This is a genomic window from Pseudomonas sp. S3_A03 (genome assembly GCF_054668275.1).
The window spans coordinates 5,793,199-5,906,625 of the sequence record NZ_CP162753.1 but is presented as its reverse complement, the minus strand read 5'-3'; the positions used below and the strand labels follow the sequence as shown (position 1 = coordinate 5,906,625).

The 113,427-nt window shown below is 60.3% G+C and carries 100 protein-coding genes and 15 pseudogenes (1 of these 115 only partly in view); 52 read left to right on the top strand and 63 right to left on the bottom strand.

Annotated elements, in window-relative coordinates; genetic code table 11:
• Positions 1 to 18 precede the first annotated feature (18 nt).
• Positions 19 to 885: a pirin family protein gene (locus AB4O25_RS27275; RefSeq protein WP_135196748.1), complete on the top strand. Its 867-nt coding sequence runs from the start codon at positions 19 to 21 to the stop codon at positions 883 to 885.
• 97 nt (positions 886 to 982) lie between these two features.
• On the opposite strand, the gene AB4O25_RS27270 is transcribed toward AB4O25_RS27275, so the two are convergent.
• The 4 genes from AB4O25_RS27270 to AB4O25_RS27255 form a co-directional block, all read right to left on the bottom strand.
• On the bottom strand, positions 983 to 1,711 hold the full coding sequence (locus tag AB4O25_RS27270; RefSeq protein WP_065877992.1) for a dienelactone hydrolase family protein: 729 nt from the start codon (positions 1,709 to 1,711) through the stop codon (positions 983 to 985).
• A 66-nt stretch (positions 1,712 to 1,777) separates the two neighbouring features.
• Positions 1,778 to 3,682: a molecular chaperone HtpG gene (htpG, locus tag AB4O25_RS27265; protein ID WP_026067377.1), complete on the bottom strand. Its 1,905-nt coding sequence runs from the start codon at positions 3,680 to 3,682 to the stop codon at positions 1,778 to 1,780.
• Positions 3,683 to 3,771: 89 nt separating this feature from the next.
• A complete protein-coding gene (locus tag AB4O25_RS27260) occupies positions 3,772 to 4,224 on the bottom strand; it encodes a PaaI family thioesterase (protein WP_017529306.1) in 453 nt (150 codons plus the stop codon).
• On the bottom strand, positions 4,221 to 4,697 hold the full coding sequence (locus AB4O25_RS27255) for a PaaI family thioesterase (protein WP_065877990.1): 477 nt from the start codon (positions 4,695 to 4,697) through the stop codon (positions 4,221 to 4,223). The genes AB4O25_RS27260 and AB4O25_RS27255 overlap by 4 nt, the downstream gene beginning before the upstream one ends.
• Before the next feature lie 158 nt (positions 4,698 to 4,855).
• Here AB4O25_RS27255 and AB4O25_RS27250 point away from each other — a divergent pair, with 158 nt between their 5' ends.
• Complete coding sequence (locus AB4O25_RS27250) at positions 4,856 to 5,107, top strand: hypothetical protein (RefSeq protein WP_010211724.1); 252 nt, start codon at positions 4,856 to 4,858, stop codon at positions 5,105 to 5,107.
• Positions 5,108 to 5,148: 41 nt separating this feature from the next.
• On the opposite strand, the gene AB4O25_RS27245 is transcribed toward AB4O25_RS27250, so the two are convergent.
• From AB4O25_RS27245 to sdhC, 11 genes and pseudogenes are all read right to left on the bottom strand, one after another.
• A complete protein-coding gene (locus AB4O25_RS27245) occupies positions 5,149 to 5,949 on the bottom strand; it encodes a DUF599 domain-containing protein (RefSeq protein ID WP_460150204.1) in 801 nt (266 codons plus the stop codon).
• A gap of 231 nt (positions 5,950 to 6,180) precedes the next feature.
• Complete coding sequence (gene brnQ, locus AB4O25_RS27240; RefSeq protein ID WP_017529309.1) at positions 6,181 to 7,494, bottom strand: branched-chain amino acid transport system II carrier protein; 1,314 nt, start codon at positions 7,492 to 7,494, stop codon at positions 6,181 to 6,183.
• A gap of 361 nt (positions 7,495 to 7,855) precedes the next feature.
• Positions 7,856 to 8,740 (bottom strand): annotated as a pseudogene (sucD, locus tag AB4O25_RS27235) (succinate--CoA ligase subunit alpha); the annotation flags it as partial.
• Entirely contained in the window at positions 8,740 to 9,906 is a 1,167-nt protein-coding gene (gene sucC / locus AB4O25_RS27230) for an ADP-forming succinate--CoA ligase subunit beta (protein WP_003233235.1), read from the bottom strand. The gene sucC and the pseudogene sucD, both read right to left, overlap by 1 nt.
• A 204-nt stretch (positions 9,907 to 10,110) precedes the next feature.
• A complete protein-coding gene (gene lpdA, locus AB4O25_RS27225; protein WP_017529310.1) occupies positions 10,111 to 11,547 on the bottom strand; it encodes a dihydrolipoyl dehydrogenase in 1,437 nt (478 codons plus the stop codon).
• Positions 11,548 to 11,646: 99 nt separating this feature from the next.
• Positions 11,647 to 12,868 (bottom strand): annotated as a pseudogene (gene odhB / locus AB4O25_RS27220) (2-oxoglutarate dehydrogenase complex dihydrolipoyllysine-residue succinyltransferase).
• Between the two features lie 44 nt (positions 12,869 to 12,912).
• Positions 12,913 to 15,744, bottom strand: coding sequence for a 2-oxoglutarate dehydrogenase E1 component (locus AB4O25_RS27215; protein WP_460150202.1), 2,832 nt, complete (start codon positions 15,742 to 15,744; stop codon positions 12,913 to 12,915).
• 261 nt (positions 15,745 to 16,005) lie between these two features.
• Positions 16,006 to 16,710 carry a succinate dehydrogenase iron-sulfur subunit gene (locus AB4O25_RS27210; RefSeq protein WP_003172807.1) on the bottom strand — a complete coding sequence of 235 codons (705 nt, stop codon included), beginning with the start codon at positions 16,708 to 16,710 and terminating at the stop codon, positions 16,006 to 16,008.
• A gap of 11 nt (positions 16,711 to 16,721) precedes the next feature.
• The gene (gene sdhA, locus AB4O25_RS27205) at positions 16,722 to 18,494 is read right to left on the bottom strand and encodes a succinate dehydrogenase flavoprotein subunit (protein WP_017529313.1); all 1,773 of its coding nucleotides are present in this window, start codon (positions 18,492 to 18,494) and stop codon (positions 16,722 to 16,724) included.
• A gap of 3 nt (positions 18,495 to 18,497) precedes the next feature.
• On the bottom strand, positions 18,498 to 18,866 hold the full coding sequence (gene sdhD, locus AB4O25_RS27200; RefSeq protein ID WP_003172805.1) for a succinate dehydrogenase, hydrophobic membrane anchor protein: 369 nt from the start codon (positions 18,864 to 18,866) through the stop codon (positions 18,498 to 18,500).
• On the bottom strand, positions 18,860 to 19,234 hold the full coding sequence (sdhC, locus tag AB4O25_RS27195) for a succinate dehydrogenase, cytochrome b556 subunit (protein WP_003172804.1): 375 nt from the start codon (positions 19,232 to 19,234) through the stop codon (positions 18,860 to 18,862). Before sdhC ends, sdhD begins: the two co-directional genes overlap by 7 nt.
• Before the next feature lie 364 nt (positions 19,235 to 19,598).
• On the opposite strand from sdhC, the gene gltA reads away from it, so the two are divergent.
• Entirely contained in the window at positions 19,599 to 20,888 is a 1,290-nt protein-coding gene (gene gltA, locus AB4O25_RS27190; protein WP_014717728.1) for a citrate synthase, read from the top strand.
• 171 nt (positions 20,889 to 21,059) lie between these two features.
• Here the strand turns inward: gltA and AB4O25_RS27185 are convergent, their stop codons facing one another.
• From AB4O25_RS27185 to AB4O25_RS27175, 3 genes are all read right to left on the bottom strand, one after another.
• Entirely contained in the window at positions 21,060 to 22,718 is a 1,659-nt protein-coding gene (locus tag AB4O25_RS27185) for a cation acetate symporter (RefSeq protein WP_460150200.1), read from the bottom strand.
• Complete coding sequence (locus AB4O25_RS27180) at positions 22,715 to 23,026, bottom strand: DUF485 domain-containing protein (protein WP_016972153.1); 312 nt, start codon at positions 23,024 to 23,026, stop codon at positions 22,715 to 22,717. Before AB4O25_RS27180 ends, AB4O25_RS27185 begins: the two co-directional genes overlap by 4 nt.
• 260 nt (positions 23,027 to 23,286) lie before the next feature.
• The gene (locus AB4O25_RS27175) at positions 23,287 to 24,138 is read right to left on the bottom strand and encodes a glycine betaine ABC transporter substrate-binding protein (protein WP_017529315.1); all 852 of its coding nucleotides are present in this window, start codon (positions 24,136 to 24,138) and stop codon (positions 23,287 to 23,289) included.
• A 333-nt stretch (positions 24,139 to 24,471) separates the two neighbouring features.
• Here AB4O25_RS27175 and AB4O25_RS27170 point away from each other — a divergent pair, with 333 nt between their 5' ends.
• Positions 24,472 to 26,025: a glycoside hydrolase family 17 protein gene (locus tag AB4O25_RS27170; protein ID WP_032883495.1), complete on the top strand. Its 1,554-nt coding sequence runs from the start codon at positions 24,472 to 24,474 to the stop codon at positions 26,023 to 26,025.
• A gap of 93 nt (positions 26,026 to 26,118) precedes the next feature.
• Here AB4O25_RS27170 and AB4O25_RS27165 read toward each other — a convergent pair whose 3' ends face one another.
• On the bottom strand, positions 26,119 to 26,487 hold the full coding sequence (locus AB4O25_RS27165; RefSeq protein WP_460150198.1) for a hypothetical protein: 369 nt from the start codon (positions 26,485 to 26,487) through the stop codon (positions 26,119 to 26,121).
• A gap of 236 nt (positions 26,488 to 26,723) precedes the next feature.
• Here AB4O25_RS27165 and AB4O25_RS27160 point away from each other — a divergent pair.
• The 4 genes and pseudogenes from AB4O25_RS27160 to AB4O25_RS27145 all read left to right on the top strand — a co-directional run bounded on the left by AB4O25_RS27160 (position 26,724) and on the right by AB4O25_RS27145 (position 30,742).
• Positions 26,724 to 28,021: pseudogene (locus tag AB4O25_RS27160) on the top strand (serine/threonine protein kinase).
• Positions 28,014 to 28,803, top strand: a pseudogene (locus AB4O25_RS27155) (MlaA family lipoprotein). Before AB4O25_RS27160 ends, AB4O25_RS27155 begins: the two co-directional pseudogenes overlap by 8 nt.
• A gap of 170 nt (positions 28,804 to 28,973) precedes the next feature.
• Entirely contained in the window at positions 28,974 to 30,290 is a 1,317-nt protein-coding gene (locus AB4O25_RS27150) for an AAA family ATPase (protein ID WP_460150196.1), read from the top strand.
• Positions 30,287 to 30,742 carry a hypothetical protein gene (locus AB4O25_RS27145; RefSeq protein WP_460150194.1) on the top strand — a complete coding sequence of 152 codons (456 nt, stop codon included), beginning with the start codon at positions 30,287 to 30,289 and terminating at the stop codon, positions 30,740 to 30,742. Before AB4O25_RS27150 ends, AB4O25_RS27145 begins: the two co-directional genes overlap by 4 nt.
• A gap of 43 nt (positions 30,743 to 30,785) precedes the next feature.
• On the opposite strand, the gene AB4O25_RS27140 is transcribed toward AB4O25_RS27145, so the two are convergent.
• On the bottom strand, positions 30,786 to 31,700 hold the full coding sequence (locus AB4O25_RS27140; RefSeq protein ID WP_460150193.1) for a DUF808 domain-containing protein: 915 nt from the start codon (positions 31,698 to 31,700) through the stop codon (positions 30,786 to 30,788).
• A 135-nt stretch (positions 31,701 to 31,835) separates the two neighbouring features.
• Between AB4O25_RS27140 and AB4O25_RS27135 the strand changes: the two are divergent.
• A pseudogene (locus AB4O25_RS27135) lies at positions 31,836 to 32,440 on the top strand (TetR/AcrR family transcriptional regulator).
• A gap of 117 nt (positions 32,441 to 32,557) precedes the next feature.
• Here the strand turns inward: AB4O25_RS27135 and AB4O25_RS27130 are convergent.
• Positions 32,558 to 32,998, bottom strand: a complete 441-nt coding sequence (locus AB4O25_RS27130; RefSeq protein WP_065877977.1) for a GlcG/HbpS family heme-binding protein — start codon at positions 32,996 to 32,998, stop codon at positions 32,558 to 32,560.
• A 256-nt stretch (positions 32,999 to 33,254) separates the two neighbouring features.
• On the opposite strand from AB4O25_RS27130, the gene gcl reads away from it, so the two are divergent.
• The 9 genes from gcl to AB4O25_RS27085 all read left to right on the top strand — a co-directional run bounded on the left by gcl (position 33,255) and on the right by AB4O25_RS27085 (position 44,068).
• A complete protein-coding gene (gene gcl, locus AB4O25_RS27125) occupies positions 33,255 to 35,030 on the top strand; it encodes a glyoxylate carboligase (RefSeq protein ID WP_017529323.1) in 1,776 nt (591 codons plus the stop codon).
• A gap of 10 nt (positions 35,031 to 35,040) precedes the next feature.
• Positions 35,041 to 35,823: a hydroxypyruvate isomerase gene (gene hyi / locus AB4O25_RS27120; RefSeq protein WP_068935758.1), complete on the top strand. Its 783-nt coding sequence runs from the start codon at positions 35,041 to 35,043 to the stop codon at positions 35,821 to 35,823.
• 63 nt (positions 35,824 to 35,886) lie between these two features.
• Positions 35,887 to 36,858: a 2-hydroxy-3-oxopropionate reductase gene (locus AB4O25_RS27115; protein WP_324256280.1), complete on the top strand. Its 972-nt coding sequence runs from the start codon at positions 35,887 to 35,889 to the stop codon at positions 36,856 to 36,858.
• Between the two features lie 120 nt (positions 36,859 to 36,978).
• A complete protein-coding gene (locus tag AB4O25_RS27110) occupies positions 36,979 to 38,259 on the top strand; it encodes a glycerate kinase type-2 family protein (RefSeq protein ID WP_017529326.1) in 1,281 nt (426 codons plus the stop codon).
• Positions 38,249 to 39,664: a pyruvate kinase gene (pyk, locus tag AB4O25_RS27105; RefSeq protein ID WP_017529327.1), complete on the top strand. Its 1,416-nt coding sequence runs from the start codon at positions 38,249 to 38,251 to the stop codon at positions 39,662 to 39,664. The genes AB4O25_RS27110 and pyk overlap by 11 nt, the downstream gene beginning before the upstream one ends.
• Before the next feature lie 136 nt (positions 39,665 to 39,800).
• Positions 39,801 to 40,676, top strand: a complete 876-nt coding sequence (locus AB4O25_RS27100) for an urea transporter (RefSeq protein WP_065877973.1) — start codon at positions 39,801 to 39,803, stop codon at positions 40,674 to 40,676.
• A 31-nt stretch (positions 40,677 to 40,707) separates the two neighbouring features.
• Entirely contained in the window at positions 40,708 to 41,532 is an 825-nt protein-coding gene (locus AB4O25_RS27095; RefSeq protein ID WP_017529329.1) for an ion transporter, read from the top strand.
• 95 nt (positions 41,533 to 41,627) lie between these two features.
• The gene (locus tag AB4O25_RS27090; RefSeq protein WP_017529330.1) at positions 41,628 to 42,629 is read left to right on the top strand and encodes a sulfate ABC transporter substrate-binding protein; all 1,002 of its coding nucleotides are present in this window, start codon (positions 41,628 to 41,630) and stop codon (positions 42,627 to 42,629) included.
• A gap of 242 nt (positions 42,630 to 42,871) precedes the next feature.
• Entirely contained in the window at positions 42,872 to 44,068 is a 1,197-nt protein-coding gene (locus AB4O25_RS27085) for an MFS transporter (protein ID WP_017529331.1), read from the top strand.
• Between the two features lie 97 nt (positions 44,069 to 44,165).
• On the opposite strand, the gene phnN is transcribed toward AB4O25_RS27085, so the two are convergent.
• The 11 genes from phnN to ccmA all read right to left on the bottom strand — a co-directional run bounded on the left by phnN (position 44,166) and on the right by ccmA (position 52,505).
• Positions 44,166 to 44,717 (bottom strand): phosphonate metabolism protein/1,5-bisphosphokinase (PRPP-forming) PhnN, encoded by a 552-nt coding sequence (gene phnN / locus AB4O25_RS27080; protein WP_017529332.1) that lies wholly within the window; start codon positions 44,715 to 44,717, stop codon positions 44,166 to 44,168.
• A gap of 443 nt (positions 44,718 to 45,160) precedes the next feature.
• The gene (locus AB4O25_RS27075; RefSeq protein WP_460150190.1) at positions 45,161 to 45,556 is read right to left on the bottom strand and encodes a hypothetical protein; all 396 of its coding nucleotides are present in this window, start codon (positions 45,554 to 45,556) and stop codon (positions 45,161 to 45,163) included.
• A gap of 14 nt (positions 45,557 to 45,570) precedes the next feature.
• Entirely contained in the window at positions 45,571 to 46,755 is a 1,185-nt protein-coding gene (gene ccmI / locus AB4O25_RS27070; RefSeq protein ID WP_460150189.1) for a c-type cytochrome biogenesis protein CcmI, read from the bottom strand.
• Positions 46,748 to 47,221: a cytochrome c-type biogenesis protein gene (locus AB4O25_RS27065; RefSeq protein WP_017529335.1), complete on the bottom strand. Its 474-nt coding sequence runs from the start codon at positions 47,219 to 47,221 to the stop codon at positions 46,748 to 46,750. The genes ccmI and AB4O25_RS27065 overlap by 8 nt, the downstream gene beginning before the upstream one ends.
• Positions 47,218 to 47,754 (bottom strand): DsbE family thiol:disulfide interchange protein, encoded by a 537-nt coding sequence (locus AB4O25_RS27060; RefSeq protein WP_017529336.1) that lies wholly within the window; start codon positions 47,752 to 47,754, stop codon positions 47,218 to 47,220. Before AB4O25_RS27060 ends, AB4O25_RS27065 begins: the two co-directional genes overlap by 4 nt.
• Complete coding sequence (locus tag AB4O25_RS27055; RefSeq protein ID WP_460150187.1) at positions 47,751 to 49,736, bottom strand: heme lyase CcmF/NrfE family subunit; 1,986 nt, start codon at positions 49,734 to 49,736, stop codon at positions 47,751 to 47,753. Before AB4O25_RS27055 ends, AB4O25_RS27060 begins: the two co-directional genes overlap by 4 nt.
• A gap of 3 nt (positions 49,737 to 49,739) precedes the next feature.
• Complete coding sequence (gene ccmE / locus AB4O25_RS27050) at positions 49,740 to 50,195, bottom strand: cytochrome c maturation protein CcmE (protein WP_017529338.1); 456 nt, start codon at positions 50,193 to 50,195, stop codon at positions 49,740 to 49,742.
• Complete coding sequence (gene ccmD, locus AB4O25_RS27045; RefSeq protein WP_003172771.1) at positions 50,192 to 50,368, bottom strand: heme exporter protein CcmD; 177 nt, start codon at positions 50,366 to 50,368, stop codon at positions 50,192 to 50,194. The genes ccmE and ccmD overlap by 4 nt, the downstream gene beginning before the upstream one ends.
• The gene (locus AB4O25_RS27040; protein WP_065877960.1) at positions 50,365 to 51,120 is read right to left on the bottom strand and encodes a heme ABC transporter permease; all 756 of its coding nucleotides are present in this window, start codon (positions 51,118 to 51,120) and stop codon (positions 50,365 to 50,367) included. The genes ccmD and AB4O25_RS27040 overlap by 4 nt, the downstream gene beginning before the upstream one ends.
• Positions 51,121 to 51,204: 84 nt before the next feature.
• Positions 51,205 to 51,873 carry a heme exporter protein CcmB gene (gene ccmB / locus AB4O25_RS27035; RefSeq protein ID WP_003189951.1) on the bottom strand — a complete coding sequence of 223 codons (669 nt, stop codon included), beginning with the start codon at positions 51,871 to 51,873 and terminating at the stop codon, positions 51,205 to 51,207.
• Positions 51,870 to 52,505: a cytochrome c biogenesis heme-transporting ATPase CcmA gene (gene ccmA, locus AB4O25_RS27030; protein WP_017529341.1), complete on the bottom strand. Its 636-nt coding sequence runs from the start codon at positions 52,503 to 52,505 to the stop codon at positions 51,870 to 51,872. The genes ccmB and ccmA overlap by 4 nt, the downstream gene beginning before the upstream one ends.
• A gap of 199 nt (positions 52,506 to 52,704) precedes the next feature.
• On the opposite strand from ccmA, the gene fliK reads away from it, so the two are divergent.
• Positions 52,705 to 54,282: a flagellar hook-length control protein FliK gene (gene fliK / locus AB4O25_RS27025; RefSeq protein WP_460150186.1), complete on the top strand. Its 1,578-nt coding sequence runs from the start codon at positions 52,705 to 52,707 to the stop codon at positions 54,280 to 54,282.
• Positions 54,279 to 54,608, top strand: a complete 330-nt coding sequence (locus AB4O25_RS27020) for an EscU/YscU/HrcU family type III secretion system export apparatus switch protein (RefSeq protein WP_017529343.1) — start codon at positions 54,279 to 54,281, stop codon at positions 54,606 to 54,608. Before fliK ends, AB4O25_RS27020 begins: the two co-directional genes overlap by 4 nt.
• Positions 54,609 to 54,736: 128 nt before the next feature.
• Here AB4O25_RS27020 and AB4O25_RS27015 read toward each other — a convergent pair whose 3' ends face one another.
• Entirely contained in the window at positions 54,737 to 55,963 is a 1,227-nt protein-coding gene (locus AB4O25_RS27015; RefSeq protein ID WP_460150184.1) for a molybdopterin molybdotransferase MoeA, read from the bottom strand.
• The gene (moaB, locus tag AB4O25_RS27010; protein WP_017529345.1) at positions 55,947 to 56,486 is read right to left on the bottom strand and encodes a molybdenum cofactor biosynthesis protein B; all 540 of its coding nucleotides are present in this window, start codon (positions 56,484 to 56,486) and stop codon (positions 55,947 to 55,949) included. The genes AB4O25_RS27015 and moaB overlap by 17 nt, the downstream gene beginning before the upstream one ends.
• Before the next feature lie 76 nt (positions 56,487 to 56,562).
• Between moaB and mobA the strand changes: the two genes are divergently transcribed.
• Complete coding sequence (gene mobA / locus AB4O25_RS27005; protein ID WP_017529346.1) at positions 56,563 to 57,165, top strand: molybdenum cofactor guanylyltransferase MobA; 603 nt, start codon at positions 56,563 to 56,565, stop codon at positions 57,163 to 57,165.
• A gap of 80 nt (positions 57,166 to 57,245) precedes the next feature.
• Complete coding sequence (locus tag AB4O25_RS27000; RefSeq protein WP_065877956.1) at positions 57,246 to 57,467, top strand: YgdI/YgdR family lipoprotein; 222 nt, start codon at positions 57,246 to 57,248, stop codon at positions 57,465 to 57,467.
• A gap of 55 nt (positions 57,468 to 57,522) precedes the next feature.
• Here AB4O25_RS27000 and AB4O25_RS26995 read toward each other — a convergent pair whose 3' ends face one another.
• From AB4O25_RS26995 to AB4O25_RS26985, 3 genes are all read right to left on the bottom strand, one after another.
• On the bottom strand, positions 57,523 to 58,413 hold the full coding sequence (locus AB4O25_RS26995; RefSeq protein ID WP_065878058.1) for a pseudouridine synthase: 891 nt from the start codon (positions 58,411 to 58,413) through the stop codon (positions 57,523 to 57,525).
• Positions 58,414 to 58,486: 73 nt separating this feature from the next.
• Positions 58,487 to 58,822 carry a hypothetical protein gene (locus AB4O25_RS26990; RefSeq protein WP_017529348.1) on the bottom strand — a complete coding sequence of 112 codons (336 nt, stop codon included), beginning with the start codon at positions 58,820 to 58,822 and terminating at the stop codon, positions 58,487 to 58,489.
• Positions 58,823 to 58,896: 74 nt separating this feature from the next.
• Positions 58,897 to 59,133 (bottom strand): glutaredoxin family protein, encoded by a 237-nt coding sequence (locus tag AB4O25_RS26985; RefSeq protein WP_065877953.1) that lies wholly within the window; start codon positions 59,131 to 59,133, stop codon positions 58,897 to 58,899.
• A gap of 145 nt (positions 59,134 to 59,278) precedes the next feature.
• Here AB4O25_RS26985 and AB4O25_RS26980 point away from each other — a divergent pair, with 145 nt between their 5' ends.
• The gene (locus AB4O25_RS26980; protein WP_065877951.1) at positions 59,279 to 61,015 is read left to right on the top strand and encodes a cation:proton antiporter; all 1,737 of its coding nucleotides are present in this window, start codon (positions 59,279 to 59,281) and stop codon (positions 61,013 to 61,015) included.
• On the opposite strand, the gene AB4O25_RS26975 is transcribed toward AB4O25_RS26980, so the two are convergent.
• Complete coding sequence (locus tag AB4O25_RS26975; protein ID WP_017529351.1) at positions 61,002 to 62,210, bottom strand: ammonium transporter; 1,209 nt, start codon at positions 62,208 to 62,210, stop codon at positions 61,002 to 61,004. The two genes, AB4O25_RS26980 and AB4O25_RS26975, sit on opposite strands and share 14 nt — an antisense overlap.
• Positions 62,211 to 62,555: 345 nt before the next feature.
• Between AB4O25_RS26975 and AB4O25_RS26970 the strand changes: the two genes are divergently transcribed.
• The 8 genes from AB4O25_RS26970 to AB4O25_RS26935 all read left to right on the top strand — a co-directional run bounded on the left by AB4O25_RS26970 (position 62,556) and on the right by AB4O25_RS26935 (position 71,341).
• The gene (locus tag AB4O25_RS26970; RefSeq protein ID WP_017529352.1) at positions 62,556 to 62,870 is read left to right on the top strand and encodes an ElaB/YgaM/YqjD family protein; all 315 of its coding nucleotides are present in this window, start codon (positions 62,556 to 62,558) and stop codon (positions 62,868 to 62,870) included.
• Positions 62,871 to 62,874: 4 nt separating this feature from the next.
• Entirely contained in the window at positions 62,875 to 63,264 is a 390-nt protein-coding gene (locus AB4O25_RS26965) for a phage holin family protein (protein ID WP_017529353.1), read from the top strand.
• Complete coding sequence (locus tag AB4O25_RS26960) at positions 63,261 to 63,602, top strand: hypothetical protein (protein WP_017529354.1); 342 nt, start codon at positions 63,261 to 63,263, stop codon at positions 63,600 to 63,602. The genes AB4O25_RS26965 and AB4O25_RS26960 overlap by 4 nt, the downstream gene beginning before the upstream one ends.
• A 93-nt stretch (positions 63,603 to 63,695) precedes the next feature.
• Complete coding sequence (locus AB4O25_RS26955; protein ID WP_065877948.1) at positions 63,696 to 64,859, top strand: EAL domain-containing protein; 1,164 nt, start codon at positions 63,696 to 63,698, stop codon at positions 64,857 to 64,859.
• A gap of 71 nt (positions 64,860 to 64,930) precedes the next feature.
• Positions 64,931 to 66,262, top strand: a complete 1,332-nt coding sequence (locus tag AB4O25_RS26950) for a deoxyguanosinetriphosphate triphosphohydrolase (RefSeq protein ID WP_017529356.1) — start codon at positions 64,931 to 64,933, stop codon at positions 66,260 to 66,262.
• A 167-nt stretch (positions 66,263 to 66,429) separates the two neighbouring features.
• A complete protein-coding gene (locus AB4O25_RS26945) occupies positions 66,430 to 66,825 on the top strand; it encodes a response regulator (RefSeq protein WP_065877946.1) in 396 nt (131 codons plus the stop codon).
• Positions 66,826 to 67,079: 254 nt separating this feature from the next.
• Positions 67,080 to 67,697: a response regulator transcription factor gene (locus AB4O25_RS26940; protein ID WP_017529358.1), complete on the top strand. Its 618-nt coding sequence runs from the start codon at positions 67,080 to 67,082 to the stop codon at positions 67,695 to 67,697.
• 8 nt (positions 67,698 to 67,705) lie between these two features.
• Positions 67,706 to 71,341, top strand: coding sequence for a transporter substrate-binding domain-containing protein (locus AB4O25_RS26935; protein WP_460150182.1), 3,636 nt, complete (start codon positions 67,706 to 67,708; stop codon positions 71,339 to 71,341).
• Positions 71,342 to 71,373: 32 nt separating this feature from the next.
• On the opposite strand, the pseudogene AB4O25_RS26930 reads toward AB4O25_RS26935, so the two are convergent.
• Both AB4O25_RS26930 and AB4O25_RS26925 read right to left on the bottom strand, forming a co-directional pair.
• A pseudogene (locus AB4O25_RS26930) lies at positions 71,374 to 71,854 on the bottom strand (GAF domain-containing protein).
• Positions 71,851 to 72,741, bottom strand: coding sequence for an ATP-binding protein (locus AB4O25_RS26925; protein ID WP_065876587.1), 891 nt, complete (start codon positions 72,739 to 72,741; stop codon positions 71,851 to 71,853). Before AB4O25_RS26925 ends, AB4O25_RS26930 begins: the two are co-directional and overlap by 4 nt.
• 162 nt (positions 72,742 to 72,903) lie before the next feature.
• On the opposite strand from AB4O25_RS26925, the gene AB4O25_RS26920 reads away from it, so the two are divergent.
• Complete coding sequence (locus tag AB4O25_RS26920) at positions 72,904 to 75,213, top strand: hybrid sensor histidine kinase/response regulator (RefSeq protein WP_026067383.1); 2,310 nt, start codon at positions 72,904 to 72,906, stop codon at positions 75,211 to 75,213.
• Here the strand turns inward: AB4O25_RS26920 and AB4O25_RS26915 are convergent.
• From AB4O25_RS26915 to msrB, 3 genes are all read right to left on the bottom strand, one after another.
• A complete protein-coding gene (locus tag AB4O25_RS26915) occupies positions 75,167 to 75,658 on the bottom strand; it encodes a MarR family winged helix-turn-helix transcriptional regulator (RefSeq protein ID WP_460150181.1) in 492 nt (163 codons plus the stop codon). The two genes, AB4O25_RS26920 and AB4O25_RS26915, sit on opposite strands and share 47 nt — an antisense overlap.
• The gene (locus tag AB4O25_RS26910) at positions 75,655 to 76,140 is read right to left on the bottom strand and encodes a glutathione peroxidase (protein ID WP_017529364.1); all 486 of its coding nucleotides are present in this window, start codon (positions 76,138 to 76,140) and stop codon (positions 75,655 to 75,657) included. The genes AB4O25_RS26915 and AB4O25_RS26910 overlap by 4 nt, the downstream gene beginning before the upstream one ends.
• A gap of 134 nt (positions 76,141 to 76,274) precedes the next feature.
• Entirely contained in the window at positions 76,275 to 76,667 is a 393-nt protein-coding gene (gene msrB, locus AB4O25_RS26905) for a peptide-methionine (R)-S-oxide reductase MsrB (RefSeq protein ID WP_017529365.1), read from the bottom strand.
• Positions 76,668 to 76,870: 203 nt separating this feature from the next.
• Here msrB and AB4O25_RS26900 point away from each other — a divergent pair, with 203 nt between their 5' ends.
• Together AB4O25_RS26900 and htpX are read left to right on the top strand one after the other, a co-directional pair.
• Positions 76,871 to 78,082, top strand: coding sequence for a pyridoxal phosphate-dependent aminotransferase (locus tag AB4O25_RS26900; RefSeq protein ID WP_017529366.1), 1,212 nt, complete (start codon positions 76,871 to 76,873; stop codon positions 78,080 to 78,082).
• Between the two features lie 304 nt (positions 78,083 to 78,386).
• Positions 78,387 to 79,274, top strand: coding sequence for a protease HtpX (gene htpX / locus AB4O25_RS26895; RefSeq protein WP_017529367.1), 888 nt, complete (start codon positions 78,387 to 78,389; stop codon positions 79,272 to 79,274).
• A 57-nt stretch (positions 79,275 to 79,331) separates the two neighbouring features.
• On the opposite strand, the pseudogene AB4O25_RS26890 reads toward htpX, so the two are convergent.
• Positions 79,332 to 79,989 (bottom strand): annotated as a pseudogene (locus AB4O25_RS26890) (thiopurine S-methyltransferase).
• 105 nt (positions 79,990 to 80,094) lie between these two features.
• Between AB4O25_RS26890 and AB4O25_RS26885 the strand changes: the two are divergent.
• Positions 80,095 to 80,863, top strand: a pseudogene (locus AB4O25_RS26885) (DODA-type extradiol aromatic ring-opening family dioxygenase).
• Positions 80,864 to 80,945: 82 nt separating this feature from the next.
• Here the strand turns inward: AB4O25_RS26885 and AB4O25_RS26880 are convergent.
• A pseudogene (locus AB4O25_RS26880) lies at positions 80,946 to 82,652 on the bottom strand (DEAD/DEAH box helicase).
• A gap of 388 nt (positions 82,653 to 83,040) precedes the next feature.
• Between AB4O25_RS26880 and AB4O25_RS26875 the strand changes: the two are divergent.
• A pseudogene (locus tag AB4O25_RS26875) lies at positions 83,041 to 83,826 on the top strand (crotonase/enoyl-CoA hydratase family protein); the annotation flags it as partial.
• 61 nt (positions 83,827 to 83,887) lie between these two features.
• Here the strand turns inward: AB4O25_RS26875 and AB4O25_RS26870 are convergent.
• A pseudogene (locus AB4O25_RS26870) lies at positions 83,888 to 84,642 on the bottom strand (spermidine synthase).
• 124 nt (positions 84,643 to 84,766) lie between these two features.
• On the opposite strand from AB4O25_RS26870, the gene AB4O25_RS26865 reads away from it, so the two are divergent.
• Positions 84,767 to 86,113: a class II 3-deoxy-7-phosphoheptulonate synthase gene (locus AB4O25_RS26865; RefSeq protein ID WP_460150179.1), complete on the top strand. Its 1,347-nt coding sequence runs from the start codon at positions 84,767 to 84,769 to the stop codon at positions 86,111 to 86,113.
• A 51-nt stretch (positions 86,114 to 86,164) separates the two neighbouring features.
• Here AB4O25_RS26865 and AB4O25_RS26860 read toward each other — a convergent pair whose 3' ends face one another.
• The gene (locus tag AB4O25_RS26860) at positions 86,165 to 87,397 is read right to left on the bottom strand and encodes a winged helix-turn-helix domain-containing protein (protein WP_135196761.1); all 1,233 of its coding nucleotides are present in this window, start codon (positions 87,395 to 87,397) and stop codon (positions 86,165 to 86,167) included.
• A gap of 45 nt (positions 87,398 to 87,442) precedes the next feature.
• Positions 87,443 to 87,649: a DUF1127 domain-containing protein gene (locus AB4O25_RS26855; protein ID WP_026067384.1), complete on the bottom strand. Its 207-nt coding sequence runs from the start codon at positions 87,647 to 87,649 to the stop codon at positions 87,443 to 87,445.
• A gap of 70 nt (positions 87,650 to 87,719) precedes the next feature.
• On the opposite strand from AB4O25_RS26855, the gene AB4O25_RS26850 reads away from it, so the two are divergent.
• Positions 87,720 to 88,601 (top strand): LysR family transcriptional regulator, encoded by an 882-nt coding sequence (locus AB4O25_RS26850; RefSeq protein ID WP_460150177.1) that lies wholly within the window; start codon positions 87,720 to 87,722, stop codon positions 88,599 to 88,601.
• Here AB4O25_RS26850 and AB4O25_RS26845 read toward each other — a convergent pair.
• Positions 88,591 to 89,340 (bottom strand): sulfite exporter TauE/SafE family protein, encoded by a 750-nt coding sequence (locus AB4O25_RS26845; RefSeq protein WP_026067386.1) that lies wholly within the window; start codon positions 89,338 to 89,340, stop codon positions 88,591 to 88,593. The genes AB4O25_RS26850 and AB4O25_RS26845 overlap by 11 nt on opposite strands.
• A 108-nt stretch (positions 89,341 to 89,448) precedes the next feature.
• Between AB4O25_RS26845 and AB4O25_RS26840 the strand changes: the two genes are divergently transcribed.
• Positions 89,449 to 90,399, top strand: coding sequence for a LysR family transcriptional regulator (locus tag AB4O25_RS26840; protein WP_026067387.1), 951 nt, complete (start codon positions 89,449 to 89,451; stop codon positions 90,397 to 90,399).
• Between the two features lie 80 nt (positions 90,400 to 90,479).
• On the top strand, positions 90,480 to 90,932 hold the full coding sequence (locus AB4O25_RS26835; RefSeq protein ID WP_017529378.1) for a MarR family winged helix-turn-helix transcriptional regulator: 453 nt from the start codon (positions 90,480 to 90,482) through the stop codon (positions 90,930 to 90,932).
• A 131-nt stretch (positions 90,933 to 91,063) separates the two neighbouring features.
• Here the strand turns inward: AB4O25_RS26835 and AB4O25_RS26830 are convergent, their stop codons facing one another.
• Positions 91,064 to 91,996 (bottom strand): IS110 family transposase, encoded by a 933-nt coding sequence (locus tag AB4O25_RS26830; RefSeq protein ID WP_068931592.1) that lies wholly within the window; start codon positions 91,994 to 91,996, stop codon positions 91,064 to 91,066.
• 420 nt (positions 91,997 to 92,416) lie between these two features.
• Between AB4O25_RS26830 and AB4O25_RS26825 the strand changes: the two are divergent.
• Positions 92,417 to 92,837, top strand: a pseudogene (locus tag AB4O25_RS26825) (organic hydroperoxide resistance protein).
• 28 nt (positions 92,838 to 92,865) lie between these two features.
• On the top strand, positions 92,866 to 93,882 hold the full coding sequence (locus AB4O25_RS26820; RefSeq protein ID WP_460150176.1) for an alpha/beta hydrolase: 1,017 nt from the start codon (positions 92,866 to 92,868) through the stop codon (positions 93,880 to 93,882).
• Positions 93,883 to 93,946: 64 nt separating this feature from the next.
• On the opposite strand, the gene AB4O25_RS26815 is transcribed toward AB4O25_RS26820, so the two are convergent.
• Positions 93,947 to 94,519 carry an elongation factor P gene (locus AB4O25_RS26815; RefSeq protein WP_065876590.1) on the bottom strand — a complete coding sequence of 191 codons (573 nt, stop codon included), beginning with the start codon at positions 94,517 to 94,519 and terminating at the stop codon, positions 93,947 to 93,949.
• A gap of 49 nt (positions 94,520 to 94,568) precedes the next feature.
• Positions 94,569 to 95,701 (bottom strand): annotated as a pseudogene (gene earP / locus AB4O25_RS26810) (elongation factor P maturation arginine rhamnosyltransferase EarP).
• A gap of 132 nt (positions 95,702 to 95,833) precedes the next feature.
• Here earP and AB4O25_RS26805 point away from each other — a divergent pair.
• Together AB4O25_RS26805 and AB4O25_RS26800 are read left to right on the top strand one after the other, a co-directional pair.
• Complete coding sequence (locus AB4O25_RS26805; protein WP_017529382.1) at positions 95,834 to 96,202, top strand: hypothetical protein; 369 nt, start codon at positions 95,834 to 95,836, stop codon at positions 96,200 to 96,202.
• A gap of 14 nt (positions 96,203 to 96,216) precedes the next feature.
• On the top strand, positions 96,217 to 96,699 hold the full coding sequence (locus AB4O25_RS26800; protein WP_065876592.1) for a GreA/GreB family elongation factor: 483 nt from the start codon (positions 96,217 to 96,219) through the stop codon (positions 96,697 to 96,699).
• Between the two features lie 5 nt (positions 96,700 to 96,704).
• On the opposite strand, the gene cysB is transcribed toward AB4O25_RS26800, so the two are convergent.
• From cysB to AB4O25_RS26775, 5 genes are all read right to left on the bottom strand, one after another.
• Positions 96,705 to 97,679, bottom strand: coding sequence for an HTH-type transcriptional regulator CysB (cysB, locus tag AB4O25_RS26795; RefSeq protein ID WP_003189876.1), 975 nt, complete (start codon positions 97,677 to 97,679; stop codon positions 96,705 to 96,707).
• A gap of 104 nt (positions 97,680 to 97,783) precedes the next feature.
• Complete coding sequence (locus tag AB4O25_RS26790; RefSeq protein ID WP_017529384.1) at positions 97,784 to 98,284, bottom strand: universal stress protein; 501 nt, start codon at positions 98,282 to 98,284, stop codon at positions 97,784 to 97,786.
• 53 nt (positions 98,285 to 98,337) lie between these two features.
• The gene (locus AB4O25_RS26785) at positions 98,338 to 99,255 is read right to left on the bottom strand and encodes a 5'-nucleotidase (RefSeq protein ID WP_065876594.1); all 918 of its coding nucleotides are present in this window, start codon (positions 99,253 to 99,255) and stop codon (positions 98,338 to 98,340) included.
• A 16-nt stretch (positions 99,256 to 99,271) separates the two neighbouring features.
• Positions 99,272 to 100,225 (bottom strand): putative 2-dehydropantoate 2-reductase, encoded by a 954-nt coding sequence (locus AB4O25_RS26780; RefSeq protein ID WP_460150174.1) that lies wholly within the window; start codon positions 100,223 to 100,225, stop codon positions 99,272 to 99,274.
• Positions 100,222 to 100,608, bottom strand: a complete 387-nt coding sequence (locus AB4O25_RS26775; protein WP_017529387.1) for a YbbN family protein — start codon at positions 100,606 to 100,608, stop codon at positions 100,222 to 100,224. Before AB4O25_RS26775 ends, AB4O25_RS26780 begins: the two co-directional genes overlap by 4 nt.
• Between AB4O25_RS26775 and AB4O25_RS26770 the strand changes: the two genes are divergently transcribed.
• Positions 100,607 to 101,041: a PilZ domain-containing protein gene (locus tag AB4O25_RS26770; RefSeq protein ID WP_065876596.1), complete on the top strand. Its 435-nt coding sequence runs from the start codon at positions 100,607 to 100,609 to the stop codon at positions 101,039 to 101,041. The genes AB4O25_RS26775 and AB4O25_RS26770 overlap by 2 nt on opposite strands.
• Before the next feature lie 130 nt (positions 101,042 to 101,171).
• Positions 101,172 to 102,248 carry a 3-deoxy-7-phosphoheptulonate synthase gene (locus AB4O25_RS26765; protein WP_065876597.1) on the top strand — a complete coding sequence of 359 codons (1,077 nt, stop codon included), beginning with the start codon at positions 101,172 to 101,174 and terminating at the stop codon, positions 102,246 to 102,248.
• A gap of 57 nt (positions 102,249 to 102,305) precedes the next feature.
• On the opposite strand, the gene AB4O25_RS26760 is transcribed toward AB4O25_RS26765, so the two are convergent.
• A complete protein-coding gene (locus tag AB4O25_RS26760; protein ID WP_003189869.1) occupies positions 102,306 to 102,587 on the bottom strand; it encodes a GNAT family N-acetyltransferase in 282 nt (93 codons plus the stop codon).
• 612 nt (positions 102,588 to 103,199) lie between these two features.
• Here AB4O25_RS26760 and oprI point away from each other — a divergent pair.
• Positions 103,200 to 103,451: an outer membrane lipoprotei OprI gene (oprI, locus tag AB4O25_RS26755; RefSeq protein ID WP_003172710.1), complete on the top strand. Its 252-nt coding sequence runs from the start codon at positions 103,200 to 103,202 to the stop codon at positions 103,449 to 103,451.
• A gap of 166 nt (positions 103,452 to 103,617) precedes the next feature.
• Here oprI and AB4O25_RS26750 read toward each other — a convergent pair whose 3' ends face one another.
• From AB4O25_RS26750 to AB4O25_RS26740, 3 genes are all read right to left on the bottom strand, one after another.
• Positions 103,618 to 104,586, bottom strand: coding sequence for a L,D-transpeptidase family protein (locus AB4O25_RS26750; protein WP_017529390.1), 969 nt, complete (start codon positions 104,584 to 104,586; stop codon positions 103,618 to 103,620).
• A gap of 86 nt (positions 104,587 to 104,672) precedes the next feature.
• Positions 104,673 to 104,966 (bottom strand): hypothetical protein, encoded by a 294-nt coding sequence (locus AB4O25_RS26745; protein WP_460150173.1) that lies wholly within the window; start codon positions 104,964 to 104,966, stop codon positions 104,673 to 104,675.
• Between the two features lie 57 nt (positions 104,967 to 105,023).
• A complete protein-coding gene (locus tag AB4O25_RS26740; RefSeq protein WP_017529392.1) occupies positions 105,024 to 105,629 on the bottom strand; it encodes an arylesterase in 606 nt (201 codons plus the stop codon).
• Between the two features lie 10 nt (positions 105,630 to 105,639).
• On the opposite strand from AB4O25_RS26740, the gene AB4O25_RS26735 reads away from it, so the two are divergent.
• Together AB4O25_RS26735 and AB4O25_RS26730 are read left to right on the top strand one after the other, a co-directional pair.
• Positions 105,640 to 106,323: an ABC transporter ATP-binding protein gene (locus AB4O25_RS26735; RefSeq protein ID WP_017529393.1), complete on the top strand. Its 684-nt coding sequence runs from the start codon at positions 105,640 to 105,642 to the stop codon at positions 106,321 to 106,323.
• Positions 106,323 to 108,831: pseudogene (locus AB4O25_RS26730) on the top strand (ABC transporter permease). Before AB4O25_RS26735 ends, AB4O25_RS26730 begins: the two are co-directional and overlap by 1 nt.
• Before the next feature lie 45 nt (positions 108,832 to 108,876).
• Here the strand turns inward: AB4O25_RS26730 and greB are convergent.
• A complete protein-coding gene (gene greB / locus AB4O25_RS26725; RefSeq protein WP_026067388.1) occupies positions 108,877 to 109,350 on the bottom strand; it encodes a transcription elongation factor GreB in 474 nt (157 codons plus the stop codon).
• 113 nt (positions 109,351 to 109,463) lie between these two features.
• Positions 109,464 to 110,456, bottom strand: a complete 993-nt coding sequence (locus AB4O25_RS26720; RefSeq protein ID WP_460150172.1) for a hypothetical protein — start codon at positions 110,454 to 110,456, stop codon at positions 109,464 to 109,466.
• A 177-nt stretch (positions 110,457 to 110,633) separates the two neighbouring features.
• Here AB4O25_RS26720 and AB4O25_RS26715 point away from each other — a divergent pair, with 177 nt between their 5' ends.
• The 3 genes and pseudogenes from AB4O25_RS26715 to AB4O25_RS26705 all read left to right on the top strand — a co-directional run.
• Positions 110,634 to 111,560, top strand: a complete 927-nt coding sequence (locus tag AB4O25_RS26715; protein WP_460150171.1) for an ATP-binding cassette domain-containing protein — start codon at positions 110,634 to 110,636, stop codon at positions 111,558 to 111,560.
• Positions 111,557 to 112,282 carry an ABC transporter permease gene (locus AB4O25_RS26710; RefSeq protein WP_460150170.1) on the top strand — a complete coding sequence of 242 codons (726 nt, stop codon included), beginning with the start codon at positions 111,557 to 111,559 and terminating at the stop codon, positions 112,280 to 112,282. Before AB4O25_RS26715 ends, AB4O25_RS26710 begins: the two co-directional genes overlap by 4 nt.
• Before the next feature lie 15 nt (positions 112,283 to 112,297).
• Positions 112,298 to 113,427: pseudogene (locus AB4O25_RS26705) on the top strand (Gldg family protein); it runs 612 nt beyond the window's last position.

Below are 113,427 nucleotides of genomic sequence, written 5' to 3'. Positions count from 1 at the left end.
CTCAGATTGGGACGCACCATGACCCTCCTCACCGTGATCCGCCCTCGCCAGGAAGAGGTTGAAGGCCAGCCGATCCTGCGCCCGCTGCCCTCGCGCGAATGCCGTAGCGTCGGACCTTTTGTATTTTTCGACCATATGCTGTCCACCCGCTACGCACCGGGCAGCGGCATGAATATCCGCCAGCACCCGCATATCGGCCTGTCCACCCTCACCTACCTGTTTGAAGGCGCGTTGCAGCACAAGGATAGCCTGGGCTCCGACCAAGTGGTGCAGGCCGGCGATGTGAGCTGGATGACTGCCGGCAGCGCAATTGCCCACGTCGAGCGCACACCAGAAGCCCTCAAGGCCAGTGGTTTCAGCCTGCATGGGTTGCAAGTATGGCTGGCCTCGCCCAGGGACCACGAAACCGGACCAGGCCATTACAGCCATCACCCCGCCAACAGCCTGCCGGTGAGCGACAACCTGGGCGTGTGGACTCGCATGATCGCGGGCAACGGGTTCTGCCTCGAATCACCGGTGCCGGTGCTGTCGCCCACGCTGTATGCCGAGGTGCGCATGCAGACGGCCACCACCCTGCCGATCCCGGACGAGCATCAGGAACGCGCGGTGTATGTGCTGGAGGGAGAAGCGCAGCTCGACGGCGAACTGTTGCAGGCACATAGCCTGGTGATATTGCCGAGCGGCCAGGCGATGACGTTGTTTGCCGAGTCCGATTGCCACCTGGTGGTGTTTGGCGGCGCGCCATTGGATGGACCGAGGCGGATCAACTGGAATTTTGTCGCGAGTGATCCCGCAGTGATCGAGCAAGCCAGGCAGCGTTGGGCGGCTGGGGATTGGCCGACGGTGCCGGGGGAATCCGAAAGAATTGAGTTGCCTGCGAGATAGCCATCGGAAGCAAGCCCCCTTCCACATTTGAAGGTGTATACCAATCAAGTGTGGGAGGGGGCTTGCTCCCGATGGGGTCGGAACAGGCGCTAGAGAATCAACCCTTGAACACTTCATCCAACAAGTTATGCATCGAGCGGAACGCCCGTGCAGCAGTCTTCGCGTCGTACATCATCTTGCCCGGCACATTGGCGTGCGGGTCGGTGAAGGAATGCACCGCGCCACCGTAGCTCAGCAGTTGCCAATCCACACCGGCGGCGTTCATTTCGTCTTCAAAGGCCGGCAGTTGCTCTTTGGGCACCAACGGGTCGGAGGCGCCATGCAGCACCAGCACCGAACCCTTGATGTTATTGGCATCTGCCGGGTTTGGCGTGTCGAGGGTGCCGTGGAACGATACCGCTGCCTTCAATGGCGCGCCCGTGCGGGCCAGCTCCAAGGAGCAGCAACCGCCAAAGCAGAAGCCGAAGGTCGCCAGCCTGGACGTATCAACAGCCGCTTCAGTCTGGCTTTGCAGTTGCTCAAGGGCCGCCTGCATGCGCTTGTTCAACAATGGGCGGTCATTTTTCAACGGCATCATCGCCGCACCGGCCTCATCGCCATTCGATGGACGCACGGTTTGCCCGTACAGATCGGCAATCAGCACCACGTAGCCCTTGCTCGCGACGGTCTTGGCGATTTCTTCCGCGCCGGCACTCACGCCCATCCAGTTCGGGGCCATCAGCAAGCCCGGCAACGGCCCTTTTTGGCTCGCATCGAACGCCAGGCGGCTCTCATAAGACTGGCCATCAATCTGATAGACCACGGAACGCACAGTGACTTGGCTCATCATTCTCTCCAGTTGAGGTGCACTAGAACGAAAAAACCCGCCGAAGCGGGTTTTTCTACAACGGTGTTAAACCGACAGTTCAACCAACAGCTTGTTCAGTCGGCGCACATAAGCGGCCGGGTCTTTGAGGCTGTCGCCAGCGGCCAGGGCCGCCTGGTCGAAGAGGATGTGCGACAGGTCGCCAAACCGCTCTTCGCTCTGCTCGCCGTCGAGTTTCTCGATCAGCGGGTGAGCCGGGTTGAACTCGAAGATCGGCTTGGAATCCGGAACCTTCTGCCCGCTGGCTTCGAGGATCTGACGCATCTGCATGCCCAGGTCCTGCTCGCCGATGGCCAGGATCGCCGGGGAATCGGTCAGACGGTGGGAAACCCGCACTTCGCTGACGGCATCGCCCAGGGCAGTCTTGATCCGCTCAACCAGGCCTTCTTTGGCCTTGGCGACTTCTTCGGCTTCTTTCTTCTCTTCTTCGGAGTCCAGGTTACCCAGGTCCAGGTCACCACGGGCCACGTCGACGAAGGTTTTACCGTCGAACTCGCTGAGATAGCTCATCAGCCACTCATCGATACGGTCGGTCAGCAGCAACACTTCAATGCCTTTTTTGCGGAAGACTTCAAGGTGCGGGCTGTTCTTGACCTGGGCGTAGGTTTCGCCGGTCAGGTAGTAGATCTTGTCCTGACCTTCCTTGGCGCGCGCCAGGTACTCGGCCAGCGACACAATCTGCTCGCCCTCTTCGCCCTGAGTGGAGGCAAAACGCAGCAGGCCGGCGATTTTCTCTTTGTTGGCGAAATCTTCCGCCGGGCCTTCTTTCATGACCTGGCCGAAGTTTTTCCAGAAGCCTTTGTATTGCTCAGGCTCGTTCTTCGCCAGTTTTTCCAGCATGTCGAGGACGCGCTTGGTCAACGCCGACTTCATGGAGTCGATGATCGGGTCTTTCTGCAGGATTTCCCGCGACACGTTCAGCGACAGGTCATTGGAGTCGACCACGCCTTTGATAAAGCGCAGGTACAGCGGCAGGAACGATTCCGCCTGATCCATCACGAACACGCGCTGGACATAGAGCTTGAGGCCTTTGGGCGCTTCACGCTGGTACAGGTCGAACGGCGCACGAGCCGGCACGTACAGCAGCGAGCTGTACTCGAGCTTGCCTTCGACCTTGTTATGGCTCCAGCTCAGCGGGTTCTCGTAATCGTGGGCGATGTGCTTGTAGAACTCCTGGTATTCCTCATCCTTCACTTCAGTGCGAGGACGGGTCCACAGGGCGCTGGCGCGGTTGACCACTTCCCATTCCTGGGCAGGGGCCTCTTCGCCTTCGGCGGCCGCTTGTTCTTTGGGCAGTTCAATCGGCAGCGCGATGTGGTCGGAGTACTTTTTGATGATGTTGCGCAGGCGCCAGCCGTCGGCGAATTCGTCTTCACCGTCTTTGAGGTGCAACACGATACGCGTACCGCGGTCGGCCTTATCGATGGTGGCGATTTCAAACTCGCCCTCGCCCTTAGAGGCCCAATGCACACCTTCGCTGGCATCAAGGCCGGCACGACGGCTGAATACTTCAACCTTGTCGGCCACGATGAAGGCCGAGTAGAAGCCCACGCCGAACTGGCCGATCAGGTGCGAGTCTTTCTTCTGGTCGCCCGACAGGTTTTTCATGAAATCGGCGGTGCCGGATTTAGCGATGGTGCCCAGGTGGGTAATCGCATCGTCACGGCTCATGCCGATACCGTTGTCTTCGAGCGTGACGGTCTTGGCGTCTTTGTCGAAGCTCACACGGATTTTCAGTTCGGCGCCACCTTCCAGCCACTCGGGCTTGGACAGGGCTTCGAAACGTAATTTGTCGACAGCGTCAGAAGCGTTCGAGATCAATTCGCGAAGGAAGATTTCCTTGTTGGAATACAGCGAATGGATCATGAGGTGCAGCAGTTGCTTCACCTCGGTCTGGAAGCCCAGGGTTTCCTTTTGAGTTTCCACACTCATGGTCATCAAACTCCAATTGGATGGCAGTGGCCGCCCCCGAAAGGGTTAGCGGCGGGTTGTCATCAGAGTTGGGGCCTAAGACCAGGATTTCAAGGGCGGCTCGTTTCCTCAATCTTGAAATGCGCACGGGCGGTGGCAATGGGTTCCGCCGGCGTGCTTTGCCAGGCGGTGATCGCCACATTCGCCACCCGGCGGCCTTGGCGCCAAACCTGGCACTTGGCGTAGGTGTCGCGGAACTGGCCCGCACGCAGGTAATCCAGGGAGAAATCGATGATCTTCGGCAGGCCGGGGGCGCCGGTAAACACCAGCAGGTGCAGCGCGGCCGACAGCTCCATGAAGCCTGCAATCACGCCACCGTGCAGCGCCGGCAATATGGGGTTACCGATGTTGTCCTTGTTGGCGGGCAGACGAAACAGCAATTCGTCGCCCAGGCGCGTGCATTCGATGCCGATCAGCTTGGCATAGGGGATCAGGTTGAGCAGCGCCTCATAATCTGCGCGTTCATGGGCTTGTTCGAGGCGGGTCTTGAATCGGTGCGTCATGCCTGCTCTCCCTTGATCGTGCTGCGAAAGCCTTGGGTGCCGCTGAGACGCTTACCCATGCGTATGAACGTGCCGACCACATGGGCGATGGGTTGCTGCGGGTCGTCCTGGTAGGCGACACCACGAGTGAAGATCACGTCGGTGGTCACCCGGTAGCACTGAGCGAAACCGTAGACCGGTTTGTGCGGTTCAGCGGGATGCATGTAGTCGATGCGCAGGTCGAGGGTCGGGCACACCTCGAATTCCGGCAGCACGCACAAGGTGGCCATGCCGCAGGCGGTATCCATCAACGAGGTCAGGGCGCCGCCGTGGATGACGCCGGTGGTGGGGTCACCCACGATCGCCGGGGTGTAAGGCAACACCAGCGTCATGCCCTCCTCGCCAGCCTCGTGCACGTTAATACCCAGTACCTGGCAATGGCGCAGGGCCGATACAAATCGCGTCGCACGCTCTAACAATAGGTTTTCGGTCATTCGATCCAGACTCTTATTAGTGTTGATTCGCGCAGTAGGCGGTGCGCGAGAAAGTTCCTTGAACAACGCGGTTTATATATCTGCGTCATAAAAGGAACTAAAACTGAGCCCTCGGGCTCGAAAGGCCAGTAGATATCTTCAATAAGGAGAAACACCCCATGCGCAAGACTTTAGCTATTTCCATGATGTTGGCCGCTGCCCTCGGTCTCGCTGCCTGCGACAAAAAATCCGAAGACAAAGCCCAAGACGCTGCGGCACATTCTGAGCAAGCTCAGAAAGACATGGCCAAGGCTCAGGATAAAGTGAACGACGCTGCGAAAGAAAACGCCGATGCTGCCAAAGCTCAGGCTGAATCGAACGAAGCCGCCGCGAAAGAAGCAGCACCTGCTACCCCTGCCACCGGTTCTTGATACCGCGGCTTGAAATAGCTGGCTGCAAAAAGAAAGCCCGCTTAGATAGCGGGCTTTACTTTGTCTGCCGTTTTTATTCGCAGCGTTAATACGCGCAAGTGGACTAGAGCCGTCTCTTTGACGGTATCAGGCGCCGTCGTATCCGTTTGCGTATACACCATCACTTGCAAGACGTCGGAATGAAACTCGCGGCGATACAGCACGAACACCACCCCCGCGCTCATCAACATGAACAACCAAGGGCTGACGAACCACGCCAGCATGGTCATGCCGAAGTAATAGGCGCGCAGGCCAAAGTTGAACTGGTTGGCCGCCATGGAAATCACCCGTGCCGCGCGCAACGCAAACGCCCTGCGCTCCTGCTCCGACACCAGCCGTTCACCGATCATTGGCGCCGACCCCACCAGCACTGCCGCAAAGTTGTATTGGCGCATGCACCAACTGAACGTGAAGAACGCGTAGACAAACACCAGCGCCAGGCACAATAGCTTGATTTCCGACATGCCCTGGGATGCCTGTTGCACCATGGGAATGTCCGCCAGCAACGACACGGCCCGCTCGGATGCACCGAGCACGGTGAGAATGCCGGCGAGGATGATCAGGGTACTGGAGGCAAAGAACGAGGCATTGCGCTCCAGGTTACCGATCACACTGGCATCGGCGATACGGTTGTCCCGCAGCAGCATGCGACGCATCCAGTCTTCGCGGTACAGATGCAACACACTGGCCAGGCATGCCGTGTCGCGGGCCTTCCAAGTGGCATAACGGGTATAGCCGCCCCAGCACAGCACAAACCAGAGGGCGGCAAGCAGATGGATCTGATTGGTTTCGACGAATGACATGCGGGTCCTTTTTACACGGTATTGGCTGGCGGAATGCAGTACGAATGTGGAAGGGAGTTTGCCCCGATGGCGGTGGGACAGTTACAGGTTTATCCACTGACACACCCTCATCGGGCAAGCCCCCTTCCACCTGTTGAAAGCGTGCCAACTCTAGAAGGTTGTCGCCTCTCAAACATAAAATGCCCCGTATCGATTGATACGGGGCATTTCAGTACTGCGCGAAACCGGTCGTTACGCGATCGCTTCGCTGCGCTTGCCGAGCATACGGTCAATCCCCACCGCTACCACCAACACCATCACCGACGGTATCAGCCAGGCCAGGCCTTGCTCGCTCAGTGGCAAGTTCGCCAACTGCGCCGGCATCCAGCCCGCCAGCCCTGCCCCCTTGAGCGCGTCGATGCAGCCGAAGATGAACGACACCAGCATCACCGGGCCAACGATACGGCCCTGCTCCTGCCAGAAGTCTTTGCAGAAACTCAAGGCCACCAGCACGATGCACGGCGGGTAGATGGCGGTCAGTACCGGGATCGAGAAGGCAATCAGCTTGGTCAGGCCCAGGTTGGATACAAACAACGAGAACAACGCCAGGATCACCACCAGTGTCTTGTAGGACAGTGGCAGCACACGGCTGAAATACTCGGCGCAGGCGCAGGTCAGGCCGACGGCGGTCACCAGGCACGCCAGAGAGATCAGTACGGCGAGGAAGCCGCTACCCAGGGAGCCAAAGGTGTGTTGCACGTAGGCGTGCAGCACAGCGGCGCCATTCGCAGCGCCGGCGGCCACTTCATGGCTGCCCGAACCCAGGCGAAACAGGCTCACATAGACGAGGGCCAGGCCCATGCCGGCAATCAGGCCGGCGATGATCGCGTAGCGGGTGATCAGCTTGGGCGATTCGACGCCACGGGAGCGAATGGCGTTGACGATCACAATGCCGAATACCAGCGCGCCCAGGGTATCCATGGTCAGGTAGCCATTGATAAAGCCCTGGGAGAACGGCGCGGCGACGTATTCCGGAGTGGCGACACCCACGTCGCCGGCCGGCAAGGCAAACGCGGCGATGCCGAGGATGGCCAGCGCAATGATCTTCAACGGCGCAAGAAAACGACCCACGGTGTCCAGCAGTCGACCCGGGTACAGCGAAACGAAGAACACGACCAGGAAGTAGACCGAGCTGTAAAGGAACAGCGCCAGCGGGCTTTCACCCGTCAACGGCGCCAGGCCGACTTCAAAGGACACGGTCGCGGTACGCGGGGTGGCGAACAGCGGCCCTACCGCCAGATACGCCGCCGCCGCGAGCAGGCCACCGGCGATCTTGCCGATCGGGCTGCTCAACGCGTCCATGCCACCGCCGACCTTGGCCAGGGCGATTACGGTAACCACCGGCAAGCCTACTGCGGTGATCAGAAAGCCCAGCGCCGCCATCCAGACGTCAGGCCCCGCCTGCAAACCCACGATAGGCGGGAAGATGATGTTGCCGGCGCCCACGAACAGGGCAAAGGTCATAAAACCCAACGCCAGGATGTCCTGGCTTTTCAACACTTTCATTTGAGGAAATACCACACTACTGAATCGGAATTTAGAGAGGGATTCCCTATGGATGAGGGAAATACTGCCGGCCCTTGTGGGGACCGACCGGTCTGGCGCGCAGCGGCCTTTTGGGATGCGGGCGCATAAAGAGGCGGCTAGGGTACAGAATTGAGCTGACAAACGCACTGTTGCGGGGCGCACTGTCCGATAAGCGACATCTCTATGTCGCGTTTTTGTAAGAGCAGCGGCAAGCTTTAAGCGGCACGACTGGCCGCACTGTGTTGTCTTGCAGCTAAAGCTTGCCGCTTACAGCTGCCCTTAAACGCACAAAGGCCACCCGAAGGTGGCCTTTGTGTGGTGAAGCGTCAGTTAAGCGCGAGGCTTGCTTGACAGCCCAACCCGTCAGCTCGGCCAGGGCCTTGCCGATGTCCGCCAGCGAACGCACGGTTTTTACACCTGCGTCTTGCAGTGCAGCGAATTTCTCGTCTGCAGTGCCTTTGCCGCCGGAGATGATTGCGCCAGCATGGCCCATGCGCTTGCCCGCAGGGGCAGTCACACCAGCGATGTAGGAAACAACCGGCTTGGTCACGTGAGCCTTGATGTAGGCTGCCGCTTCTTCTTCAGCCGAACCGCCGATTTCACCGATCATGACGATCGCTTCGGTCTTCGGGTCTTCCTGGAACAGCTTCAGGATGTCGATGAAGTTGGAGCCTGGGATCGGGTCACCGCCGATGCCGACGCAAGTCGACTGACCGAAACCGGCGTCAGTGGTCTGCTTCACAGCTTCGTAGGTCAGGGTGCCGGAGCGCGAAACGATACCGACTTTGCCTGGCAAGTGGATGTGACCTGGCATGATGCCGATCTTGCATTCGCCTGGAGTGATCACGCCTGGGCAGTTAGGGCCGATCAGGACTACGCCCAGCTCGTCGCACTTAACTTTAGCGTCCAGCATGTCCAGGGTAGGAATGCCTTCGGTGATGCAGACGATCAGCTTGATGCCGCCGAATGCCGCTTCCAGGATGGAGTCCTTGCAGAAAGGAGCTGGAACGTAGATCACGCTGGCGGTGGCGCCAGTGGCAGCTACAGCGTCTTTCACGGTGTTGAACACTGGCAGGCCCAGGTGCTCGGTGCCGCCTTTGCCCGGAGTTACGCCGCCAACCATCTTGGTGCCGTATTCGATGGCTTGCTGGGTGTGGAAACTACCTTGCGAACCGGTAATACCCTGGCAGATAACTTTGGTGTCTTTATTGATCAGGACGCTCATTATTTGCCCTCCGCAGCTTTGACAACTTGTTGAGCAGCGTCGGTCAGGCTGGTAGCCGCGATGATGTTCAAACCGCTTTCTGCCAGTACTTTAGCGCCCAGTTCAGCGTTGTTGCCTTCAAGGCGAACAACAACCGGGATTTTAACGCCGACTTCTTTCACTGCACCGATGATGCCTTCGGCAATCATGTCGCAACGAACGATGCCGCCGAAGATGTTGACCAATACTGCAGCGACGTTGGAGTCGGACAGGATGATCTTGAACGCTTCGGTAACGCGTTCCTTGGTAGCACCACCGCCCACGTCGAGGAAGTTGGCTGGTTTGCCGCCATGCAGGTTGACGATGTCCATGGTACCCATGGCCAGGCCGGCACCGTTGACCATGCAACCGATGTTGCCTTCCAGGGCTACGTAGTTCAGTTCGAACTTGGCAGCGTGCGCTTCGCGCGGATCGTCTTGCGACGGATCGTGGAAAGTCTTCAGCTTAGGCTGACGGTACATGGCGTTGGCGTCGATGTTGATCTTGGCGTCCAGGCAGTGCAGATCGCCGTCAGCCTTGATCACCAGCGGGTTCACTTCCAGCAGGGCCAGATCGTGATCCTGGAACAGTTTGGCCAGACCTACGAAGATCTTGGCGAACTGGGCAACTTGCTTGCCTTCCAGGCCCAGCTGGAAAGCCAGCTCGCGACCTTGGAATGGCTGAGCGCCAACCAGTGGATCGATAGTGGCTTTCAGAATTTTTTCTGGGGTTTCGTGAGCGATCTTCTCGATGTCCACGCCACCTTCGGTGGAAGCCATGAACACGATGCGACGGCTCGAACGGTCAACGACAGCGCCCAGGTACAGCTCTTTAGCGATATCAGTGCACGATTCAACCAGGATCTTGGTGACTGGCTGGCCATTGGCATCAGTCTGGTAAGTCACCAGACGCTTGCCCAGCCACTGCTGTGCGAAGGCCTTGGCGTCTTCTTTGCTGCGAACCAGCTTAACGCCGCCCGCTTTACCGCGACCACCTGCGTGGACCTGGGCTTTGACAACCCACTCGGTGCCACCGATTTTGTCGCAAGCTTCTGCTGCTGCTTCCGGGGTGTCTACTGCGTAGCCCTTGGAAACTGGCAGGCCGTATTCAGCGAACAGCTGCTTACCCTGATACTCGTGAAGATTCATGCTTTTTACCGTCTTCGTTAGGTACTGCGCATTCGGCGCTGCGCTCATTATGAGTGCCGCGCCACCTGTGACTGCTGCTTGCGCAACTTGCGGGGCTTATGGCCCGTAAAGCTGCGCAAGGCTGCGTCCAGCGGATATTCCGCGGTGAGTCTTGCGCGCAAGGCTCACGACGGGCAACTCCGCCGTGGTTTCTTATTATCTCGCTTAGCGCTTCTTGCGGTTGGCGATGTGGATGGCGCCGCCATTCACTGCCAACGCAGCTTCGTGCAACGCTTCGGACAGGGTCGGATGGGAGAAGACCATCATGCCCAGGTCCTCGGCACTGGTGCCGAATTCCATACCGATTGCGCCTTGCTGAACCAGTTCTGCAGCGCTCGGGCCAATCACGTGGACGCCCAATACGCGGTCAGTCTTGGCATCAGCGATGACTTTGACAAAACCACCGGTGTCGTTGGCTGCCATGGCACGGCCAGAAGCGGCAAACGGGAAGGTGCCGACGTTAACTTCAACGCCTTCAGCTTTCAACTGCTGTTCGTTCTTGCCGACCCATGCAATTTCCGGGTGGGTATAGATGACCGATGGGATCAGGTCGTAGTTCATCTGGGTTTTGTGGCCCTTGATGCGCTCGACAACCATGATGCCTTCTTCGGACGCCTTGTGCGCCAGCATCATGCCGCGAACCACGTCGCCAATGGCGTACACGCCAGGCACGGTGGTTGCGCAGTGATCGTCAACGTGGATGAAGCCACGCTCGTCGATGTTCACGCCGCTGTCAGCCGCCAGCAGGTCGGTGGTCACTGGACGGCGACCAACGGCTACGATCAGCTTGTCGAACGTGATGGTTTGTTCGCCATCCTTGTCGGTGTAGGTCACGACCACTTCTTCGCCGTTGACCTTCGAACCGGTCACGCGAGCGCCCAGCTTGATGTCCAGACCTTGCTTGGTCAGGGTTTTCAGCGCTTCTTTGGACACTGCGGTGTCGGCAGCCAGCAGGAACGTGTCCAGGGCTTCCAGCACGGTCACTTCGGAACCCAGGCGGGACCAGACCGAACCCAGCTCCAGGCCGATCACGCCGGCGCCGATTACGCCCAGACGCTTAGGCACAGCCTGGAATTCCAGGGCGCCGGTCGAATCGACGATCACGTTCTGGTCAACCGGGGCCGGTGGAATGTCGATTGGACGCGAACCTGGCGCCAGGATCACGTTTTCGGCTTCGATGACTTCTACCGAACCGTCTGGCTTGGTGATTTCAACTTTCTTGCCGGCCAGCAGTTTGCCGTGGCCTTGCAGGGACGTTACGCCGTTGGCCTTGAACAGGGTTGCAACGCCGGAAGTCAGGCCTTTGACGATGTTGGCTTTACGGCCTACCATCGCTGGCACGTCCATGGTCACGCCAGCGTGGTTGATGCCGTGGATGGCAAAACCGTCTTGCGCTTCGTGGAATTTCCAGGAGCTGTCCAGCAGCGCCTTGGAAGGAATGCAACCAACGTTCAGGCAAGTACCGCCCAATGCCAGTTTGCCTTCCTTGTCGGTGTATTTTTCGATGCAAGCAGTCGAGAGGCCCAGTTGTGCGGCCTTGATGGCGGCAACATAGCCGCCAGGGCCTGCACCAATCACTACAACGTCAAATTTCTGCGACATGAAAATAGTTCCTCTATTGTAGCAGCAAGCTTTCAAGCCGCAAGCTCCGGGCAAGGCCGCCTCATGGGCGACCCGCCACGGAGCCTGCAGCTGCTTCTATCAGATATCCAGCAGCAGACGAGCCGGGTCTTCCAGCAGGTTCTTGATGGTCACCAGGAAAGTCACGGCTTCTTTACCATCGATCAGGCGGTGATCGTAAGACAGTGCCAGGTACATCATTGGGCGGATCACGACTTGGCCATTGATGGCCATCGGACGCTGGATGATGTTGTGCATGCCCAGGATCGCGGCTTGTGGCGGGTTGACGATCGGCGTCGACATCATCGAACCGAAGGTACCACCGTTGGTGATGGTGAAGGTACCACCGGTCATCTCATCGATGGTCAGCTTGCCGTCACGGGCTTTCTTGCCGAAGCCGGCGATGCCGCCTTCGATTTCGGCCAGGCTCATCAGCTCGGCGTTACGCAGAACCGGAACCACCAGGCCACGGTCGCTGGATACGGCAACGCCGATATCCGCGTAGCCATGGTAAACGATGTCGGTGCCATCGATGGAAGCGTTGACGGCCGGGTAGCGTTTCAGCGCTTCGGTAGCCGCTTTCACGAAGAACGACATGAAGCCCAGGCGCACGCCGTTGTGGGACTTCTCGAACAGGTCCTTGTACTTCGAACGCAGCGCCATGACTTCGGTCATGTCGACTTCGTTGAACGTGGTCAGCATCGCCATGTTCGATTGTGCTTCAACCAGGCGCTTGGCCACGGTGGCACGTACGCGGGTCATCGGCACGCGCTTCTCGGTGCGATCGCCAGCGGCGAACACAGGCGCGGCGGCAGCCGGTGCGGCAGCCTTGGCAGGTGCGGCGGCTGGCGCGTTTTTCTTTGGCTTCAACAGCGGCAACCACGTCTTCCTTGGTCACGCGGCCGTCTTTGCCGGTGCCTTTGATGGACGCCAGGTTGATGCCGTTTTCTTCAGCCAGCTGACGAGCAGCCGGTGCGGCGATTGGATCTTCACCGCCAGCGGCCGGAGCGGCAGCCGGTGCCGAGGCAGCCGGGGCTGCAGCGGCGGCAGGTGCTGCTGCGGCGCTGCCCTCTTCGATCGAACCCAGTACCTGGTTCGACAGAACGGTAGCGCCTTCTTCGGCAACGATTGCGCCCAGCACGCCGTCAGCTTCGGCCAACACTTCCAGAACGACTTTATCGGTCTCGATGTCGACGATCAGGTCGTCACGCTTGACGGCCTCACCTGGTTTCTTGTGCCAAGTGGCAACGGTGCCATCGGCAACCGATTCCGGGAATGACGGGGCTTTGATTTCGATAGCCATTATCTGTGGGTCCTTAAAATTCGGTTTCAGTCAGCGCGAAGGCGTTAAACAGTGAAAGCATCTTGCAGCAGTTTTTCCTGCTGCTCGGCGTGCATCGACGCATAGCCACACGCAGGCGCAGCAGAAGCATCACGACCGGCATACTCCAGGCCCAGGGCCTTGTTGTGATTGCCGATGCTGCGACGCAAGTGATGCTGGCTGCTGTACCAGGCGCCCTGGTTCATCGGTTCTTCCTGACACCAGACCACGTTCGTGAGGTTGGTATAAGGCGCGATGATCTCCATGAGGTCATCTTCCGGGAACAGGTAAAGCTGCTCGATACGCACAATGGCGATGTCTTCGCGGCCTTCGGCACGGCGTTTTTCCAGCAAATCGTAGTAGACCTTGCCGCTGCACAGGATCAAGCGAGTGACCTTGGCGGCGTCCAGCGTGTCGATTTCCGGAATAACGGTCTGGAACGAACCTTCGGCCAGATCTTCCAGGGTCGAGATGGCCAATTTGTGACGCAACAGCGACTTGGGCGTCAGCACGACCAGCGGCTTGCGCAGCGGGCGGATCACCTGGCGACGCAGCAAGTGGTAGATCTGGGCCGGGGTCGTCGGCACGCACACCTGGATATTGTGCTCGGCGCACAGTTGCAGGTAACGCTCCAGACGGGCCGAGGAGTGCTCAGGCCCCTGACCTTCATAACCGTGTGGCAGCAGCATGGTCAGACCGCACAGGCGGCCCCACTTGTGCTCGCCGCTGGTGATGAACTGGTCGATAACCACCTGGGCACCGTTGGCGAAGTCGCCGAACTGGGCTTCCCAGATCACCAGCGCGTTAGGCGTGGTGGTGGAGTAACCGTATTCGAACGCCAGCACGGCTTCTTCGGACAGGAACGAATCGTACAGGTCGAAACGTGGCTGGCCTTCGTACAGGTTCTGCAACGGGATGTAGGTGCCCGCGTCTTTCTGGTTGTGCAGCACCGCATGACGGTGCGAGAACGTACCGCGGCCGATGTCCTGACCGGTCATGCGGATCGGGTGACCTTCGAACGCCAGGGTCGCGTACGCCATGGTTTCGGCGTAGCCCCAGTTGATCGGCAGGCCACCGGCTTGCATCTTCTGACGGTCTTCGTAGATCTTCGCAACCTGGCGCTGCACCACGAAGCCTTCTGGGATTTCCAGCAGCTTGGCGGACAGTTCCTGCAGGGTCTTGAGGTCGAACGAGGTGTCGTGACGCGCGGTCCAGGTGTGACCCAGGTACGGACGCCAGTCCACGAACAACTCTTTGTTCGGCTCTTTGACCAGGCTTTTTACTACATGCAGGCCGTTATCCAGGGCGTTGCGGTATTCATCGATCTTCGCCTGAACACGCGCCTCATCCATCACACCGGCCTTGGTCAGGCTTTCGGCGTACAGCTCACGGGTGGTGCGCTGCTTGGTGATCTGCTGGTACATCAACGGCTGGGTGCCGCTCGGTTCGTCGGCTTCGTTGTGACCGCGACGGCGGTAGCACACGAGGTCGATCACCACGTCACGCTTGAACTGCATGCGGTAGTCGACAGCCAGTTGGGTCACGAACAGCACGGCTTCCGGATCATCACCATTCACATGGAGGATCGGCGCCTGGATCATCTTGGCAACGTCGGTGGCGTACTCGGTGGAGCGCGCATCCAGCGGGTTGCTGATGGTGAAGCCAACCTGGTTGTTGATGACGATGTGAACAGTACCGCCGGTCTTGAAACCGCGGGTCTGCGACATCTGGAACGTTTCCAGAACCACGCCTTGACCGGCGAACGCCGCGTCGCCGTGGATGGAAATCGGCAGAACCTTTTCACCGGTGGTGTCGTTGCGACGGTCCTGACGAGCACGGACCGAACCCTCGACCACCGGAGAAACGATTTCCAGGTGGGATGGGTTGAAGGCCATGGCCAGGTGAACTTCACCGCCGGTGGTCATCACGTTGGACGAGAAGCCCTGGTGGTATTTAACGTCACCGGAACCCAACTCGACCTTCTTCTTGCCTTCGAACTCGTCGAACAGCTCGCGCGGGTTCTTGCCGAAGGTGTTGACCAACACGTTCAAACGACCACGGTGAGCCATGCCGATCACGATTTCCTTGGTACCGTAGGAACCGGAACGCTGGATCAGCTCGTCGAGCATCGGGATCAGGCTTTCGCCGCCTTCCAGACCAAAACGCTTGGTACCCGGGTATTTGGTACCCAGGTATTTTTCCAGGCCTTCGGCTGCGGTGACGCGCTCAAGCAGGTGGCTGCGCACGTCGGCGGACAGCACCGGACGGCCACGCACGCCTTCCAGACGATGCTGGAACCAGTGGCGTTGCTCGGAATCGGTGATGTGCGTGAATTCAGCGCCAATGGTGCGGCAATATGTCTGCTGCAACGCTTCGTGAATTTCGCGTAGGCTCGCTTCCTCTTTGCCGATGAACAGGTCGCCGGCACGGAAGGTCGTATCAAGATCGGCATTGGTCAAGCCGTAATGATTGATCGACAGGTCAGCCGGTGCAGGACGCTGCCAGAGCCCCAGCGGGTCAAGCTGGGCCGCCTGGTGGCCGCGCATGCGGTAGGCCTGGATCAGTCGCAGTACTTCAACTTGCTTCTTCTCATGCTCACTGCTCACGCTGCCGGCGGAAACCGGTTGGGCGCGGCGCTGGTTCTTTGCCAGCAGCACAAATTGATCGCGAATTGTTGCGTGCGATACATCGGTGGCAGCGTTGCCGTCTGAAGACAACGTCTGAAATTTGGTGCGCCATTCTTCTGGCACAGCGTTAGGGTCGTGCAGGTAGAGCTCATAAAGCTCTTCCACATAGGCAGCGTTACCACCTGAAAGATAGCCGCTGTTCCACATGCGCTGCATCACGCTTTCTTGCATGCTTGGTCACCCTCGATTTGGGGACACCACCGGCGAAAACACCGAGTTTGCTTGCAAAAGGCCAAGTGCAGCGACCAAAACAAGCCACTTAGGATCACGCTGATAGTTCGGGTACCAACCCGAATGCCCCTGCTTGTCTCATTTCTTCAAAATAAGAGCTGCGGCTTTGTAAGTCGCTGCTCAAGTTAAAACTACGGCGCCGGTTGAAGCCTGCGCCGCAGCATTTACGGGCACAACGGTCCTGCTCTATTGCAACGTCAGTTACACGCCGCTTTGCAGCAACATGTTACGGATGTGACCAATGGCCTTAGTCGGGTTCAGGCCTTTAGGACATACGTTGACGCAGTTCATGATCCCGCGGCAGCGGAATACGCTGAACGGGTCATCCAGCGAAGCCAGACGCTCGGACGTCTTGGTGTCACGGCTGTCTGCCAGGAAGCGGTACGCTTGCAGCAGTGCAGCTGGGCCCAGGAACTTGTCCGGGTTCCACCAGAAGGACGGGCACGAAGTCGAGCAGCAGGCGCACAGGATGCACTCGTACAGACCGTCGAGCTTTTCACGTTCTTCAGGGGACTGCAGACGTTCGATGGCCGGAGCCGGCGTATCGTTCTGCAGGAACGGCTTAACTTTCTCGTATTGCTTGTAGAAGATGCTCATATCGACGACCAGGTCACGGATAACCGGCAAACCTGGCAGAGGACGAACGATCAGCTTGTTGCCTTTGACCACGGCCGACAGCGGCGTGATGCACGCCAGGCCGTTTTTGCCGTTGATGTTCATGCCGTCGGAACCGCACACACCTTCACGGCAAGAGCGACGATAGGAGAAACCTTCGTCCTGCTCTTTGATCAGTGCCAATACATCCAGCACCATCAGGTCTTTACCACCGGTATCGACCTGGAATTCCTGCATGAACGGCGCGGCGTCCTGATCAGGGTTGTAGCGATAAACACTGACTTTCAACATGGCAGCCACCCTTAGTAAGTCCGAATCTTCGGTTCAAACGTCGGCACCGTCTTCGGCGAGAAGTTCACGGCACGCTTGGTTACGCGCTTGTCACCCGGGAAATACAGGGTGTGGCACAACCAGTTTTCGTCGTCGCGATCTTCAAAGTCTTCACGAGCGTGGGCACCACGAGATTCTTTACGAACCTCGGCGGCGATCGCAGTCGCTTCAGCCACTTCCAGCAGGTTTTGCAGTTCAAGGGCTTCGATACGAGCAGTGTTGAACGCCTGGCTCTTATCGTTGATCTTGACGTTGGCGATGCGCTTGCGCAGGTCAGCCAACTGGGCGATACCCTTCTGCATGTATTCGCCGGTACGGAACACACCGAAGTAGTTCTGCATGCAGCTTTGCAGTTCACGACGCAGGGTCGCCACGTCTTCACCATCGGTACGCTCGTTCAGAGCGTTCAGGCGCGCGAGGGCGGTCTCGATGTTGGCGTCGGTGGCGTCATCGTATTCGATGCCGTCGGTCAGGGCTTTTTCCAAGTGCAGGCCGGCAGCGCGACCGAATACCACCAGGTCGAGCAGCGAGTTGCCGCCCAGGCGGTTGGCACCGTGAACCGATACGCACGCCACTTCGCCTACGGCGAACAGGCCATGAATGATCTCGTCCACGCCTTCGGCGTTCTGGGTGATCGCCTGGCCATGAATGTTGGTCGGCACGCCGCCCATCATGTAGTGGCAGGTTGGAACAACCGGAACCGGAGCAACCACTGGGTCAACGTGGGCAAAGGTCTTGGACAGCTCGCAGATACCTGGCAGGCGGCTGTGCAGTACTTCTTCACCCAGGTGATCGAGTTTCAGCAGTACGTGATCGCCGTTAGGGCCACAGCCGTTGCCGGCGATGATTTCTTTAACCATCGAACGGGCAACCACGTCACGACCGGCAAGGTCCTTGGCGTTCGGAGCATAACGCTCCATGAAACGCTCGCCGTGCTTGTTGATCAGGTAGCCACCTTCGCCACGGCAACCTTCGGTTACCAGTACACCGGCGCCGGCGATGCCGGTTGGGTGGAACTGCCACATTTCGATGTCTTGTACCGGCACGCCTGCACGCAGAGCCATGCCGACGCCGTCACCGGTGTTGATCAGGGCGTTGGTGGTCGAGGCGTAGATACGGCCTGCACCGCCGGTCGCCAGCACGGTAGCCTTGGCGCGGATGTAGGTGGTTTCACCGGTTTCGATGCAGATGGCGATCACGCCAACAAATGCGCCGTCGGCGTTCTTTACCAGGTCGACCGCGTAGTACTCGTTCAGGAACGTAGTACCGGCTTTCAGGTTGCCTTGATAAAGGGTGTGCAACAGCGCGTGACCGGTACGGTCGGAAGCTGCGCAGGTACGGGCAGCCTGGCCGCCTTTACCGTAATCCTTCGACTGGCCGCCGAATGGACGCTGGTAGATACGACCTTGCTCGGTACGGGAGAACGGCAGACCCATGTGGTCCAGCTCGAACACCGCGGCAGGGCCTTCCTGACACATGTATTCGATAGCGTCCTGGTCACCGATGTAGTCGGAGCCCTTGACGGTGTCGTACATGTGCCAGCGCCAGTCATCGTTCGGGTCGGCGGAGGCGATGGCGCAAGTGATGCCACCCTGGGCCGAAACGGTGTGGGACCGCGTCGGGAACACCTTGGTGATCACGGCAGTCTTGTGACCACCCTGGGCCAGCTGCAGCGCTGCGCGCATGCCAGCACCGCCGCCACCAATAATGATGGCGTCGAAGGAAATAGTAGGAATGTTAGCCATGAATCAGATACCCCAAAGAATCTGCACACCCCAGACGAAGTAAGCGAACATCGCGACGCCGCATACAGCCTGGAAGAGGAAACGGACTGCGGTCGCGGACTTGCCCAGCGCCATCGGCGTGAGGTAGTCGGTCGCGATGGTCCACATGCCGACCCAGGCGTGAGCGCCCAGGGCTACAAGGGCCAGCAGACTGAAGATTCGCATCGCATTGTGGGAAAACAGGCCGTGCCATTGCTCATAGCCGATGCCCGGATTTGCGACGAGGTATCCGATCAGGAAAATGAAATAAGCCGCGAGAACGACCGCAGACACACGCTGTGCCATCCAGTCATAGAGGCCCGAACGCGACAGATTCGTTACGCTGGTTACCATATCCAAACTCCTGCCAGAACGATCAGCACCACGGAAATGGCGATGATGATTTTCGAGCCCAGGCGGCCGCCTTCCAGCGTCTCACCGATGCCCATATCCATGATCAAGTGGCGCACACCGGCTACCAGGTGATACAGCAGAGCGGACAGGAGGCCCCATGCTACGAACTTGGCCAGCGGGCTGGTCAAGCATGCCTTCACCTCGGCGTAACCTTCCTCGGAACCCAGGGATTTGCTCAATGCATAAAGCATGATGCCCAAGCCCAGGAACAGGATGATGCCGGAAACACGGTGCAGGAACGACGTAACGCCGGTGATGGGGAGTTTGATGGTCCTTAGGTCTAGGTTTACAGGTCGTTGGCTATTCACGGCTTTTTTTCACACTGAAGAGCCCCTAACAATCAGGGCAAAGTTGTTGGGGAGTGCGACTGGTCAGGTAAGCACCACCCAGGAGTGCGACCCCCAATGAAAGCAAGCCCAAAAGCCCTTGGCGGTCGGTGGCCGAGTATAGACAGTTAGGTTACTAATGACAACGCGCGCACCTCACCCTAATAGCGGATTGCGCTGGCGGGATAAAAGGCGTAAATGGCAGTTAATTTCGACGAAAAAGTACGGTTAAAGCCTTCTGGAGCAAGACTTTAGGCAAATTGACATCTGAATTTATCTCACTATAGTGGTGCGGGCCCTGCGTGGGGGGTCTGTCTGATGATTTGAAGCATAAATAGGAGGCCACATGGCTGACAAAAAAGCGCAGTTGATCATCGAGGGCGCAGCCCCCGTCGAGCTGCCCATTTTAACCGGCACCGTTGGTCCCGATGTAATCGACGTACGGGGCCTGACGGCCACGGGCCGTTTCACTTTCGACCCAGGCTTCATGTCGACCGCCTCTTGCGAGTCGAAGATCACCTATATCGACGGCGACAATGGCATTCTGCTGCACCGGGGCTACCCGATCGAGCAACTGGCTGAAAAGTCGGACTACCTGGAAACCTGCTACCTGCTGCTAAATGGCGAATTGCCAACAGCCGAGCAAAAAGCCCAGTTCGTCAGCACCGTGAAGAACCACACCATGGTTCACGAGCAGTTGAAGACCTTCTTCAACGGCTTCCGTCGCGACGCCCACCCGATGGCCGTCATGTGCGGCGTGGTCGGCGCCCTGTCGGCCTTCTATCACGACTCCCTCGACATCAATAACCCGCAGCATCGCGAAATCTCCGCGATCCGCCTGGTTGCCAAGATGCCGACCCTGGCCGCAATGGTTTACAAGTACTCCATGGGTCAACCCATGATGTACCCGCGCAACGACCTGACGTACGCGGAAAACTTCCTGCACATGATGTTCAACACCCCGTGCGAGATCAAACCGATCAGCCCGGTACTCGCCAAGGCCATGGACCGGATCTTCATCCTCCATGCCGACCACGAGCAGAACGCCTCGACGTCCACCGTGCGCCTGGCGGGCTCTTCGGGTGCCAACCCGTTCGCCTGCATCGCCGCCGGCATCGCCGCGCTGTGGGGCCCTGCCCACGGCGGCGCGAACGAAGCCGTATTGACCATGCTCGATGAAATCGGCGATGTCTCCAACATCGACACCTTCATCGCCAAGGCCAAGGACAAGAACGATCCGTTCAAGTTGATGGGCTTCGGTCACCGGGTCTACAAGAACCGCGACCCGCGCGCCACCGTGATGAAGCAGACCTGCGACGAAGTGTTGAAGGAACTGGGCATCAAGAACGATCCGCAACTCGAACTGGCCATGCGCCTGGAAGAGATCGCCTTGACCGACCCGTACTTCATCGAGCGCTCGCTGTACCCGAACGTCGATTTCTACTCGGGGATCATCCTCAAGGCGATCGGCATTCCAACCAGCATGTTCACCGTGATCTTCGCCCTGGCGCGGACCGTGGGCTGGATCTCCCACTGGAAAGAAATGCTCTCCAGCCCGTACAAGATTGGCCGCCCGCGCCAGCTGTACACCGGCTACGAGTCGCGCGACATTACCAAGCTGGAAGATCGCAAGTAAGCAATCAGCTTAAGTTGTACTGAAAACGGCCTCCCTTAGTGGAGGCCGTTCTTATTTGTGTCTCCTGATCTACCGCTATCGGGAGCAAGCCATAGCCCAGACACCCCAGAACCCCAGATAAAAAAAATACCCCGGCCTTGCGACCGGGGCACTTCTTATCCAGCGACAACCTTAGTGGTTAACCGCCCCACTCGCCCCCAGGCCAGTCTGCGAACGCACAAACTGCGGGAAGTACAGTGCACGCTCTTTCTCTGCCGCCGCCGACTTGTCGGTGATGGAGAAGAACCAGATACCCACGAACGCGATGATCATCGAGAACAGCGCCGGGTATTCGTACGGGAAGATCGCTTTTTCATGGTGCAGGATCGACACCCAGATGGTCGGACCCAGCACCATCAGGCCCACGGCACTGATCAGGCCCAGCCAGCCGCCGATCATCGCGCCACGGGTGGTGAGGTTTTTCCAGTACATGGAAAGCAGCAACACCGGGAAGTTACAGCTGGCGGCAATCGAGAACGCCAGGCCCACCATGAACGCGATGTTCTGGCTTTCGAACAGGATACCCAGACCGATGGCCAGCACGCCCAAGGCCACGGTGGTGATCTTCGACACACGAATCTCGTCCTTATCGTTGGCCTTGCCCTTCTTGATCACACTGGCATACAGGTCATGGGACACCGCCGAAGCACCGGCCAGGGTCAAACCGGCAACCACCGCCAGGATGGTGGCGAAGGCCACGGCCGAGATGAAGCCCAGGAAGATACTGCCGCCCACTGCGTTGGCCAGGTGCACCGCCGCCATGTTGTTACCGCCCAACAGTGCGCCGGCAGCATCCTTGAACATCGGGTTGGTGCTCACCAGCAGGATCGCGCCAAAGCCGATGATAAAGGTCAGGATATAGAAGTAGCCGATGAAACCGGTGGCGTACAGCACGCTCTTACGCGCTTCCTTGGCGTCGCTTACAGTGAAGAAGCGCATCAGGATGTGCGGCAGGCCGGCGGTACCGAACATCAGTGCCAGGCCCAGGGAGAATGCCGAGATCGGGTCTTTCACCAGGCCGCCAGGGCTCATGATCGCTTCACCTTTAGGGTGAACCTTGATCGCCTCGGAAAACAGCATGTTGAAGTCGAAGTTGACGTGCTTCATCACCATCAGCGCCATGAACGAAGCACCGGACAGCAGCAACACTGCCTTGATGATCTGCACCCACGTGGTGGCCAGCATGCCGCCGAACAGCACGTACATGCACATCAGGATGCCGACCAGGATCACCGCTACATGGTAGTCCAGGCCGAACAGCAGTTGGATCAGCTTGCCCGCGCCGACCATCTGCGCGATCAGGTAGAACGCCACCACCACCAGCGAACCACAGGCCGACAGGCTGCGGATCTGGGTTTGCCCGAGGCGGTAGGACGCCACGTCGGCAAAGGTGTATTTACCCAGGTTACGCAGGCGCTCGGCGATCAGGAACAGAATGATCGGCCAGCCCACCAGGAAGCCGATCGAGTAGATCAAGCCGTCATAGCCAGAGGTATACACCAGCGCGGAAATCCCCAGGAAGGACGCCGCCGACATGTAGTCACCGGCAATCGCCAGGCCGTTCTGGAAACCGGTGATCTTGCCGCCGGCCGCATAGTAGTCGGCCGCCGACTTGTTACGCTTGGAAGCCCAGTAAGTGATGCACAGGGTGGCACCGACGAACGCGATGAACATCACGATGGCCGAGATGTTCAGCGGCTGCTTGTGCACTTCACCGGTCAATGCGTCCGCCGCCCAAACGGCAGGAGCAAAAAGCGAAGCGCCGAATACTGCCAGTAGACGACGGATCATTGCGCAGCCTCCTTGAGAATCGCATTGTTCAGGTCGTCAAACTCGCCATTGGCCCGACGCACGTAAATGCCGGTCAAAATGAAAGCGGACACAATCAGCCCGACGCCCAGGGGAATGCCCCAGGTAATCGACGAACCAGGGCTGAGCTTGGCCCCCAGTACTTGTGGCCCGTAAGCGATCAACAGGATGAAAGCGGAGTAAAGCCCTAGCATGATCGCCGAGAGAATCCAGGCGAACCTTTCCCTTTTTCTCACCAGCTCCTTGAAACGCGGGCTGTTTTGAATCGAGAGGTAAATGCTGTCGTTCATTGTTTTTATCCTCGCAGCACAGCTTTTTTATTATTGGAACATGGCCACTGTATGCGGCTGCCGAACAGGTTCCAGACGACCTTAGTAGTAGATCGAGTGTAGCGAGGGATTGGGAGGGCGCAGAAACATTTGCGGGAGGGTGAAACCAATGTGGGAGGGGGCTTGCTCCCGACTGCGGCATGTCAGTCAATATTGCTTAACTGGCACACCGCAATCGGCAGCAAACCCCCTCCCACAAGGGATTGCATCAAGGTAGTGAATTACTTAGCGGTCCACTCGGCCACACGCTCAGGGTGCTTGGCGACCCAATCCTTGGCCGCTGCTTCAGGCTTGGCGCCCTCCTGGATGGCGAGCATGACTTCACCGATTTCATCCTTGGAGGCCCACTGGAATTTTTTCAGGAAGGCCGCGACTTCCGGCGCTTTCTTCTCCAGGCCCTTGCTGCCGATGCTGTTGACGGTCTCAGCAGCACCATAAATCCCTTTTGGGTCGTCCAGGAAACGCAGTTTCCACTTGGCGAACATCCAGTGTGGTACCCAACCGGTGACGGCAATGGATTCCTGCTTATCTTCGGCACGCGTCAGTTCAGCGATCATCGCCGCACCCGAACTGGCTTGCAGTTTGTAATCGAGACCGTACTGCTTGATGGCTTCGTCGGTCTTGAGCATTACGCCTGAACCGGCGTCGATACCGACGATCTTGTTCTTGAAGGTGGTGTCGGTCTTGAGGTCTTCGATGGACTTGGCCTTGACGTACTCCGGCACGATCAAGCCGATCTTGGCATCTTTGAAGTTGGGGCCGTAGTCGACCACCTTGTCCTTGTTCTTGGTCCAGTACTCACCGTGGGTCACCGGCAGCCAGGCGGAGAGCATGGCGTCGAGTTTGCCGGTGGCAACGCCCTGCCACATGATCCCGGTGGCGACCGCTTGCAGTTTCACGTCATAACCGAGCTTTTGTTTGATCACTTCTGCCGCCACGTGGGTGGTGGCAACGCTGTCCGACCAGCCATCCACGTAGCCGATGCTCAGGGTTTTGCTGTCGGCACTGGCCAGTGTGGAGCTCATCGCAACTACCAGAGTGGCAGCCGCGCCCAAGAGTCGTCGCATCTTCATCGTACTTCCCCGAAAGTGCTGCGCCCGACGGATGCCGAGCGACGTCAACCTGTTGTTATGTGGTGCACCACGCCCCCTTCACGCGCATCGATCCGGTGGCTGCGGTATCAGTGGAGTGCTGACAGCCTGATCATCAACCTGCCGGGTTCATCGACCTGCTCTGTCAGCGACCTCAGGTAAGCAAGAAACGACATCACATCGCCAGCAGGACGATTATGAGGACATGGCGTCAAAATCCCGCCCGAAGTTTGCATGTCAAAAACATGCTGCTGCCACTGGCGAGGGCCAAATCCGGGTAAGATGCGCGCCTTTGCTCCCCCAGATAAGCCGACCATGCCCGCGACTGCCCGCTTCCCTGCCCTGCCCTATTGCTTCGCTCTGATCCTTGGCCTGCTGGCCATTGCCGGCTACTGGTACGGCCTCGGCCGGCCGGTGGTGCTGCCGGACGTGGCCAGTGCCAGCCACAAGCTGCAATGTGCGTCCTACACGCCGTTCGACAAGGACCAATCGCCGTTCGACCAGCCTTTCACACTGCGCCCTGCACGCATGGACGCCGACCTGGCGCTGCTGGCCACGCGCTTCGAATGCATCCGCACGTACTCCATGACCGGGCTGGAAGCCTTGCCTGGCCTGGCGCGCAAACATGGGTTGAAGCTGATGATCGGCGCCTGGGTCAGCAGCGACCCGGTGGCGACCGAAAAGGAAGTCGATCAGTTGATTGCCTCGGCCAACGCCAACCCCGATGTCGTGACTTCGGTGATCGTCGGCAATGAAGCCTTGCTGCGCAAAGAGGTCACCGCCACGCAACTGGTGCGACTGATCCAAAAAGTCAAAGGCCAAATCAAGCAACCGGTGACCTATGCGGATGTCTGGGAGTTCTGGCTGCAACACCCGGAAATCGCCCCGGCGGTGGATTTCCTCACCATCCACCTGTTGCCGTACTGGGAAGATGACCCGTCCGGCATCGACCAGGCCCTTAAGCATGTGGGCGAAGTGCGCCAGACCTTCGGCAACAAATTCGCGCCCAAGGATGTGCTGATCGGCGAAACCGGCTGGCCCAGCGAAGGTCGCCAGCGCGAAACGGCGGTGCCGAGCCGGGTCAATGAAGCCAAATTCATGCGCGGCTTCGTGGCGATGGCCGAAGCCAATGGCTGGCGCTACAACCTGATCGAAGCCTTCGACCAGCCGTGGAAGCGTGCCAGTGAAGGGGCCGTGGGCGGGTATTGGGGCCTGTTCGACGCCGACCGCCAGGACAAGGGCATCCTCGCCGGGCCGGTGACCAATGTGCCTTATTGGCCGCTATGGCTGGGCGTGGGCGGCGCCATCCTGTTGGCTACGTTGGCACTCGGTGGTCGCGTGCGCAGCGCGCGCAACGCACTCGCGCTGCCGCTGCTCGGCGCCGTCGCCGCGTGTTCCATCGGCACCTTTGCTGAACTCACCCGTATCACGGCCCGTTTTAATGATGAGTGGGTATGGGCAGGCTTGCTGGTGCTGTTGAACCTGCTGGTGCTGGCTCACGCCGCCTTGGCCTTGGGCGCCCGCGAAGGATGGCGCCAGCGTGCCTTCAACTGGCTGGAGCATCGTGCGGGCTGGCTGGTCGCAATCGCAGGGTTCGCAGGCGCGGTGATGATGCTGGCGCTGGTGTTCGACCCGCGCTACCGCAGCTTCCCGAGTGCGGCACTGGTGCTACCGGCGTTGATTTACCTGGTGCGCCCGGTGACCGGGCCGCGTCGGGAGATTGCGTTGCTGACCTTCATTATCGGGGCCGGCATTGCGCCGCAGCTGTATCGGGAAGGTCTGTTGAACCAACAGGCATGGGGTTGGGCGGCAGTCAGTCTGTTGATGGTTGCAGCCTTGTGGCGTTGCCTGCGGGTGCGCAAGGCTTAAGAGCGCTATCGGCAAGCCACCCTCTCACCTTTGGAGTGCGTGCTCAGGTGGGAGGGGCGGCACGACGATTCGCCTTGCCCCCGATTGGCCTTATCAGGCGCCGCGAGGCTTCCTGACCAGCCGCAACCCCGCAATCACCACCGCAAACACGGCAAATTTGGTGTTGTACAACGCCAGCGCCGGCACCCCGAACACCAAGCCCAACACCGCCAACCCCCACCCCGCGCGCCCCGGCACAAAAAACGCGAGTACCGAGGTGATCAATGCCGCCCAGCCCAGCACCTGGAAGTGGATCATCAACCCCAGGTTCGAGCGCAACTGGCATTCCCAGCGACTGGCCTCATCCACGCAAATGCCCACCCACCGGCCATCTTCCATAAAACCGTAGCGCGCGCCATAACTGGCGGCCAGCCAGAGCGGCAGGGCAATAAGCAGCAAAATCAGCGGCAAACGACGGGACATGAGGCACTCCGATAGGCAAAAACGGCGCTCAGCTTAATGCCCCGACGGCCGTTAGCAAGGTACATACACACAATTAGTGTTCACCAATGCGTGGCAAAGTGTATCGTCTGGCTACTATTACCCCGATTCTGACGTTTATTTCCGACTTTTCGTGCCGAGTACTGGCACTTCGGACGCTACGCGGTGGTCATAGCCTGCGAACTTCATTCAGCACGTTTCCTCTTAGGGATTAAGTCATGCTCCGTTCCTTGCGCTGTGCTGCCTTACTGGGCAGCCTTTTTTGAGTGCGTCAGCACTGGCGGTCGACATTGACCAAGCCAGCTATGGCTACCCCTTGACCAACCCGTTCGAAGCGACCATCGCCACCACCCCGCCTGACCTTCGGCCCACGTTGCCGACCGACGACGAGATCAACCAGTCCGACTACACCCTGACCATGCGCCCCGAGCGCGAGTTCAGCCTGCCGGACAACTTCTGGGCAGTGAAGAAACTCACCTATCGCATCGCCAAGCAAGACCGCGCCGCACCGCTGATCTTCCTGATCGCGGGCACCGGTGCGCGGTTTGACAGCAGCATCAACGAATACCTGAAAAAGCTGTATTACCAGGCCGGCTACCACGTGGTGCAGCTGTCGTCGCCCACCAGCTTTGACTTCATCAGCGCTGCCTCGCGCTTCGCCACCCCGGGCATCACCCAGGAAGACGCCGAGGACATGTACCGCGTGATGCAAGCCGTGCGCGCGCAGAACGCCTCGCTGCCAGTGACCGACTTCTACCTCACCGGCTACAGCCTGGGCGCCCTGGATGCGGCATTCGTCAGCAAGCTCGACGAAACCCGCCGCAGCTTCAACTTCAAGAAAGTCTTGCTGCTGAACCCGCCGGTCAACCTCTATACCTCGATCACCAACCTCGACAAGCTGGTGCAGACCGAGGTGAAGGGCATCAACAACACCACCACCTTCTATGAGCTGGTGCTGAACAAGCTGACCCGCTACTTCCAGCAAAAGGGCTACATCGACCTCAACGACGCCCTGCTCTACGACTTCCAGCAATCCAAGCAACACCTGACCAACGAACAGATGGCCATGCTGATCGGCACCTCGTTCCGCTTCTCGGCGGCCGACATCGCCTTCACCTCGGACCTGATCAACCGCCGCGGCCTGATCATCCCGCCGAAGTACCCGATCACCGAAAGCACCAGCCTTACGCCATTCCTCAAGCGTGCGCTGCAGTGCGACTTCGACTGCTACCTCACCGAGCAGGTGATCCCGATGTGGCGCGCGCGCTCCGACGGCGGCAGCCTGCTGCAACTGGTTGACCAGGTCAGCCTGTACGCCCTTAAGGACTACCTGCATACCAGCCCGAAAATCGCCGTGATGCACAACGCCGACGACGTGATCCTGGGCCCAGGCGACCTCGGCTTCCTGCGTAAAACCTTCGGCGATCGCCTGACCGTCTACCCGCTGGGCGGCCATTGCGGCAACCTCAATTACCGCGTCAACGCCGACGCCATGCTGGAGTTCTTCCGTGGCTAAATATCTTTTGCTGCTCGCCGCGCTGATGTGCGCAGGCGTCGCCAATGCCGACAACAGCAAGGCCCACGAGCCGGTGACGGTCGATGCCGATGGTTTCAAGGAGCCGCTGACCAAGCTCAAGTTCAACCCAGGCCTGGACCAGCGCGAATTCGAGCGTTCATCGCTCACTGCGCTCAACGTGTATGACCCATTGGAATCGTGGAACCGTCGCGTGTACCACTTCAACTACCGCTTCGACCAATGGGTATTTTTGCCCGTGGTCGACGGTTACCGCTATGTCACCCCAAGCTTCCTGCGCACCGGTGTCAGCAACTTCTTCAACAACCTTGGCGACGTGCCCAACCTGTTGGAACAGCCTGCTGCAGCTCAAGGGTCATCGCTCCCTGGAAACCACCGGCCGCCTGCTGCTCAACACCACCGTCGGCATCGCCGGGCTGTGGGACCCGGCCACCGCCATGGGCCTGCCGCGCCAGAGCGAAGACTTCGGCCAGACCCTGGGCTTCTATGGCGTACCCGGCGGCGCGTACCTGGTGCTGCCGATCTTCGGCCCATCGAACCTGCGCGACACCGGCGGCTTGCTGGTGGACTACACCGCAGAGTCCCAGATCAACTTCCTCAACGTCTCCGAAGTCAGCTCCAACCATCCGGAAATCTGGGCCCTGCGTGCCGTGGACAAGCGCTACCAGACCAGCTTTCGCTACGGCCAGATGAACTCGCCGTTCGAGTACGAGAAGGTGCGGTATATCTACACCGAATCGCGCAAGTTGCAGATTGCCGAGTAAATCTATCAAGCTGAAAAAGAAGGCCATACGAGTGATCGAGTGGCCTTTTTTGTTTCTATCAACGCCCGTGAACACCTCAAGTAACGCCCATCGACCCAGTAGCGAAGCAGCCCCCAAAACTGTAGGCTTCGGACCAGCGAACCCCCTCCGCCAATCAACGAGGTTCGGACATGTTGATGTCGATCGATCTGAAGAATTTTAAGAGCTATGACAACGCTACACTTCCGCTGGCAGCCCTGACATTTTTGATCGGAGCAAATGCTTCCGGCAAAAGCAACGTTCTCGAAGCTATACGGCTTCTCAATTGGCTGGCAAAAGGTTCCCGTCTGGATGACATTACGCGTTCGATCCAGAGCGGTGATGCAGTTGTCCGCGGTCAAGCCAATGACTTATTTCGAAATCTCAAAAATAGCGTCAGCCTGGGTGCCCATTTTGGAGAAGCAAAAGAGGGTTGGGACGACTTTGAAATCTCAATTGCCCTCATCGCTGATCAATTGGTTGTTACCGGAGAAAAGGTCGAAAAAAAAGGTGAGAAGTTTCCACTGTATCAAGTAGACGGCATTTCAAGCCCGCACACTGACGAAATCAGTGTGGCCTATAACAACTTTGCCCGAGGTAGAAACAAGCCCCATATTTCATGCTCCAATCGACAGGCTATTTTTTATCAGATTGAAACACCTGGCAGATTTAAAGCCAGTCACCTTGAGTCCCAGAGAGTTATACCGCTGGTGACCAAGGCGCTGCGTGAAACCTTACGAAACGTAGTATTTCTTGATCCACGGCCTGCGCTTATGCGCGATTACGTCTATCTGAAGGATGATCAAATAAAGGAAGACGGCAGCAACCTTTCCGCAGTTTTATATAGGCTTTCACAGACGACTGAAGAGAAAAATAAGTTGCTTGGGTTTATAAAATCCTTGCCCGAACAAGATATTACCGATATCCAATTCATTGAGACCGATCGCAACGATGTAATGGTCCGTCTGGTCGAAACCTTCGGTCAATCAAGCCGTAATGTAGATGCACCGTTGCTCTCGGACGGGACACTGCGCGTACTGGCAATAGGCGCAACGCTGCTCACAGCGCCGACAGGCTCGTTAGTCATCATTGAAGAAATCGACAATGGTGTTCATCCCAGCCGGGCAGAAACACTGGTACGCCAACTTGAAGTCATTGCTTCTGAGCGAAAGCTACGGGTATTGCTGACCTCGCACAACCCGGCACTATTGGACGCTCTGCCTGATAGTGCGTTAGCGGACGTCGTCGCCTGCTATCGCGATCCCGATGAAGGCGACAGTCGTCTTGTACGGTTGGGCGATCTGGACCGCTACCCAGAACTCGTGGCCCAGGGTCCACTCGGCCAACTTATGACCAGACGTATTCTGGATCGCTTTCTCAAAGATAAAACCACAGAGCAGGAGCGAGAAACCAAAGCGATGGATTGGTTTGAACAACTGGAAGCAAGCACAACGGGGGTACGGGAATGACAGCGGTCTGCCTTCTGGACACCTCTATTTTCATGGAAATCCTCAACGTTCCCTCCAAGGCATTGCAGCACCAGGCCGTCATGGCGCAGCTAAGAGAGCGCTTGAAAGAAACCTTGTTTCTACCCATGGCGACTATCTTGGAGACGGGCAACCATATTGGTCAGAACGGTGACGGCCGAGAGCGACGTGCCTGCGCACAGAGATTTGTAAAGCAGGTAAGTGAAGCACTCAAAGGAGGATCGCCGTTCAAGCCGATCAGTTTTCTCAGCGAGAAAGAAATGGCTGCCTGGCTATCTGAGTTTCCCGAACACGCGGCGACAGGCAGCGGCCTAGGAGACCTTTCGATCATCCATGATTGGAAACGCCTTTGCTCATTGCATCGCGGACAGCGGGTTTACATCTGGTCACTGGATGCACACCTCAGCGCATTCGATCGAGCGCCGGAGCTGTAAGTCAGGGGGCCGCAACGCGCTTACATTGCGGCCTTTATCACTATTACGCCCTTAACGCTTTCAAAATTCTACTCACGCTTATTACGCCCGCACATACTACCGCTCCCGCAATAATCCCCGCCACCGCATTGAGCAACGTCGGCATCAACCACGCCAGGCCACCGACACTTTGGCTCACCGTCTCGATCCAGTGATGCACCACCGGCACGCCGTGGGTCAGGATGCCGCCACCGACCATGAACATCGCCGCCGTGCCGATCACCGACAGGCTCTTCATCATGTACGGCGCCGCACGCAGGATGCCGCCACCGATACTGCGCGCCACCTGGCCGGGCTTCTGCGTGAGCCACAGGCCCAGGTCATCCAGCTTGACGATACCGGCCACCAGCCCATACACGCCCGCCGTCATCACAATGGCGATACCGGACAACACGATCACCTGCTGCGTCAGTTGCGCATCGGCCACGATGCCGAGAGTGATGGCGATGATTTCCGCCGAGAGAATGAAGTCGGTGCGGATCGCGCCTTTGATCTTGTCCTTTTCGAAGGCCACCAGGTCGGTCGCCGGGTCGGCCACGGCTTCGACCAATTGGGCATGTTCGGTTTGATCTTCTGCCTTGCTGTGCAGGAATTTATGCGCGAGTTTTTCGAACCCCTCAAAACACAGATACGCGCCGCCGAGCATCAACAGCGGTGTGACCGCCCAGGGTGCAAACGCGCTGATCAGCAGCGCCGTGGGCACCAGGATCAGCTTATTGACGAACGAGCCCTTGGCCACCGCCCATACCACGGGGATTTCCCGCTCGGCACGCACGCCGCTGACCTGCTGGGCGTTAAGCGCAAGGTCGTCGCCCAGCACGCCGGACGTCTTCTTCGCGGCCATTTTTGTCATCAGGGCGACGTCATCGAGTACCGCGGCGATATCGTCGATCAACACCAACAAGCTGCTTCCTGCCATGAATCGGGCATCCGTATAAAGAAAGATGGCGCGAGCATAACGCGGCGCAAAGCTTTGCGGGCACATTGTTGAGGCTCGCGGATGGCCGGTGCTACCATGCGCAACCGCCGGTCTTGGCAAGGAAGTTCCTGGTTTATGAGCAGCATTCGCGAGCGCAACAAAGAAAAATCCTGCGGGCGGCCAGCGAGGAGTTTGCCGACAAGGGCTTCGCCGCGACCAAAACCAGCGACATCGCCGCCAAGGCCGGGCTGCCCAAGCCCAACGTCTATTACTACTTCAAATCCAAGGACAACCTCTACCGCGAGGTGCTCGAAAGTATTATCGAGCCGATCCTGGCGGCCTCCACACCGTTCAACCCAGACGGCGCCCCTTCGGTGGTGCTCGGCAACTACATCCGCTCGAAAATCCGCATCTCCCGCGACCTGCCGTTTGCCTCAAAAGTGTTCGCCAGCGAAATCATGCACGGCGCCCCTCACCTGAGCGCCGAGCAGGTCGAACAGCTCAATGCCCAGGCCAGGCACAATATCGAGTGCATCCAGAGCTGGGTGGATCGCGGTTTGATAGCCGCCATTGACCCTCATCACCTGATGTTCAGCATCTGGGCCGCGACCCAGACCTACGCCGATTTCGACTGGCAGATCTCCGCGGTAACCGGCAAGGCCAAGCTGGATGAAGCCGATTATGAAGCGGCGGCGCAGACGATTATCCGGTTGGTGCTCAAGGGCTGCGAGCCGGACTGATACACCGAAGGGCCTTTGCCCATCGGGAGCAAGCCCCTCCCCCATTTGAACGGTGAACACGGTCAAAACTGTGGGAGGGGGCTTGCTCCCGATGAGGTCCTGACAGTCACTCAATACTCAAGCTGACACCCCCGCATCCGCCCGCAACCCCACCCCCTCAATCGCCGTAATCGCACACTGCTCGTCAATATCCGACGTATCCCCGCTTATCCCGATAGCCCCCAACACCACACCGCCGTGATCGCGAATCAGCACGCCACCCGGCGCCGGCACGACGCTGCCCTGCCCCAGGCTGTTCAGCGCAGCGATAAACGCCGGGCGTTGCTGTGCGTCCAGCGCCAGCAAGCGCGAGCCCTTGCCCAGGGCAATCGCGCCCCAGGCCTTGCCGATGGCAATGTGCGGGCGCAGCAGGCTGGCGCCGTCTTCGCGTTGCAGCGTGATCAAGTGGCCGCCGCTGTCGAGCACGGCGATGGTCAGCGGCGCGGCCGCGATGGTGCGCCCGGCGTTGAGGGCATCGCTGGCCAATTGGCTGGCGAGTTTCAAGGTTAAAGCGCTCATGGTGCCGTCCTTCTTTTGTTATTGAGAATACGGGTGGAGGTCTGTTTGATCAGATGCTCGGCACAACAAATAGAACACAATGACTTATATTTTTGTATACAATATTTTCTCCAATGCCTTCCATCTGTCGAAAAAACGCCTTCCGTCACGCGCAAACACCCATCAATAAAATGAATTGACCTGCGTCGCTTGTCGTGAATACACTTCTACCAAACACAACTTGTATACAATTACAAAACGCAAGAGGCACCAAAACATGAGCAAAATGAGAGCAATCGAAGCCGCCGTCCTTGTCATGCGCCGCGAAGGCGTGGACACCGCCTTCGGTATCCCTGGCGCCGCGATCAACCCCCTGTACTCAGCCTTGCAGAAGGTGGGTGGCATCGATCACGTCCTTGCTCGCCACGTTGAAGGCGCCTCGCACATGGCCGAGGGTTACACCCGCACCAAGGCCGGCAATATCGGCGTGTGCATCGGCACCTCGGGCCCGGCGGGCACCGACATGGTCACCGGCCTGTACAGCGCCTCGGCCGACTCGATCCCGATCCTGTGCATCACCGGCCAGGCGCCGCGTGCCCGCCTGCATAAGGAAGACTTCCAGGCCGTGGACATCACCAGCATCGTCAAGCCGGTGACCAAGTGGGCGACCACCGTCCTCGAACCTGGCCAAGTGCCCTACGCGTTCCAGAAAGCCTTCTATGAGATGCGCTCCGGCCGTCCGGGCCCGGTGCTGATCGACCTGCCGTTCGACGTGCAGATGGCCGAGATCGAATTCGACATCGACGCCTACCAACCGCTGCCATTGGCCAAACCGCTGGCCACCCGCGTCCAGGTGGAAAAAGCCCTGGCCCTGCTCGACACCGCCGAGCGCCCGCTGCTGGTCAGCGGCGGCGGCGTGATCAATGCCAACGCCAGCGAGTTGCTGGTTGAATTTGCCGAACTCACCGGTATCCCGGTGATTCCGACCCTGATGGGCTGGGGCACCCTCCCTGACGACCACCCGTTAATGGTAGGCATGGTCGGCCTCCAGACCTCCCACCGGTATGGCAACGCGACGATGCTCAAGTCGGACATGGTGCTGGGTATCGGTAACCGCTGGGCCAACCGCCACACGGGTTCGGTGGAGGTCTACACCGAGGGGCGTAAATTCATTCACGTCGACATCGAACCGACGCAGATCGGCCGGGTATTCACCCCGGACCTGGGCATCGTTTCCGACGCCGGTTCCGCGCTGACGATGTTTATCGAAGTCGCCCGCGAGTGGAAAGCCGCCGGCAAGCTCAAGGACCGCAGCGCCTGGCTGCATGAGTGCCAACAGCGCAAGGCCACCCTGCACCGCAAGACCCACTTCGACAACGTCCCCGTCAAACCGCAACGCGTGTACGAAGAGATGAACCAGGTGTTCGGAAAAGACACCTGCTACGTCAGCACCATCGGCTTGTCGCAGATTGCCGGCGCGCAATTCCTGCATGTCTACAAGCCGCGCCACTGGATCAACTGCGGCCAGGCAGGTCCCTTGGGCTGGACCATCCCCGCCGCGCTCGGCGTGGTCAAGGCCGACCCGAGCCGCAAGGTAGTGGCGTTGTCCGGCGACTACGATTTCCAGTTCATGATCGAAGAACTGGCCGTGGGCGCACAGTTCAAGCTGCCGTACATCCACGTGGTGGTGAACAACTCCTACCTGGGGCTGATCCGCCAGGCCCAGCGCGGGTTTGAAATGGACTACTGCGTGCAGCTGTCTTTCGACAACCTCAACGCGCCGGAACTCAACGGTTATGGCGTCGACCACGTCGCCGTCGCCGAAGGTCTGGGTTGCAAGGCCCTGCGCGTGTTCGAACCGGGCCAGATCCAGCCGGCGTTACGCAAAGCCCAGGCGATGATCGAAGAGTTCAAGGTGCCGGTGATCGTGGAGATCATCCTGGAGCGCGTGACCAATATTTCGATGGGCACCGAAATCAACGCCGTCAACGAATTTGAAGACCTGGCACTGGTCGGCAACGATGCGCCCACTGCCATATCCCTGCTCGATTAAGGAGAACCCTATGCCACGTTTTGCCGCCAACCTGTCCATGCTGTTTACCGAGCAGGACTTCCTCGCCCGCTTCAAAGCGGCCGCCGAGGCCGGGTTCGAGGGTGTGGAATACCTGTTCCCGTATGAGTTCAGCTCCGCCGAGATCAAGGCGCAACTCGATGCCAATGGCCTGACCCAGGTGCTGTTCAACCTGCCGGCCGGGGACTGGGCCAAAGGCGAGCGCGGCCTGGCGTGCCATCCGGACCGGGTCGAGGAGTTCCGCGCCGGGGTCAAGCTGGCCATCGCCTACGCCCAGGTTTTGGGTAACACCCAGATCAACTGCCTGGCGGGCATTCGGCCAGAGGGGGTGGATGATCAAATGCTGCAAAAGACCTTCGTCGCCAACCTCAAATACGCCGCCGACAAACTGCAAGCGGCGGGTATCAAGCTGGTGATGGAGGCGATCAACACCCGCGACATTCCAGGCTTTTACCTGAATAACACGGCGCAGGCCCTGTCGATTCGCGAGCAGGTGGGCAGTGACAACCTGTTCCTGCAATACGACCTCTATCACATGCAAATCATGGAAGGTGACCTGGCCCGCACCCTGTCCGCGCACCTGGGTGAGATCAATCACGTCCAACTGGCCGACAACCCCGGCCGCAACGAGCCGGGGACCGGGGAGATCAACTACCGCTTCCTGTTCGAGCATTTGGACCGCATTGGCTACACCGGCTGGGTCGGCTGCGAGTACAAGCCGTTGACCACCACCGAAGCGGGACTGGGTTGGCTCAAAACCCATAACGCCATCTAACAAACACAACACAAAGCCCAATGTGGCAGGGGGCTTGCCCCCGAGGGGTCTCTGATTCAACAGGTGTGTCGGCTGGTACACCGCTATCGGGAGCATGCCCCCTCCCACAGGGGACCTGCGGTGTCATTACAAGAGGATTTCATCATGGCTAAAATCGGCTTTATCGGCACCGGCATCATGGGCGAACCCATGGCCGCGAACCTGCAAAAAGCAGGTCACCAACTGTTTCTGTCCGAACATCACGGCAAGGCTCCGCAAGCGCTGATCGACGCCGGCGCCGTGGCCCTCGCCACCCCGCAACATGTCGCGCAGGAAGCCGAGTTCATCATCGTCATGGTGCCCGACACTCCGCAGGTGGAGGACGTGCTGTTCCGCGCCGATGGCGTGGCTGCCGGCCTGTCGCCAAACAAGGTGGTGATCGACATGAGTTCGATCTCCCCCACCGCCACCAAGGCCTTCGCCGAGAAGATCAACCAGCACGGCGCGCAGTACCTCGATGCGCCGGTGTCCGGCGGTGAAGTCGGCGCCAAGGCCGGCACCTTGAGCATTATGGTCGGTGGCGAGCCGCGGACCTTCGAACGCGCCCTCGCGTTATTGCAGAGCATGGGCAAGAACATCACCCTGGTCGGCGGCAATGGCGACGGCCAGACCGCCAAGGTCGCCAACCAGATCATCGTCGCGCTGAACATCCAGGCGGTGGCCGAAGCGCTGCTGTTCGCCGCCAAGAACGGCGCCGACCCGGCCAAGGTGCGTGAAGCGCTGATGGGTGGCTTTGCTTCGTCGAAGATCCTGGAAGTGCATGGCGAACGCATGATCAAAGGCACGTTCGATCCGGGCTTTCGCATCAACCTGCACCAGAAGGATCTGAACCTGGCCCTGGCCGGTGCCAAGGAGTTGGGAATCAACCTGCCGAACACCGCCGGCACCCAGCAGGTGTTCAGCACCTGCGCGGCAATTGGCGGCGGTAACTGGGACCACTCGGCGCTGATCAAGGGCCTGGAGCATATGGCGAATTTTTCGATTCGCGATGAATAACTCCTGATGTGAAATGCGATCAACCTGTGGGAGGGGGCAAGCCCCCTCCCACAGGTTGATCGCATTTCAATCCAAAACTTGATGCACCTCCAATAACAAAAATCCCCCGGGAGCCCGCTTATGTCGGCCGATCCGCAACACCTGCTTCGCGAGCTGTTTGCCACAGCCATCGACGCTGCCCACCCCCGGCAAGTGCTTGAACCCTTTCTGCCCGCCGACCGCAGCGGTCGCGTCATCGTGATCGGCGCCGGCAAAGCCGCGGCAGCCATGGCGCTCGTCGTCGAAAACTGCTGGCAGGGCGAGGTCTCGGGCCTGGTGGTGACCCGCTACGGCCACGGCGCGCCGTGCAAAAAAATTGAAGTGGTGGAAGCCGCGCACCCGGTTCCCGATGCCGCCGGCCTGGCCGTGGCCACCCGCGTGTTGGCGTTGATCAGTAACCTTGGCGAAGACGACCGCGTGATTTTCCTGCTCTCCGGTGGCGGCTCGGCGCTGCTGGCGCTGCCCGCCGAAGGCATCACCCTGGCCGACAAACAAACCCTCAACAAAGCCCTGCTCAAGTCCGGCGCGACCATCGGCGAGATGAATTGCGTGCGCAAGCACCTCTCGGCGATCAAAGGCGGCCGGTTGGCCAAAGCGGCGTGGCCGGCGACGGTGTACACCTACGCGATCTCCGATGTGCCGGGCGACCAGGCCACGGTGATCGCCTCCGGCCCTACCGTCGGCGACCCAAGCACCTCGCAACAGGCGCTGGCGATTCTCAAGCGCTACGGCATTGAGGCTCCGGCGTCAGTGCGCAGTTGGTTGCAGAATCCGGCCTCGGAAACCGTCAAGCCCGGTGACCCGGTGCTCGCCCGCAGCCACTTCCAATTGATCGCCCGCCCTCAGCAATCCCTGGAAGCGGTGGCGGTCAAAGTGCGTCAGGCCGGCTTCAGCCCGCTGATCCTCGGCGACCTGGAAGGCGAAGCGCGGGACGTGGCCAAAGTGCACGCCGGGATCGCCCGGCAAATCGTGCAGCACGGCCAGCCGTTGGCGGCGCCGTGCGTGATCCTTTCCGGCGGTGAAACCACGGTGACCGTGCGCGGCAACGGGCGCGGCGGGCGCAACGCCGAATTCCTGCTGAGCCTCACCGACAGCCTCAAGGGCTTGCCCGGCGTGTATGCCCTGGCCGGCGATACCGACGGCATCGACGGCTCGGAAGACAACGCCGGCGCAATCATGACCCCGTGCAGTTATTCGCGCGCCGAGGCCTTGGGCCTGAGCGCCGCTGATGAGCTGGACAACAACAACGGCTACGGCTATTTCGCCGCGCTCGACGGCTTGATCATCACCGAGCCGACCCGCACCAACGTCAACGATTTTCGCGCCATCCTGATCCTTGAGACTGCCAACCATGACGCCTGACAAGAAGGTCAAAATCCTGGCCACCCTGGGCCCGGCCACCGACGGGGTCGACGCCATCCGCGAACTGGTGGAAGCCGGGGTGAATATCTTTCGCCTCAACTTCAGCCACGGCGACCACGCCGACCATGCTCGGCGTTATCAGTGGATCCGCCAGGTGGAGCGCCAGCTCAATTACCCGCTGGGCATTCTCATGGACCTGCAAGGGCCCAAACTGCGGGTCGGGCGTTTCGCCAAGGGCAAGGTGCAACTGGTGCGCGGCCAGGCGTTGCGCCTGGACCTGGATGAAACCCCCGGCGACCAGCGCCGGGTCAACCTGCCCCATCCGCAGATCATCGCGGCCCTGGAGCCGGGCATGGACCTGCTGCTCGACGATGGCAAGTTGCGCCTGCGGGTGATGACCAAGCATGCCGATGCCATCGACACCACGGTGCTCAATGGCGGCGAACTGTCTGATCGCAAAGGCGTGAACGTCCCACAAGCGTTGTTGGAACTGAGCCCACTGACCGCCAAGGACCGACGTGACCTGAGCTTCGGCCTGGAGCTGGGTGTGGACTGGGTAGCGCTGTCGTTCGTGCAACGTCCGGAAGACATTCGCGAAGCCCGCGAGTTGATCGGTGACAAGGCGTTTCTGATGGCCAAGATCGAGAAACCTTCGGCCGTGCAGCGCCTGCGGGAAATCGCCGAACTGAGCGACGCGATCATGGTGGCCAGAGGCGACCTGGGCGTGGAAGTGCCGGCCGAGAGCGTGCCGCAGATCCAGAAAGACATCATCCGCACCTGCCGCCAACTGGGTAAGCCGGTGGTGGTGGCCACGCAGATGCTCGAATCCATGCGCTTTTCACCCGCGCCGACCCGCGCCGAAGTCACCGATGTGGCCAACGCGGTGGCCGAAGGCGCGGACGCGGTGATGCTCTCGGCGGAAACCGCATCGGGCGAGTACCCGCTGGAAGCCGTGCAGATGATGAGCAAGATCATTCGCCAAGTGGAGCGTGGGCCGGATTACCAGGCTCAACTGGACGTCAGCCGCCCAAAAGCCGATGCGACAGTCTCGGACGCGATCAGCTGTGCGATCCGCCGCATCAGCAGCATCCTGCCGGTAGCCGTGCTGGTGAACTACAGCGAGTCGGGCAACTCCAGCCTGCGCGCGGCGCGAGAGCGGCCGGTGGCGCCGATCCTCAACCTTACGCCGAACCTGTCCACGGCACGCCGCTTGAGCGTGGCGTGGGGCGTGCATTCGGTGGTCAATGACCGGCTGCGCCAGGTGGATGAAGTGTGTTCCACCGCGCTGGAAATCGCCCAGGCCCAGGGCATGGCGCAGCGCGGGGATACGTTGGTGATTACCGCCGGGGTGCCGTTCGGGCAGTTGGGGTCGACCAACTCGCTGCGTATCGAGACGCTGATTTAGCGCCGGTAAGGGCCTTATCGGGAGCAAGCCCCCTCCCACACTGGACTGTTTTCACACCTATGAATGTGAACCCAATCAAGTGTGGGAGGGGGGCTTGCTCCCGATGAGGGCAACTCGGTCTCACTGACAACCCATCATGCACAACCCAACCTGCCCCGACTGGGCCGAAGCCCTGCTCAACGGTTTCAGCCAGATTTTCCTGCAGCGCCACCCGCTGTGTGGCCTGCTGTGCCTGCTGGCGATCCTGATCGGCGCCCCGGCCGTGCTTGGCGGTGCGCTGCTGGGTGGGCTGGCGGGGCTGCTCACCGCTCAGCGCCGGGGCTATCCCAAGGCTGAACGCCAGGCGGGTCTATATAGCTACAACGGCGTATTGCTGGGCGTATTGATCAGCCAGCACTTTACCTGGTCAGCCTTGGTGCCGCCGTTGATCCTGGCGTGCGGCGGCCTGAGTGCGATCCTCACACGACAGTGGCTAAAACGCGCGCCACATCCCGAGAACCTGCCCGCCTACACCGCGCCGTTTGTCCTGCTGGGGTGGCTGCTGTTGGGCAGCATCCCGCCACCCCCGGTCGCCTTCAGCGAACCCGAGGTCTTGACCCTGCTCGCTGCGCCTCTCACCGGCCTGGCGCAAGTCATGCTGCTGGACCAGCCCCTGGCCGGCGCCTTGATTGCCATCGGCCTGTGGCTGGCCGACCGGCGCGCCGCCGCGTGGGCGCTGGCCGGTGCGATCAGCGGCGTATCGGCCGGCCTGCTGCTGGGCGATAACACCGCTACCCTGTTGGGCCTGCACAGCTACAACCCGGCCCTCGCGGCCCTGGCCTTGAGCCCGGCACGCCGCCAACCCTGGTTGCCACTGCTCGGCATCCTGCTGGCGATTCTGCTGACGCCGGGCTTTGCCAGCCTGCCCGTGCCGGCGCTCACCGCGCCGTTTATCCTCGCCTGCTGGCTGGTGCGCGCCGGCCGCCGAGTGCTTGCGCAACCGCGCATGGACAGCCCCTTCGAATCGCCCTAGGCTTGCTCGATATTCGATTCGGGCGGGACTTATGGACAGCAACAACGACTGGCGCCAGCGCCTCTACGTCATGGTTTTTCAGAGCGATACGCCGGCTGGGCGGCGCTTTGACGGCATCCTGCTGCTGATCATCCTGGCCAGCCTTGTGATCGTGATGCTCGACAGCATCGACCAGATCCACCAGAACTACGCGGATGTGCTGGCGTATATCGAGTGGGGCTTCACCGTGATTTTCCTGATCGAGTACGGGCTGCGCCTGTATTGCTCGCCCAAGCCGTTGCGCTATGCCTTCAGCTTTTACGGGCTGGTGGATTTGCTGGCCATCGTGCCCGGCATCCTCGCCCTGTATTACAGCGACGCTCAATACCTGCTGATCATCCGCATCATCCGCATGCTGCGTATCTTCCGCGTGCTCAAGCTCAGCCCGTACCTCAAGCAGGCCAATTACCTGATGGCGGCGCTGCGCGGCAGCAAGCAGAAGATCGTGGTGTTCCTGGTCAGCGTGTGCACCCTGGTCACGGTGTTCGGCACCTTGATGTATGTAATCGAAGGCCCGCAACACGGGTTTACCAGCATCCCCAAGGGCATCTACTGGGCCATCGTCACCCTGACCACCGTGGGCTTTGGCGATATCGTGCCCAAAACCCCGCTGGGCCAGGTGATTTCGTCGCTGGTGATGATCACCGGTTACTCGATCATCGCGGTACCCACCGGGATTTTTACCGCCGAACTGGCCAGTGCCATGCGCGGCGAGCAGTTGCAAACCGATTGCCCGGTGTGCAAAAAAAACAGCCATGAGCCCAGCGCGGCATTCTGTTCACGCTGCGGCAGCAATCTGTTTAAGAAAGTGGAATAAGCAAAGTTCTTTTTAATCTTTAAGCGACTATGGCGCCCCGGCTATAGTCGCTGGCAAATGGCCTTACCCTTCTCTCGAACAACAAGGAATGAGCAGTGAAAAAAATCCTCAGCGCCTCTCTATTGGCCGCCGGCCTGGCCCTGGCGGGCTCCGCCCAGGCAGCGACCACCCTGCTCAACGTCTCCTACGACGTGATGCGCGATTTCTACAAGGACTACAACGCCGCCTTCCAAAAGCACTGGGAGGCCGAGCACCCGGACGACAAGCTGACGGTGCAGATGTCCTTCGGCGGCTCCAGCAAACAAGCGCGCTCAGTGATCGACGGCCTGCCGGCTGACGTGATCACCATGAACATGGCCACCGACATCAACGCCCTGGCCGATAACGGCAAACTGGTGCCGGACAACTGGGTCACGCGCCTGCCGGACAACAGCGCGCCGTTCACCTCGGCCACTGTGTTTATCGTGCGCAAGGGCAACCCAAAAGCCCTGAAAGACTGGCCGGACCTGCTCAAGGATGGCGTGCAGGTGATCGTGCCCAACCCGAAGACTTCGGGTAACGGCCGCTACACCTACCTGTCGGCCTGGGGCTATGTGCTCAAGAACGGCGGCGATGAAGAAAAGGCCAAGGCCTTCGTGGGCAAACTGTTCAAGCAGGCGCCTGTGCTCGACACCGGCGGCCGCGCCGCCACCACCACGTTCATGACCAACCAGATCGGCGACGTACTGGTGACGTTCGAGAACGAGGCCGAAATGATCGCCCGGGAGTTCGGGCGTGATCAGTTCGAAGTGATCTACCCAAGCGTCTCCGCCGAAGCCGAGCCACCGGTGTCGGTGGTCGACAAAGTGGTCGATAAGAAAGGCACCCGCGCCGCCGCCGAAGACTACCTGAAGTACCTGTGGTCGCCACAGGGCCAGGAAATCGCCGCCAACAACTACCTGCGCCCACGTGACCCGAAGGTGCTGGCCAAGTACACCGACCGTTTCCCCAAAGTCGACTTCCTGTCGGTGGAGAAGACCTTTGGTGACTGGCGCACCGTGCAGAAGACCCACTTCAATGATGGCGGGGTGTTTGACCAGATTTACTCCGGTCAATAACTGACAAAACGCGGTAAACCTGTGGGAGGGGGCTTGCTCCCGATAGCAGTGTGTCAGTCAGCACATGTATTGACTGACGCACCGCTATCGGGAGCAAGCCCCCTCCCACATTTGGTTTTTGTGTAGTTGTTTCTGAATGTATCATCACCAGGCATAGGTGATATCACCACAAACGGCCTACTCAGCATGGAGCCTTGTCTTTACTCTCGCTCGCCATCTTCCTTCGCTTTTATGAGAACACCATGAACGCAACTTCCCACGCTACAACCACCATGACCCGAGGCATGGTGATGCTGTTTGCGTTTTGCTGCGGCGCGATTGTCGCCAACATTTACTACGCGCAGCCGATCATCGAATTGATTGCCCCGGACATCGGCCTCACGCCGGCAATGGCCAGCCTGATCGTGTCGCTGACGCAGATCGGCTATGCGTTGGGCTTGTTCTTCCTGGTGCCGTTGGGCGACCTGCTGGAAAACCGCAAGCTGATGATCCTCACTACCGTCGTGGCGATTGCCAGCCTGTTGGGCGCTGCATTTACCGAGCAGCCGAACCTGTTTTTGCTGGTGTCATTACTGATCGGCTTCAGTTCGGTGTCGGTACAGATCCTGATCCCGCTGGCCGCGCACCTGGCACCCGCCGAATCCCGTGGCCGGGTGGTCGGTAGCATCATGGGCGGCCTGCTGCTCGGTATCCTGCTGGCACGCCCGGTGTCCAGCGTGGTGGCGGATCACTTCGGTTGGCGCGCAATGTTCATGGCCGCCGCAGCGTTGATGGCGTTCATCAGCGTGGTGCTGATGCTGACCATTCCCAAGCGCCAACCCGACCACAGCGCCAGCTACGGCCAGTTGCTGGGCTCGCTGGGCACCCTGTTGCGTCGCCAGCCGGTATTGCGCCAGCGCGCGTTTTACCAAGGCTGCATGTTTGCCGCCTTCAGCCTGTTCTGGACCGCAGCCCCGCTGGAACTGGCGCGCAATCATGGCCTGAGCCAAAGCGAGATCGCCCTGTTTGCCCTGGTCGGTGCCCTGGGCGCTGTCGCTGCGCCCATCGCCGGGCGCCTGGCCGATGCCGGCCACACTCACCGTGCTTCGCTGCTGGCCATGCTGTTTGCGGCGCTGAGCTTCCTGCCGGCCTTCATACACCCGCTGTTCAGTGTGATCGGCCTGGCGGTGACCGGCGTGGTGCTGGACTTCTGCGTGCAGATGAACATGGTCATCGGCCAACGCGCCGTCTACGCCCTTGACGCCCACAGCCGCAGCCGCCTGAACGCGCTGTACATGACCAGCATCTTCATCGGCGGCGCCTTCGGTTCGGCGATTGCCAGCAGTGTGTATGAACACGGCGGCTGGCTGGGGGTAGTGGTGGTGGGCAGTGCGTTGCCGCTGGTGGCGTTGTGGCGGTTCTTCAGTGCGTCACGGCAGACGGTTGCGGCAGTGGCCTGATCGCAACTCCCACCGAGCTCGCATCAGGAGCGGACCAACTGTTGGCTGAGACTTCATCACGTCCGACAGTTGATCCAAGCTCCGTCAGGCTACGCCCCTAGCCCAGGCAGCAGAGCAAACGCTCGACCGTGTGCTCCAGCGGGCCGGAGTTATCCAGCACGCACAACCCCGCGCCATTGGCGGCGATCAGCTCCTCGGTGAACCGTGTGTTGCGCGCCAGGCGTTCCTCGATATCCGCCAGCGACTCACGCCCGCGCGCGAGCAAGCGCTGGCGCAATACGGTTTGATCCACCGTCAGCAACAGCACCAGCAACGTCGGGTAACGCTCGCGGGTTTGCGCCAGGTGCGCGCGGGAGCCATTGACCAACACGTCCTCCCCCGCCGCCAGCCATTCGTCAATCGCCTTGGGAATGCCGTAGCACAGGCCGTTGGCCTGCCAGCTGAGGGCAAATGCGCCCTCGGCCTCCATCACCGCAAACTGCGTCGGGCTCACGCCCTGGGCGGCTTCGCCTACCGCCTCCGGCGAACGCGTGATCACCCGGCGCGCAATGCGGCAGCCACGCTCGGCCAACCGTGGGCGTGCCGCGTCCAGCAGGCTGTCCTTGCCCGAACCCGAAGGCCCGATGAGATAGATCAACCTGCCTGCCATCACCACACTCTCTTTGCTTGTTTTCAGACTTCTTGGACCACGGCGCTGGGTAGTCGGCACGGGAAAGTTCACCCAGCACGCGCTCGGAAGCCAGGCCCGCGGCGGCCACATTACCGGAGTGCGACATGCCGTGCATCACGTTCTGCGTATACGCAAAGGGGTGCTTGCGCCGTGGCGATGGAGCTTGGATGTTCCCTGACGGAGGGGCGGTGCCACTTGCTCCCGATATCGGTGTGTCAGTCAGTATCCGTATAACTGATCCACCGTAATCGGGAGCAAGCCCCCTCCCACAGTTGATTGCATGTCAAGTCGAGAACTTCTTGTTAGGCCCCCCCGGTCTCGGCACCGAAACAGGCCTGAGCAATGCCGCATTTTGACCCCGGTGTTTGGAAGGATGCATTTCACAGATATTAAAAAGGCGACCTCGTGGAGGTCGCCTTTTGTCATTGCGCGTACTGCTTGCTCAACCCCGGCGGTACGCCCTGCACGTCGGTGTCTTCCCACGGGCCGCTCGGGCTGATGGAGCGGCTCCAGCCGTTGCTCCAGCGGTAATAGGTGCGCTGGCGGTAGAAGGTGTCCGGCTGGTCGTCGAGCACGTAGACCTGCATCTTGCCGTCCCAATGGCTGGCGGCGCCGGGCGGTGGGGCGAATGTCGGCGATTTGGTCGGTAGCGGTTTTGGCGCCGGAGTGACTGGGCCGGAAGGTTGTTTGCTCGGCTGGCTGGACGGGCCCGACGGCGGGATGGTGGGGCCGGTGGGGCTCGGAGGTGGACGGTGGACCGCACAGGCACTCAGGCCTAATACGAGGCTGAGCAGGGTAATGCGTGCGAATGCGGTCATGGTGTTTCCTCGAATTACTGGTCCGGACTGTCGATGGTCAGTTGCTGCTGCGCAGTGGTGCTGCTGGCCAGGGGTTGGCTGCGGCCGATCCACTCGCCCTTGGTCGGCTGACCGGCCCGGGAGATGCGCGCAACCAGTTGGACTTCAGGGAAGTTGGACAGTTTCAACTGCGGCATCATTGCGTCGGCATCGCCCAGTTCGACGGTGATGGGCAACTCGGCAACGGTGACGCGTTTAGCCGCCAACGGCGCCGGCGGGCCGCTGACGGCGCGGGCGAAGATGAATACGCTGTCGGTCGGCAGGGCGTTGGCCTTCACGTTGGCGGCCAGGTCCACGCGCACTTTAAGCCGCGCCTTTTGTGCGACGGTGCCGCCGCTCTCTTTGAGTTTTTCCGTCGCACGGTCGATGCCGCCTTGCAGCGCAGCGCGGGAATTATCCTGCGCGGGTAACTGCGCCAGCAGGCGGCCCCAGTAATCAATCGCGTCCTGATAACGCTGGCCTTCAAAGGCGGCAATGCCCAGTAGACCCAAGCTGGTGACTTCGTTCGGGTCAAGCTTCAACGCTTCATCGGTCAGCGCCTGCACGTTGGGCGACCACTGTTTGTTGTCGGCAAAGTACTGCGCCTGGGCCCATTGGCCGAGCAGTTCCGGCTGGCGACCGGCCAGGGCCACGGTGCGTTCGAAGACCTTGGCGGCATCGGCGGCACGGTCCTGGGCCATATACGCGCGGCCGAGGAAGTACAGGCCTTCGGCCGAGTCCGGCTGGGCGGCGGCGGCGCGCTCCAGGCGCTGGGTCATGTCTTGCAGGGACACCGGCGGCTGGGAGAATTCGCGAGTCAGTTCGACCTTGTCGCTGGCGCCGAAGTGCAGGTAGAGCCCCAGGCCCAACACGGGCACCAGCACGGCGGCGAGCAATGGCAGCGGTTTGCCCAGGCGCGATTCGCGGGGTTTTTCCATGCCTTCGGTATCGGCGAGCAATTCGCGGGCGGCTTCGGCGCGGCCGGTTTCGAGTTGCGCGGCGTTCAATACGCCTTCGTCCTGCTGCATTTGTAATTCGGCGACGCGCTCTTGATACAGCGCCACGTTCAGCGCGGTGCGATCCTCTTCACGCTGGGCACGACGGCCCCGCAACACGGGGATCAACAGAAAACTCAGGGCAATCAGAAGCAGCAAGCCGGCTGCGAGCCAGAAATCAATCATCAGTCTTGGTGTCCAGCAATTGGTCGAGACGTTTGCGTTCTTCAGGGGACAGCGCGTCACTGCCATCGGCAGGCGCGGCGCGGCGGCGGCGGACGATCACGGCCATCACCACCACACCGGCCAGCAGCAGCCCGGCGGGGCCAAACCAGAGCAGCGCGGTCTTGCCGGTGAGCGCCGGTTTGTAACGCACGAAATCACCGTAGCGGTCGACCATGAAGTCGATGATCTGCTGGTTGTTCTTGCCCTCCCCCAGCATGCGGAAGATCTCTTTGCGCAGGTCGGCGGCGATGGGTGCGTTGGAGTCGGCAATGTCCTGGTTCTGGCACTTGGGGCAGCGCAGTTCCTTGGTCAGGTCGCGAAAGCGCTCACGCTCGGCGTCGTTGGCGAATTCATAGGTGTCGATGGCGGCGTGGGCCACACCGACCAGCCCCAGGGCCAGGACAGCAGCGGCTAACAGACGCTTCATGGCTTGGCCTCATCGACCAGCGCCTGGTACTTGGCGGCCAGTTGCTCGCGCCACACCACTTCGTCGATCACGCCCACGTATTTGTCGCGGATCACGCCCTTGGCATCAATAAAGAAGGTTTCCGGCGCGCCGTACACGCCCAGGTTCAAACCGAGGTTGCCGTCTTCATCGCGGATATCCAACTGGTACGGGTTGTGGAACTCCGCCAGCCATTTCAGGGCCGCCGCGTTGTCGTCCTTGTAGTTGATGCCGTAGATCACCACGCCTTTGTCGGCCAGTTTGTTCAGCACGGGGTGCTCGACGCGGCAGGAGATGCACCAGGTGCCCCACACGTTGACCAGCGCCGGTTTGCCCAAGAGGTCAGCACGGGTCAGGGTTTTGTCGCCCTGCACGTTGGGCAGCGAAAACTCGGGGAACGGCTTGCCGATCATTGCCGACGGCAACTCGGCCGGGTCCAGGTACAAGCCGCGATAGAGGAACACCGCCACCACCAGAAACGCCGCCAGCGGCAACACCATCAACCAACGCTTCATACCGTCGCTCCCATGCCGAGGGCGTCACGCACCCGGCTCTTGACCTTGACCCGATAACGCCGGTCCAGCGCCGCGAGCAACCCACCAAACCCGGTAAGCAAGCCGCCGAACCAGATCCAGCGCACAAACGGTTTTACATGTACGCGCACCGCCCAGGCACCCTCGCCCAGCGGCTCGCCCAATGCCACATACAGGTCACGGGTGAAACCGGCGTCGATACCCGCCTCGGTCATCATCGAACTCTGCACGGTGTACAGGCGTTTTTCCGGGTGCAGCACGGCGATTTCCTTACCGTTGCGTACTACGCGCACGGTGCCTTTGTCTGACGTGAAGTTAGGCCCCTCGAAGTGCTTGGCGCCTTCGAAGATGAACTGATAGCCGGCCAGGTCCATGGACTCGCCCGGCGCCAGGCGCAGGTCGCGCTCGGCACTGTTCTGGCTGGAGAGCACCACGCCCAGGGCGCATACGGCGATGCCGAGGTGGGCGATTTGCATGCCCCAGTAACTGCGGGTCAGCGTCGGCAGCCCTTTGATCAGGCCTTTGTGGCGGGTCTTGTCGGCGATATCACGCACGCCGGCCAGCAACACCCAGGCCGCCAGCAGGAACGTGGCCATTACCGCCCAGTTGAAATCGCCATAGGCCACGCCGGCGATCACCGCCAGGGCAACACTGCCCAACAGCACCGGCATCAGCATGCCGGCCAGCCATTTCACCGGGGTGTCTTTCCAGCGCACCAGCACGCCCACCGCCATCACCACCATCAACAGGCCCATCAACGGAATAAACAACGCGTTGAAATACGGCGGGCCAACGGACAACTTGGCGCCGCTCAAGGCATCCAGCACCAGCGGGTACAAGGTGCCAAGCAAAATCATCGACGCGGCCACCACCAGCACCAGGTTATTGCCCAGCAACAGGGTTTCCCGCGACCACAGGTTGAAGCCCACCTGGCTCTTGACCACCGGCGCGCGCAGGGCAAACAGGGTCAGCGAACCGCCCACCACGAACAGCAGGAATATCAGGATAAACACGCCGCGCGCGGGGTCGGAGGCAAACGCATGGACCGAGGTCAACACGCCCGAACGCACGAGGAAGGTGCCGAGCAGGCTGAGGGAAAACGCCGCGATGGCGAGCAACACGGTCCAGCTTTTGAACACGCCGCGTTTTTCGGTGACGGCCAGCGAGTGAATCAGCGCCGTGCCCACCAGCCAGGGCATGAACGAGGCGTTTTCCACCGGGTCCCAGAACCACCAACCGCCCCAGCCGAGTTCGTAATAGGCCCACCACGAGCCCAGGGTGATACCGATGCCGAGGAAGGCCCAGGCGACGATGGTCCATGGCCGCGACCAGCGCGCCCAGGCCGCATCCAGGCGCCCACCGAGCAAGGCGGCGATGGCAAACGCGAAGGCCACCGAGAACCCCACGTAACCCATGTAGAGCATCGGCGGGTGCACGATCAGGCCGATGTCTTGCAGCAAGGGGTTGAGGTCATGCCCGTTGGCCGGGATCTGCGGCAGGATGCGGCTGAAGGGGTTGGAGGTCATGATCAGGAACAGCAGGAAACCGATGCTGATCATGCCCATCACCGCCAGTACCCGCGCCAGCATCACCTGCGGCAGTTGGCGCGAGAACACCGACACGGCGAAGGTCCAGCCGCCGAGGATCAGCGCCCACAGCAGCAACGAGCCTTCGTGGGCGCCCCACACGGCGCTGAACTTGTAGTACCACGGCAGCGCGCTGTTGGAGTTATTGGCGACATAGGCGACGGAAAAGTCGTCGGTCATGAAAGCGTAGGTCAGGCAGCCAAACGCGAACAGCAGGAAGGCGAACTGGCCCCAGGCGGTCGGCTGCGCCAGGCTCATCCACAGGCGGTCGCCACGCCAGGCGCCGAGCAACGGCACCACGGCCTGTACGATGGCGAAGCACAGCGCGAGGATCATCGCCAACTGGCCCAATTCGGGAATAAACAATGCGGGCATCATCACTCAGCCCTCCTTCGCGGGTGTTGGCGCGGATTGGCCGCTGTCCTTGAGCGCCTTGGTGACCTCCGGCGGCATGTATTTTTCATCGTGCTTGGCCAGCACTTCATCGGCCACCACCACGCCGTCGGCGTTGAGCTTGCCCAGGGCGACGATGCCCTGGCCTTCGCGGAACAGGTCCGGGAGGATGCCCCGGTAGGTGATGGTCACGGCCTTGTTGAAGTCGGTGACCACGAAGGTCACGTCCAGGGAGTCGCCGGAGCGCTTGAGCGAGCCCTTCTCGACCATGCCGCCGGCGCGGATGCGGGTATCGACAGGCGCTTCGCCATTCGCGATCTGGGTCGGGGTGTAGAACAGATTGATGTTCTGCTGCAGGGCGCTCAGGGCCAGGGCCACGGCAATGCCGACGCCGGCCATGATGGCGAGGATGATCAACAGACGCTTTCTACGCAGCGGATTCACTTTTCGGTCTCCCGGCGCAGACGACGCGCCTCTTGTTGCAGGTAACGCTTGCGGGCCAGGATCGGCGCGGCGACGTTGAGGGCCAGCACCGCCAGGCAGATGCCATAGGCCGTCCAGACATACAGGCCATGGTGGCCCATGGCGAGAAAATCACTGAAAGAAGCAAAACTCATCCGCGCACTCCCAGGCTGCTTTGCACGTGGGCCTTGACCCAACTGGTGCGGGCTTCACGCTTGAGCACTTCGAGGCGCATGCGCATCAGCAGCACCGCCCCGAAGAAGCAGTAGAACCCCAGCACCATCAGCAGCAGCGGTGCCCACATCTCCACGGGCATCGCCGGTTTTTCGGTGAGGGTGAACGTGGCGCCCTGGTGCAGGGTGTTCCACCACTCCACCGAGTATTTGATGATCGGGATGTTGATCACGCCAACAATCGCCAGGACCGCGCAGGCCTTGGCGGCGCTGTCACGATTGCTGATCGCGTTGCCCAGGGCAATCAGACCGAAGTACAGGAACAGCAGGATCAACATGGACGTTAGTCGCGCATCCCACACCCACCATGAACCCCAGGTGGGTTTGCCCCAGATAGCGCCGGTGACCAGCGCCACGGCCGTCATCCACGCACCGATAGGCGCCGCGCATTGCAGGGCCACGTCGGCCAGTTTCATCTTCCACACCAGGCCGACGATGCCGCACACCGCCAGCATCACGTAGCAGGACTGGGCCAGCATCGCGGCGGGCACGTGGATATAGATGATGCGAAAGCTATTGCCTTGCTGGTAGTCCGGCGGCGCAAAGGCCAGGCCCCAGACCAGACCGATGCCGATCAGCAACACGGCGGCGACGCTCAACCATGGCAGCAGCTTGCCGCTGATGCCGTAAAACCATTTGGGCGAGCCGAGCTTGTGAAACCAGGTCCAGTTCATTGCTGTTTCTCACGGTTGCTTCTTGTCGTTGCAAGAAGCGTAGGGTCTTTACTGGCCAGGCGTGCAAAGCCTGACCAGACCTCATTATTCGCCGACGCTGATCTTCAGGCCGGCCGCTATGGCAAAGGGTGTCAGGGTTACCGCCAGGGCGGTCAGGCTGCCAAGCCACAGGAGGTAACCGGTCGCCGGCATGCCCATGAGCGCGGCTTGCAAAGCGCCGCTGCCGAGGATCAGTACCGGGATGTACAAAGGCAGAATCAACAAGGCCAGCAACAGGCCGCCGCGCTTCAAACCCACGGTCAACGCTGCGCCCACCGCCCCCAACAGGCTGAGCACCGGCGTACCGAGCAACAACGACAGCAGCAATACCGGCAGGCACTCCACGGGCAAGCCGAGCATCATGGCCAGCAGCGGCGAAAGCAAGACTAGCGCCAAACCGGAAAAAGCCCAGTGTGCCAGTACCTTGGCCAGTACCAGAAGTGGCAAGGGGTGCGACGAAAGGACCCACTGCTCCAGGGAACCGTCTTCGAAATCACTGCGAAACAGCCCGTCCAGCGAGAGCAGGACCGATAAAAGCGCCGCCACCCACACCAGCCCCGGAGACAAGGTTTGCAACAGTTTAGTCTCAGGGCCGACCGCCAACGGGAACAGCGCGATGACGATGGCGAAGAACACCAGCGGGTTGGCCAGTTCGGCCGGACGACGGCACAGCAGGCGCGCTTCGCGAGCGACCAACAAGGCGAATACGCTCATGCCGACCACCGCCCCAGGTCCAGATCGCGGTAACCGGCAGGCATACGGGTGAGGGTGTGATGAGTGGTGAGCAGTACCGTGCCGCCCTGCTCGCAATGGCGCGCCAAGTGTTCTTCAAGCTGGGCGACGCCTTGTTTATCCAGGGCGGTGAAGGGTTCGTCGAGAATCCACAGCGGCGGGCCCGGCAGGTACAAGCGGGCCAGGGCCACGCGGCGCTGTTGGCCGGCGGACAGGGTGTGACAGGGAACGTCTTCGAAGCCCTTGAGGCCCACGGCCGCGAGTGCCTGCCAGATGGCGTCACGCGAGGCGGGGTGATGCAGGGCGCTGAGCCAACTGAGGTTTTCTTCGGCGGTGAGCACGTCCTTGATACCGGCGGCGTGGCCGATCCAGATCAGGTTGCGCGCCAGCGTAGTACGTTGCTCATTGAGCGGTTTGCCGTTGAGGCGTACAACACCGGCCGTAGGCTGCATCAACCCGGCCAGCAAACGTAACAAACTGGTCTTGCCGCTGCCGTTGGGCCCGCTGACCTGCACCATGTCACTGCCCGCCAGTCGCAGTTCGAGGTGCTCGAACAACAGGCGCAGGTCGCGTTCACAGGAGAGCGCTACGGCTTCAAGAAGAGGGCTGGTCAAGAGATCGCGGGCCTTTACGGTTCAAGTCGGCGGTGCAGCGGCCGTTAAAGAGAGATGCACAATAACGGCTTTGGCGACCGATTTTAGAGAGCTGGATCAAATAGTTGTGAGGTTTTTACCGCTCTCTTTACAGACGGGCGGCATTATACATGCGATGCCCTACGCTAAAGAGGGCTATTTCCCAGAGACGATGCGCACGATGACCGGCGAGATCAACCTTCCTACGCTTGCTCCCCCTCCTGCCGCCGGGCAAAGCCCCGCGCCTGCACCGGGAGCCTTGCTCAAACTGCTGGAGCCGCAGATCGGTTTGATCGATCCGGGGAAAACCGCGAACGCCGAAGTCATCGCCCTTAAACAAGGCGGCGAAGCCTTTCAGTTATTGCTCAAATTGACCCTTGAGGGCGGCCGCCAGACCCTGGTGCAGGCCAGCAGTGCCCAACCGTTGCCGCTGGGCAGCAATGTGGCCGTGAGCCAGACGCCAGCGGGCAACCTGACCCTCAGTTTGCAGCAGGCCTTAAGCGCCAATGTGGCGGCCCTGACCCGCATCGACATCGACCGGATGCCGATGGGCACGTTGTTGCAAGCCAAGGTGCTGACCACTCAGATGCTGCCCCAGGGCACCACGCAGCCGGCGATCTACCGCTCGCTGGTGACCGTGCTCAACAACGCCCTGGCGGGTGCGACGCTGACCGTGGAAAGCCCCCAGCCCTTGCGCGTGGGTAGCCTGCTCAGCGCCGTGGTGCAGGACGCGCAAACCTTGAGCTTTGTGCCGCTGAGCGGGCTCAAGGATCAATTGGCCGTCGCGCAACAGCTGGCTACCCAGCAGAGTCGCCAAGGCTCGCTGGATGCAGTGTTCACGACCTTGCAGAACCTGCCGCGCGGCGACAGCACCTCGGCCGACCTGCGCGCCGCGGCGGATCGTTTGCTCGCCGCCCTGCCCGACCTGGCACAGGTGAGCAACCCCAAGGTGCTGGCCCAGGTGATCCAGAACAGCGGCGCGTTTCTGGAAGCCAAGTTACTCGCCGGGCAAAACCCCCAGGTACCGCCGCTGGATATGAAAGGCGCGCTGCTGCGCCTGGTCGCCGATCTGCTGCCCGCCCTGCCCACCGCCACCAACCTGAACGCCATCCTCGCCGCCAACACCCTGGCCCAGGTCATGCCGAATTTCGTGCGCAGCCCGCTCAACACCCTCGGCCAGGTCAGCGCCCGGCAGGCACCGGTGGGCTTCCCGCTGCCGGAGCGGCTCATGGCCAAACTGGAAGGCGAAGGCGACCTGGAAAACCTGCTGCGCCTGGCCGCCGGCGCGATTTCCCGCCTGCAAAGCCATCAACTGTCGAGCCTGGAACAAACCGGCACCACCGCCGATGGCCGCCTGCAGACCACCTGGCAGTTGGAAATCCCCATGCGCACCCTGCAGGACATCGTGCCGCTGCAGGTCAAATTCCAGCGCGAAGAACCGGCGCAGGAGAAGGAACAGCCGGAACGCAAGGCGAATAAAGAGGCCAAGCAGATGCTCTGGCGCGTCGAACTGGCCTTCGACATGGAGCCGCTGGGGCCGTTGCAGGTGCAGGCGCAACTGAGCCAGGGCAAGCTGTCCAGCCAGCTCTGGGCAACGCGGCCGTTCACGGCGAGTTTGATCGAAAGCCATTTGGGCAGCCTGCGCGAGCGCCTGGTGACATCGGGCATCAACGTCGGCGACCTGGATTGCCACCTGGGTACCCCGCCACGCGGGCCGAAGACCGGACTGGAGCAACGCTGGGTGGATGAAACCGCATGAAGAACACCGAATCACCACGCCAGGCGATTGCCCTCAAATACGACGGCCAGCAGGCCCCCACCCTCACCGCCAAAGGCGACGATGCCCTGGCCGAAGCGATCCTCAAGCTGGCGCGGGAAAATGAAGTGCCGATCTATGAAAACGCCGAGCTGGTAAAACTGCTGGCGCGCATGGAACTGGGCGACAGCATTCCCGAGGAGCTGTACCGCACGATTGCCGAGATCATCGCGTTTGCCTGGACGTTAAAGGGCAAGTTCCCGGTAGGGTATGACCCGGATGCGGGGCCGGTGGAGCGGGATGTGACGGAGCGCGGCGACGATTACTGAATAGCCATAGGCACGCACACGTCCAAAATGTCGGAGGGGGCTGGCTCCCGATAGCGGTGGGTCAGTTACGGATGCATGGCTGAGCCCTGCTATCGGGAGCAAGCCCCCTCCCACAGTTGGATTTGTGTTCAGTTCAGGACTTCACTCAGGGGAACGAAATTGACTCGATCGCCGACCTTGAGCGTCGTCCCTTCCACCACTTCCACAAACCCCTCGGCCCACGCCGCGCTGCGCAGCACGCCGGAGCTTTGGTTGCGGTAGATGATCGCCTGGCCCTGCTCGATACGCCCGCGCAGATACTCGCGGCGATTGCCCGGCTTGGGCCACTCAAAGCCCACCGGCACCTCCAAGCGCAACGGTTCCACGTCGGCCACGCCTTGGCGCCGCAGGATGTAAGGCCGCGCCAGCAATGCGAAGGTCACCAGGGTCGAGGCCGGATTACCCGGCAGGCCGATCACCGGCACACCACGGAAATGGCCGACGGTCAACGGCTTGCCCGGTTTGATCGCCAGCTTCCACAGCGCCAACTCGCCCTCTTCGCGCAGGGCGACACCGAGGAAATCCGCTTCGCCCACCGACACGCCGCCGGTGGACAGGATCAGGTCGACGCTGCCCAGGCTCGCCAACCGTGTGCGGGTCTGTTCGAGGTCATCCGGCAGGATCCCGGCGTCGAGCACTTCGCAGCCCATGCGTGCCAACCAACTGCACAGCACGCGGCGGTTGCTGTTGTAGATCTGGCCCGGGCTCAGCGGCAAACCGGGTTCGATCAGCTCATCGCCCGTGGACAACACCGCCACGCGCACGCGCCGCACCACCGCCAAGCTGTCACGGCCCAGGGAGGCGGCCAGGCCCAGTTCGATCGGGCCCAGGCGTGTACCGGCCGACAACACGCATTCGCCGACCGTGGTTTCCTGGCCCTGGGGGCGAATGTTCTGATGAAGATGCAGGGGTTCGGTAAAGCTCACGCGCGCGTCGGCGTGGAGCACGGCGTTTTCCTGCATTTCGACGCAGTCGGCGCCCGCCGGCACCGGCGCGCCGGTGAAGATGCGCGCGCAGGTGCCGGGCGCCAAGGGCTCAGGCGCAGTGCCGGCGAAAATGCGCTGGCTCACCACCAGCGGCTCGCCGGTCCAGTCGGCCAGGCGCAGTGCGTAACCGTCCATGGCGCTGTTGGGCCAGGGCGGCAGGTCGAGAGTGGAGACCAGGTCCTGCGCCAAGACCCGACCATCGCATTCAGCCAGCGGCAAAGCGTGCGGCTCACGGATCGGCGCGGCTTCGGCCAGCGCCAGCAGCTGCTGCAGTGCGGTTTCCACCGGCATCAGAGTGCCGGTCTTGCCGGGCTTACCCACGGGATTCACAAGGCTCGGCCTGTTTCAGATGCGGCACGAAGTTGCACGGGCGATGGCGGTTATCCAGTTGCTCGGCAAGGATGCCGTCCCAGCCGGTGCGCACCGCATTGGTGGAGCCCGGCAGACAGCACACCAGCGTACCGTTGGCCAGGCCGGCCAGGGCGCGCGATTGCACGGTGGAGGTGCCGATATCGGCCACGGAGATCTGGCGGAACAGTTCGCCAAAGCCATCGACCTGTTTGTCCAGCAGGCAGCTCACGGCTTCGGGGGTGCTGTCGCGGCCGGTGAAACCGGTGCCGCCGGTGATCAGCACCACTTGCACCACGTCTTCGGCGATCCAGTGGGCTACCTGGGCGCGGATTTTGTAGAGGTCGTCCTTGAGCAGTACGCGCTCGGCCAGGTGGTGGCCGGCGGCGCTCAGGCGGTCGACGAAGACCTGGCCCGAGGTATCGGTGTCCAGGGTGCGGGTGTCGCTGACAGTCAGTACAGCAATATTCAGGGGTACGAAGGGCGCATCAGCCTTGGCTTTCATGGCACGGTCCGGTTGTCGAAGGAACAGCCCGGTGTTATATCACAGGCCCCCATTTACCTGCCGCAGCGGAACCGCCATGTCTCTTGATTCTTCGCGCCTGCCCTGTTCGATTCTGCTATTGGCCGGTGGCCGTGGCCAACGCATGGGGGGCCAGGATAAGGGCCTGGTGAAGTGGCGCGGCCAACCCCTGATCGCCCACTTGCAGCGCCTGACGCGCCCGCTGACAGACGACCTGATTATCTCGTGCAACCGCAATCACGACCGCTACGCCCCCTATGCCGATCAACTGGTGAGCGACGACAGCCCGGACTTCCTGGGCCCCCTCGCGGGCATCCGCGCCGGTTTGGCGGCGGCACGCCACTCGCGTCTGCTGGTACTGCCGTGTGATGTGCCGACTATTGACGCTGACTTACTCAACGCCCTGCGTGACACGCTGGAGCGCAACCCGCTGTGGCCGGTCATGGTGCGTCACGGCGAATTCTGGGAACCGTTGATCTGCATCATCCCGACCTACCTGCGCGCCGAGATAGAACAGGCTTGGCACGCCGGTGAGCGCAGCCCGCGCCAGATCTTCCTGCAACTGGGTGGCATCGGCGTGGAATGCGCGGCGGATGACCCACGCTTGGCCAACCTGAATACGCCTGAGCTGTTGCACCCAAGGTCCGACGTGTCAGAATGAACCTTCGCACAAGGAACTTTGATGACGTCTTACACGTCTCAAGGTCAGCACTTAAAAGTATTCTCTTGGAGACAACACCCATGACTCAACGGACCATCGCCGCTTTCATGCTTGCACTGGGCCTCGCTACCCTCGCCGGTTGCGCCTCGCCAACAGTGATCACCCTGAATGACGGTCGCGAAATCCAGGCCGTCGACACCCCGAAATACAACGAAGATTCGGGTTTCTATGAATTCGAACAACTGGACGGCAAGCGTACCCGTATCAACAAGGATCAGGTGCGTACCGTTAAAGACCTGTAAGTCTTAACGTTTGCCATCAAGGCCCGCCTCGCGCGGGCCTTGTCGTTTCCGGGGGTTACCAGTCGAGCGTGATCCGGCTGCGGAAACTGCGCGTTTGACCGGTCACCGGGTCGACAAATCGCACGCCCTGGGCCAGCAGTTTGAGGGGGTTGGCGTAGTCGTCCACGGCGTCCTGGATCACCTGCGGGTAGAACGGGTCGTTGCAGATGCTCGCGCCGAGCGCGGCCATGTGCACGCGCAACTGGTGCTTCTTGCCGGTCACGGGGAACAGGCCGTAGCGCCACAGGCCGGCGTGTTTTTCCCGCACCTGCACCGCCGTTTCGGTGTTGCTGGCACCTTCGCCTTCCTGCATGCGGAAAAAGGGTTCGCCCTCCACCAGGCGGCTTTTGTGCACCAACGGGAACGTCAGCCCAGGCAGGGCCGGGGCGATGGCTTCGTAGAATTTATCGATCCGGCGTGTGGGAAACAGCTGCTGATAGGCCGAACGACTGGCTGGATTGGCCGAGAACAGCACCAACCCGGCGGTATGCCGGTCGATGCGATGCAGCGGCACCAGCGAGGGGTTGTCCAGGCGGCGGATGAGGCGGCGCAACAGGGTTTGCTCGACATACTCACCGGCAGGCGTCACCGGCAAGAAGTGTGGTTTGTCCGCCACCACCAGGTGTTCATCGGCGTACAGGATGGTTTCCTGAACCGGTATTACCTTTTCGTTCGGCACTTCGCGGAAGTAGTAGATGCACAGCCCCTCTTTGTACGCGAGGTCCTGGCGGATCGGGCTGCCGCTGATATCCAGCACCCGACCGCGGGCGATGCGGTCCAGCCAGTGTGCGCGGCTGACGGCCGGGAAGTGTTCGCACAGGCAGTCGAGCACCGTCGCCCAACGGCCTGGAGGCAAGTACAACGTGCTGGCTTGATGCTGGGACGCGGAAAAACCGGAAGTGGACATGCCGATGCTCGAAGCCTTGAGAAAACCGGCGGGCATTATCCCGCATGAAGCGGGATTCGGCCTAGGGCGGATATCACGCCTTGGCCAATTGCGCCCGCAGGATCGGCGACGCACTGGCGGCCTCGGTGAACTCCTTGAGCCAGCGCAGTACGTCCACTGCTTCCCAGCGGCCCGGATCGTACAAGGCGTAGAGCAAGCCCTGGTAGCCCACTACGTCCAACTGCTTGTGGTAACCGGCGCGCTGGAACAACGCTTCGATCTCGGCAAAGCAGGTATTGAAATGCACCTTGTTAAACGGCGTCTTGCCTTCCGTGACCAAGCCATCGAGGCGCAGCTCGTTCACCGCATCGCGCACGACGTCGGCAGACATGCGATTGACGCTGCTTTTCAGTTGTTCAACATTCACCACGGGCGTTCCCTCTATTCAATCGCTGTACAAACATACAGTAACTTAATATTTGGAAACCCGCCATCGCATAAACCTCAGCGAAGGAAGGCGACAACCTGTTCAGTGTCGAACGGCCAGTCCAGTTCCGCGCCCGTGTCCCTGCGTCGAAGCACCGGAATTCTTAGGCCATAGGCCTCGGTCAGGTCGTCGGGGTCGGTGATGTCGACCAATTCAACGAGCAGTCCGTGTTCGACGAGCGGCATTATTTCAGCTTCAGCAATCTCACACAGATGGCAACCCAGGGTGCCGAACAGCTGGCATTCAGGAAGCATGGCGAATAGACCTGGCAGGGGACGAGTGAGCATTCTAAAGCCGCCCTGGCGCTGTGACCCACAAAAAAAATTGACCCAGATCAGCATGGCCTATAACTGATTCAGCGATTCTCGCGGCTTTTTGCCCGCTCACCCTGCAACGGAGATGCTCGTGTTTGCCAACCTGCTGATCATTCTGGCCTCCTCCCTGGTGGTGATTGCGCTGTTTCGCCGGCTGCAACTGCCTCCCGTGCTGGGCTACCTGTGTGTGGGCCTGGCCGTGGGGCCGACGGCTCTGGATTGGGTGAATGACAGCGAAGAGCTGCCCGACCTCGCGGAGTTGGGCGTGGTGTTCCTGCTGTTTTCCCTGGGTTTGGAGTTTTCCCTGACCAAGATGCTGGCCCTGCGCCGCGTCGTATTCGGCCTGGGCAGTTTGCAAGTGCTGGGTTGCGCGGTGCTGCTGGGCGGTATGTTGATGGCCTTGGGCGTGGCGCCAGGCATCGCCTTGCTGCTCGGTGCGGGGCTGGCGTTGTCGTCTACGGCCATCGTCAGCAAGGAGCTGACCAGCCTCGGGGAAATCTTCAGCAGCCATGGCCAGAATGCGATCGGCGTGCTGCTGTTCCAGGACGTGGTGGCCGTGTTGCTGCTGACCCTGGTGCCCGTGTTTGCCGGCAGCAGTGACCACGCCTGGTACTGGGCCTTGCCGCTGACCCTGGGTAAAACCGGGGTGCTGTTCGTGGGCCTGCTGCTGGCCAGTCGCTGGTTGTTACCGCGCCTGTTTCACGAAGTCGCCGCGTCCCATTCGGCCGAGCTGTTTGTGCTGTTGGCGCTGGTGATTGTGTTGTTGACCGCCTGGCTCACGCACTTGCTCGGCCTGTCTCCGGCCCTTGGTGCGTTCCTGGCCGGCATGCTGCTCGGCGAAAGCCATTATCGCCACCAGATCGAAGCGGATATCCGACCGTTTCGCGACATCCTCCTGGGGCTGTTTTTCGTCAGTATCGGCATGCTCATCGACCTGCAGTTATTCCTCAGCCACGGCCTGCTGATCCTCGGCCTGACCCTCACCTTGATGCTTATCAAGGGCGCCGTGGTCGCCGTGCTGGTCAAGCTGCGCGGCAGCGACAGTGAAACCGCCTGGCGCAGCGGCCTGGCCCTGGCCCAGGGCGGTGAGTTCTGTTTTGCGCTGATGGCGCAGATGCAGCAGAGCCAACTGATTCCGGACCAGTTCAATGGCGTGCTGCTCGCCGCGACCTTCTGCTCGATGCTGCTGACTCCGCTGTTGTTGCGCGCCGCGCCGGCGATTGCCCTGCGCCTGCACCGCAAACCCAACCAACAGGTGCAACTGGAAGCAATCACCGCGCTCAACGCGCAGTTGCACGGGCATGCGGTGATCTGCGGCTATGGCCGTGTCGGGCAGTCCATCGGGCGTTTTCTGCACCGCGAGCGGCAGGCGTTTATCGCCCTGGATGACGACCCGGAACGGGTGCAGGAGGCGGCCACCGAAGACAGCAGCGTGCATTACGGCGACTGCCGCCGAGGCGCGCTGCTCAGTGCGGTGGGCCTGGAGCGCGCGCGGTTGGTGGTGATCGCCGTGGACAACAGCGATGTCGCCCTGCTGGTGTTGAAGGAGGCACGCCGAATCAACCCCGACGTGCCGATCCTGGTGCGTACCCGCGATGACAGCCAACTGGCTGAGCTGAAAGCCGCGGGCGCCAGTGAAGTGGTGCCCGAGTTGTTGGAGTCGAGCCTGATGCTCGCCTCCCACGCCTTAATCCTGCTGGGCCTGCCGGACCAACAGGTACAGGCCCGGGTCGATGAAGTGCGGCAAACCCGCTACCGCCTGCTGCACGGTTTTTACTCCCACCCCGGCAATGACGACGAGGCGCCGATCAATCCTGACTGACCGCGCCGATCTTGTGGATCGACAGGTCCGCGCCGTAGTACTCCTGCTCCTGGCTCAGGCGCAGCCCGCTTGCGCGCTTGATCACACCGTACACCAGCAGGCCGCCGCCAAACGCCACGGCTACGCCCAGGCCGGTGCCGATCAACTGGCTGATCAGGCTCACGCCGCCCAACCCGCCCAGCGCCGTCTGGCCAAAGATGCCGCAGGCGATGCCACCCCATACGCCGCACAAACCGTGCAGCGGCCATACGCCCAGCACGTCGTCGAGCTTCCAGCGATCCTGGGCCGCAATAAAACACCACACAAACAAGCCGCCGGCGACCACACCGGTCACCAGCGCGCCCACCGGATGCATCAAGTCGGAACCGGCGCAGATCGCCACCAGCCCGGCCAGCGGACCGTTATGCAGAAAGCCTGGGTCATTGCGGCCGATCACCAGCGCGGCGACGGTGCCACCGACCATGGCCATCAACGAGTTGACCGCCACCAGCCCGCTGACGCCGCTCAGGGTCTGCGCACTCATCACGTTAAAGCCGAACCAGCCGACGATGAGGATCCACGACCCCAGCGCCAGGAACGGAATACTCGACGGTGCAAAGGCCACCAGGCGCCCTTCGCGGTAGCGCCCATTGCGCGGGCCGAGCAGCAACACCGCCGCCAGCGCCAGCCAGCCGCCCATGGCGTGCACCACCACGGAACCTGCGAAGTCATGGAAACTGGCACCAAAGGCGGCAAGCAACCAGGCTTGCAGGCCGAAATTGCCGTTCCAGACCATGCCTTCAAAGAACGGGTAGATAAACGCCACGATCAACGCAGTGGCACACAGCTGCGGGGCGAATTTTGCACGCTCGGCAATGCCTCCGGAAATAATCGCCGGGATCGCTGCGGCAAACGTCAGCAGGAAGAAGAACTTCACCAAACCGTAACCGTGGTCGGCGCTGATCACGGCCGCCGGTTGCATGAAGCTCACGCCGTACGAGATCCAATAGCCTATAAAGAAATAGGCCAGGGTGGAGATGGCGAAGTCGCTGAGGATCTTGGACAGGGCGTTGACTTGGTTTTTCTGGCGCACCGTGCCGACTTCGAGGAACGCGAAGCCGGCGTGCATGGCCAGTACCATGACCGCACCGATCAGGATAAACAGGGTGTTGGAGCTGTGGACCAGAGTGTCCACCGCGCTTTGCAAATTTTCCATGGAGGTTGGCAGGCCTGTGTTAAACACAAAAAGCACCAAAGCGGTTCGAGCCAGGGTTGCGCGCACTAAATTGGCACCGACGGCCCCGCCCCTCTGCAGAAGGCGTGAACCGCTTTAGCGCAGCGATCAACCTGAAAAGCCGTGGCCGACAGGGTTTTTCCGCGAGTTTGAGTTATTTAAGGTAAGGTTTTTGATGGCTTGAGGCCTTACCGCCCAGATTCAGCGCAGCCTTCAGGGCCTGCGCACCAAGGCAAAGCAAAAGCTGTACCAGACAATTGCACTGAACCTTCACCGATGCCGGTGACTCGAAACCACACGTACAGATCAGCCCATCACGGAGATACCATGGCCAGAAAAACAGCACAGACCGCGCAGGAAATATTGATGGCGGATTTTCAAACCCTGGTCAGTGACACCGAAAAGTTGCTGGACGACACCGCGATCCTGGCCGGTGACCAGGCCGACGAACTGCGCAGCAAGATCCATGAAAGCCTGCTCAAAGCCCGCGAAACCCTGCAACTGACCGAAGACTCCCTGCGCGAACGCGGCCAGGCAGCGGTAACCGCCACTGAAGATTACGTGCAGGCCAACCCTTGGCAGGCGGTGGGCATTGCCGCTGGCGTGGGGTTTCTGATCGGCCTGCTGGCTACAAGGCGCTAACACTATGTCTATCGACGAAAGCGGCTCGTCCACGGGCACACGTTCTACCTCACGACGCCTGGGCGCGGCCGTTCTAGGGCTGCTGCACAGCCACGTCGAATTGTTTGGCATCGAACTGCAGGAACAAAAGGCGCGTACCGTCAGCCTGCTGCTGTTTGCAGGCCTGGCGCTGGTGTTTGCCCTGCTGTTGCTGGTGGGGTTGTCGACGCTGGTAATGATTCTGGTATGGGACACCGGCTATCGCCTCACCGGGATCATCTGTCTATGCGTGTTTTATACCCTCGCCGCCGCGTTCTGCGGGGTGCGCCTGAAGGCGGCGGTGTTCGATGAATCCACGCCCTTCCACGCCACGCTCGAAGAGCTGGCCAATGATCGGGAGCGCCTGCTGCCATGAGCCTGACTGAAATCCCCCACACCACCTCCCGCCGGGAAATGCGCAAGGCGTTGATCCGCCTGCGCATGGAAATGCACCGCCAGGAAATCCGTCACGAGTCGCAACAATTGCTCGCGCCCCTGCACAAAGTCCGCGATATGCGCCACAACTGGCAGGACAGCCTGGGCATCAAGCACGCGCCGCTGTGGGGCGTGGCGGCGGTGACGCTGATGGGCTTCTTTACCGGCAAGGGCGCCAAGGGCGGCAGCCTCAGCAGCCTTACGCGCCTGGTGCGCCTGGGTGCCGGTTTGATCCCGTTGATCAAATTGGCGATGGCCAGCTCTTCGCGTAAAGCTTGAGCCCTGCTGGCTGCATTCTTGCAAACAGAATCGGCCCGGCCCTCTTTAATGAGGGTCGGGCCTTTTTTTCGCCACCTCGCTTAAGGAGGCCCCGTGATCGACGGGCAACCGCTCGCCTGCTTCCAGCCGTTTATCGATACCGCCACCGGGCGCATTGCCGGCGTCGAGGCCCTGGGCCGACTGCGCCAGCCGGACGGCCGTTTGCAATCCGTGGGCCCGCTGTTCGACGACCCGCGCACACCGGGCGTGGCGTTGCGCCGCCTCGACCGGCAGATACGCGACAACGCGCTGAGCCGCCTGCATGAAGCCCCCGACGATTGGTTCCTGAGCCTGAATATGTCGCCGCGCTGGATCAACCGCCTGCGCCCGGGCCAGGCGTTGCCGAGCCTGAAACAGATACACAGGCATGGCGTCGACCCTGCGCGCATTGTGTTCGAGATCACCGAGCTGGGCGGCGATATACAGCGCCTGGCCGACGTGGTGGCGCGCTATCGCGCGGCGGGCGCACGTATTGCCATTGACGATTTCGGCGCTGGCTACTCCCAGCTCGACCGGGTACTGGCCTTGCAACCGGACATTCTCAAGCTGGACATGCGCCTGTTCCAGGCCGCCGCCCGAGGCGGACCGAGCAGCGACGTGGTGCGGGCGCTGGCGCAGATGGCGGAAAAGACCGGTTGCTGGATCATCGCCGAAGGCGTGGAGACCGAGGCGCAACTGAGCTTCGCCCTGGAATGCGGCTCGCGGTATGTGCAGGGCTATCTGTTTGCCCAGGCGCAGTTGGACTGGTTCGCCACCGACGCCTTCGTACCGCGTTTTGCGCAACTGCGCACGGCGTATGTGCAGCAAAAACTGGCGGAGCGCGGACGCCTCATGCACCTGCGCCAGCAACTGACCGAACTGATGAAGATCCTGCAAACCTGGGCCCAAGGCCAGGCGCCGCTGGCCCTGCTGCCGCAGCTACCGGACTTCCCCTGGTTGCTGCGCTTTTATCAGTGCGACCGGCATGGAACGCAGTTGACGCCCAACTTCGAGTGGCGCCAGGACGCCTGGCAGTCCGACAGCCGCTACCTGGGCCATAACTGGTCGTGGCGCCCGTACTTCTATCACTTGCTGGCCGAAGGTTGGGAGGAACGGCGCCTGACCCTGTCCTCGACCTACCGCGACGCCACCACCAACCAGTACTGCCTCACCGCCGGACAATTCTTCGATAACGGTCAGCGCCTGCTGTTAATCGATATTGACGCCGCCGGCCTGTAGATTTTCGCTTGCCCCGCCAAGGCGGAACCGGGAAGCTGGGAGGGTCATTTACCGCCCGGAGAGTACTCGCCTTGGATTGGCCCACCCTGCTTACCCGCGAACGTCTTGGAAAACCCCTCCACAGCCCGGAAGAATTGGGCCGCAGCCCGTTTCACAAAGACCATGACCGCATTATTTTCTCCGGTGCGTTCCGCCGCCTGGGCCGCAAGACCCAAGTGCATCCGGTGTCGAGTAACGACCATATCCACACGCGCCTGACCCACTCGCTGGAAGTCAGTTGCGTAGGCCGCTCCCTGGGCATGCGCGTTGGCGAAACCCTGCGCGGCGCCTTGCCCGATTGGTGCGACCCGAGCGACCTGGGCATGGTGGTGCAATCGGCTTGCCTGGCCCATGACATCGGCAACCCACCCTTCGGGCATTCCGGCGAAGATGCCATCCGCCATTGGTTTCAACAGGCGGCGGGGCGCGGCTGGCTGGACGACATGAGCGGTGCCGAGCGCAATGACTTTCTCAACTTCGAAGGGAACGCCCAGGGCTTCCGGGTGCTGACGCAGCTTGAATATCACCAGTTCGATGGCGGCACACGGCTGACCTACGCCACCCTGGGGACTTACCTGAAATACCCCTGGACCGCCCGCCACGCCGACTCCCTGGGCTACAAAAAACACAAATTCGGCTGTTATCAGAGCGAGCTGCCGATCCTCGAACAGATCGCCCACAAACTCGGCCTGCCGCAACTCGAAGAACAACGCTGGGCCCGTCACCCGCTGGTGTATCTGATGGAGGCCGCGGATGACATCTGCTATGCCTTGATCGACCTGGAAGACGGCCTGGAAATGGACCTGTTGGACTATGCCGAAGTCGAGTCGCTGCTGCTTAACCTGGTGGGCGACGACCTGCCGCAGACTTATCGGCAACTGGGCCCACTGGACTCACGCCGCCGCAAGCTGGCGATTTTGCGCGGCAAAGCCATTGAGCACCTGACCAACGCCGCCGCGCACGCGTTCGTCGAGCAGCAGGACGCCCTGCTGGCCGGTACCCTCCCCGGCGACCTGGTGGAGCATATGCACGGCCCGGCCAAACGCTGTGTACTGGATGCCAAAGACATGGCGCGCAAGAAAATCTTCCAGGACAAGCGCAAGACCCTGCATGAAATCGGCGCCTACACCACGCTGGAGATTCTGTTGAACGCCTTTTGCGGTGCGGCGCTGGAGCAACATGGCGGACGCACGCCGTCCTTCAAGAACCGGCGCATTCTCGACCTGCTTGGCAACAATGCGCCCAACCCTGCATGGCCATTGCACACCTCGTTCCTACGCATGATCGACTTCATCGCCGGCATGACCGACAGCTATGCCACCGAGATGGCGCGAGAGATGACCGGGCGCTCCAGCCCTCAGTAACGGAATTGATCAAGCCGTCTGCCGCCTTCAAAGAATCCCCCTACACAGGGAACAGAGCGGCCTGATCGAATTCGCACAAACACCCGGAGAATAATCGCGCACGCTCCGGGCAAACGTGGATAACTGCCCTGCGTCCCCATCGACGCTTGACTCATCGTGTACTTTCTATGCCCAGTTACCCCCTTCGTATCCTGTTGGTGGAGGACCATCCCTTTCAACTGTTGGCCACCCAGTGCCTGCTTAGAAGTTTTGGCTTCGAGCAACTGACACCGGCGGAAAACGCCGAACAAGCGATCCGCTTGATGACGCTGGCCGAGGCGCCCTTCGACATCCTCCTGTGCGACCAATGCCTGCCCGACCTGCCTGGGCTTGAGTTGATAGACATCGCCAGTCGCCAACGCTTTATCAACACCGCGATCCTGCTCAGTGGCTTGCCCTTGGCAGAACTTTCCATGCTGCAAACCCAAGCCTTGGAACGAGGCCTTCCCCTGCTCGGCTACTTGCCAAAACCCTTAAACAAACATGAACTTTCATGCTTGATCCGAGCATTGAGCCCGGCCTGAATGTAGGACGTTAAACCTATTAACCCGTCGAAAACATTCCGGCTTATCTTCACCTAATCCATCGCATCAGCATTCAGCCAGCTAGTTGCAAAACACCGGAATGCCGCTTCAGAAAGCCTTAGCAACTCGTAAGTCTTCACCTTTTTTTATGTAGGACCTTTCCTGTTTTATATCTGCCCCCCTTCGTGCTCATGCTCCACACCCTCTTCTGAGCTAATGTGCCCGCTTTATTTGCACCAGCATGGAATGTGACTATGAACACCGTTTTTATTATCGATGACCATCCGGTTATAAGGCTTGCCATCCGAATGTTGTTGGAACATGAGGGCTACAAAGTAGTGGGTGAAACGGATAACGGATGCGACGCCATACAAATGGTGCGCGAATGCCTGCCGGACCTGATCATCCTCGATATCAGCATTCCAAAACTGGACGGGCTGGAAGTGCTCTGCCGATTCAACGCCATGAATGCCTCAATGAAAACGCTGGTGCTGACGGCCCAGTCGCCGACACTCTTCGCCACGCGATGCATGCGGTCGGGCGCCGATGGGTATGTGTGCAAGGAAGGCGACCTGAGCGAGCTGCTGAGCGCTATCCGTGCCGTGCTATCCGGTTACAACTACTTCCCCAGCCAGGCATTGAATGCCGCCGGCATCGACTCCAAAGAACTCGAACTGTTCAAAGCGGTCAACGATCGCGAACTAATGGTATTGCAACTTTTTGCACAAGGCCGCACCAATAAGGAAATTGCAAAAGGTATGTTCTTGAGCAACAAGACAGTAAGCACTTATAAAAAGCGGCTGATGCAGAAACTTCAAGCCAAGTCCTTGGTAGAACTTATCGAGATGGCAAAACGAAACGCGCTAGTGTGAGAAAGCGGATGCCCAGGTGTATAAAGGACTATCTGAATATATTGAGTGCCGGTTTGTGCTTCAGCACCGCTGTGCCTGCAAACACTCAAACAAGCCCGGAACACTTCAACTTGTTGAGTCGCGCAAGCGCCATACAACTGGAGCCCAATCTGGACAAGGCGCAACGCCTGTGGTTGCAGAACAAACGCGAACTACTGCTGGGGGCCGCATCACCCGACTATCCGCCCTTCGACCTCACCTCAAGCGGTCGCGACTATGAAGGCCTTACCGCCGACTACGCTGGCCTGCTGGCTCAGGCACTGGACCTTCCGGTGAAAGTGTTGCGATATCCGTCCCGTGAGGCCGCCATACGCGCCCTGGAAACAGGCGATATCGATTTGCTGGGTTCCTCCAACGGTTTTGAAGCGGCGAACCCCAACCTGACCTTGTCAGAACCCTATGCCGTGGATCAGCCGGTACTGGTCACCCGCGAGGGCGAAACCCGCAGCCTCAGTGATGGCCTGGCGCAACTGCGCCTAGCCCTGGTCTACCACTACCTGCCGCTGGACGAGGTAGTGAAGCTGTACCCAGAGGCAATCATCCGCGCCTACCCCTCCTATCAAAACGCCCTGAATGCGGTGGCATTCGACCAGGCCGACGTGTTCCTGGGCGATACCATTTCCACCCATTACCTGATCAACAAGGGCTACCTGAAAAACATCCGCATGGCCAACTTCAGCAAGCATGAAGCCTACGGTTTCAGTTTTGCCGTGCCCCAGCACCAGCGCACCCTGTTGAGCATCGTCAACGCGGTATTAATGGCCGTGCCCATCAATGAACGGGAAGCGATTGCCAAGCGCTGGAGTGCCGGCAGCGATATCTTGCTGACTGACCACAAGCTGCAACTGACCCTTCGCGAAGAGCGTTGGCTGAAGGACAACCCGGTGGTCAGGGTGATCGTCAACGAAGCCTATGCGCCGTTGACGTTCTTCGATGCCGAAGGCAATTTTCGCGGCATCACCGCCGACCTCCTGGAGCTGATTCGCCTGCGCACCGGGTTGCGCTTCGACATCCAGCGCGGCCGGGATGTGGACGCGATGATCAACCAAATCGAGGCCGGCAAAGCGGACATCATCGGCGCCATCGTTCCCAGCACCGAACGAGAAACCCAGCTGAACTTCAGTCGCCCCTATCTGGAAAACTCCTACGTGATGTTGACGCGCAAGGAGAACCAAGCTCCCACTGGCCTGGAAGAAATGGAAGGCAAACGGCTGGCGATCACCGTAGGCAGCCCGTTGGAAAAATTCCTGCGCGAGAATTTTCCGAAGATTCATCTGGTTGAAACAGGTGACTCCTTCAAGTCGACCGAACTACTGGTAAAAGGCGAGGTGGAGGGTGCGGTCAATACCCTGGTGGTCGCCAACTATTTCCTGTCATCGCGGGTGTTCCAGGACAAAACTCAAATCAGCTTCAGCATCGGGACGATGCCCGCCACTTTTGCGCTGGCGACCTCACGCAGCGCTAACGAACTCAGCTCGATTCTCGACAAGGCCCTGCTCAGCATCGCGCCGGATGAACTGGGGGTGATCAATAGTCGCTGGCGAGGCTACAGCGTCGACTCCGACAGCTACTGGCGCGATTACCACCAATTGATCGCGCGCATCATCATCGGGACCGGGCTGCTGCTGCTGACGTCCCTGATCTGGAACGCTTACATGCGCCGCCAGATCAAGCATCGGAAGATGGCCGAACGCGCGCTCAATGATCAGTTCGAGTTCATGCGCGCCCTCGTCAATGAAACCCCGCACCCGATCTATGTGCGTGACCGACAGGGCTTGCTGCAGACCTGCAATGACAGCTACCTGCAAGTGTTCGACGTCAAGCGTGAAGACGTGATCGGTAAAACCGTGACCCAGATCGGCACCGCCCAGGCGGCGGAGGCGGCGCAATATCACGCCGACTACCAGCGCGTGGTCGCCGAGGGCAACCCGCTGATCCTGGACCGAACCCTGCACATTCATGGCAAGAAGCTGACGATCTACCACTGGATCCTGCCGTACCGCGATTCCGTCGGTGAAGTCCAAGGCATCATCGGGGGCTGGATAGACATCAGCGAACGACGCCAACTATTCGATGAACTGCGCGCCGCCAAGGAGCAAGCCGATGAAGCCAATCGCGCCAAGAGTACGTTCCTCGCCACTATGAGCCATGAAATACGCACGCCGATGAACGCGGTGATCGGCATGCTCGAGCTGACTCTCAAGCGAGCCGACCAGGGCCACCTGGATCGGCCGGCCATCGAAGTGGCCTACAACTCAGCCAAGGATCTGCTGGAACTGATCGGCGATATCCTCGACATCGCGCGTATCGAGTCCGGCCGCCTGAGCCTGGCGCCGGAACGCGTCAACCTGCGCGAGGTGATTGAGTCGGTGGTGCGCGTCTTCGACGGCCTGGCCCGCCAGAAAACCCTCAGTTTGTTGCTGGAGTTCAAGCCCGACCTGGTCCATACCGAAGTGCTGATCGATCCACTGCGCTTCAAGCAGGTGCTGTCGAACCTGGTGAGCAATGCCATCAAGTTCACCGAGCGTGGCCAGGTGAAAATCAAGGTGGAGGTATTGCCCACCCAACTGCCGCAACAGGTCGAAATGAAATTGGTGGTGGAAGACACCGGTATCGGCATCAGCCGGGACGATCAGGCGCGCCTGTTCGAACCCTTTGCCCAGGCCGACAACTCCGGGCAACTGGCCAGGAGCGGTGCGGGTCTGGGGCTGGTGATCTGTCGCAGCCTGTGCGAAATGATGGGCGGCCAATTGAGCCTGAGCAGCGTGCCGATGGTGGGCACCCAAGTGCACGTCAGCCTGAAGATGACGCGCCTTCAACCTGAGCTGGCGAGCACCGAACCCAAGCCCGAGGCGACGGCGACCGCACCGGTGCTCAGTGTGCTGGTGGTGGACGATCACCCGGCGAACCGCTTGCTGATGTGTCAGCAGCTCGGTTTCCTGGGCCACCAGTTCACCGCGGCCCAGAACGGTGCGATGGGCTTCCAGGCCTGGCGCCAGGCGCACTTCGATCTGGTAATCGCCGACTGCAACATGCCGATCATGAATGGCTACGAGTTGAGCCGTTCTATCCGCGAATACGAGCAGCGCGAACAACTCACACCTTGCGTGGTGTTGGGCTTTACCGCCAATGCCCAGCCCGAAGAGAAGCAGCGCTGCGCCCAGGCGGGCATGAACGATTGCCTGTTCAAGCCCATCAGCCTCACGGCATTGGAGCGGCAATTGGCCCATATCCACCCTAAACCGGCTGGCCCGATGCTCGACCTCGGCAACTTCGATGCCCTGACCGGCGGCGACCCAGACATGCGCCGACGCTTGCTGGAGGAGCTGTTGAACAGCAGCCGGCATGACCGACAGCAATTGCTCACGCTGATGGCGCCGCCGGCCAAGCCCCAGGAGATTATCGAGCAGGCCCACAAGATCAAGGGCGCCGCCCGCATCGTTCAAGCCCGCTCATTGGCCGCGCAATGCGAAGTCATCGAGCAGGCCTGTGCGCGCGGCGATGACCCACCCTCGATCGAAGCCGCCGTGAAAACCCTGGAAAAGCTGATGTTGGAATTGGAAGAGAGGCTGCACATCCAGCTCGGGGAACTGAATGACCAATAACGGAGGGCGGTCCCAAGACCGCCCCTGCCGGATCAGCAATCGGTCAGGCGCAGGAAAATCGCCGCCAGCTGTTCAATACCCACTTGGTCCTGCGGGGTAAAGCGGGCCAGCGAAGGACTGTCCAGGTCGAGAACGCCGATCAGTTGGCCGGCCTTCACCAACGGCACTACCAACTCACTGTTGGATGCACTGTCACAGGCGATATGCCCGGGGAACGCGTGTACATCCTCCACCCGCTGGGTTTGCCGCGACGCCGCTGCAGCCCCACACCCCTCGCCCGAACGGAATACGGACACAGGCGATCTGGCCCTGAAACGGCCCCAGCACCAGCTCATCATTACGATTGAGATAAAAGCCGGCCCAGTTCAGATCGTCCAGCTGGTTAAACAGAAAGGCGGAAAACTGCGCGCTATTGGCGATGAAATCACGCTCATCGGCCAACAGCGACTCCAGCTGTGCGCAGAGCATGGCGTAGCCGTCCAGGCCGGTGCCGGCCTGCTGTAAATCGATCATGGTTGACGCTCCAGCAGTTTCAGGCCCACCCAATAGCGGGCGAATTGATACGCGCAACGGCCATTGCGGTTGCCGCGCCCGGTCGCCCAGCGCACGGCAAGAATGTCGAGCGCTTCATCCCGCTGCCATTGCAAACCGGCCTTGCCGGCCAGCTCACCCACCCAGTGCTCCACCACCTCCAGGAAGTGCTCTTGAGTAAAGGGATAGAACGACAGCCACAAGCCAAAACGGTCAGACAAGGCAATCTTGTCTTCCACCGCTTCGCTGGGGTGCAGTTCACCCTCCACACGCTTCCAATTGTCGTTGTCGCTCTGGTTTTCCGGCACCAGGTGGCGGCGGTTGGACGTGGCGTACAGCAGCACGTTTTCCGGCGCCTGCTCCAGGGAGCCGTCCAGCACACTCTTGAGTACGCGGTAGTCGCCTTCACCGGCCTCGAACGAAAGGTCGTCACAGAACAGAATGAACCGCTGCGGCAGCTTGAGCAGTTGCTCGACCACCCGCGGCAGGTCGGCCAGATGGTCACGCTCGATCTCGATCAGGCGCAAACCGGCCTGGGCATGCTGGGCCAGCAAGGCGCGCACCATCGACGATTTGCCGGTGCCACGCGAACCCCACAGCAACGCATGGTTGGCGGGCAGGCCATCGAGGAATTGTTGAGTATTGCGCGCCAGTGTTTCACGTTGCTTGTCCACGCCGATCAAGTCGGACAAGCGCATATCCAGGCTCACCTCCAGCGGCAACAGAAAACCGCTGCGGCCTTCGCGCTGCCAGCGGGCGGCGAGGCACTGGTTCCAGTCGATGGTTTGCCGTGGCGCGGGCAATAAGGGTTCCAGGCGGGCGAGCACGGCGTCAGCGCGCTCAAGAAAGGCATTCAATCGAGAATCCACAATTATTCCTCTGGCAACTTCCTGCAAAAGATGGCGTATTGGCAACCCTGCGACAGGCCGTACAGGGCTGCGTAAAGAACGATTCATGCCGGGCAGCAAACGCTTGTGGATGTTCAGCTATGCTTGCCGGGCGAAGGGAAACGTAACGTGGTTCAACACTCGATGGATATCAAGTTCGCCCACCGCTTGTCTTATAAACAAGCCAGATTGACTGTGCTGGTCGGTTTCGTCTTGGGAACCTTGCTCAGCCTGATCCAAATCGGCATTGATTATGCCAGCGAAGACGCATCCATCAACCGTGAAATTCGCTCGTTGATTGAAATCAGCCACAACCCCGCGTCACGCATTGCCTACAACATCGATGCCGAACTGGCCCAGGAACTGACGTTGGGCTTGTTGTACTCCCCCGCCATTACGCACGTGCAGTTGATCGACAACAACGGTGTGGTGCTGGCCGATGTCGACCGGCCGCGCAAAGAAAGCACCTATCGTCCCATCAGCGACTTTTTGTTCGGCGCCAACCGCCAGTTCGAAGACCGGCTGTTCCTGAGCCACATGCCCAACGAGTCCCTTGGCGTGCTGCGGCTGGACGTCGACACCTACGCGTTTGGCAGCCGCTTCCTGCGTCGCGCCGAGATAACCCTGCTCAACGGTTTTGCCCGCAGCCTTTTGCTGACCGGCATCCTGCTGGGCTTGTTCTACGTGATGCTGACGCAACCGCTGGTGCGCATTATCGGTGAGCTGAGCACTCGCAAACAGACCCGCCTGGACTGCCCGCCGGGGCATGAACACGATGAAATCGGCGTGCTGGTAAACGTCGCCAACCAGCAATTCGACACGCTGGAAACCGAGATCCAACAGCGCCGCCATGCGGAAGACCGGTTGACGGAATATCTGGGGCAACTGGAGAACATCGTCTCCGCGCGCACCCTGGAGCTCAAGGCCAGCAACCAGCGCTTGAGCCAGTCCAACGATGAGTTGGAAGCCGCAAAGATGAGTGCATTAGGCATGGCTCAGGCCCGGGCGGCGTTCCTGGCCAATATGAGCCACGAGATTCGCACGCCGCTCAATGGCCTGTTGGGTATGATCGCGCTGTCGCTGGACAGCCCGCTGAACGCCGAACAACGTCAGCAACTGTCCATCGCCCATGACTCCGGCAAAGTACTGGTGGAGTTGCTCAACGATATTCTCGACCTGTCCAAATTCGACGCCGGCCAACTGGAGCTGGAGCACATCCCGTTCGACTTGGGGGCGCTGGTGGAAGACACCGCCAACCTGCTGTCGCAGAACGCCGCGCCAAGCGTCGAGCTGACGTGCCTGATCGACCCGCAGTTTCCATCCCAGGTACTGGGCGACCCGACCCGGGTACGGCAAATTGTCAGTAACCTACTGTCCAACGCGTTGAAGTTCACACGCTTCGGCCGGGTGGACGTGCGCCTGCGCACCCATGACGGCGGAGTGCGCGTTGAAGTGTGTGATACCGGCATCGGCATTGCGCAGGAAGCCCAGGCGAAAATTTTCCAACCGTTCACCCAGGCGGGCGCAGGGATCACTCGCCAGTTTGGCGGTACCGGCCTGGGCCTGGCGTTGACGCATAACCTGTGTGACGCGATGAAGGGACGCTTGAGCATCAGCTCGGAAGTGGGCTTTGGCAGCCAGTTCTGCGCAGACCTGCCACTGCCCACCCACCTACCGGCGGCCCAACTCGCGCCGCTCACAGGCGCAGTGATCGTCATCACCAATACCGGCAGTGGCCTGGCGGAGTTGCTCACGACCCTGCTGCCCAGTTGGGGGCTGGCACCGCGTTGCTTAACCCTGGATGACGACTTGAGCGGGCAAACGCCCGACCTGCTGATTACCGACTGCCCGGAATGCCTGTTCCGCATACGGCCGGGTATTACCGCGCCCATTTTGCTGGTGACGGCCTACGGCAACTTTATGCCCAGCGAAGAAGTCGCCGCCCTGGCGCCGCTGCAGCAACAGGCACGCCCTTTGAGCCGCAGCGCGTTGCACCAGATCCTGCAACGCAACTTGCGCACCGACGCGCACCTGGTACTTGACCCGATCCAGCTGGACGCCGCCCCGCTCGCACATCGGGCGCGAATCCTGCTGGTGGAGGACAACCCCGTCAACCAATTGGTGGCCAAAGGCATGCTCAGCAAGCTGGGTTGCGAAGTGATCGTGGCCGCCCACGGTGGCGAAGCGCTCAGATTTCTCGAAGAACAACGCTTCGACATGGTGTTGATGGACTGCAACATGCCGGTGATGGACGGCTACGAGGCCAGCCGGCAGATACGCCACAGCGGACGCTGGCCGGAATTACCGATTGTCGCGTTGACGGCCAACGCCATGTCCGAAGAACGCGAGCGCTGCCGTGCGGCGGGAATGAACGATTACCTGGCCAAGCCGTTCCGCCGCGAAGAACTCAACGCCCTGCTGGACCTGTGGGTGCCGACCACGACAGCGCTGTGACCTGTGCCAGCAATTGATCCAGACCGTCGCGCAGGGCGTCGGCCTGGTTCAGGTCGACGCCGCTGTCGCACAACAGCCGGGCCTTCAGGGCGAGGGTCCGATCACGCAGTTGCGCGCCGGTGTCACTCAGGCTCAGGTGCACTTCGCGTTCATCCTGGGCACTGCGTCGGCGTCGCACCCACGCCAGTTGCTCCAGGCGCTTGAGCAAGGGTGTCAACGTGCCTGAGTCGAGCATCAGACGCTCACCCAAGGCCTTGACCGTAGGTTGTGCCGGGGGAGCGTCGTGCCACTCCCACAACACCAACATCGCCAAATATTGCGGGTACGTCAGGCCCAACTGATCGAGCATCGGCTTGTAGGCGCGGGTTACCGCGCGTGAAGCCGCGTAGAGCTTGAAGCACAGCTGGTTGTCCAGCGCCAGGGATACAGCGGGCAAATCGGTCATTTGAGCAGCGCTTCGATCTCTTGAGTCAGGTCCTGGGGCTTGGTAGTCGGGCCGAAGCGCTTGACCACCTGGCCGTCATGGCCGACGAGGAACTTGGTGAAGTTCCACTTGATACCCTTGGAGCCGAGCAAGCCCGGCGCGCGTTTCTTCAGTTGGACGAACAGCGGGTGGGCGTCGCTGCCATTGACGTCGATCTTTTTGAACAACGGGAAACTGACACCGAAGTTCAGCTCGCAGAACTCGGAAATAGCGCCTTCGTCACCCGGCTCTTGCTTGCCGAACTGGTTGCAGGGGAACCCCAGCACCACCAGGCCCTGATCCTTGTATTGCTGCCAGAGCTGTTCAAGGCCCTTGTACTGCGGGGTGAAGCCACATTTGCTGGCAGTGTTGACCACCAGCACAGCCTTGCCCGAGAAGTCGGCCAAGGTCTTTTGCTCGCCCTTGATGGTGGTGCAGGGGATGCTCAGCAGGTTGTCGCTCATGGCAGTGCCTCGACGTCAGAGAAAGGCGATAAAAATAGCGAGCAATTCAATTGTGTGCAATTTAATTGACCACACTTATAACCCGTTATAGATCGCCCCCGCACGCAAATGCAAAGGCTGGGGGCGATCATGGCTTAGCGCGGCACCAGGTCCAGGCACACCGAGTTGATGCAGTAACGCAAGCCTGTCGGCGGCGGGCCATCCGGGAACACATGGCCCAGGTGCGCGTCGCATTTGGCACAGGTGACTTCGGTGCGAATCATGCCGTGGCTGACGTCACGGATCTCGACCATCGCGCTGTCGGCGATCGGCTCATAGAAGCTGGGCCAGCCGCAGCCGGAGTCAAACTTGGCCTTGGAATCGAACAGCGGCTCATTGCAGCAAATGCAGTGGTACACGCCGTCGGTCTTGGTTGCGTTGTACTTGCCGCTGAAAGGTCGCTCGGTGCCCTTGAGGCGGCACACGTTGTACTGCTCCGGATCGAGCATGGCCTTCCATTCTTCAACGGTCTTCTGCAACTTTTCCATCGGTACACCTCGGCAACTGAAAAAGCCTGATCTGTGTCTTTTCCATGGATCAGGCGGCACGTATGATTGCGCCTCTTCAAAACGCCAGTCTGGCACCCGCGCTATCGGCATTCAAACGTATTTATGGGTGCGCGCCTCGCGGGATTTCACAGTACGGTAGTGTCCACGCCGTCTGGATCGTTCATTTTCAGGATCACATCGCCATGCAGGTCAGCAAATCGAACAAGCTCGCCAACGTCTGCTATGACATTCGCGGCCCAGTGCTCAAGCACGCCAAACGCCTGGAAGAGGAAGGCCATCGCATCCTCAAGCTGAACATCGGCAACCCGGCGCCCTTTGGTTTCGAAGCGCCCGACGAGATCCTGCAGGACGTGATCCGCAACCTGCCTACCGCCCAGGGCTACAGCGACTCCAAGGGCCTGTTCAGCGCGCGCAAGGCGGTGATGCAGTACTACCAGCAAAAGCAGGTGGAAGGTGTCGGCATCGAAGACATCTACCTGGGCAATGGCGTGTCCGAGCTGATCGTGATGTCCATGCAGGCACTGCTCAACAACGGCGACGAAGTGCTGGTGCCCGCACCTGACTACCCGCTGTGGACCGCTGCCGTGACCCTGGCCGGCGGCCACCCGGTGCACTACCTGTGCGATGAGGGCGCCGACTGGTTCCCGGACCTGGCCGACATCAAGGCCAAGATCACCCCTAACACCAAGGCCCTGGTGATCATCAACCCGAACAACCCTACCGGCGCGGTGTATTCCAAGGAAGTGCTGCTGGGCATGCTCGAACTGGCGCGCCAGCACAACCTGGTGGTGTTTTCCGACGAGATCTACGACAAGATCCTCTACGATGACGCCGTGCACATCTGCACCGCCTCCCTGGCACCGGACCTGTTGTGCCTGACGTTCAACGGGTTGTCCAAGTCCTACCGCGTGGCGGGGTTCCGCTCCGGCTGGATCGCCATCTCCGGCCCGAAACACAATGCCCAGAGCTACATCGAGGGCATCGATATGCTGGCCAATATGCGCCTGTGCGCCAATGTGCCGAGCCAGCACGCGATCCAGACCGCCCTGGGCGGTTACCAGAGCATCAACGACCTGATACTGCCCCAGGGCCGCCTGCTGGAACAACGCAACCGTACCTGGGAGCTGCTCAACGCAATCCCGGGCGTGAGCTGCGTAAAACCCATGGGCGCGTTGTACGCCTTTCCCCGGATCGACCCGAAAGTCTGCCCGATCCTCAATGATGAGAAGTTCGTGCTCGACCTGCTGCTGTCGGAAAAACTGCTGGTGGTCCAGGGCACCGCGTTCAACTGGCCATGGCCGGATCACTTCCGCGTGGTGACCTTGCCGCGTGTGGACGACCTGGAAATGGCCATTGGTCGTATCGGCCATTTCCTCAAGTCCTATCGCCAGTAGCGAAAATCGCGCTGTACGAGCGACATCCGGTCGTACAGCGATTATCTGGCAACACTTCTCTGTGCGTGGCCGTTCGAAGCCCTTGAGTTGCCCCTCTTCAGCCGCCGGCCCCCTATAATTGCAGGGCTGTGAGGCAACCGGAGGCTAATCAGGGGTTATATTCCGGGTCGGAAAATCCCTTCAGGGCTCTACATCCAGGCTGTAGGACACAGTTTGAAATAGTCGCCCGGTTGAATCACCCCAGGCTGCACCTTATATACCCCGCAGTAAGCGACATATTAAGCATGAGGAGAAATCTACAACCATGATGCGCATCCTGCTGTTCTTGGCCACTAACCTGGCGGTCGTGCTGATTGCCAGTGTCACCCTGAGCCTTTTCGGGTTCAACGGGTTCATGGCGGCCAACGGGGTTGATCTGAACCTCAATCAGCTGCTGATCTTCTGTGCGGTCTTTGGTTTTGCCGGCTCGCTTTTCTCGCTGTTCATCTCCAAGTGGATGGCGAAGATGAGCACCAGCACCCAGATCATCACTCAACCACGCACTCGCCATGAACAATGGCTGATGCAAACCGTGGAGCAGTTGTCTCAAGAAGCAGGTATCAAAATGCCCGAGGTGGGGATTTTCCCTGCTTATGAAGCCAACGCCTTCGCCACGGGCTGGAATAAGAACGACGCCCTTGTGGCCGTGAGCCAGGGGCTTCTGGAGCGTTTTTCGCCCGATGAAGTAAAAGCGGTGCTGGCCCATGAAATCGGTCACGTGGCCAATGGCGACATGGTCACCCTGGCATTGGTGCAGGGCGTGGTGAACACCTTTGTCATGTTCTTCGCGCGGATCATCGGTAACTTTGTCGACAAGGTGATCTTCAAGAATGAAGGCGGTCGCGGCATCGCCTACTTCGTGGCGACCATCTTCGCTGAAGTGATACTGGGCTTCCTGGCCAGCGCCATCGTGATGTGGTTCTCGCGCAAACGCGAGTTCCGCGCAGACGAAGCCGGCGCACGCCTGGCGGGCACCAGCGCAATGATCGGCGCACTGCAACGCCTGCGCTCCGAACAGGGCCTGCCGGTGCATATGCCCGACAGCCTGACCGCCTTCGGCATCAACGGCGGCATCAAGCAAGGCCTGGCTCGCATGTTCATGAGCCACCCGCCGCTGGAAGAACGCATCGACGCACTGCGTCGTCGCGGCTGATAGCATCGGCAAACACAAAAGGAGCGACTGGATCGCTCCTTTTTTGTGAGCCCCGGTTTATTCCAGCACGAGCCTGTAGACCCGCTCGTCGAGGTGCGTGACGCCGTCCTGCACGAACTTCCAGCTCTCGCTCAGGATGTCTTGCTCTGCAAGCTTCCGCAGGGTCCAGTGCGACCCGAACAGAACCCTCACTTCGTCATCCGTTACTGCAAAGGGTGGGCCGGCCTTTTGCGTCTGGTCGTAGTCGAGGGTGACCAGTAACCCTTGGCAGCCCTGCTGCAACAGGCCGCTTAGATGCTCGGCGTACCGCGCGCGCATCAATGGCGGCAAGGCAATCAACGCGGCACGGTCGTAGAGCGCGGTGCAATCGGCCACTGCGTCTGCAGCCAGGGCGAAGAAGTCACCGCACCACAGTTCAATCGAACCCGCCTGGTACACCTTGAATTCGCCCCGTCGAGTGATGCGAGGCGTCAGATTCTGCTCGTCAAAGAACGCTTCAACCGCCAGCTCCGACAGTTCTATACCGAGCACAGGGTGCCCATGACTGGCCAGCCAGATCAGGTCCAGGCTTTTGCCACACAATGGCACCAGCACCTTGGCGCCTTCAGCCAAGTCCAGTTGCGGCCAATACTGGAGTAGGTAAGGGTTGACCTCGGACAAGTGAAAGCCGATCTCGATTGCGCGCCCAGCGCTCTTGCCAAAATGTGGGCTCCATGGGGTCACCTCTGAAAAATCGATCAAATAGCGCTAAAACTTATATTAGATTTAGATCAATGATCTGATTGAAGATGGGCTCATGTTAACGCTCAGGACCCCTCTTATGCTCCCTAGCCTGTTTATCTCTCACGGTTCGCCGATGCTCGCCCTGCAACCCGGCGCCAGTGGCCCGGCGCTGCAACGTTTGGCGGCGCAAATAACCCGCCCGAAGGCGATTGTGGTGGTGTCGGCACACTGGGAAAGCCATGAACTGCTGGTCAGCGGCAGTGCGGCGCCCGAAACCTGGCACGACTTCGGCAGCTTCCCTCGCGAGCTGTTTGCCGTGCAATACCCGGCACCGGGCGACCCGCAGCTGGCGGGCGAGATCGTCGAACGCTTGCACGCCGATGGCCTGGCAGCTCGAATCGATGACAAGACGCCCTTTCGACCACGGCGCCTGGGTGCCGCTGTCGCTGATGTACCCCGAGGCGGATATCCCGGTGGTCCAGGTTTCCCTGCCCAGCCGAATGGGCCCTGCCCTGCAAACCCGAGTCGGACACGCCTTGGCGGGGCTGCGTGAACAAGACATGCTGCTGATCGGTTCCGGCAGCATCACCCATAACCTGGGAGAGCTGGACTGGCATGCCGGGCCTGAAAGCATCGAGCCCTGGGCACGCGACTTTCGCGATTGGATGGTAGACAAGCTGACTGCCGATGATGAAGCCGCGCTGCACGATTACCGGCGCCAGGCCCCACATGCCGTGCGCAGCCACCCCAGCGATGAGCATCTGTTGCCGCTGTACTTTGCGCGCGGTGCCGGCGGTCAGTTCAACATCGCGCACCAAGGCTTCACCATGGGCGCCCTGGGAATGGACATCTATCGCTTCGGCTGACGCAGATCCCGAATTTCCAGACAAAAAAATCCCCGAACCAGTCGGGGATTTTTTATCTGCGATCAATCAGCCAAGAGGCGGATCAATCTTCGCGGTAGCGACGCAGCTTCAACTGCTTACCGGCCACGCGAGTGTCTTTCAGCTTGGTCAGCAGTTTTTCCAGACCGTCTTCCGGCAGCTCTACCAACGAGAAGCTGTCACGAACCTGGATGCGACCGATGGCTTCACGTGCCAGGCCACCCTCATTGAGGATAGCGCCCAGTAGGTTCTTGGCGGCGATACCGTCACGCGCGCCCAGCGCGGTACGGCAACGAGCACGACCTTCAGCCAATGGAACCGGAGCACGACGCTCACGATCGCCACGGTCCGGGCGGTCGCCGGTACGCTCTGGACGATCACCGCGTGGCGCGTTGTTCGGTACCAGCGGGCGTTCTTTCTCGATGGCGGCCAGGGTCAGGGCCTGACCGTTGGTAGCTTTGCGCAGCAGGGCTGCGGCCAGGGCACGCGGGTGCACCCGATATCGGCGGTCAGGCGGTCCAGCAGATCGCCGTGGGTCGATTCGGCGTCAGCCACCAGCGGTGCCAGGCTGTTGGTCAGTTTCTTGATGCGGGCATCAAGAACGGCCTGGGCATCCGGCAGGCGGACTTCGGCGACTTTCTGACCGGTTACGCGCTCGATCACTTGCAGCATGCGGCGCTCACGTGGAGTCACCAGCAGCAGTGCGCGACCTTCGCGACCCGCACGGCCGGTACGGCCGATACGGTGAACGTAGGACTCCGGATCGTAAGGCATGTCAACGTTGAACACGTGGGTGATACGTGGAACGTCTAGACCACGAGCGGCTACGTCGGTTGCCACAACGATGTCCAGGCGACCATCCTTGAGGGAATCGATGACGCGCTCACGCTGGTTCTGGGCAATGTCACCGTTCAGCGCAGCGGCTTTATAGCCTTTGGCTTCCAGGGCACTGGCCAGGTCCAGGGTCGCTTGCTTGGTGCGCACGAACATGATCAGGGCATCGAAGTCTTCGACTTCCAGCAGGCTCAATACAGCCGAGGTCTTCTGGTCAGCGTGAACCAACAGGTGAGCCTGTTCGATCGCGGTAACGGTCTGGGTCTTGGTCTGGATCTTCACGTGTTGCGGATCGCGCAGGTGGCGTTCGGCAATGGCACGGATCGACTGTGGCAGGGTAGCCGAGAACAGTACGGTCTGACGGGTCGGTGGCAGAGCCTTGAAGATGACTTCCAAGTCATCCATGAAGCCCAGCTTGAGCATTTCGTCAGCTTCGTCGAGCACCAGGTGGTTCACGGTCGACAGGACTTTTTCGTCGCGACGCAGGTGGTCGCACAGACGGCCCGGGGTGGCGACAACGATCTGTGCGCCGTTACGGATGGCTTTCAGTTGTGGGCCCATAGGCGCGCCGCCGTAAACGGCCACAACGGTTACGCCTGGCATTTGCTTGGCGTAGGTTTCGAAAGCGGTTGCTACTTGCAGCGCCAACTCACGGGTTGGCGCCAGGATCAGGGCTTGCGGTTCGCGCTTTGCAGGATCGATGCAGTGCAGGATAGGCAGGGCGAACGCGGCGGTTTTACCGGTACCGGTTTGCGCCTGGCCAATCATGTCCTGGCCGGCCATGATGATCGGGATCGATTGCTGCTGAATAGCCGAAGGTTCTTCGTAGCCGGTCGCAATGACGGCAGCAAGAATGTTCGGGTTAAGATTAAAAGCGGCGAAGCCGCCGGTTTCCTGGGTCATGGGTCTGCCTCTAAGTGCATCCGCAAAGACCCATGCTCCAAAGCTGCGCATGCCGTGTTGAGACTCAAGAGTCGCCCTGGCTGCTTTGTCGGCGGGGATTTGCGAAAACGAATGAATGAAAAAGATTCGTCAAGGAAGAGTCCGCTGTGCGGACGTGCAGCCGAAGCTGACTTCGGGGAATTGCGCTACCTAAACGCGGCCCGGTTAAAGGCCGGCGCGCACTATACCGGAAATACCTGAAAAAGGGAGCTTTTTTTATCAGCAAGCGCCGATAAACCGCGCTGAATCACAGTCTTTGCAGATAACACCGCCAGGGTCTATTTTTAAAGGCCCGGCGCTGTTGGTCATAAAGCTTAAACGGTTCACCCAACCCTGAAGACCTTTGGTCCGAAACCCTTCCCCCGCACCCGAGGGCACCCCCGATGAATCTAGCCAGCAGCAGCCGTGTCAGTCGTGAACTCCAGGGCCATGTCCTGCTGTTGGGCCTGGACCGGGTGGCCAAGCGCAACGCCTTTGACTTGGAGTTGCTCAACCAATTGAGCCTGGCGTATGGCGAATTTGATCGAAACGAGGCTGCACGCGTCGCGGTGGTATTTGCTCACGGCGACCACTTCACCGCCGGCCTGGACCTGGCCAATGTCAGCGCCGTGATGGCCGGGGGCTGGCAGCCGCCACTGGGAGGCTGTGACCCATGGGGCGTATTTGCCGGCCCACGCGTGAGCAAGCCGGTGATTGTCGCCGCCCAGGGTTACTGCCTGACGCTCGGTATCGAGTTGATGCTGGCGGCTGATATCAACCTGTGCGCGAGCAATACGCGCTTTGCGCAGATGGAAGTACAGCGTGGGATCTTTCCGTTTGGCGGCGCGACATTGCGCTTTCATCAGATCGCCGGCTGGGGTAACGCCATGCGTTGGCTGCTTACCGGCGATGAATTCGATGCCCATGAAGCGCTGCGCCTGGGGCTGGTGCAGGAAGTGATGGCCAGCGAGGACCTGCTACCGCGTGCCATCGAACTGGCCAGCCGCATCGCCCGCCAGGCACCGCTGGGCGTGCAGGCTACGTTGATGTCGGCACGGTTGGCGCGCATGGAAGGCGAGACGGTGGCCGCCGCAGCCTTGCCGCCGATGGTGGACAAATTGTTTAACAGCGAAGATGCCAGGGAAGGGGTGCGGGCAATGGTCGAGAAGCGGCCGGGAGTGTTCAAGGGATTTGAGTTGGCTGTACGGCCGCCATCGGGGAGCAAGCCCCCGATGGCGTCAGGACAGACAACTAGGTCGCCGGCCGAATCGCCTTGATCAACGCCTGCAACGAATACCCCAAACGCGGCGCCAGCGCCTCGGCGCGGGCCGTGAGCGCGCCAAGGTCGAGTTCCTGATCAAGCTCCGAAGGCACCAACAGAATCACATTGCCCTCCTTCACCGGCAGTTCCCAGTAATGCCGGTGATACAACCCACGCAACAAGGCCGCCCCCAGGGGCTTGCCATCGTCGGTGGCCCACTGGTTGATCACCAGCCAGCCGCCGGGGTTGAGTTTTTCTGACAGTTTTCCAGGAAAGTCCAGGCCAGGTGCCCGACTCCGGGGCCGACATCGGTATACAGGTCGACGAAAATCAGGTCAGCCGATTCAGCGGTCTCCAACAAATCCAGGGCGTCGCCGATGCGGATGTACAACCGCGGATCGTCATCCAACCCCATGAATTCAATGGCCAGGCGCGGCACATCGGGGCGCAGTTCGATGGCTTCGACGTCCTCCAGCGGCAGGAACTTGAGGCAGGCCTGGGTCAACGTACCGGCGCCCAAACCGAGGAACAATGCACTCTCCGGCTGTTCATGGCACAACGCGCCGATCAGCATCGCGCGGGTGTAGTCGTACTCCAGCCAACTCGGATCGGCGGTGAACACGCAGCTTTGCTCGATGGCATCGCCGAACTCGAGAAAACGGTAATCGGCCACTTCGAGCACGCGGATCATGCCGAAATCATCATGGACTTCAGCCAGCAGGCGCTCGACACGCTCCTCGGTCATCACTACTCCTAAAGGGTTTACCGCACGGCAAAGGCGCGATTGTCGGCCAACCGGCAGCAGCAGGTCACGCACTAATTGCTGATAACATTGGCGCCCGACCGTCAATCACCCAATCGAGTTCATGATGAGCCAACCCTGGAGCCCCGACAGCTGGCGCGCCCTGCCGATCCAGCAACAACCCCAGTACCCGGACGCCGCACACCTGTTGCAGGTAGAGCAGAGCCTGGCCAGCTACCCGCCATTGGTGTTTGCCGGGGAAGCGCGCGAGTTGCGCCGTCAGTTTTCCGAGGTGACCCAGGGCCGCGCCTTCCTGCTGCAAGGCGGCGATTGCGCCGAGAGTTTCGTCGAGTTTTCCGCCGCGAAAATCCGCGACACCTTCAAGGTGCTGCTGCAGATGGCGATCGTCATGACTTTCGCCGCCGGCTGCCCGGTGGTGAAAGTCGGGCGCATGGCCGGCCAGTTCGCCAAGCCGCGCTCGGCCAACGATGAGACCATCGACGGCATCACCCTGCCCGCCTACCGTGGCGATATCGTCAACGGCATCGGCTTCGACGAAAAAAGCCGCGTGCCGGACCCGGACCGCCTGCTGCAGTCCTACCATCAGTCCACCGCCACCCTCAACTTGCTGCGTGCCTTTGCCCAGGGCGGCTTTGCCGACTTGCATCAGGTGCACAAGTGGAACCTGGACTTTATCGCCAACTCTGCGCTGGCCGAGAAATACAGCCAACTGGCCGACCGCATCGATGAAACCCTGGCGTTCATGCGCGCCTGCGGCATGGACGGCTCGCCGCAACTGCGCGAAACCAGCTTTTTCACCGCCCACGAAGCGTTGCTGCTCAACTATGAACAAGCCTTCGTGCGCCGCGACAGCCTGACCAATGACTACTACGACTGCTCGGCCCACATGCTGTGGATCGGCGACCGCACCCGTCAGTTGGATGGCGCTCACGTGGAATTCCTGCGCGGGGTGAACAACCCGATCGGCGTCAAGGTCGGCCCGAGCATGAACCCCGATGACCTGATCCGCCTGATCGATATCCTCAACCCGGACAACGACCCCGGCCGCCTCAACTTGATCGCGCGCATGGGCGCCGGCAAGGTCGGCGATCATTTGCCAGACCTGATCCGCGCCGTGCAGCGCGAGGGCAAACAGGTGCTGTGGAGTTCGGACCCGATGCACGGCAACACCATCAAGGCCAGCAGCGGCTACAAGACCCGCGACTTTGCGCAGATCCTCGGTGAAGTGAAGGAGTTCTTCCAGGTACACCAGGCCGAGGGCACCTATGCCGGCGGGATTCATATCGAGATGACCGGGCAGAACGTCACCGAGTGCATCGGCGGCGCGCGACCGATCACCGAAGACGGCTTGTCCGACCGCTACCACACCCATTGCGACCCACGGATGAACGCCGATCAGTCGCTGGAGCTGGCGTTTCTGATTGCCGAGACCTTGAAGCAGGTCAAGCGCTGAGAGACTTGCCGACTGAACTGACGCCCTCGCGGGCAAGCCCGCGATCAGCCCCTAGAAATCAATCTCCAGCCTGATCATCGCCGCCCTTAACCGGGCGGCACTCGGCCTTTGGCAATTGAGCTGGACCTGCTCCAGCCCAAGCCAGCTCGCCATTTGCCGCAGGTTCAGCGCAAGCGCCAGCAGGCCTTCCTCATCCAGCCCCGGTTCTTCTTCGTGTACCGCATGCACCGCCAGGCGCCCGTTGGCGCGTTCGGCACGCAGGTCGATCCGCGCGGCAATCCGCTCGTGATGCAAAAACGGCAGCACGTAGTAGCCATACACCCGCTTGTGTTGCGGGGTGTAGATCTCCAGCCGGTAATGGAAATCAAATAAACGCTCGGTGCGGCTGCGCTCCCAGATCAACGAATCGAAGGGCGACAGCAAGGCGCTGGCTGCCACCTTGCGTGGCACCTTCGGCTCGGGGAGACAGTACGCCGCTTGCTTCCAGCCCTGCACCTGACACGCGAGCAACTGGCCATCCTCGACCAATTCAGCCAAGCGACTGCGGCTATCGGCGGGGTCCAGGCGAAAATAATCGCGCAGGTCTTTTTCGGTGCCCACGCCCAGGGCTGTCGCGCTGTGCAACAGCAGGCCGCGCTGGGCCTCGGCTTCGGTCAGGGGCGCGCGTTGCAGGATGTCGGCGGGGATGACACGTTCGGGTAGATCGTAGAGCCGTTCGAACCCGCGTCGCCCCGCGACGGTGACCAGGCCGGCGGCGAACAGCCATTCCAGCGCATGTTTTTCATCGCTCCAGTCCCACCAGGGGCCGGCGCGCTCTTCACGGGTGGACAAACTGCCCGCGCCCAGCGCGCCCTGTTGTTCGACGGTCTTCAACACACGCTCGATAGTCGCCTGCCGCTCGCGCCCAAAACGCGCCATTTGCGAGTAAATGCCTTGCCCGCGCTGCGCCCGCGCCATGCGCCAACGCATCAACGGGTACAGCGCCATGGGCAGCAATGACGCCTCATGCCCCCAATACTCGAACAACGAACGCCGTCGTCCCTGGCTCCAGGCCGCCTGTTCAAGTATCAACGGGGAATAACTGCCCAGCCGGGAAAACAGCGGCAGGTAATGAGAGCGCACCACCGCGTTGACAGAATCGATCTGCAACACGCCCAGGCGTTCGATCAGGCGGTTAAGGTGCGCAGCCTTGATCAGCGCAGGCGCCTGGCGCCCGGAAAAGCCCTGGGCCGCCAGAGCCATGCGTCGAGCTTGCTTGAGGGAAAATGCCAGGTCGGCGAGCATGTACATCTCCTTGAGTGCGCGCGACCTACCCTACTGCATCCCGCGTCATTTTCGCAGCGGGTCTTCCCAGAAATGCCGATGATTTTCGTGCTCCACATCGGCGCGGTTGAGGCCGATGTCCTTGAGCGCATCGTCGCTCATGCTCGCCAGCATCTGGCGCTCGCGGTGCAAGGCCTGCCAACGCGCCAGGGTGTGGAACAGCCCGACTAGCGGCCGTTTAGCCATCAATACAAAACCTTGTTGACCTTTCATCTTCTCGCCCTCCCTTGGGGATGACGGAAGTGTGTGCCCGGCCTTATGATCAATCCAACGAATGTTTTTAATGCAATACATCTCAGAGTTTGATCAATTGTCCAGCTACCCGAGTATCGACACCGATGTGCTGCGCACCTTCGTCGCCATCGCCGACCAAGGCGGTTTTACCCGCGCCGGCGAGCAGGTCAACCGCACGCAATCAGCCGTGAGCATGCAGATGAAGCGCTTGGAAGAAGACGTGCTGCAACGCAAGCTGTTCGAGCGCGATGGCCGGCAGGTGCGGCTGACTCCCGAAGGCCAGGTGCTGCTCGGGTATGCGCGGCGCATCCTCAAACTGCACAGCGAAGTGTTCAACACCCTGCGCGAACCGCACATGGTGGGCCTGGTGCGCATCGGCACGCCGGATGATTATGTGATGCGCTTTCTTCCTGGGATTCTCAAACGGTTTTCCAAGGCTTATCCGCTGATCCAGATCGAGATGCACTGCGAGTCGTCGCAAGTATTAATGCAACGCAGGGATTTGGCCTTGACCGTGATCAGCCGCCAGCCCGGCGATGACATTGGAGAACTGTTGCGCACTGAGCGCCTGGTATGGGCAGCGGCGCAGAGTTTTTGCGTGGATGAGCACCAGGTCGTGCCTTTAGCCGTTTCGGGGACCGATTGCTTCGGTACCCAGTGGATCCAAACGGCATTGGATGCGGCCGGGCTCGACTACCGCCTGGCCTATCACAGCTCCAATTGCGCGGCGATTCAGAGCGTGGTCGGCGCCGGGCTGGCGGTCATGGCCAGCATGGAAAGCCTGGTGACCGAAGACTTGCGGATACTGGGCAGCAACGAAGGCTTTCCGCCATTGCCTTCGATGAACCTGCGCCTGCTACGCAACCCGGCGATGGCGTCGCCCATCACCGAATGCCTGGCCGATTACATCCTCGAAGACTTCAAACTTTAAAGGTGAGCATCACCGCGCAGAGCACCAGGAAGCCGCAGAACAGGCCGCGCAGCAGACGCTCCGGCAATGCATGGGCGACCTTCACCCCCCAACTGATGCTGAGCAGGCCACCGATGGCCAGGGGGATGCCGATCATCCAGTCGACTTCGTGGTGCCAGGCGTAGGTCACCAGCGTCACACCGGTGCTGGGCAGCGCCAGGGCCAAGGACAAGCCTTGGGCGACGACTTGGGTGGTGCCGAAAATACTTGTCAGCACCGGTGTCGCAACCACCGCGCCGCCGACCCCAAACAAACCGCCCATGGAGCCGGAAGCGGCGCCCAACACCCCAAGCCATGGCCAGGAGTAACGCATCTGTGCTGTCGGCGGCGCATTGCGGGTGAACATGCGCACCAGGTTGTAGGCCGACAGCGCCACCAGAAAGGCAATAAAACCGATACGCATGGCACCAGCATCCAGGCCTACTGCCCAGATCGACCCGAGCCAGGCAAAGGTGAAACCCATCACCCCCAGCGGCAACGCATGGCGCAATTCAATCCGGTTGCGCTGGTGATACCGCCACAGCGCAAGCATCACGTTCGGCACCACCATCACCAGCGCGGTGCCCTGGGCGATCTGCTGATCCAGGCCGAACAGCACGCCCAGCACCGGGATGGCGATCAGCCCGCCGCCAATCCCAAACAGCCCGCCCACCGTGCCCAAGGCCGCGCCCAATACCAGGTACATCGCTAAATCCAACACCACGCATCACTCCATAAACCCAGGCCTTGCATGCTACGCAGTCGGCTCTGGCGCGCAAAGGCACAGCAACGCACAATGGCTGTGCCAATCTCGCATAAGCGTTTGCTCATGAACCCCAACACCCTTACCGACCAGTTGAGCCTGTTTCTGGATGTATTGGAGACCGGCAGTTTTTCCGCCGCCGCCCGCCGCCATCCGCTGACGCCCTCGGCGGTGGCGCGGCGTATCGACAGCCTGGAAAGCTCGGTGGGCAGCCGCCTGTTCCAACGCAGCACCCATGCCGTGGTGCCAACGCCCGCCGGCTTGGCGTTCGCCGAGCGCGCGCGGCGGATCGTCAGTGAGTTACAACTGGCGCGCGCCGAAGCGGTTTCCCTGAGCCATGCGCCCGAGGGGTTGATCCGGGTGGACGCACCGGCGGCGTTTGGTCGGCGGCACCTGGCGCCGGTGATTGCAGACTTTCTGAAGGTGTACCCCGGCCTGGATGTGCACCTGCATCTGATCGACAGCTTTGTGGACATGCAAGGCGCGCATTTGGGCAAAGTCGATCTGGTGCTACGCGCCGGGCATATCGTCGATACCCGACTGATCGCCACGCCCCTGGCCAGCATCGTACGCATCGCCTGCGCCAGCCCGGCCTACCTGAAAAGCCGTGGCACGCCGACCCATCCCCGCGAGCTGAATGAACACGACGGCCTGGACTGGGATGGCCTGGCGCCGATGTTCGCCTGGCGCTTTGAGCTGGACGGGCGCCGTGCGACGTACCGCCCGCAACGTATCCGCATGAGCGCCAACAACGCCGAGGCCCTGCTTTGCGGCGCGCTGGCCGGTTTGGGTATCGCCCACTTGCCGACCTGGCTGGCCAGCGAGTACCTGGTGCGTGGCGAACTGCTGCCCCTCTTTTGCGAAAATGGCCTGCCCAGCCCGGAAACCACCGGGATCTATGCCCTGCGCCTGGAACAACAGCCCAATGCGCGCAGCCGTTTATTGCTGGAGTACCTCAAATCCCGTTTCAGCCCGGTTCCGCCCTGGGACCTGGCACTGCAAAGCGGCCTGGCCTGACCGTTCGGCCAGAATTATCTGGCGCATTAAACATTTGCCCGCTAGATTCCAGGCCGGACACGTTTTTTAAAGGCCCCGCCATGAGCAAGAACCCTGACCCATGCGAATCCCTGATGCTGAACAATCAGCTGTGTTTCGCCCTGCATTCCACGTCGCTGTTGATGACCAAGGTCTACAAGCCCCTGCTGCAGGCTCTCGGCCTGACCTACCCACAGTACCTGGCCATGATGGTGCTGTGGGAAGAGGACGGTTTGACCGTCGGCGAAATCAGCAGCCGCCTGCTGACCGATCCCGGCTCCCTGACACCTTTGCTTAAACGCCTGGAGGTCGAAGGCCTGCTCAGCCGCACCCGCAGCCGTGAAGACGAACGCGTGGTGGTCGTGGAATTGACCGACGCCGGGCGCGCCTTGCAGGACAAGGCCATGGGCATTCCCCACTGCATCCTCGGCGCCAGCGGGCTGGAGTTGGACCAACTGCGCAAGCTGCAAGGTGAATTGATTGCCCTGCGCAACAACCTGCAAAACGCGCTCTGACAGGCGATAAAGCACGCAAAAAAATGTGGGAGCAACTGTCTTGATGACCCTAACTTTGGCATCGCTTTTTAAGACAGCCAAGCTCCCACAGCTTCAAGCCGTGTGACCTTCAACCACATATCGCTACCGATTCAGGCAGCGTGTTCTTTCCATTCGGCTCTATAACGCAGCATCGCGTTCAGCCTGACTAACAAAACACGCATGCATGCAATTAGCGCAACTTTTGCGCGTTTGCCTTTGTCGCGCAGTGCTTTATAGCGGGCTTGGAATTCAGGCTGTTCCCGGATGACAACCCAGCAGGCCATGTAGAGCGAGCGACGCACGGAAAACCTTCCGCCGCTAATGTGACGCGCACCTTGGTGTTTCCCACTGTCGTTGTTATACGGAGCGAGGCCCGCTAGCGCCGTGATCGGACGCCTGCCAATCTCGCCCAGCTCCGGCAGATATGCCATTAGGCTAGCCGCCGTAATGAGCCCGATGCCCTTAACTGAGCACAGGCGTTCGACCTTTTCGCGGTCTAGCCTGTTGGCGGTTTCGCGAATCAGCTGCTCTATCGCGTTCACAGCCTTGCTCAAGTAGTCGATATGGCTCTGCAACGCCGGTTTTACTACGTCGCAGGAGGCTGTTTTCAGGCGCCTTCTGTCATCGTCCCTCTGCTGAACAAAGTTCTCTCGCTGCTGGACTAACGCACGCAACTCGTCATGTTCCGGGCTGGTGATTCGGCTGCTTGGTGAGTCGAGAACCGCTGCGAACTGCGCAAGAGACTTTGCGTCTATCGGGTCGGTTTTAGCGTGTTGCCCCATCGCCCTGGAAAAACTCTTGGCCCGACGGGGATTGACGCAGATGACATTAAGGCCCGCAGCCTGAAGCGCCTTCATGACTTTGCGCTCATAACCGCCAGTAGCCTCCAACACCACGCGTCCGACCTGGTGAAGCAATAGCCACCCAATCAACCCAGGGAAATCTTCTTCGGCGTTAGCGCAATTTACCCCAACGTCAACCTGATGAACTCGAGCTTCAAGGCTGTCCTTGGAAACATCAATGCCTGCTGGATAGGAAAACATAGCCAAACCCTCTTACACTAAAAGTGAGAGCGCTCTGGCTTGGCCCACGCTTGTAACTGTTCGAGGTGGGCTCGTTCAACTGTTCGGGCTCATGTCCAGAGCGGAGAAGTGAGTGGCAGCATGGGCTCCCACACGTGCTTTAAGCACTTCGGGCATTCAGCTTGCCACTCACCCTCTCACTCTCAGCTTAATCCCGTATCAAGACACAAGGGGCTTGCTCCCGATAGCGCTGGGTCAGTGACATAGGGATTGACTGACGCACTGCTATCGGGAGCAAGCCCCCTCCCACACTGGTTTCAGGGGCACAGAAAAAATATTTGTAGATTTATCTTGCGCGCTAAACATTAGCGTTATACATTCGCCTCACCAACTACTTAGCGCGCAAATGTTTAGCGCAAAACACCACAAGAGGAAAACCCCATGCAAACGCTCTATACCGCAGTAGCCACCGCCACCGGCGGCCCGTGATGGTCGTGCTGTTTCCAGCGATAACATCCTCGACGTCAAGCTTTCCACTCCGAAAGAACTGGGCGGCGCCGGCGGCCAGGCCACCAACCCGGAACAACTGTTCGCCGCCGGTTACTCGGCCTGCTTCATCGGCGCACTGAAATTCGTGGCCAGCCAGACCAAACGCAAAATCCCGGATGACGCCTCGATCACCGCCCACGTGGGCATCGGCCAGATCCCCGGCGGTTTCGGCCTGGATATCGACCTGCACATCAGCCTGCCGGGCCTGGCCCAGGATGATGCGCAAAGCCTGGTCGACGCCGCTCACCAGGTGTGCCCGTACTCCAACGCCACCCGTGGCAACGTCGATGTCCGCCTGCACGTGACCGTCTGATCACCTCTACCGCCCTCAGGAGAAGAACATGAACACTATTGGTAAAGCGCTCACCGGTACCCTGCTCGCCCTGTCCATCAGCAACGCCTTCGCCGCCGGCGGCGATGTCGAGCACAACACCCAGGCTTTTCTGGATGTGTTGAACGCCGGCACGGGCAAGCCGATCGAGCAGCTGACGCCCAAGGACGCCCGCGCGGTGCTGACCGGCGCCCAGGCCGGCGTAAAGCTGACGCTGCCCAAGGCCGATGTGAGCCAGAAGACCATCCAGGTCGATGGCAAGCCACTGGAGCTGACGATCGTGCGTCCGGCCGGGGTCAAGGGCACATTGCCAGTGTTCATGTTCTTCCACGGCGGCGGCTGGGTGCTTGGGGATTACCCGACCCATGAGCGTCTGGTGCGAGATCTGGTGGTGGGTTCAGGGGCGGTGGCGGTGTTTGTCAATTACACGCCATCCCCTGAAGCGCATTACCCGGTGGCGATCAACCAGGCTTATGGTGCAACCCAGTGGGTGGCCGAGCACGGCAAAGAGATCAACGTAGACGGCAAGCGCCTCGCGGTAGCGGGCAACAGCGTCGGCGGCAACATGGCAGCCGTGGTCAGCCTGATGGCCAAGGACAAGGGCACGCCGGCCATCAAGTTCCAACTGCTGCTATGGCCGGTGACCGACGCCAACTTCGACACGGGGTCCTACAACCAATACGCCGAAGGGCACTTCCTCACCAGGAACATGATGAAGTGGTTCTGGGACAACTACACCACCGATGCCAAGCAACGCGCCGAGATCTATGCCTCGCCGCTGCGGGCCACCGCCGAACAACTCAAGGGCTTGCCGCCCGCGCTGGTGCAGACCGCCGGTGCCGACGTGCTGCGTGATGAAGGTGAAGCCTATGCCCGCCAGCTGGATGCGGCCGGTGTGCCGGTGACCGCGGTGCGCTACAACGGCATGATCCACGACTACGGTTTGCTCAACGTGGTCAGCCAGGTGCCGGCGGTGCGTTCGGCAATGCTGCAAGCCTCGGATGAGCTCAAGCAACACCTGAAGTAAAACCTGCGCTCATAAAAAACCCGACTCATGGTCGGGTTTTTTGCTTCGTACGGCAGGGCCAGAATTACTTCTTGGCGCGACCTTTGTACGAACCGCCTTCGCGGGTGTCGATCTCGATGTCATCACCGATTTCGATAAAATCTGCAACTTGCAGTTCGGTACCGTTTTTCAGTTTGGCTGGTTTCATCACCTTGCCAGAAGTGTCGCCGCGAGCGGAACCTTCGGTGTAGTCAACGGTACGAACGATAGTGGTCGGCAGTTCTACGGAAACCAGGCGCTCTTCGAAGAAGATAGCTTCGCAGACGTCGGTCATGCCTTCTTCCACGAACGGCAGAACGGCTTCGATGTCTTCAGCGTTCAGCTCGTACATGGTGTAGTCGGTGGTGTCCATGAACGTGTAGGTGTCGCCGCTGATGAACGACAGGGTCGCTTCTTTACGGTCGAGGATCACGTCGTCCAGTTTGTCATCGGCGCTGTAGACGATCTCGGTTTTGTAACCGGTCAGCAGGTTCTTCAGCTTGGTCTTCATGATTGCGCTGTTACGACCAGACTTGGTGAACTCAGCTTTCTGAACCAGCCAAGGGTCGTTTTCAAGACGGATCACTGTACCGGGTTTCAGTTCTTTACCAGTTTTCATTGCATATATCCGAAATTTGGATGGGATTTACAAAATTCAAGGTGGCGTATCATATCCAACTTTCATAAAACTGTACCAGCGCCGTCGCAAGATCGGCCTGCAAGGCCTGTTCCAGAGGCCACGTTTGGGCGTGCCGACTCACTTGCGGCCAGTGCTCCAGCAGCATTTTCCACGGCTGCACCATATCGCCTTCGGTGTTCCAGGCTTGCCAGAGCGCAACCAGTGCAGCCTTGGCGGCCGGCGATAACGCCGCGGTGTACAACGCAAGAAAAGCATCGAGCTTGTCGAGATGGATGTCTTCGTCCTGGCGATAGATATGCCACAGCAACGGCCGCCCGGCCCACTGGGCGCGCACGAACGAGTCTTCACCGCGCACGGCATTGAAGTCGCAGCACCACAGCAAGCGGTCATATTGCTCCTGGCGCACGAACGGCAGCACCTGCACGGTCAGGCCGTCGCGTTGATGCACATCCCCCGCCGCCAGCCGCTCTACACCGAGCCAACGTTGTACGTCGCCGAGGATGCGCCCCTCCGGCACCAATAGATGAGTGGCATGCCCGTCCGTCGACAAGACGTCCAGCCAACCGGCCAGGCCGGCGTTTTCGTAGGCAAACAGGGAATACAACCGCGCACCGGCTGCCGGAAATACACCCAACCCCTGCAAGAATTGTCGCTGTGCTGTGGCATCCGCCTGAAATGCCTGACGTTGCTCAAGCAACCCCGCCTCACGCAACAGACCACCGGTACCGGCGCGGAAGCCAGGGAAAAGAAGTACTTCTGCACCCCCTTGAACTTCACCGACGGCAGGCGATGACAGCCCACCACCCAGTCCTCGGCGCTCAGGTAATCCAGATTCATCCACAACGGCGTGCGCTCACGCTCGGCCATGGCTTCCATATAGTCAGGCGGTAACTGGCAGGCGAACGCGGCAATCACCACGTCGGCCGCCGGCGTTGCCGACCATTCGGCCGGCCAGTGGCGTACTTCGACGCCGTCTTGCCATTGTTGGGCCGACTGCACGTCAATGTCGGGGCACATGCGCTCAAAGGCGCGCAGGTCATCGACCCACAAGCACACGGCACAGCCGTGCTCCGCCACCAATTGCCGGGCCAGGCGCCAGGTCACGCCGATGTCGCCGTAGTTATCGACAACGCTGCAAAAAATATCCCAGCGGGCTTTCATTCCGGGCTCCAACACTCAAAGGCTCGATTGTCCGCATAAAAGCGCTGATGCAGAAGGCTTGATCGCGATTATTCTGCACAGTGGCTGTGCGACAATCGCGGCCACGCCGTCAATGCCTGCCAGGAGGCCATCATGTCCGAACGTCCGTTGTCGCTGTTCAAGCTCAGTGCTGCCGTGGCTTTTGGCCTGTGGCTGGGGTTTATCGCTATTGTGCTGACCGCCTGGCTGGCATCGCGCTACCTGTTCCCACACAGCCTGGCCCCCGTCGCCCAAGCGGTTCAGCAGTTGGGCAAACCGGCCGCTGCTGCGCCGGAGCCGCCCAACCGCATGTTTGAGCAGTACCAACAGAACCTGCAAAAGCAGGAACAGCAGCAAACCCTGGACCAGGTACGTAACAATGCGCGCAACCTGTCCAACCCCAAATGCCAGTTCTGGCTGCAACAGGACCAGAACGCCCCGAATGAAAAAAGCCGGGCGAATGTCCTGCAATTCTGCGATTGATGACCCATTACCCCATGAATAAACACGCCGTTCTCCAACTGATCCTGGAAAAACTCAACGTCGACCTGGAGACCGCCCAACGTGCGGCCCAAACCGCCTACGAAACCGCGACCCACGAAGAAAACATCGCGGAAAACAAATACGACACCCTGGGGTTGGAGGCTTCTTATCTGGCGGCCGGACAGGCCAAGCGGGTCGAAGAGATCCGGCAGTCGCTGGCGCTGTGCCAGAACCTTCAGTTGCGCGCATACGATGATCAGCGCGGGATCGAACTCGGTGCGCTAGTGGGTCTGGAGGATGAGAACGGGCGCCAGCAATGGCTGTTCCTGGCACCCGATGCAGCGGGGTTGAAGGTGGATGTGGTCGGGCAACCGGTAACCGTCATCACGGCGCGCTCCCCCTTGGGCAAAAACCTGCTGGGCAAGCGCATCGATGATGAGGTGGAGATTCTGGTGGCGGGCGCCCAGCAACACTTCACTGTCACCGAGGCCCGCTGACGCCGTTAGTGGACAGGCAGTTCTACGCCGTCAAACAGCTCTTCCAGTTCCTGTTTGTTATGGCACTGAATCGCCTTGGCCATGACTTCACGGGTCAGGTGCGGCGCGAATTTTTCGATGAAATCGCACATGAAGCCACGCAGGAAGGTGCCACGACGGAAGCCGATCTTGGTCACGCTGGACTCGAACAGCTCGCTGGCATCGAGCACCACCAGGTCTTTGTCGAGGTTGGTGTCGACCGCCATCTTGGCGACGATCCCCACGCCCAGGCCCAGGCGCACGTAAGTCTTGATCACATCGGCGTCGGCGGCGGTGAACACCACTTTAGGCGTAAGGCCGCGATGGCTGAAGGCTTCGTCGAGCTTGGAACGCCCGGTAAAACCAAAAACGTAGGTGACGATCGGGTATTCAGCCAGGGCTTCCAGGGTCAGCTTCGGCAGCTTGGCCAATGGGTGGCCCTGAGGGACGACCACGCAGCGGTTCCAGCGGTAGCACGGCATCATGACCAGGTCGCCAAACAGCTCGAGGGCTTCGGTGGCGATGGCGAAATCCACGGTGCCATCAGCGGCCATCTCGGCAATCTGCATCGGCGAACCCTGGTGCATGTGCAGGGCCACGTCGGGGTATTGCTTGATGAAATCGCGGATCACCGGCGGCAATGCATACCGTGCCTGAGTGTGCGTGGTGGCGATCGACAGGGTGCCCTTTTTCTCGTTGGAGAACTCCTGGGCGATCTGCTTGATGCTTTCGACTTTACGCAGGATCTCGCCGGCGGTGGTGATGATGCGCTCACCGGCCGGGGTGACACGGGTCAGGTGCTTGCCGCTGCGCGCGAACACTTCGACGCCCAACTCATCTTCGAGCAGGCGGATCTGCTTGCTGATACCGGGTTGCGAGGTGTAAAGGCTTTGAGCGGTAGCGGAAACGTTGAGGTCGTGGTGCGCCACTTCCCAGATGTAGCGCAGTTGTTGGAGCTTCATATGTGTCCCTCAAAGCAGATAGACGCCACGGGTATCAGCGACGGTATATAACTATATTAAAGGTCAGACAGATAAATCTAGAACTTTTTTATCGTTTTCACCCTTCACACGTCATCACTGCGTCGACGTTGTAACGACGGCACCAGGTAAACCGGCACCGTAGACAGCTGCAACACACGTGCAGCGGTGCGCCCAAGGGGCGTGGCGGCTGGCGTTGCATCGCTGTGACTTCCTACGATCAACAAGTCGACGGAAAGTTTGCGCAGTTGGTCGAGAATCACCTCGCATGGGTCCCCCTGGATCACCCGTACCGAGCGGATCAACTGCAGGTCCTGCCCGCCCTCTCCCAATTCCTCGCGAAAACTGTCGAGCACCCGTTGCTCGATAGTCGCCAATACTGTGGTCATCCCCTGGCTCTGCCACTCAATCAAGGCCTTTTCATCCAGGTAACTTTGCAACACCGACTCAGCGAACAGCCCGATTGGCTCGACCACGTGGATCACATACAGGTCCGCCTTGAACGTTCGCGCCAGCGCCAGTGCATGCTGCATCACATACGGGGCATACAGACCGAGGTCTGTGGCATACAGCATCGAACGAATCATAAAACCTCCTGGACTGCCAGGCTGGAGGAGATTGAATGAGCTTAGCAGCGCCCTCAGGGCTCGGCCTGAATCCTCACTTCGTTACTGATGCCATGGGGCACATGCCCGGTGGCCACCACTTCCCTGGCTTTTTCGCAGTGACCGGCCTGGTCGTCGAAAAACACATCGGCGGCAAACGCTTCCAGAAACGCGGATTTCTCCAGCCCACCGAGAAACAACGACTCGTCCAAACGGATATCCCACTCACGCAGTGTGCGAATCACGCGCTCGTGAGACGGCGCCGAGCGGGCGGTAACCAGCGCCGTGCGGATCGGGCAGGCATCGTCTGGAAACTCGCGCTGCAACAAGTTGAGCGCCGCCAGGAACCCCTTGAAGGGGCCGCCATGCAAGGGCTGTCGGGCCGATTCGCGCTCGCTGGCCTGGAACGCCGCCAAGCCGCCGGCCTGGTAGACACGCTCGGACTCATCGGAAAACAACACCGCGTCACCGTCAAAGGCGATGCGCAACTCTTCACTGCAAGCACGACGCGCGCCGCCGGACAAAATGGTCGCGGCCGCGAAGCCGGCGTCCAGGGCACTGCGCACATCTTCAGCATGGGTCGAAAGAAACAGGTGGCAACCAAATGCCGCCAAATAAGGATAAGGACTACGCCCGCCTACGAAAGCGGCGCGGGAAATATCCAGGCCGTAATGCTGGATCGAGTTGAACACACGCAGGCCGGTGTCTGCGCTGTTACGCGACACCAACACCACCTCGACCCGGGCGCGCCCCAGGCTGGCGTTGAGGCTCAGCAGTTTCTTGACCAGCGGGAAGGCATCGCCGGGTTCGAGGATTTCCTCCTCGTGCTCGATCTGGTATTTGCGGTACGCCTCCACCCCTTGGGCCAGGTAGACCTTGTGGCTGTCGCTCAGGTCGAACAGTGCCCGCGACGAAATCGCCAGCACCAGTTTGTCGCCCAATCCCGTTGCCATGACGCTTCCCCCCGACTCAGCGGTTGTGCCGATCAATAAAACTCAAGGCCTGGTACAGCGCCTGTATGCGCGGCAACTCGCAACCGGCGGCCGTCGCGGCCGCCAGAGGTCGAGCATAGATTGCCGCCAGCTCCAACGGGCGTTTGTGCACGTGATCGTGGTACATGCTCGGCAGGTAATCCTCCATGCTCTCGGTCATGGTGAACATCTGCTCGGCGTAACTCTGGGGAATATCATGGCCGCAGGCATGGGCGCCCTGCACCACTTCGGCCATCAGCGCCTGGATCAACGCGCGGCTGGACTCGTCCGCCATCATCGCGGTGGTGCCGCTGCCCAACAATACCGAGAGACCGTTATAAGGCACGTTCCACACCAGTTTGTGCCAGCGCGCCTGATGCACATTGGCCATGGCCTGGGATTCGATGCCGGCTGTATGAAACAACGCAGCGCCGGCTTCGACAATGGCCTTCTGGCGGGCCTCATCGTTGGCCGCCGTGCCGCTGTGGTAGCCCAGATTGACGCGCCCCAGCGCCTGGTGCTCGACCACACCCGGGCCCGAGCGGTGCACACCGATGTAGCACAGGCCACCGAGCAGATGCAGCGACGCCGGCAGGTGCTCACGCAGGCTGTCTTCCACATCCAGGCCGTTCTGCAGCAAGATCACTTTGGCGTCGGGAGCCGCGACCTGAGCAATGGTCGGCGCCAGGTCGACATTGCCCGTGGATTTGGTGCCCACCAGCAACCAGTCGCACGGCGGCATGTCGGCGGCCTGGGCGTAGGCCTGCACCGGGTGCAGGTGCAATTCGCCGTGCAGCGTGCTGTTCAGGCGCAAGCCGTGCTCGTTGACTTGGGCGTACTCGCTGCGCAACAGGAAGTGCACATCGAACCCGGCGCGCGCCAGCATCACACCGTAGAAACCACCGATGGCGCCGGTACCGATGATGCCGATGCGCGGGGATTGAGTGGTCATGGCAAGTCCTCTGGTGTGCGGGTAAGCGCTTGATTGATCGCGTCGGTAAGGTCGGCAGACGTAAGGCGGGCCTGTAGCTGTCCGAGGAATTGACCCTCGCACACCACGAACAACGCGGGCAAATGAAAAATTTGGTAACGCTCGACCGCGCCGCCGTTGTGCCCGGCATCCACCCAGCACACGCGGTCTACCGGCAGTTGCCAGCCGGGTAATTGCTGGCGCGCCCAACGGCAACTGGAACAGCCCACACTGGTGAACACCACCAGCGAAATGCCTGGCAATCCCAGCAATTGCTGGTCAATATCCAGGTCGGTCAATTCCTGTTCCTTCACTATACTGCTGCTGCCGCCGTCAACTGGACGGTGCTCGGAGTCCGTGTACATGGGTCGTTTTTTACCTCACCCTGATGATGTCGCCGCACTGTTGATCCAACGTCCTTCCCCCGCCCTTCCCCGCCAACGCCTGCACACTATCGGCCTGGGCGGCATCGCCTGCAATTGCCCACGTGCCTGGCGCCAGGGCACAGCGGTGGATCTGCATATCCCATCCCTGGGCGCCACTGCGCGTTATCCGGGCTACGTGGCGTGGTGCCGCAAGGTCGAAAGCGGCTACCGCGTCGGTATTTCATTTACCGATGAACATGCGTTGTTCGGTGCGCGAATGGGTGAGCAAGCATGCCGGATGGAACGCTACTGCCGCCAGCACGAAGATGCCGAGCCAACCCCCGCGCAAGTCGAAGCCTTGGCCCGCGAGTGGGTGTCGCGCCATGCCGGCGAGTTCTCCCATGAGGCATTTGTGCGGCCGGCACTGGATTAAAGCGGGCTTTGCCCATTGTCGCGGCCCCGTGTTACGCGCTAAGGTTCCTCCCCCTGCATCCAAATCATGCTGTGCTCCGCCGCACGGGGATGGCTGGCGGCCGGCACCCGTGACCCTGACGAGTAACACGATGGCTGATTTACCGATCAATGACCTAAACGTCGAATCCAACGAGACCCTGATCACACCTGATCAGCTCAAGCGCGAAATTCCTTTGAGCGAGGCTGCCCTGCAGACCGTCACCAAAGGCCGCGAAGTCATCCGTGAGATTCTTGACGGCACCGACCACCGCCTCTTCGTCGTCATCGGCCCTTGCTCGATCCACGACCTCAAGGCCGCCCACGAATACGCCGAGCGCCTCAAGGTGCTGGCGGCGGAAGTGTCCGACACCCTGTACCTGGTGATGCGCGTCTATTTCGAGAAGCCGCGTACCACTGTCGGTTGGAAAGGCTTGATCAACGACCCGTACCTGGACGACTCGTTCAAGATCCAGGACGGTTTGCACATCGGTCGCAAATTGCTGCTGGACCTGGCCGAGATGGGGCTCCCCACCGCCACCGAAGCGCTGGACCCGATTTCTCCGCAATACCTGCAGGACCTGATCAGTTGGTCGGCCATCGGCGCGCGCACCACCGAATCCCAGACCCACCGCGAAATGGCGTCCGGCCTGTCCTCGGCCGTCGGCTTCAAGAACGGCACCGACGGCGGCCTGACCGTGGCGATCAACGCGCTGCAATCGGTCTCCAGCCCTCACCGTTTCCTGGGTATCAACCAGGAAGGTGGCGTCTCCATCGTCACCACCAAGGGCAATGCCTATGGTCACGTGGTGCTGCGCGGCGGCAACGGCAAGCCAAATTATGACTCCGTCAGCGTTGCCCTGTGCGAACAGGCGCTGAACAAGGCCAAGATCAAGCCAAACATTATGGTCGATTGCAGTCACGCCAACTCCAACAAGGACCCGGCCCTGCAACCACTGGTGATGGAAAACGTCGCCAACCAGATCCTGGAAGGCAACCAGTCAATCATCGGCCTGATGGTCGAGAGCCACCTGAACTGGGGTTGCCAGGCCATTCCAAAGGACTTGGCCGACTTGCAGTACGGCGTGTCGATTACCGATGCCTGCATCGATTGGGCCGCCACCGAAAACACCCTGCGCAGCATGCACGCCAAGCTCAAGGACGTATTGCCCAAACGCAAACGCACCTGAATTGCGACACAAAAACGCCGGGCTAAGCCCGGCGTTTTTGTGTGCGCAGTTTATTCCTTACAGCTTCGCGGCATGGCGCTGATGGCGCTCCATGTAGCGTTCGACATAGGAACAGGATGGAATCACCGTGTAGCCTGCCTCTTCGGCAAACTTCAAGGCCTCTTCGGTCAATGCCGCCGCGATGCCACGGCCCCGCAGTGCGTTGGGCACGAAGGTCCGATAGATATCCAGGGTCTGCTTCCCGAGGTCCATATAGGTCAGATAGGCACGATGACCGTCCACATTGGTCTCGAACTGATGACCAGCCTGGTCATGGTGGATGGACAACGCCTCGCTCATCACTACTCCTCGCGGGTCTTGGTTTCTGACCCCTACCTTACCGATGTTTTTCCGGCGAAGGAACATCTACGCCACCCCGTGCCGGTTTCGACAACGAGAAAACCTTTAGCGCTCACAACCAGCACGTAGGGAATAGTAGGCACCAATCCCGCGATTGCTCAAGGCGCACTCGTCATCCCCTGCCGCTGGTGGATATAGAAAGAGCCCCCGACCCATCTGTGATCGAAAGCCTGAACATTGCCGGCAGTTGAACCTTGAGACGAACAGGCGCTCTTAAAGTCACCTCTACATGCGTGAAAGATACGCGACCCGGCAACACCCAACTGAACGAAAGTGTCGGCGCAGATATATAAAATTTCATCTATTCACGCGGCTCAACACATGCGGGCCGGCCCTTTCAGCCTGGGTAGCGTTTGCCTCCAATGAAAAAAATTGGACACTTTTTATACAAATCCCCAAAAGGTTAGCCAAAATAGATTCGCCGCGAGAATTTTTTTTGCTTCTTGCGCTACGTCAGTTTACTTACTACAAGTAATGGGTAGTATGTACGCCGGCTATTAGCTCACTCTGAGAAAGTAGCCATTTAATAGAAAGTCCTTGAAGGGGAACACGATGAACAACGTTCTGAAATTCTCTGCTCTGGCTCTGGCCGCAGTTCTGGCTACCGGTTGCAGCAGCGTCTCCAAAGAAACCGAAGCTCGTCTGACTGCAACTGAAGACGCAGCAGCTCGCTCCCAGGCCCGTGCAGACGAAGCCTATCGTAAAGCTGATGAAGCTCTGGCTGCTGCTCAAAAAGCACAACAGACTGCTGACGAAGCTAACGAGCGCGCTCTGCGCATGCTTGAAAAAGCTAGCCGCAAGTAATAATCCCTCGGGGTTGTTATCAAGCCGATCCATTTATGGGTCGGCTTTTTTATTGCCTGAATGCATGAAGGGCTTGCTCCCGATAGCAGTGTAGCCGCCAGCACATCAGGTACTGACCGACCGCTATCGGGAGCAAGCCCCCTCAAACATGGTTGTTCGCTCGGGTTTATTGCTGCAGATCGATCGGCGTGCTCGAGGCTATAGGCGCTGCACCCGGCACCCCGATTTCGGTGGGCAAACCATCTTCCGCCGCCACCACATCACGCACTTGGTCCCAATTGACCCGCAGGTTATTGGCCAGGTCTTCACGCTTGAGCAAAGCGTTGATCACCGCCGTGTGCTTGTCGACCACCGACGGCGTGCCATCGTCGTTCAACGGCGTATGCGCCTCCAGATAGACCTTGCCGCCGCTGCTGCCGAACTTGTACGCATCGTTGATGATGCGCACCGAAGTGCCCACCGGCACCATGCCGGCCATCTCCAGCACGTTGTTGTTGAACATGCGGAAGCAACCATGGCTGGTACGCGTGCCGATGCCGAACTTCATGTTGGAACCGTGAATCAGGTAACCCGGCGTGCCCAGGGTGAACTTGAACGGCCCCAAGGGGTTGTCCGGGCCGGCCGGTACCACATTGGGCAGCGGGTCGCCGTTGGCGGCGTGTTCTGCCTTGATCGAGGCGGGCGGCGTCCAGGTCGGGTTCGGCGTCTTGGCGATGATGCTGGTATGGGCAATCGGCGACCCCCAGCCCTCACGACCAATCCCAAGCGGGAAGGTGTAGACCACGTTCTGGCCCTTGGGGAAATAATAGAGCCGATACTCCGCCAGGTTGATCACGATGCCCTCACGCGGCCCCGGTGGCAGGATGAAGCGTGTCGGCAACACGACCTCGGTGCCCGCCCCCGGCAACCAGGCATCGACTCCCGGGTTGGCGGCAACCATCTCCGAATACCCCAAGTCGTAAGTGGTGCCCAGGTCGGCAAAGGTGTCTTCGTACTTGGCCTTGATCACCTGCACTTGCCCGACGATGTCTTCACCCGGCGGCGGCAAAGGCAACTGCAAAGCGGATGCAGAACCGGCCGCACAAAGTGCAGCAAGAGACAGGCAGCAGGTAACGACGGAAAGGCGCGACAACATCCGGAAAATCCTTCGCAGAACGACGGGTAGGTAAAAATCGATTGTATACGTGAAGCGAGCTTGTAGCTGCAAGCGTGTAGAAGCTACTAGAGTTCGAAACGCAGCTCCGGCCAGATTGGCGGCGTGCCACGCTTTTGGGACTCCAGGATCGCGCGGCACAAGAGGCACAGGCGCTGGTCCTGAAAGATCGAACGGTCGACCACCGACCAGCGTGGTTGCGCCGGCAATAACGTGCCGCACAGCGTGCGATCAATGGAGCCGCCCAATTCCAACTGTCGCGTCACCAAATGCACCCGCACTTCCTGGCAGGCGAACAGATCCAGCTGCTCGTCAGGCTCGATCAGTTGGTAGTTAAACAAGGACCAGGCAGGACGCGACATCAGGGGCTCCAGATCGGGGGGCGCCACCTTAGCCGAAAGCCTGCCGGTAGAAAAGCGTCACAGCAGGGGTTTTAGCGTCGGCCAGACATTTTCCAGCAACTTGCCTTGCGCGGCGACCGCCGGGTGCAGCCCATCAGCCTGCATCAGCTCCGGATGGCCACCAATGCCTTCAAGGAAAAACGGCACCAACGGCACCTTTTTCTGCTCCGCCACGTCACTGAATACCTTGGCGAAAGAATCGACATAACGTTTACCGTAATTGGGCGGAATCTGCATGCCCAGCAACAACACCTTCGCGCCGCTGTCCTGGGACTTCTGGATCATCGAAGCAAGATTTTGTTGCAATTGCGCCGGCGGCTGTCCGCGCAGGCCATCGTTGCCACCCAACTCGATAACCACCACGTCCGGCTTATGCTCTGCAAGCGCCGCGGGCAGCCGTGCCAGGCCTCCGGCGCTGGTATCACCGCTGATGGAGGCGTTGACCACTTTATCGTCGAAACCCTCCTTCTTGAGCCGTTGCTCCAGCAAGGCAACCCAACCTTTGCTGGTATCCAGGCCGAAACCGGCACTGATACTATCGCCAACGATCAGGACTGTACCCGCCGCTGCGTTCTGGGCCATGCACATCAAGGCCAGGCCAGCACTCAAAAACCACATTCGCATCGGATTCTCCATGGGCGCAAGCATTCTCATCGCGCGGGACCTTAGCAAAGTGGTTCCCAGCGCGGAAGGTGAACTGACTATCCTGCACGAACTGAGCCTGGAACTGAACACAGGCGATAGCCTGGCTATTGTCGGCAGCTCCGGCTCAGGCAAATCCACCCTCCTCGGCCTGCTGGCCGGCCTCGACCTGCCAAGCAGCGGCGAGGTCATCCTGGCCGGGCAAGCCCTCAGCACACTCGACGAAGACCAACGGGCGCGCATCCGCGCCGAACACGTAGGCTTTGTGTTCCAGTCGTTCCAGTTGCTCGACAGCCTCAATGCATTGGAAAACGTCATGCTGCCGCTGGAACTGGACGGCCGCAAAGACGCCCGCGAGCGCGCCAAACATCTGCTGGAACGCGTAGGCCTGGGCCAGCGCCTGACCCATTCGCCGCGCCAATTGTCTGGTGGCGAACAACAGCGGGTAGCGATTGCCCGTGCGTTTGCCGCCGAACCGGACGTGCTGTTTGCCGATGAACCCACCGGCAACCTCGACAGCCACACCGGAGAGCGCATCAGCGACTTGTTGTTCGAACTCAATAAAGAGAGCGGCACGACCCTGGTGCTGGTCACCCATGACGAGCGCCTGGCCCACCGCTGCCGACGTCTCATCCGCCTTGAAGCCGGCCTGATGGTCGCACCCCTGGAGCCTTGATGGCACGTTTGCCGCTGTTGCGCCTGTTCAGTCTTGCCATGCGCCAATTACTGCGCGACGCCCGCGCGGGCGAATTGCGTGTGTTGTTTTTCGCCCTGCTGGTAGCGGTAGCCGCCAGTACCGCCATCGGTTACTTCGGCGCGCGCCTCAATAGCGCCATGCTGTTACGCGCCACCGAGTTCCTGGGCGCCGACCTGGTGCTTGAAGGCAGCTCGCCGGCCCGCCCCGAACAAATCAAATCCGGCACCGAACTGGGCCTGAACCATGCTCGCGTGGTGGAGTTTTCCAGCGTCATTGCCACCGACAACGGCATCCAGCTGTCCAGCATCAAGGCCGTCAACGAGCAGTATCCGCTGCGTGGCGAGCTCAAGAGCGCCGCGGCCCCCTTCGCGGATGAAACGGCGGGGGCGGCCCGAAACCCGGCGAAGCCTGGGTGGAGGCTCGGTTGCTGACAGCGCTCGAACTCAAGGTGGGCGACAGTATCGATGTGGGCATGAAAACCCTGCGCCTGGCCCGTGTGCTGACCTATGAACCCGATCGCGCCGGCAATTTCTATAGCCTCACGCCTCGGGTAATGATCAACCTGGCGGACCTTGACGCCACGGGCGTGGTCCAGCCCGGCAGCCGCGTCAGTTATCGCGAGTTATGGCGCGGGCCGCAAGACAGCACCGCACTGCAAACCTATCGTGACCTGATCAAACCCGGCCTTGCGGCCAACCAGCGCCTGCAGGATTCACGGGACGGCAACCAGCAGATCGGCGGCGCCCTCGGCAAGGCCGAACGCTACCTGAACATGGCCAGCCTGGTGGCGGTGCTGTTGGCCGGTGTGGCTGTGGCCTTGTCCGCCAACCGCTTCGCCACCCGACGCTTCGACGCCAGCGCACTGTTGCGCTGCCTGGGTTTGTCGCGACGTGAAGCCATGATGCTGTTCAGCCTGCAACTGACTGTGCTGGGCCTGTTGGCGAGCCTGGCCGGCGCCCTGCTCGGCTGGCTTGCGCAGTTTGGCCTGTTCTACTTCCTGCACGACTTGTTGCCAGCCGATGTCCCACCTGGCGGCCTGTTACCGGCCGTTGCCGGGGTCGGCACCGGGCTGGTCGCGCTCGCTGGTTTCGCGCTGCCGCCGCTGGCCGCGCTGGGTCGCGTGCCACCGCTGCGGGTATTGCGACGCGACTTGCTGCCTATTCCGTCCAGCACGTGGATGGTCTACGGCGCCGCGCTGTTTGCCCTGGGCCTGATCATGTGGCGCCTGAGTCTCGACTTGGTGTTGACCTTCGCCCTGCTGGGCGGTGGCGTGGTGGCTGCATTGGTGCTGGGCGGCTTGCTCCTGCTGTTGTTGCAAAGCCTGCGGCGCCTGTTGGCTCGAGCATCCCTGCCCTGGCGCCTGGGCCTGGGCCAGTTGCTGCGCCACCCCCTCGCGGCGGCAGGCCAGTCCCTGGCGTTTGGCTTGATCCTGCTATCCATGGGCCTGATCGCCCTGCTGCGTGGCGAATTACTCGACACCTGGCAAAACCAGTTGCCCAAGGACGCACCCAACTATTTCGCCCTGAATATCCTGCCGGCCGACAAGGACGCCTTTGGCGCCCGCCTGCTTGAAGTCCAGGCGCAATCCGCGCCGTTGTACCCCGTAGTACCAGGGCGACTGATCAGCATCAATGGCGAACCGGTGCAAGAGATTGTCAGCAAGGACTCCAGCGGTGACCGCGCGGTACAACGCGACCTGAGCCTGACCTGGGCCGCCGACCTACCGCCCGGCAACGCCCTGACCGCGGGCTCGTGGTGGTCGCAGCAACCCACCGATGACATTCCCGGCGTCTCGGTGGAGGCCAAGGTCGCGCAAAGCCTCAAGCTCAAGCTCAACGACCACTTGGTGTTCACGGTGGCGGGGAAAACCGCGAAGCTCGGGTGACCAGCCTTCGCACCATCAACTGGGATAACTTCCAGCCCAACTTCTTTATGATTTTTCAGCCGGGCACCTTGAAGAATCTGCCCGCCACCTACCTGACCAGTTTTTACCTGGCGCCGGGTCATGACCAGCAGATCGTCGACCTGTCGCGGGCCTTCCCCGCAGTGACCATCCTGCAGGTCGAAGCCCTGCTGGAGCAATTGCGCAGCATCCTCGCCCAAGTAACCTTGGCGGTGGAATATGTGCTGTTGTTCGTACTGGCAGCCGGGATGGCGGTGTTGTTCTCAGGCTTGCAGGCCACACTGGATGAACGCATCCGCCAGGGCGCGCTGCTGCGAGCGCTGGGCGCGGAACGCGCGCTACTGGTGAAGGCCCGACGCATCGAGTTCGGCTTGCTGGGCGCGGTAAGTGGTTTGCTGGCGGCATTGGGCACCGAGCTGGTGACCTGGGTGCTCTACCGCTACGCCTTCGACCTGGCCTGGCACCCGCACCCGTGGCTGTTGCTGCTGCCGGTGATCGGCGCCGTACTGATCGGCGCCGCCGGGGTATTCGGCACACGTCGCGCGCTGAATGCCAGCCCACTGACGGTATTGCGCGAAGGCTGAAAACTTGATTAGCCCGCGCCCCCAAGGGGCGCGGGCCAATGCTGTTTACTTCACGTACTCAATGGCCGTAATCCACCAACAGACTTCGCCACCTGGGGTCTGCACGATGGCCTCATCGTCAACCTCTTTGCGTAACAGCGCGCGTGCCATCGGCGAATCGATGGAGATGTAGTCCATGCGATCATAAATTTCGTCATAACCGACGATACGAAAACGCTTGGTCTCGCCCTGCTCGTTTTCGATTTCCACCCAGGCACCGAAAAACACCTTCCCTTCCTGCTCGGGCACGTACTCCACCACGCGCATGTCTTCCAGGCGTTTGCGCAAGTAGCGCACACGGCGGTCGATCTCACGCAGCAGTTTCTTGTTGTACTGGTAGTCGGCGTTCTCGCTGCGATCCCCCAGAGACGCAGCCCACGTTACCTTTCGCGTGGTATCCGGGCGCTTCTCTCGCCACAGGTAATCCAGTTCCTTCTTCAGCGCTTCATGACCTTCTTTGGTAATCAGCTTGGTACTCAAACGCTTGCATCCCCAGGCAATGTCCATCGGTGCCGATACGCCAGGGCTCACGCTCCGGCGTCGACTGGCTGGCATTGATAATAAATGAACCGAGAAAAGTAGCCAGGGCAGTTCTAACGATCCAAAGCCTGATCCAGTTCATGCAGCACGCCTTGCAGACTCTGGCGCAAGCTTAATAACTGCGACGTCATCACATTCAATGCTTCGGCCTTCCGGTTGACTGCCGACGCCTGCTCCTGCAGTTCAAGGTTGCGCTGCTCTTGGGCTCGCGCGGTGTCGTCCACTTGATCCTGCTCGCGCTGCAGCCGAGCCTTCCATTGAGCCAATACTGTCTCCTGCTCGACCGCAGCGAGTTTCTGCTGGGTCAACTCCTGCGCAACACGAGCAAGGTTGGTGAGCGTGCTGTCCACCTGGAACAAAGCGCTCTGGTCCAGTGGCGCCGCCAGCCCTGGCTGCATTGACAAGTCGGGCTCAGCCGTGGAAATGGACGCTATTTGCGATGGCACCACGGATGGCGTCTCGACGAGGGCCGGTACTGGCTCTTCAAGCCTTCGCTCGGGCAGTGCCTGCGGGGCAGGTTCAGGTCGGCTTGGCGCTCTGGGCGGCGAGACCATTTGCGATGAGAAGCGAATGGACGGCACGATCAACGTAGCGCTTTCAATGGCCGGCAAAGTGGGCGCGGATATGCCCAAGGTGATCACTTTCATCACCAGCGCTTTCTTGATGATCAGCGAGTGATGATCCTCTGGCCTGGCAGGCGGCAACTTACTGCCCTTCAGATCAACAAAATGGTACGGCACCTGGGTTTCATTGGTACCGCCAGCCTTGGTCTCCAGTGCGGCCGCCAGTATCAGGATCTGCTTGAACACATGCATGGCTATTTGCAGGTCTTCCTTGGACTCAACACCGCCCAAAAAATACCGTTCGGCTTTTTTGCGCAAGGTCGCGATATACACCCGTGAACTACCAGGCTCAACCTCCTCATCCAGGCTGTAGGCAATAAAGTTAGAGGCAATCTGACCGACAGCAAAACCACACAGCAACGCGCCGTTGACAGGAACATCTTGGCCATTGCGTTCAAGAACTAACGTACGTAGAAGCATCATGATAATCAGGCCTCACTGAGACATTTAAAAATACACACCAATTGTTTCAGTGACGCGCCCGACACGCACGTAGGATTTTTCTTATTAATACCAATGGACATTCCCAAACGAGACCATTAACCGTACTCTTTTTCAAATCTCAGCACCTGCGTCATACACACTTATTCGGTAAAACCCGTGATCGAAATAAGCAACCTGACAAAATACCTGAACAAAAAGAATAGACTTAGCGATATTTCATTCAACGCAAAGCCCCGCGAATGCTTGGGATTATTTGGGGATGACCCCATTGCCAAAACGACACTTTTGAATTTAATGTCGGCTTCAATATTCCCCTCCAGTGGAAATATAAATATTCAAGGCTTGGATACACGTACTCAAACGCGCGAAGTCAAAAGACTGGTTGGTTATCAACTTTACCGACACGTTAGCCATGCCACTCTGACCGTAAAAGAATTCCTTTACTACATCGCAGCGACGTATGGATTTAAAGGCGCCGAACAGCGTGCACGCGTGGAACAAGCCGCCACGCGCCTGGAATTGCTGACGGCGCTCAATGCCCCCCTCGACGCCTTGTCCATCGGGTTGAAGCGCAAAGTCGGGATCGCCCAGGCCATTTTGAACACGCCCCTTGTGTTGCTGATGGACGAACCAACGGAAGGCCTCGCGCCTGATCAGAAACATGCATTCACCGGGCTGATCCAGTCGTTGAAGCAGGACATGACGCTGGTCATCGCGTCGCGTAACCCTGATGAACTGTCGCAGTTCTGCACGCGTGCGCTGGTTATCGCCGACGGCCGCCTGGTGACGGACGCCCCCTTGCAGAAACTGCAACGTGATTCCCGTCATTTCCAGGCGGTCACCCTCACCGCCGATACCCCCTTGGACTTGCTGGCCCTCGCTGTGCTGCCTGGAGTCGCGGGTATTGAAGAACATCAACATGCACCGGGCACCGTCACCGTTCTGGCCATGCCCGGGCACACCATCTACACCCACATTCACACACTCATTGCCAACCGTGGCTGGAAAATCAACACATTGGATCTGGAGCCCGGTCGCGTGAACGAGGTGGTTCCATATCCGAGCCAGGAGAGGCGCCTGTGAGACTGTTGCCCGTTATTTTCAAGCATCAACTCACCAGTTATGCCTCAACGCCTGCGACCTACTTGAGCATTGCTCTGTTTTTGCTCATGTCCGTCACGCTGGGGCTTTATGCACACCGCTGGCTGGAGCAAGACACGCTTGATCTGCAGGTTTTCTTCCAACTGCATCCCTGGCTCTATTTGGTGCTGATGCCTACCCTGACGACGCAACTCTGGGCAGAGGAATCCAATGCCGGTTTTCTCGACGTGGTCAAAATACTTCCCATCACTGCGTCAGAACTGGCTATTGGCAAATTCCTGGCCGCCTGGGCCGTGGCATCGGCGGCCTTGATCTCAACGTTCCCTCTCGTCATCGTGGCTAACTATCTCGGCACCGCAGATAACGGGCTTATCGCGTCTCAATTTATAGCGAGCTGGCTGTTAGCGGGCAGTTATTTGGCGGTAGGCTGTTTTATATGTTCCTTTACACGCCAGCATATAATTATTTTCATACTCACGTTATGTTTGCTGTTGATCGCCAGTGGCTTGTCTACGGCCATCGATAATCTTGAACATCAGGCACCTGTGTGGTTGATCGACAGTTTAACTGTTCTCAACCCACTATCACGCTTCAGCACTATCGACAACGGCAAACTGACACTTCATGACGCGGCTTACTTCATCAGCATTATTGTCGCCTTTCTCACTGCGACAACTGTCATTCTCAACCATAAACACCGCTGAGGAGGACAGATCACCATGCGATCCACTTTGCGTACGGGCATGACACTTACTGTCATATTGCTGCTGTTCCTCGCTTTTAATCTGGTTTGGGTAGCAAAAATCCCTGATATCCGGTGGGACTTTTCTGAAAAAAAATCCATACCCTATCCCCTTCGGTCCACTCGTTATTGGTATCCCTGAATAGCCCTCTGGACTTGTATTACTTCAACGCACACAACACCCCAACACGCAGCGATGCCTTGAAACGCTACGGCAAGCGCATTGAAGATCGGCTTCGGGAATACGAAAAGGCAGCGAAAGGCATGATCAACCTGCACGTTATCGACCCCGAGCCTTTTTCAGAAGACGCCTACAAAGCCGGGTTGTTCGGCCTCAACGGCGAGACGGGTTTCATGGGGCTGATTGGCACGCGTGCGAATCGCGGAGCACAACGGATAGAGTCATTCAGTCTGGATAGGGAGCCGTTGCTTGAATATGAGATCAGCCAGTTGATCTCCCGGTTGCAGCACCCGCAACCTCCTACCGTAGGGCTGCTGCCAGGGCTGACCCTCGACGAAACATCGGGCCGGCTATTGGGGGAACTCCAGCAGCACTTCAAGGTGGTCAACTTGGGAACGACCACCGATCGCGTGCCGGAGAATGTCCAAACGCTGATGGTTGTGTATCCGCAAGCGCTGTCCGAACGGACGTTGTATGCCATTGAGCAGTTTGTACTGAAGGGCGGCAGGCTCATGATGTTTATCGACCCGATAAACGAACAGGACTCAACCCCATCGGTGGTCAATCCCAAGCTGGATGAACTGCTCGCCGCATGGGGCATACAATTGCCAGCGGACAAATTGCTCATCGATAACCACTATGCAATGTCGCAGACACAGGGTGCCGGCAAGCCCACCGTGCAGCATCCGACCAGGTTGAATCTGCCCCGACAAGCAATGAATACACACGATATCAGCACCCGGAAAGTGAATACCGTGACGGTATCGAGCAGCGGCGCCCTTTTTCAGCGCAAAAAAGCGCGCACAACCTTCACCCCTCTCCTACAAAGCTCAAGGCACTCCGCACTGCTGGAAACCGAGCGTTTCGCTTCAGCAACCACGTTCAGTTCGGTATTCGAAGAAGCCTCCACTGCAGCGCAACGCCAC

Bases quoted from the DNA above. Each gene is read 5' to 3' on its own strand.
- AB4O25_RS27275 (WP_135196748.1), top strand. From the start codon at position 19: ATGACCCTCCTCACCGTGATCCGCCCTCGCCAGGAAGAGGTTGAAGGC.
- AB4O25_RS27270 (WP_065877992.1), bottom strand. From the start codon at position 1,711: ATGAGCCAAGTCACTGTGCGTTCCGTGGTCTATCAGATTGATGGCCAG.
- htpG (WP_026067377.1), bottom strand. From the start codon at position 3,682: ATGAGTGTGGAAACTCAAAAGGAAACCCTGGGCTTCCAGACCGAGGTG.
- AB4O25_RS27260 (WP_017529306.1), bottom strand. From the start codon at position 4,224: ATGACGCACCGATTCAAGACCCGCCTCGAACAAGCCCATGAACGCGCA.
- AB4O25_RS27255 (WP_065877990.1), bottom strand. From the start codon at position 4,697: ATGACCGAAAACCTATTGTTAGAGCGTGCGACGCGATTTGTATCGGCC.
- AB4O25_RS27250 (WP_010211724.1), top strand. From the start codon at position 4,856: ATGCGCAAGACTTTAGCTATTTCCATGATGTTGGCCGCTGCCCTCGGT.
- AB4O25_RS27245 (WP_460150204.1), bottom strand. From the start codon at position 5,949: ATGTCATTCGTCGAAACCAATCAGATCCATCTGCTTGCCGCCCTCTGG.
- brnQ (WP_017529309.1), bottom strand. From the start codon at position 7,494: ATGAAAGTGTTGAAAAGCCAGGACATCCTGGCGTTGGGTTTTATGACC.
- sucC (WP_003233235.1), bottom strand. From the start codon at position 9,906: ATGAATCTTCACGAGTATCAGGGTAAGCAGCTGTTCGCTGAATACGGC.
- lpdA (WP_017529310.1), bottom strand. From the start codon at position 11,547: ATGTCGCAGAAATTTGACGTTGTAGTGATTGGTGCAGGCCCTGGCGGC.
- AB4O25_RS27215 (WP_460150202.1), bottom strand. From the start codon at position 15,744: ATGCAAGAAAGCGTGATGCAGCGCATGTGGAACAGCGGCTATCTTTCA.
- AB4O25_RS27210 (WP_003172807.1), bottom strand. From the start codon at position 16,710: ATGTTGAAAGTCAGTGTTTATCGCTACAACCCTGATCAGGACGCCGCG.
- sdhA (WP_017529313.1), bottom strand. From the start codon at position 18,494: ATGGCTAACATTCCTACTATTTCCTTCGACGCCATCATTATTGGTGGC.
- sdhD (WP_003172805.1), bottom strand. From the start codon at position 18,866: ATGGTAACCAGCGTAACGAATCTGTCGCGTTCGGGCCTCTATGACTGG.
- gltA (WP_014717728.1), top strand. From the start codon at position 19,599: ATGGCTGACAAAAAAGCGCAGTTGATCATCGAGGGCGCAGCCCCCGTC.
- AB4O25_RS27185 (WP_460150200.1), bottom strand. From the start codon at position 22,718: ATGATCCGTCGTCTACTGGCAGTATTCGGCGCTTCGCTTTTTGCTCCT.
- AB4O25_RS27180 (WP_016972153.1), bottom strand. From the start codon at position 23,026: ATGAACGACAGCATTTACCTCTCGATTCAAAACAGCCCGCGTTTCAAG.
- AB4O25_RS27175 (WP_017529315.1), bottom strand. From the start codon at position 24,138: ATGAAGATGCGACGACTCTTGGGCGCGGCTGCCACTCTGGTAGTTGCG.
- AB4O25_RS27170 (WP_032883495.1), top strand. From the start codon at position 24,472: ATGCCCGCGACTGCCCGCTTCCCTGCCCTGCCCTATTGCTTCGCTCTG.
- AB4O25_RS27165 (WP_460150198.1), bottom strand. From the start codon at position 26,487: ATGTCCCGTCGTTTGCCGCTGATTTTGCTGCTTATTGCCCTGCCGCTC.
- AB4O25_RS27150 (WP_460150196.1), top strand. From the start codon at position 28,974: ATGTTGATGTCGATCGATCTGAAGAATTTTAAGAGCTATGACAACGCT.
- AB4O25_RS27145 (WP_460150194.1), top strand. From the start codon at position 30,287: ATGACAGCGGTCTGCCTTCTGGACACCTCTATTTTCATGGAAATCCTC.
- AB4O25_RS27140 (WP_460150193.1), bottom strand. From the start codon at position 31,700: ATGGCAGGAAGCAGCTTGTTGGTGTTGATCGACGATATCGCCGCGGTA.
- AB4O25_RS27130 (WP_065877977.1), bottom strand. From the start codon at position 32,998: ATGAGCGCTTTAACCTTGAAACTCGCCAGCCAATTGGCCAGCGATGCC.
- gcl (WP_017529323.1), top strand. From the start codon at position 33,255: ATGAGCAAAATGAGAGCAATCGAAGCCGCCGTCCTTGTCATGCGCCGC.
- hyi (WP_068935758.1), top strand. From the start codon at position 35,041: ATGCCACGTTTTGCCGCCAACCTGTCCATGCTGTTTACCGAGCAGGAC.
- AB4O25_RS27110 (WP_017529326.1), top strand. From the start codon at position 36,979: ATGTCGGCCGATCCGCAACACCTGCTTCGCGAGCTGTTTGCCACAGCC.
- pyk (WP_017529327.1), top strand. From the start codon at position 38,249: ATGACGCCTGACAAGAAGGTCAAAATCCTGGCCACCCTGGGCCCGGCC.
- AB4O25_RS27100 (WP_065877973.1), top strand. From the start codon at position 39,801: ATGCACAACCCAACCTGCCCCGACTGGGCCGAAGCCCTGCTCAACGGT.
- AB4O25_RS27095 (WP_017529329.1), top strand. From the start codon at position 40,708: ATGGACAGCAACAACGACTGGCGCCAGCGCCTCTACGTCATGGTTTTT.
- AB4O25_RS27085 (WP_017529331.1), top strand. From the start codon at position 42,872: ATGAACGCAACTTCCCACGCTACAACCACCATGACCCGAGGCATGGTG.
- phnN (WP_017529332.1), bottom strand. From the start codon at position 44,717: ATGGCAGGCAGGTTGATCTATCTCATCGGGCCTTCGGGTTCGGGCAAG.
- AB4O25_RS27075 (WP_460150190.1), bottom strand. From the start codon at position 45,556: ATGACCGCATTCGCACGCATTACCCTGCTCAGCCTCGTATTAGGCCTG.
- ccmI (WP_460150189.1), bottom strand. From the start codon at position 46,755: ATGATTGATTTCTGGCTCGCAGCCGGCTTGCTGCTTCTGATTGCCCTG.
- AB4O25_RS27065 (WP_017529335.1), bottom strand. From the start codon at position 47,221: ATGAAGCGTCTGTTAGCCGCTGCTGTCCTGGCCCTGGGGCTGGTCGGT.
- AB4O25_RS27060 (WP_017529336.1), bottom strand. From the start codon at position 47,754: ATGAAGCGTTGGTTGATGGTGTTGCCGCTGGCGGCGTTTCTGGTGGTG.
- AB4O25_RS27055 (WP_460150187.1), bottom strand. From the start codon at position 49,736: ATGATGCCCGCATTGTTTATTCCCGAATTGGGCCAGTTGGCGATGATC.
- ccmD (WP_003172771.1), bottom strand. From the start codon at position 50,368: ATGAGTTTTGCTTCTTTCAGTGATTTTCTCGCCATGGGCCACCATGGC.
- AB4O25_RS27040 (WP_065877960.1), bottom strand. From the start codon at position 51,120: ATGAACTGGACCTGGTTTCACAAGCTCGGCTCGCCCAAATGGTTTTAC.
- ccmB (WP_003189951.1), bottom strand. From the start codon at position 51,873: ATGAGCGTATTCGCCTTGTTGGTCGCTCGCGAAGCGCGCCTGCTGTGC.
- fliK (WP_460150186.1), top strand. From the start codon at position 52,705: ATGACCGGCGAGATCAACCTTCCTACGCTTGCTCCCCCTCCTGCCGCC.
- AB4O25_RS27020 (WP_017529343.1), top strand. From the start codon at position 54,279: ATGAAGAACACCGAATCACCACGCCAGGCGATTGCCCTCAAATACGAC.
- moaB (WP_017529345.1), bottom strand. From the start codon at position 56,486: ATGAAAGCCAAGGCTGATGCGCCCTTCGTACCCCTGAATATTGCTGTA.
- mobA (WP_017529346.1), top strand. From the start codon at position 56,563: ATGTCTCTTGATTCTTCGCGCCTGCCCTGTTCGATTCTGCTATTGGCC.
- AB4O25_RS27000 (WP_065877956.1), top strand. From the start codon at position 57,246: ATGACTCAACGGACCATCGCCGCTTTCATGCTTGCACTGGGCCTCGCT.
- AB4O25_RS26995 (WP_065878058.1), bottom strand. From the start codon at position 58,413: ATGTCCACTTCCGGTTTTTCCGCGTCCCAGCATCAAGCCAGCACGTTG.
- AB4O25_RS26985 (WP_065877953.1), bottom strand. From the start codon at position 59,133: ATGCTTCCTGAATGCCAGCTGTTCGGCACCCTGGGTTGCCATCTGTGT.
- AB4O25_RS26980 (WP_065877951.1), top strand. From the start codon at position 59,279: ATGCTCGTGTTTGCCAACCTGCTGATCATTCTGGCCTCCTCCCTGGTG.
- AB4O25_RS26975 (WP_017529351.1), bottom strand. From the start codon at position 62,210: ATGGAAAATTTGCAAAGCGCGGTGGACACTCTGGTCCACAGCTCCAAC.
- AB4O25_RS26970 (WP_017529352.1), top strand. From the start codon at position 62,556: ATGGCCAGAAAAACAGCACAGACCGCGCAGGAAATATTGATGGCGGAT.
- AB4O25_RS26965 (WP_017529353.1), top strand. From the start codon at position 62,875: ATGTCTATCGACGAAAGCGGCTCGTCCACGGGCACACGTTCTACCTCA.
- AB4O25_RS26960 (WP_017529354.1), top strand. From the start codon at position 63,261: ATGAGCCTGACTGAAATCCCCCACACCACCTCCCGCCGGGAAATGCGC.
- AB4O25_RS26945 (WP_065877946.1), top strand. From the start codon at position 66,430: ATGCCCAGTTACCCCCTTCGTATCCTGTTGGTGGAGGACCATCCCTTT.
- AB4O25_RS26940 (WP_017529358.1), top strand. From the start codon at position 67,080: ATGAACACCGTTTTTATTATCGATGACCATCCGGTTATAAGGCTTGCC.
- AB4O25_RS26935 (WP_460150182.1), top strand. From the start codon at position 67,706: ATGCCCAGGTGTATAAAGGACTATCTGAATATATTGAGTGCCGGTTTG.
- AB4O25_RS26920 (WP_026067383.1), top strand. From the start codon at position 72,904: ATGGATATCAAGTTCGCCCACCGCTTGTCTTATAAACAAGCCAGATTG.
- AB4O25_RS26915 (WP_460150181.1), bottom strand. From the start codon at position 75,658: ATGACCGATTTGCCCGCTGTATCCCTGGCGCTGGACAACCAGCTGTGC.
- AB4O25_RS26910 (WP_017529364.1), bottom strand. From the start codon at position 76,140: ATGAGCGACAACCTGCTGAGCATCCCCTGCACCACCATCAAGGGCGAG.
- msrB (WP_017529365.1), bottom strand. From the start codon at position 76,667: ATGGAAAAGTTGCAGAAGACCGTTGAAGAATGGAAGGCCATGCTCGAT.
- AB4O25_RS26900 (WP_017529366.1), top strand. From the start codon at position 76,871: ATGCAGGTCAGCAAATCGAACAAGCTCGCCAACGTCTGCTATGACATT.
- htpX (WP_017529367.1), top strand. From the start codon at position 78,387: ATGATGCGCATCCTGCTGTTCTTGGCCACTAACCTGGCGGTCGTGCTG.
- AB4O25_RS26865 (WP_460150179.1), top strand. From the start codon at position 84,767: ATGAGCCAACCCTGGAGCCCCGACAGCTGGCGCGCCCTGCCGATCCAG.
- AB4O25_RS26860 (WP_135196761.1), bottom strand. From the start codon at position 87,397: ATGCTCGCCGACCTGGCATTTTCCCTCAAGCAAGCTCGACGCATGGCT.
- AB4O25_RS26855 (WP_026067384.1), bottom strand. From the start codon at position 87,649: ATGAAAGGTCAACAAGGTTTTGTATTGATGGCTAAACGGCCGCTAGTC.
- AB4O25_RS26850 (WP_460150177.1), top strand. From the start codon at position 87,720: ATGCAATACATCTCAGAGTTTGATCAATTGTCCAGCTACCCGAGTATC.
- AB4O25_RS26840 (WP_026067387.1), top strand. From the start codon at position 89,449: ATGAACCCCAACACCCTTACCGACCAGTTGAGCCTGTTTCTGGATGTA.
- AB4O25_RS26835 (WP_017529378.1), top strand. From the start codon at position 90,480: ATGAGCAAGAACCCTGACCCATGCGAATCCCTGATGCTGAACAATCAG.
- AB4O25_RS26830 (WP_068931592.1), bottom strand. From the start codon at position 91,996: ATGTTTTCCTATCCAGCAGGCATTGATGTTTCCAAGGACAGCCTTGAA.
- AB4O25_RS26820 (WP_460150176.1), top strand. From the start codon at position 92,866: ATGAACACTATTGGTAAAGCGCTCACCGGTACCCTGCTCGCCCTGTCC.
- AB4O25_RS26815 (WP_065876590.1), bottom strand. From the start codon at position 94,519: ATGAAAACTGGTAAAGAACTGAAACCCGGTACAGTGATCCGTCTTGAA.
- AB4O25_RS26805 (WP_017529382.1), top strand. From the start codon at position 95,834: ATGTCCGAACGTCCGTTGTCGCTGTTCAAGCTCAGTGCTGCCGTGGCT.
- AB4O25_RS26800 (WP_065876592.1), top strand. From the start codon at position 96,217: ATGAATAAACACGCCGTTCTCCAACTGATCCTGGAAAAACTCAACGTC.
- cysB (WP_003189876.1), bottom strand. From the start codon at position 97,679: ATGAAGCTCCAACAACTGCGCTACATCTGGGAAGTGGCGCACCACGAC.
- AB4O25_RS26790 (WP_017529384.1), bottom strand. From the start codon at position 98,284: ATGATTCGTTCGATGCTGTATGCCACAGACCTCGGTCTGTATGCCCCG.
- AB4O25_RS26785 (WP_065876594.1), bottom strand. From the start codon at position 99,255: ATGGCAACGGGATTGGGCGACAAACTGGTGCTGGCGATTTCGTCGCGG.
- AB4O25_RS26780 (WP_460150174.1), bottom strand. From the start codon at position 100,225: ATGACCACTCAATCCCCGCGCATCGGCATCATCGGTACCGGCGCCATC.
- AB4O25_RS26770 (WP_065876596.1), top strand. From the start codon at position 100,607: ATGGGTCGTTTTTTACCTCACCCTGATGATGTCGCCGCACTGTTGATC.
- AB4O25_RS26775 (WP_017529387.1), bottom strand. From the start codon at position 100,608: ATGTACACGGACTCCGAGCACCGTCCAGTTGACGGCGGCAGCAGCAGT.
- AB4O25_RS26765 (WP_065876597.1), top strand. From the start codon at position 101,172: ATGGCTGATTTACCGATCAATGACCTAAACGTCGAATCCAACGAGACC.
- AB4O25_RS26760 (WP_003189869.1), bottom strand. From the start codon at position 102,587: ATGAGCGAGGCGTTGTCCATCCACCATGACCAGGCTGGTCATCAGTTC.
- oprI (WP_003172710.1), top strand. From the start codon at position 103,200: ATGAACAACGTTCTGAAATTCTCTGCTCTGGCTCTGGCCGCAGTTCTG.
- AB4O25_RS26750 (WP_017529390.1), bottom strand. From the start codon at position 104,586: ATGTTGTCGCGCCTTTCCGTCGTTACCTGCTGCCTGTCTCTTGCTGCA.
- AB4O25_RS26745 (WP_460150173.1), bottom strand. From the start codon at position 104,966: ATGTCGCGTCCTGCCTGGTCCTTGTTTAACTACCAACTGATCGAGCCT.
- AB4O25_RS26740 (WP_017529392.1), bottom strand. From the start codon at position 105,629: ATGCGAATGTGGTTTTTGAGTGCTGGCCTGGCCTTGATGTGCATGGCC.
- AB4O25_RS26735 (WP_017529393.1), top strand. From the start codon at position 105,640: ATGGGCGCAAGCATTCTCATCGCGCGGGACCTTAGCAAAGTGGTTCCC.
- AB4O25_RS26720 (WP_460150172.1), bottom strand. From the start codon at position 110,456: ATGATGCTTCTACGTACGTTAGTTCTTGAACGCAATGGCCAAGATGTT.